This window comes from Bradyrhizobium sp. 157 (assembly GCF_023073815.1).
Taxonomy (GTDB): Bacteria; Pseudomonadota; Alphaproteobacteria; order Rhizobiales; family Xanthobacteraceae; genus Bradyrhizobium.
This window is the reverse complement of record NZ_JADPKF010000120.1, coordinates 225,682-339,404: the sequence shown is the minus strand read 5'-3', so window position 1 is coordinate 339,404 and position 113,723 is coordinate 225,682. Positions and strand designations below refer to the sequence as shown.

Here is a 113,723-nt window from a genome sequence, read left to right as displayed (position 1 = left end):
CAATTGGGAGAGGATAGCCGCTAATGAAGCCCGCGCGTGTTATATCCATTTGCTTCAGCGGTGTTCCCCAAGTTTCGCCGTCTGTTGATGAGTATCGTCGAAGCAGTTGGATGCGGCCCACAAAAATGCATCCGGCCACCCAGCCGTTTTGGAAGATACGATGCTCGTTCAACTGCAGTATCTTGTGCTGCGCAAGTGTCTCGTCCCATTCGGTCGGAAGATACACCCAAGCTCCCAGCAGGCCGAACCTTGGTTCGGCAACTAGCATCTCTGAGAAGTTCTTCATCCAACTTTGCGGTCCTAAAATGTCGTCGTCTAATTTTCCTCCTATATCGGTGCGGCAATTGTCGAGAAACCAATGCCATGCAGCGAATTGGCCGGCGTTCGTGGAGTGATAGTGTCTTGCCACGATCCTCGGGTCTGTCAGATCCGAAATGATCTCACGAACGCCATCTTCCGAACCGTTATCCCAAATATGTAAACGGAAGTCCGAGGGATCTGCTAACAGATTGGCCATTGTCCTTTCGAAATACTCTCGACGGTTCCAGGTCACCATGAGTAGCGACGGAATCGGGTTCATCTGAATATCCTTTGCAATTTTACGGTTCCATCGGCACGGAATCTTAATCGGCTGCGTCTATAAAGGTCCTAAGCTTTTAATTTTACAATAGTATCTTGCACAAGGACAGCTTAAATGGCTGACGAGATTAACCGTCGTCAACTTGTATTAGGTTTTGCTGCGGGCCTCGCCACTGCTACGACGGCGGCTCCAGGATCGGCTGCTCCCCTTGCAGCCCCCCTTGCCGCACCTCGTCGCCGCTCTCAGCGATCGAATATCAATCTTTCGATTGGTGAAATCTTCAGGGACCACAAGTTTATCAATTGCGCCAAGTCCGGCAGTCGCATTGTAAGAGACACCCAATCGGGAGGGGGCGGCACGCCAGAATGGTATCAGAACATTAACGCTGATCATTATCCCACTGAAGGGCAGGTTGGGGTTGCTTTTTATGCCAATTTAAATGGCGAAACGACTTACGTCATCAGGTGGCGTGGCAGGGGCGCAGTAACCGGCGCGAGTCTCGGATACAAGAAGAACGCTCCGAAAGGGATATGGACCGGTGGGGGGGCGGACGGAAAGATCGTGGAGAACGGTCGGTTCACTTGCTTGGGTGGCAGCGGCCTAAATGGTTTTTATGTCAAGGGGCCGAGCATTAGCGACTTAGTCATATGTCGCGCGGACGAGGAGGCTTTGCTGGACGAGGGCCAAATTTTTAGGTCGCAGTATCTTGATCTGATTAGGGACTATGCTGGCATTCTTCGTTTCTCAGTCGGACCAGACTGCACAAATCGGAATGCTCTGACAAACTGGACCGATAGGCCGCTTGCGAGTCTAATGACCTACAATGGAGGACGTTACTACCCGAACAAGAAGTTAGGTCAACTATCGGGAAACGGAGCTTACAAGGCACCAGCCTACACCGGCATGCCGGTAACATACTCTCATGGCGAGATTGTGCATTTTTCGGTGGCTCAGGATAGTAGCTCCGCAAACTGCACCTTGGATGTTGGTGGCAGAGGGCCGAAGCCAATTGTAAACGAATATTTGCGGCCGTTGGAAGTAGCTGGCGCTAATGCAGCGACCAGACTTCTGGCCGCAGGCAATTACTCAGCGACTTACGATGCAAACTTAGCAGCATGGATATATACTCCCCAGTTTGTTACCACAGGGCACCCCCTGGAAATTATGATTGCCGAGTGCGCGGCCACAAGATGTCCTGGCTGGTTCAGTATCCCCTTCAACGCGTCTGATGACTATGCAAAGCGATGGGGGCAAACGATTTGCGACACCTACAAGCAGGATGTCATCTACGTTGAGTATGCAAACGAGATATGGAACAATGCGTATGGATTCCCGATGACCGGCAGGGCCATGCGTTACGGCGCAAATGTCCTTGGCTTGCCTGCCAGTAACAACGCGCATCTTTCGGGGTGGTACGCGTTCCGATTCAGACAAATCGCAGAAATTCTACGAAATGTATTCGCACTTAATGGTCAGTCTTCCAAACTTAAAATGGTCTTGGCTGGTCAAGGTGTGAACGGTGAAACTGTTACCGCTCTTCAAGCTGCCGTAGAGAATGCGCGCTTTCAGAACGAGGCGTTGCCTTCTCTAAGTGGAACCAATGCGGCGATCGCAAGCGCTGACGTGGTGTCCTATGGTCTTTACTACAGCTCTCCAAGCACTCGCGCTCACGATGCTGCGTGGTCGGGCATCGTGGATAAGGTCAAGGGGCCGTTAAAAAAAGCAGTAGATCAATTCCTGTCGGGCGACGCCAAGTTAATCTCCCTTTCATTCTCTTGGATGGCGCAAGATTTCCTCGCAACCGAGGCCATAGTCGTGAATGCGCGCTTCAAGAATTGGAACGATCTGGCTGCAAAGTACAACAAGGAAGTTCGGCTCTATGAATGCAATCATGAAATTGTAGCCCCCTCTGCGACATGGTGCGCGACAAATCTGGGCGACAGTTCATATGGTAATACCCCAAGCTCGGCAGGGAAAATTCAGCAATTTCTCAATGCGTTTTTTGACAGTTCTGACTACGAGAATGTAGTTTCAAAATACCTACAGGACTTTTATTCATTCTCACAATCTGCCGGCTTCAGCCTTTTTGGTGTAGCAACACCTGAACCGTGGCTGACCTTCCCCAAGTCTGCACCAGGGGACCCGACTGGTGATGTGTTCAAGAAGCCATTCGCCAATTGGCGAGCCAATGCCACTTGGAACAAGAGCCATTAAGCTGTGAACGCTGTCTGATCTTGCTGCTCTCGGTTTCGGAAATTCCCGGCTACTTTTCTCGATTATGGCCACTTCCTCACATGAACAAGGCTCAATCGACCTATTTGGATTTATTGCGGCTTCTGGCAGCCATAGGCGTTTTCATCAATCACTCCGCGACCACTCTGACACCGTGGGTGACACCGCTTATCTCGGGACATGGCAGCGAATGTGTTGCGGTTTTCTTCGTTCTCTCTGGTTTTGTCATAAGTTACGTTGCTGAGAACCGAGAGAGAGACGCTTCCACTTACATCGTTGCGCGAATAGGCAGGCTCTATTCAGTCGCTCTACTTGCGATCCTGGTTACTTTGGTCGCAGATTACGCTGGCAATTCGATTAACCAAGAAATCTACACCCGGCTGAGTTCGGAGCCACGTTTTTATCAAGCACCGAGCTGGCCTGCCGTTCTCTCGTACCTGACATTCACAAACGAGTTGTGGCTCACGCACAAAGTTGTGGGAACGAACTCGCCATATTGGTCCCTCGGCTTCGAGGTCCCATACTATGTGATATTTGGAATAGCGCTCTTCGCCCGCGGTAATGTCAGGACAATCCTGCTCGGAGCCGCAGCGCTTATCGTGGGGCCTAAGATTTTGGCTTATCTTCCGCTCTGGCTGATGGGATCTCTAACGTTCAAGCTCTGCGAAAGGGTGAAGCCATCGCTCTTACTTGGGGGATTGTTGATGGCGACTAGTGTTCTGATCTATGTTGCTACACGAACAGTGCTCTGGCAATTTTTTGTTCCCATGTATCATCCTTGGTCGATCTGGGCGCTCGCCAAGGGCGTCATCTACTTTTACCCCATAGGGCTAGCCGTCGCGATTAATTTGATAGGGTTTTCATCAGTAGCCCGGCACACTGAAATCAAAGTATTTGAATCTGGCGCGATATCTAATTCTATCTCTTGGCTAGCCGGAGCCAGCTTCACCCTCTATTTAATGCACCTGCCTCTCGTGTTTTTGGCTGCGTCAGTCGTTCCTGACATCGCAAAAACCCCCACGCATGGGGTAGTTTCCATCTTCGCCATTTACGCGATTACATTGATACTTGCTGAGTTCGGCGAACGACGAAAGGTCGCATTCCGCAACGCTGCTCGCTATATCTTCACCCGCATCCCATTGGCGCGAATAAAAAAGGGTGCTACCCCTTCATAACTAGCCGCCTCCCAAGATAAATGATCTGACCCAGGCCTCCGACGCCCTGCTTCGAAGGACGCGAGCTTGAATTCGGTCGGCGCCCTGCGGCCGGCTGGTCCGGAATGGTGTGGCGCAGCAGCTGCATCGGGTTACGAGAGGCGATTCTACCATCTTATCTGCTGGTGGATAATTACGCGCGCAGAACTTCGTCAACAAGTGATAGTTTGGGCGATCTAGGTGCGATGCGCGGAAGGATGGCAGAGTTTCGCAAGAGCGGCAGTTTCGATGAGCCTGCCTGTCGAGAAGCGCTTGAGCATATATCCGGACCTGCGTTAGGTTTTCTCGACTGTGTTTAGCTACTTCTATCGTGTCGCCTCCAGCCACGGCTCCAACGCCACGCCGATCCCCTCGTCAACCATGCGCTGCCGGTCCGATGCCGGCTTCCAGCCCAGCTCGGTGCGCGTGCGCGTGCAGTCGAAATAGGCCTTCTGTGTCCGCGATTCCCAGTCGGCGTAGCTCGGCTTGCGGACGCGGTCGGGGTGTTTCACCAGAACTTTCACCGCCCATTTCGCGAGATCGGCGAGGTAGAACTTCCAGATCGGCTGATAGATGACCGATAGTTTCAGGTGGCCGCGCTGCTGCAGGGCCTGCAGATATTCGCGCGCCGTCAGCAGCGGGGCATCGATCAGGTTGTAGCTCTTGCCCTCGATGTCCGGAACCTCGATGGCGCGCACCAGTGCCGCAGCGACGTCCGACACCAGCACGAACGGCAGCTTGTTGCGCCCGTCGCCCCACACCTCGCAAACGTTTTCCGAGAAGCGGCCGACGCCCCAGTGAAACGGGCCGCCGCCGCGGCCGATCACGATGCCGGGGCGGAGAATTACGAGCGGCAATTGCCTGTTACGGCTCATGTCCGTCAGGATGTCCTCGGCCGCCGCCTTGGCGCGCGCGTAGTAGTTACGTCGCCCGATTTCGGGATCGAGCGGCGTTGTCTCCGTAATCGTGCCGGCCTTGGCGCCGGCATAATAGGAATCTATCGTGCCGGTATAGACCAGCCGCTTGACCTTGGCGGCGAGACAGACCTCGCCGACCAGCCGGGTCGGCTCGACGTCATTGGCAAGATATTCGTCCCACGTCTTACATTGCGCGTGGGCCAGGTGATAGACGAACTCGATTCCATCCATGGCGCGCTCGAGGTCGGCGCGGTTGCCGATGTCGCCGCGAACGATCTCCAGCCGGTCGCATGTGAATTCGTCGAGGGCCAAGGCCGAGCCGCGCACCGTGGCGCGGACGCAATAGCCTGATGCAAGCAGGTGGCGGATCAATTCCTTGCCGATGAAGCCGGCGCCGCCGAGCACCAGAACGGTGGGCGGCACGGCGAGGGCAGGGCGATCGGCCGCTGGGCGGTCCGTCGTGGTGACCGATGTGTCGATGCCGGACGCCTCGATGATCCGCACGCAATGTTCGATGACATCGCGGCCGCTGTGGCCGGCAATCCGGAGATCGAGCGGCTTGCCGTTCCGGATGGCCGCATAGAACGCTGCTGTCGAGTCCTGGATCGAATTCTGGTACGGGTTGCCCCGCCGCACCAGCTTCAGCTTGCCGAGCCCGTAACGCGCCAGCACCGAAAGCGCCTGCGTGCGCAACTGGCCAGCGATGCGGCGGCTGCGCTTGAAGCGGTCGAAATCCATATCCAGTGGCGTCCGCTGGTCGATCACGCAAGTGTCGGCGTCGAAATCGAGCAGCGCCGAGCCGAACAGTCCCCGCACGTAGATCGTGCGTTGCGGAAAGCCCGGCGCGAAGTTGATGTTGAGGTCGATCGCGGTGCGGCCCACGGTCGTGCGCATGCGCCAGCGCCGATAGATGTCGGCGCCGTTCGGTAACGTCACCTTGCGGTCGGCGGTGACGGCAAGCGCTTCTGGCGTGCCGGCTAGGTCAAGCAGCGCGGACACCAGATGCGGGCCGGTTTCGAGGATGACGTTGCCGGGGTTGCGCAGCATCCAGTTGTCGAACGGGCCAAAGCGAATCTGGCCGAGCTCATAGAAATGATTGAAGGTGATGTGATCGATCGGGCCGAGCTCTTTCGCATGCACGGCCGCGCGCAGCCGCTCGAACGCCGCCGAGAACAGGAAGTTGTGGCTGACGCCGAGATAAAGGCCGCGCTCCGCTGCGAGCTTGACCAATTCGTCCGCCTCCGCGGTGGAGGTGCACATCGGCTTCTCAAGGAAGACGTGAACGCCGGCCTCCAGCGCAGCCTTGGCCAGGGAAAAATGCAAGTCCGGCGGCGTCAGGACGTGGACGCAGTCGATCTGCGTCTCCTCAAGCATCTTCGACAGCGAGTCGAAGGCGCGCGGAATATTCCAGGCGCCGGCAAAGGCCTTGGCCCGCCCGAGATTGGCGTCGCATGTCGCGATCAGCTCGACGCCCGCGGCCTCACGGATCGCGCGCGCGTGAAACTCGGCGATGTAGCCGGTTCCGACAATGGCAGCGCGAATGGGAGCCGTGGCGCTGATGGCGGCGCGCCGGTTCGTTGAATTATCGGTCATGTATTTCCGCTCGTTGGAATCTGCTTGTGTTCGATGAGCCGAGGATGCCGATGCAACAGGCGGTCGCGCCAGAACATCGCCAGCCCCAGCCCTTCCGGAAACCGCGCGAGAAGCTGAAAGAAGGCGAGGCGTGCGCGGTCCGAAAGCGGTCCCGGGTTGTTGATGCTCAGCCGGGCAAGCTGCATCGGATAAATCAGCCAGGCGATCCAGCCCACACGCGGCAGCGCGATCGTCGCGATGATGGCGGCGAAGGGGAGCAGCAGGCCCCAAACGAGGGCGCGGCGCGCTTCGCGCACAAAATGCCGCTCGGGCGGCGCGCCGTGCAGATGGGTGCCTTGCGCAAAGGCGTATCCGGCGCGTTGCGACCGGCGCCACCACTGTCCGAAATGCAGCATCGCCGCATCGTGCAGCGCCATCGCGTCGGGAAGCCGCCAAATCCGCCAGTTCGCCTGGCGAAGGCGGACACTCAGCTCGTCCTCTTCGGCGGCAATCACGTCCTCGCGGTAGCCGCCTACGCGCTTCAGCGCTTTCGCGCGGATCATCACGTTGCCGGCAAAGGCGCGAACCTCGCCCGTGGGGCGGTCCCATTCCTTGTCGCAAAGCCAGTTGTAGACCGACCGCTCCGGATATCGCTCGCGCAGCCGGCCGCAGACGGCCGCCGCGTCGGCCTGGCGATCGAGGAAGGCTGCGGCGGCGTCGAGCCATCCGGTGGCCAACTCGCAGTCGCCGTCCACGAACTGAACGTAGGCCACCTCTGGCGCGAGCGTCAGCAGGCGGGCAAACCCGGCATTGCGCGCACGCGCCGCCGTGAAGGGAATGGCAAGATCGAGCTCGACGACCTCGGCGCCGAGCGCGCGCGCCGCCAGCACCGAGTCGTCCGTCGAGTTGCTATCGACGTAAACCACCGCCGTCGCCGTGGACAGCGCGCGCAGGCACGCGATCAGCCGCTCGCCCTCGTTGCGCCCGATCACGACAACGCCGAACTTCTGGGGCGCCGTCACGCCGTGCTTTCCGGCCGCCGTGCCGGCTTCGTGATTAATGGGCTCGCTCGTCCGCAACGTGCAATCTCTTTACATTTAAATCAAACCGCGACCTGGGACGCCGGTTACACTTCCATCAAATTCGATCTCGAAATGGACCGCAGCGGTAATTATTTCGCAGACCGGCCTCACGAGCGCCTAGGTATCACGAACCGGACGGAGCGCAGGCACTATCGCTGAGCGTGGTGAATTCCTCCGGGATACCCCGTCGCCACCCCATATGGCTCGACGTCGGCAATCACGACGGCGTTCGCTCCGATCCGCGCATGCGCACCGATCTTGACCGGTCCGAGGATTTTGGCGCCGGCACCGATGTCGACATGGCCGGCGATTTCAGGAACCCCGCCGCGGCCGCGGCTGCCTAACGTGACCTGGTGGAAGATCAGGCAGTTCACGCCAATTTTGGCATTCGGGTGAATGACGATGCCGTTGGGGTGGGGAATCAGCAGCCCACCGCCGATCTGGCAAGTGAGCGGTATCTCGGCTCCGGTCACCACGGTCCAGAAGCGGTGGCGCAGCGCGATGAACTTGCAACACAGCGTGCCCCATAGGCTGCCACGCGCTCGCCAGAACTGGTAGCGCCGGACCGTCAGCAGCAGCTTGCGGCCGGGGTCCCAGAACTGCCGGGGGCGCTCCCGCGTCCAGTCGGGAATATCGGCGCTGATCTGTTCGGTAGCTTGATCCACCTGTGTGTACCTATCCTGGAATTAAACCAAATAGCGGACGGCTGGCTGCGTTGGAAGCGCCCCATTCTCAGTCGCCAAACATTCGGCTCTCGCCGCGGCCCCGCAATTTCCCGGGGGCGGCATGCCGCCCGTCCTTTCTGAATTGGCATACATTCAGGAAGTACGATATTAATCACGTATATTAAATGGATTTCACTGAGCAAGGTTTTCGTAGTAGATCACTTACTATTCGTTAATCATATGATGGCCCCCGCGGGTGCGCCGAGCGAAATTTGTGGTTCGTGGAGCATTTATGTTAAAGACGTTGCGCCCCCCGGCGGTCTCGGCTGATTTTTCCGGGCAACCCGCAGACCCGCAATCGGCATCCGCCTCTCCGGACGACCTTTCACGCAGCGTATTTGGTCTCCTGGGCATTCCGGTGGATGCGCTCGATTTTCCTTCGCTGCTGCGGTCGATGGATCTCGCGACGAATGCCGGCTCGCCATTTCTGATTTCGACGCCCAACGTCAATTTCCTCGTCAAGAGCCAGATCAACGGCACGTTCCGTGAATCCATGTTGCTGAGCGATCTGTGTCTTGCGGATGGCATGCCACTGATCTGGATCGCCAAGCTGCTGGGTATTCCGATCCACGAGAGAATTGCCGGCAGTGACCTGTTCGGCCGACTTAAATCCGCGAACGCGACGGGCAGGCGTCTGCGGGTTTTTCTGCTGGGCGGCGCCGAAGGGCTCGCGGCTGCGGTCGGCGCCAGGCTGAACGCCGAGAGCGGCGGCCTCGAATGTGTCGGCGTGCTCAACCCCGGTTTTGGCACGATCGAAGAGATGAGCTCGCAGGAAATAATTGACGATATAAATGCCAGCAACGCGGATTTAATTGCGATATTTTTTGGCGCGGAGAAGGCCCAAGCCTGGTTGCTGCACAACCACTGGCGGCTGCGTCCGCCCGTTCGCGCCCAGTTCGGGGCAACCATTAATTTCGAGGCCGGAACCGTTCGGCGGGCACCGCCAATGCTCCGCAGCACCGGGTTCGAGTGGCTGTGGCGCATCAAGGAAGAGCCGTATCTTTGGCGGCGTTACTGGGGCGACGGCAGGGCTCTGCTTGCGATGCTGGTCACCTCTGTGCTGCCCTTGATGCTAAGCGAGCGGCGCGTGCGAAATTTGAAGAAGCTGTCGGTCGGCAGAAGCGAAGACCACGGTTCCGTAACCATTGCCCTATCCGGGGCCGCGGTTGCCGCGCATGCTGACAGGGCGATCGAGCAGCTCCGCGAGGCGCTCGACAGCGGCAAACGAATGATCCTCGACGTTTCGAACACCCAGTATATCGACGCAAGGTTCTTCGGGTTGTTCCTGATGGTTCGAAAGCAATTGGCCAGCCGCGGACAGAAGCTGCTGTTTACGGGCGTGTCCGCCGGCCTGCGACGAATATTCCGCCTCAACAGATTCGAATTCCTCCTGTCACAGGAAGTGTGATAGCGGAGGAAACAGACGATTATCCGGCGGCGTTCGGCCGCATGACAGTAATCCAGGGCCAAAGATGAAGCAGCCAGTCGGTCAGATTTTTCACGTTCGCGGCGCTCTTGCGCTTCTGCTCGTGACGTTCGTAGCGGGCTGCGGATCGCCCGAAGATCGCGCGCAAAGTTACTATGAGAGCGGAATGGCTCTTATCGAAAAGAAGGACGACCTCGAGGCGCGAAAGGAACTCCTGAAAGCAGTCAAGTACAAGAGCGACAAGGTCGAAGTCTGGCGGGCGCTCGCAGGCATCGACGAGCGGACAAAGGCGAGTTCGCTCTTCCTGGATCTGCGCCGCATCGTCGAACTGGATCCGAACGATCTGAACGCGCGATTGAAGCTCGCAAGAATTATGTTGGGTGGTGGAGCCGCCGAAGCCGCGCTTCGGGTCGTCGATGCCGCCAACGAAGGCGACAAGCCGAACGCGGAGCTCCATGCCCTGCGCTCGATCATTCTGCTTCGCACCAACGACAATGCCGGCGCGATCCGTGAGGCGCAGCGCGCATATGAGATCGATCCGGCCAACGTCGACGCGATCTCGGTGCTCGCGTCGAAAAAGGTCGCTGATGGCGATCTGGATAGCGCGCTGAAGCTTCTGGATTCCGTTCCCGCTAGCTCCAAGGATGACACGCGCCTCACGCTGCAGAAAATCGACGCGTATGCACGCAAGAAGGATTTGCCAAAGGCGGAAGAGTTGTTGCGCAAGCTGATTGCGCAGAATCCCAAAGAGCCGACATACCAGGCGCAGCTTCTGCAATTTCTCATCGGACAGCGAAAGTTCGCCGAGGCAGAGAAGGAATTCCGGGCGGGGGCCGAAGCCAGCCCGGCCGATAGCAAGATCGGAATGGACCTTATTCGCTTCTTGGCTGCCACAAAGGGGGCGGATGCCGCCCGAGCGGAGCTGGAAGCGCGGGTCAAGGCGGGTGGCGATGATTTTGATTACCAGATCGCATTGGCCGAGCTAAATCATCAGCAGAACCGAACGGCCGACGCCGTGCAGGCTTTGCAGAATCTGGCAGCTACGGTCGTCGCCTCCGACAAAAAACTCGCCGCCCAGGTCAAGCTCGCGGAAATTCATCTTTCCAAGGGAGAGAAGGCGGCAGCCGAGCCTTTGATCGCCGAAATCCTCGCAAAGGATCGTCGCAACGGCGGCGCGCTGCGGCTGCGGGCGGCCATGAGCATCGACAAGGGCCAGTTCGACAGCGCCATTTCCGATTTGCGCGAGGCGCTCAACGATCAGCCAAAATCGGTTGAGCTATTGTCGCTGATGGCTGTGGCGTATGAACGCAGCGGGAAGGGCGAGTTAGCCGATCGTCAGTATGCCGACGCGCTGAAATCATCCAACTTCAACACCGATGTCGTCCTCCGTTACGTCGCATTCCTGCAGCGCAAGGGCGATGCGGCTCGCGCCGAAGAGATCTTGATGGAAGCTGCCAATCGAAATTCCGGCAATCTCCAGATATGGTCGTCGCTGGGGCAGGTCAGATTGAGCCGGCAGAACTGGTCGGGAGCTTTGGTGATCGCGGACGCCATGTCACGCGTTGAGGGAGCCCGGGTGGCCGCCGAACAGATCCGCGCCGCGGCGCTCGCCGGCCAAAACAAGATCGAGGAAAGCATCGCAGCACTGGAGTCTGCGCACAAAGCGGCGCCGGATGCAGCGCAGCCGGCGTTGGCACTTGCCTCGGCCTATGTGAAGCAGGGCAAGCCAGATAAGGCTTCAGCGCTGCTGCAGACGATAAGCAACAAGTTCCCGACCAATGCTCAGCTTCTGGTGTTTCTGGGTCAGGCGAAGCTGGCGGAAAAAAAGAACGATGAGGCGCTGCAGAACTTCAAGAAGGCAGTCGAGCAACAGCCGAAAGAGCCGGCGGGATACACGGCATTGAGCGAGTCCTATGTTCAAAGCAAGGACTACGATGCGGCCGAAAAAGTGCTCAAGGCCGGACTTGCGGAGCTACCTGGCAATGTAGCTTTTCGTCTCGCTCTGGCGGGATTCCAGATCCAGCGCGGGAATAACGACGCAGCGATATCTCAGTACGAAGCGATTGTGCAGGACCAGCCGAATTCGATGGTTGCGATCAACAATCTCGCCAGCCTGCTACTGGATAATCGGACCGACAAGCCAAGCCTTGACCGTGCATTTGAGCTATCGGAGAAGCTCAAGGGCTCCAACGTGCCGCAGTTTCAAGATACGTGGGGATGGGCCCAGTACAGGCGCGGGGATTTCAAGGGAGCAATAGCGACCCTCGAGACGGCTGTGGCGGCAATGCCGAACCTTGCGGCGGGCCACTATCACCTCGGTATGAGCTACGCGGCGGCGGGGCAAACTGAAAAGGCGGCCGAGCAACTCAAGACCGCGTTGTCGCTAGAGCCGGATGGAACGCCGCTCAAGGAAAATATCCGTTCTGCAATGAAGTGAACGCGGACTAATTGCCGGAAGGCAGCACAGTCCAGTTGTGCGTCACGACGAACATCAGGCTGTGGGAGTCCGCAGGCCCTGTGCCGGACACCGTTGGCGTGCCGGTAATCGGATCGAAAATGGTGGTACCGCTGCTCGCGAACCGATGCAGATACCGGTAAGTGAGCGACGTCGCCCATTCGCGGGTCAGATTGTAGCTGTATGTCGCGGACGCCGAAGCGTAGTCCGTCGTTGTGGTCGAGATCTGTCGATTGCCGCTCGCTGAAAGAGAGACGGTGGATCGTGCGTTGATGCTGTGGCTCAGCGATGCCGTGATCGAATCCCGTTTGAACAGCGAGCCAACAATACTCGGCCCAACCGACTGGCTGGCGGTGACGGACAGGGTCGTGCTTTTCAACATTCGATAGGTAAGGACCGCATCGCCAATCCAGTCGAGCACGGAGCTCGATACGGGCGTGGCAGACGTCCCGCCCCCGAATGCAGGAACTCCTCGATCGGTCACCAGATAGGCGACACCGGCATTGGCGCGGAAGGAAAGCACCGGCGACAAAGTGGCGTCGAACCCGGCCTGATCACGAAAAATCTGGATCTGGGTGTTGAATGTGTTGCCATATTCGAGCAGTTCGTATTCGGAGGACAGGTTGATCGCCGTAACCGAACTTAGCGAGCGCCGCCAGTTGCCGCGCGCAAGTGTATCGGTAAATGGCGTGCCGCCGCTGGACGGCTCGTAGCTCGTGCGAGTGGACGTGGCGAGCAGGGATATTGTGTCGATTGCGGTGATCGAACGATCGATTCCGCCGGTCGCGGTAAGCCGATCGATGAAGCCTGAAGTCGGCACGGAAACGCCGAGATCGTTCAGAAGTGCGAGAGCAGTACTCTGCTGTCTCCAGCTTGCCTCGACATACTCCCGGTCAAATCTGGTTTTTTCCCGAACCTCGTAGCGAGCCTTGAAGCCATAGTTCAGGAATTCCGACGCACTACCGACAACGCCCGGGCCCCAATATTTCTTGTAGGTACCGTCGCCCATGAAATTGAACTTGGTTGTCGGCGTACGCGCTTGTGCGTCAGCACTGAGCGTCGTGTAAGAACCCACCGATCCCGCTGGGGAGCTCCGCAACAACTGGTTGCTGTTCAGTTCGACGGTTTCGGTCTCGCTGGCCTTTATCGACCAATCGAACGCAAATGCCACGGACGGCGCCATGCCAAAGCACACCGAGACTGCTATGGCAGCTCTCTTCACGTTTGCTTCTCGCCCCCGCCGTGCGTCAGACCTCACTCAAACAAGCGCCGTTCCGGAACCATGATGACGTCGCCGGCCCGCAAGGTGATGTTACCTTCCAAATCGTCACCAGCTTCGTAAGCCCGGTAGTTAAACATGAAAATTGTTTCGTCGCCGCCGGGGCCCTTGCGCCGCACCTGGATCCGATTTTTCGCGGCAAAAGGGCCGATGCCGCCGGCAAGCGCAATGGCCTGCATTAGCGTCGTCTTCTGCCTGACGACATAGGAGCCCGGCTTGATGATCTCACCGGTGATGAAGATCTTCGGCTTCAGATCGTCCTCGGGGATCTCCTTGGGAGAGTTCAAGACAGCGACCGTAACGTCGAGATTCTCGTCCTTGTAGTTGTTTTTCAGCTTGTTCTTGAGAATGTTTTCGAGGCCTAACGGTGTGAGTCCTCTTGCCCGGATATGGCCGGCGAGGGGAAATGCGATTTCGCCGGCGGGGTCGACGACGACCGTCCGGTCGAGCTTCGGGTCTTGCAGGACCGTAATGCTTAAGCTGTCGCCCGATTTCAGGGCCTGCGCTTCCGCCCCCGTGGTCAGGAAGACAACACACAGCAGTGCCAGCAAGATTCGCATGTCAGTTCCCCTAACCGCCGGCAAAAAGCCTGCAAACAAAGACATTTGGGCCGACGTGCGGGGGATTTTCCCGAACACGCGGCCATTATTTAGCCATTAGGAAACTAATAGAATACAATGACTTAGGGAACCCGCGAGAACTTTTTTACCGGAAAAATGCTGTACTGTTGCTTGTCTGCAATAACATCCCGCACAATCTGATCCGAAATCACCCGCTGATCGTTTGCAAAACCATAAACCAGCGCCGTGTCACACAAGACGTTAATCATTCGGGGTATTCCGCCGCTGGCGGAGGCGATCAACGAACAGGCTTCCTGGGTGAAGAGGGGCCGGCGGGCACCCACCGCCTGAAGCCGAAAGGCGATATAATTGGCGACCTCCCGGTCATCGAGGGGACGCAGGTGGAAGTCGGAGGAGATCCGCTGGGCGAATTGATGCAGCTTGGGCGCCAGCAGCAGGTCGCGGAGTTGAGGTTGGCCTACCAGAATCAGCTGCAATATCTGAAATTTGTCCGCGTTAATATTGGAGATCATGCGCAAATGTTCGAGCGCTTCCGGCTCGAGGTTCTGCGCCTCATCGATGATCAATATGGTTCGCCTTCCGTTGGCGAATTGGCCGTACAGAAAATCTTGTAACTTCTTGAAAAGGTTAGGATAATCTCCATCGAATGGTTGCCCCAACGACATCAAGATCCATTGCAGCAATTCCTGCCTGCCCTGCGGGGAATTCGAGATCAGTCCGATGGTGATCGCTGGACTAACCTTCTTGAGGAGATGCCGGACCAGGGTCGTCTTGCCGGAACCTATTTCACCGGTGATGACGGTGAAGCCGGCGTTGTTCATGACGCCGAACTCCAGCATCGTGAACGCCATAGAATGCATTTTGCCCCAATAAATCAGATCGGGGTCGGGGAGGATTGAAAAAGGTTTCTCCCGCAGTTGATAAAACGCCTCGTACATTGAACTTCCTTAGCCCGGCTATAGACCCTTATAGCGTAGTTCGCGGAATTGCCCTGCCTCCTTCGACCCATTTCTCTGATCTACGTAAATTTGCCAAAGCGGCGGCCATTGGAACCGTCATTAAGATTGAAATCTGAAAATCGTGGTGCTCAGCAACTATTCATTAAATCCCTGCAAGATCGATGCTAGGTTGCAGTTTGGAGCGACGCGCCACCGATTCATTCGCGGTACTATTAGCCTAGCAGGGTCGCAAACAGACGCTCGGACAATAAATGCTGCAGAAAGTTGAATTTGAGGACGATTTCCAGCCGCTGCAAGAGGACCGCAGTCACCTGTTGCAGCCCGCTTTTTACTGGGAACTGTTCAAACGGCGGTGGGTCTATTTTGTACTGCCATTCGTCACGATCCTGACTGTGGGTGCCGCGGTAGCGTTGCTGTGGCCACCGACCTATGTCTCCGAAGGACGAATACTCGTTCAATCGCAGCAAATTCCATCCGAACTGGTCCGGCCTACGGTGACCAGCGCCGCGCAGGAGCGAATCCAGGCCATTCAGCAGCGGACGATGACGCGCGATAATCTCATCGCGATCGCCGACAAATTCAAACTGTTCCCTGACAAGCGCTCGCTGATGTCCCCGACCGAGCTCGTCGCGCAGGTCAAGAAGCACACGAAAATCGCGCCGGTCGATCTTCAACTGGATTTCAAGCAGCGGACTCGCTCCGCGATGGAGAATCCTACGATCGTTTTCTCGGTCGGATTCGAATACGGCAATGCTGCGGTGGCTGCGCAGGTGGCCAACGAGCTGATGACGCGGATACTGAACGAGGATCTTCGGGATCGAACCAGCCGCGCCACGGATACAACGAAGTTCCTGGCCCGAGAGGTGCAGAGGCTTCAGGTGGAGAACAATGCGCTTGACGCCAAAATCGCTCAGTTGCGGCTCACGCAAGGGAAGCCGGCATCGTCAACCGGTTCCGACCACCCGACAACCCTTACGCAGCTTAAGGCCGAGTTGATACAGAGGGGCGCGCTGTACTCAGAGCGCCATCCCGTGATCCAGTCCCTGAAGAAGCAGATCGAAGCCTTGGAGAAGGTGGCCGCCGCGCCAGCGCCGACCAATGATTCTGCAACGGCGGCCAGCCTCGAGGCCTTGGTCGCCCAACAGGAGAGCTTGCAGAAGAATCTCGATGCCGCCTCGGCAAAATTGGCTGCCGCACGGCTCGGCGAGAACCTCGAAAAGGACCAGCAGTCGGAGAAGCTCGAAGTCATCGAGCAGCCCACGGCTCCGCAAGAGCCGATCAAGCCCAATCGGCTGAAGGTCCTTGCCATGGCGTTCGCGGCTGCGCTTTTTGGCGGAGCGGGGTTGGCATTTCTGGTCGAAATCCAGGACAAGGGAATCCGCAGAAGCAATGAGCTTCTGTCCGTGGTCGATGGCCAGTTGATCATTTCAATTCCCTACATCACGACGGCGGCCGAGGTGCGTGCGCAGCGGCGGCGGGTATTTGCTTTTCTAGGGGCGTTCGCGCTGGTTGTGATCGGGCTATTGATCGTTGCCTACCTGTTCCTTCCGCCCCTTGATCTCTTGATTGCCAAGGCCAGGGTCGGGCTGTTTCGATAATTCGCGGGGTCACGTGGTGGATTCAATAAAGCAAGCTGTCGAACTCGCGCGCGCTGCGGAGGTGGTACACCGTCCGGGAGCCTTAAGCGGATCTACGCTCGCGGCTAACGGACCGCTGCAGAGTTCCGCCGACTCGCCGAGTAACGAGGTGCGTCTTAGGGCCGACCATCTCGAAGCTAATCGAATAGTGGCCTTCGGCACGTCCAGCCAGCACGGCCGTTACTACGACATGCTGCGCACCCAGGTGCTGCAGGAGATGGACAAGAAGAGCTGGCAGCTCCTGGCTGTAACATCGCCTACCGCCGGGTGCGGAAAGACTGTGACGGCCTGCAATCTTGCACTGAGCATTTCACGGCTGCCGGAACGGTCGGTCCTGCTGGTCGATTTGGATTTGCGCCGGCCAGCGGTTGGAAATTATCTGGGCATAAACGGCAACGGCGGTGTTCTCGATGTCCTGGAAGGACGCGCGCCGCTTTCGTCAGCGGTGCAGCAGGTAAGCATCGGTCCCAACAATATGCTGGTGCTGCCTGGATCGGTCTCGTCGAATTCTTCCGAGTGGATGGCTTCGCAGACGATGGCGGCGATGCTGCAGACCATCAAGCGGGATTTCCGGTCACGTATCGTCATCTTCGATCTTCCGCCGATGCTGCTCGGTGATGATGTGATTTCGATCCTGCCTCGAACGGATGCAGCGTTACTCGTTGCGGGGGTCGGAAGCACGACGGTTTCTGACATTAAGGAATGCCAGCGGCATTTGCGACGGACAGCCGTTCTCCGTGTCATTGTGAATAAGTCGACCGAGGCGGCTGGTTCGTACTACGGCTATTATTGATTTCCAATCCGGCAGCTATTCCGAACGGCGTGAGGTTCGACTGCGCGTCTTCCGAAATGACTATTGTTGTCCCTCACTTAGGAACGCCTGGTAGGCGAGCCGGATGCCGTCCTCGAGCTTCGTGCCGGCGCGCCGGCCTAGCTTGCTTCATGCGCGAGCAATCGATCGACAGGACCAAGGGGCTAATTTAATTAGAGCTACTAGAGCTGCAAATGGGCGGGCAAAAAAGCCGCAATTTCTGAGGCCGGTACAAAGTATTTGGCGATATCACGCGTTTCCATCTTTCTGGTATCAGGTCGATAATGCGGTTGCGAAATTTTCCGGCTCATTATGCCGAGCAGGCATTTCCGTTTCACATCGAACACCCCTGACCCGGAATTGCCGGTGCGAGCCACGTCGGCAATTACTGTGCTGAATCGGTTGCGGGTTCGAGCCGGCAGCCGATCGGGCGAGAGGATGTGGGAGCGCACGGCAGATCCCGGCACAATGGTCACGACCTCTTGCCCCGGCTTGGGCGGTTCGGCGCAGATTGAGTTTCGCCGAAGCCGCAATCGCACCGGAAGAAGCTCTTCATCAACCGATAGCAGCGTTAGATCGGTTCCCTCGAAACTGCCTTCCTTAACAACACGAGTCGGATATTCGGAGCCGGCAATGGCGATCTTGGGTCGCGTCAGCCACGCCCGGCCTGCGACATGCGCCGCCGTGATGAACAGGCCTTTTCCGAGATAAATGCCCGCTCCCGGCCCCCAGCTCTGCATCGGCGTCTGATGAACACTTACCGCATATGGCAGCAGCGTATCGTCAGCACCTTGCGCACATGCTGGCTGCGACAGGACTGCCAGCAGGACGCCATAGAACAATGGTGCGCACAGCAAGGTGAATCGAACGAACGGCAAAAATCACCTGTCAAGTTTGCACGCCGCGATCTTCAGCTCGCGCCGGTAAAGAACCTGAGCTCCTGAGGCGGAATGGCGGCAAGCAGATCGCGGATAAATTGGTCCTGTAATTTGTATGATACGTCTTTCGGCAGACCGATCGTGGAGACCCTGATCAGGGCACCATCGGGAATGATCCCACGCAGGCCATACTTCAACCGGCTCAGTTGGTGATCGAGGACGCCGTTGGCGATGTCGTTGCCGACCCGCAGCCAGTAAGTGACCGGTTCGAGGCGCGACTCCCTTGCCGCAACCAATCGAGTCATCTTGATGGGTTGCGCGCCATTGCGATAGCTAATTGCGGCATCCGCTTTTTCCGAAATCCGGAAGCCATTGGCGGTGTAACAAATCTCCGGACGGTGGGACTTCAGCCGATAGTTCTGCACCGGACCGTACGCGACCATCAGCATGACGATGTTGCCATGCCCGTCCGTATAGCCCCGACCAACTTCCTGGCTGTAGATCTTTCCAGCGAGCGGGTCCGGTTGAACGTACGCGTCTGGATCTGCTGGCCGGACCGGACTAATTTCGGGGACCAGCTTCCAGGTTCCAAATTGGCGCGGAATCACGGTTTCGAGGCTAGGGGAGGCGGACGTACGGGCCATCAGTTGACGAGGCGCCAGTACGGTCGCAAGCACGGCGCACCCCACGATTGCGGTACATGCCAGTATAATCTGAATACGAGGGTATTTCATTGAGCCCACACACAATTGGAGTTAAACAATTGAGAGTTAATTGGATCAGCCGTTTCGGATGAGGATATACTCCAACCCGCCGATTTACAGTCAAAAGAAAGAGATAATCAGCTCTCTTAACGAAATTAACATAAACAGCGGAAATTGCAGCCAAAAAGCGCTATAGGCTCGACCGGGAGCAGCGGGCTCGCTAGTCATAGCAGGATCAGGCTCGGCCGGCCCGCTGCATTTGTTCTCGGCCTATTTGGATGCACGGAGTTTCTGGATGAAGGCTATGTCCATCAAGATCGCCCGGCTAGCCGTTTTGCTCGCCTGCGGTGCGGTCGCCTTGGCCGGTTGCGGCAAGCAAAGCGATCAGCCCGCCGCTTCCAAAGGACAGGTGGTTGCGCGTGTCGGCGAGGAAGTGGTGACCATCCAGGATCTCGAGAACGAGCTTCGCTGGGCGAACGTGCCGCCGGACAAGCAGAAGGAGCCCGAGACCGTTAAGGGCATCCTGGGCCAACTGGTCGTGCGCAAATATCTGTTCCGCCAGGCCATGGCGGCGAAGCTCGACCGCGAACCGGGCGTGTTGCTGGACCTCTTGAGATCACGCGAACAGATTCTCGAGAATGCGTATCTGCAGCGGACAGCGGCGGCCAAGGCGCCGGGCAAGACAGATATCGACAGGTACATCGCCAACAACCCGGCGAAATTCGCCGGCAGAAAACTGCTCAGCGTCGAACAAATCGCATTTCCAATAGGGCCATCTACCCAATCCTTCGTGGAAGCAAACAAGAACGCCAAATCGCTCGACGAAATCGACGAGAAGCTCACCGCAGCCGGCATTCCCCACGGTCGACAAATGGGCGCGCTGAACAGCGGCGATTTGCCGCCGGAGTTTTACGGATTGGTCGAGGCCAAGAAGGCGGACGACGTGTTCTTTGTTCGCTCAGGCCAGAACGGCGTGTTCTTCAAGGTCAAAGGGCAGGAGCCGCGCCCGCTCGAAGGCGAGCCTGCGGCCAATCTGGCGCGGCAACTGATGCGCGCAGACGCGGTCAAGGCCGAACTAGGAATTGCGGCCTACTCTGCGAACCTCGAGGCGAAATATGAAGGTGAATACGCAAAGATCATGCAGCCGGGAGATGGCAAGAAGAACTGAGCACAGGACGTCACTTCGCCGCCATAAGATGTTCCCCGAGGTGATATTAAATGACTACGTTTTTTGATGTGTTGACTGTTACCTGTTTCGTCGCGCTGGTGATCGCGTTCTTCCAGTTCACCGAGCGCGACAATCGAACGTTGCTGCACTTCATGCTCGCGGGCATCGTATTCGCCGTCGCCAACCAGGTCGGGAACGCCGGTTCGTTCTATCTCGCCCTGGTCTTGATTTTGGCTGGCGCTGGTTACGCGGTTTTGATAGCCCGGAGATGAATGGTTGTTCCATTTAATGCTATCAGTAGACTAGTTTTTGGAACCTGTTGGTATTTGAGATGACATACTCGCAAGTGATACCATCCGCGAAGGCAGGTTTTCTCGGCCCTTTTTTGTGGCCGGCGCTGCTCGGCGCCTCGGTGATCGCAGCTTATGCCCAGACCGTTCTCAGTTTGATTGATGGGCCTTGGCAGACGGAGCAGGAGGGCCACGGTCCGCTTATCATCGCGGCCTCGCTCTGGCTGGTTTGGCAATCGCGTGAGAAGTTGAGGGCCGTTGAAATTTCTCCGGCTCCCATCATGGGCTGGCTTGCCCTGCTCGGTGGCCTGGTCATTCTCTATCTCGCCCGGATCCAACAGGGCCTGGTCACTTTCGAAACCTTTTCGTTGATCCCCGTCATCGTGGGCTGTGTCTTGATTTCGGCCGGGTGGCCGGCGTTGCGGGCGCTCGCGTTTCCGATCGGCTTCTTGATCTTCGCCGTGCCGATGCCCGACTGGCTGGTCGATGCCGCCACCGTTCCGCTTAAGGTCTTTATCTCGAACGTCGTGACCAACGTGCTTTATGCGACGGGCTTTCCGGTTGCCCAGAACGGCGTCATGATCATGATCGGGACCTATCAGCTCCTGGTGAAGGACGCCTGTTCCGGAATGAATTCGATTTTTGCGCTGTCTGCGATCGGCGTTTTTTACGCCTATGCGTTTCGCTGGCAGCAGAAAATCCGAAGCCTGTTCCTTCTCGCCGCTATCATACCGATTACCATCATTGCAAATTTCTTTCGCGTTTTCGCGTTGGTCATGATCGCCTATTATCTGGGACCTGACATGCTCGACGGAATTCTGCACGATCTTACCGGCATCGGCCTTTTCGTCATCGCGGTTATTCTCTTGTTCCTGTTCGATGTCTTTCTGGGCCTCTGTTTTGCGCTGGTGCGCCGTCTCCGCGGCCGCGCCGCATTGGCGACGTCCGCCTAGCTTCGAGTTTTTCGCTGCGGCCCGTGAGACCACCCGTTGAGAAGCTTTGCTCTTGCGCGGGCCTTCTGCGAGGTGGCTCGTTTGCCGTGAGCTTGCTAAGCTCGTTCTATTCAAGACCGGTTCTTGACGAAGGTTGCCGTGAGCCGAACGTATGCCATACCCGACCTTCACGGCCGGCTCGATCTTCTGGATCGCGCAATCGACGCGATTGCGCGGCATGCCGAGGGGATGGCTGCCACGATCATAACCCTGGGCGACTATGTCGACCGCGGGCCGCAGAGCAGACAAGTCGTCGAGCGTCTCATGAGCTGGCGACCGGATAAAGCGAAGGTCGTCAATCTGAAGGGCAACCACGAAGCCATGATGTGTGCGGTCTGTGAAAACAGGGCCGAGCTCGACTGGTGGATCAGGAATGGGGGAGGTGAGACGCTTGCCTCTTATGGCCAAGCCCCAATGCTCCCGGATTTTCGAGCAATCCCGGCCGACCACCTGGACTGGATCGTCAATCTTCCGCTAATGCATGTTGATCAGCTCAGAGTATTCGTTCACGCCGCGGTCGATCCGAAAGCTCCGCTCGGCCAGCAGAACGAGGAAACGTTGCTCTGGAAGCGTTATCCCAGCGGTGCCGACGTCGGGCATGGCCATCGGCACGTCGTACATGGTCACCATGCTGATCCGCTCGCGCCGATTGCGGGCCACCACAAGACCAATCTGGACGGACTGGCCTGGAAAACAGGGCGGTTGGTCATCGGGGTGTTCGAGGATGACCGGCCCGGCGGCGCCTCCGAATACCTGGAAGTGTTTGGTCGGGAAATGTAGGCCGTCCACCCAGCGGCAAGTCGCATATTCCCACTCCCGACACCTAGCGGACGACCGGATAAGGTCGTTGAATGTTGAATAAATTCCGAGCGGCATTCGCCGCTCCAATCCCAATTAAGGTTTAATTTCTTTTCGGTAAGCGCCTGTTTCCGCTAATATCTAAAAACGAATCAGTGCTGCGTTCGTTTTCACACAAAAATTTCGGGAATTTTGATGTTCACGAAGATGAACTCGGCTGCCCTCGGGGCAGCGCTGATGTTGCTTGCAGGCACGGTCAACGCAGACGCCGGCTTGGTCACTTACTCTGACTTTTCTTCGTGGAATGGCGCAACGGCCAGCTACACCACGATCACCATTCCCAATCCGTCGTCGGTCAGCGGATTCGATAGCTTTCCGGGGAACAGCGTCAGCTATGGTGGCGTGACGTTCTCGTCAGATCTGACCAAGTATAGTGGTGGCTTCTTCAACATTGGCCCGCTCTATAGCGGCCTCCCCGCTGCACTCGCGGCGCAGCAACTTGGTTTTGATCTGGTCAACATCCTGATCAACCTTGCGGGGCCGGCGACTTCATTCGCCTTCGACTTCGGTACATTTGACGGCTACGATGTAACCTTCCTTCTTTCCAACGGAAATACCGTCATCAAGACCAGCACGGCTAACGGCTTGGCGACGAGTAACTTCTTCGGTGTCACGGATACGACTCCCTTCACAACCGTCCTGGTGACGTCGGGGACCGAAAGCCTCTCACTGAACAATATCAGATTTGGTGTAGCCGTGTCGGCAATTCCTGAGGCCTCGACTTGGACCATGCTGATCCTCGGCTTTGCCGGATTGGGGCTCGCTGGCTACCGGCGCGCGCGCCGGAGCGCCGCAATTGCTGCGGGCTAGTGTTTTTAGCTGACCCTTTAGCTCGATTCTGCGGCTGAGTGGTTTGGAGGTTGGGAAGGCGGAGATCGCCCGCGAGGCGGTCTTTGCTCTCCCCTAGTAGCATCGGCGACCAGCCGAAAGTACATTGCTTCAGAAGCAGCGGCGTCCCTGACTGTCATGGAGCACGTAATCCGTTCCGGGCGACGGATAGTGAAGTTGCCCGCACGCGCCGGAATTAACTGGAGCGCCCAAAATATCAAGCTTTCTGTCCAGCGCGTTTGGCGAAGCGGTCTGGTCGCTACTTCCCCGCCCGTAATACTGACCGCTGTACTGTCCGCTAAATTGCCCGCCATATTGGCCGCCGTACTGTCCGCCATATCGGCCGCTATACTGCATGTTGACCTGGCCGATGGCTGGCTGCATCGAGCCGATCACCGTTAGAGCCGTCAACAGAGTAAACTGTATCCTCATCTCACTTCCCGGAAGCATGAGGAATGGGATAACCGGCGCCGCCGACGACTGCCGGACCAATAGCCGTCTAGGCTTCAATCAGCTTGATGAGCTTAGCTGCTTCCTTGTCGATATCATGGCGTTGCAAGACCCTTTGACGGGCGCTTTCTCCCATTTGCGTGATCGCTTCCGGCGCCGCGTTGAGACAATCCTCCATTGCCGCGACCAAACTCTCAAGATCGCCGGCAGGAACCAGCCAGCCGTGCTCGCCGTGCTGGATCAATTCCGGGATGCCGGCGACGAACGTACTTATGGCCGGCCTTCGCAACGCCATGGCCTCCATGATGACGACCGGCAGGCCCTCGGCGAAGCTCGGCAACACCAGCGCCCGGGCTGCGAGAATTTCGGCCCGGACATCGTCACTACTGATCCAGCCTGTTATGCGCACGATACTCGTCAGCTTGTACTTTGCGATCAGCGACTCGATCTCGCCGCGCATCTCGCCGTCGCCGGCGAGCACCAGTTCGAACTTTGTCCCGCGCTCCGCCAGTAGCCGCGCAGCCTCGATCAGGAGCAACTGCCCCTTCTGTTCGCAGATCCGGCCCACGCAAACCAATCGTCGCTCATTGCCCGCCGCCGTCGTGACATTGGCGTCATAGAAAGCAGGTTCAAGCCCGCAATGAACCACCTTTATCTTGTGCCAATAAGAATGGGGGACATTGCGAAAGAGCTGGCTCCGTCCGAATGAACTGACTGCGACGACAAAGCGCGCTCGCCGGATTTTCTCAGGCAGCGCGATGAACTTCGGCTTATCGAATTCTTCGGGGCCGTGGGCGGTAAAGCTCCAGCGTGGTCCTCCCAGCTCGCCGACAAGCATCGCGACTTCGGCAGAATTGGTTCCGAAGTGGACGTGCAGGTGTTGCGCCTTTTCGCTGCGCAACCATAGGGCGACCTGACACGCTTCGAACAGATAAATCAGATGAACGGGGAGGGGACGCTCCGCCCGCAGACCGACCTTCAACGTCACGGCGATCGCGCGAAACAGGCCGACAGGGTTGGTCGCCAGAATGCGCAGGAATGCAACCAGCAGCGGCGCGGCGCCGCCGCGCAGGACGTAACGCGTACGCGCCTGCTCAAGTTGATCTTCGGAGCCGCGCTGCGCATCGGCCCAGCCCCGGATCGATATTCGCAGCACTTCGTGGCCCAAGCGTTCGAGCGCCAGTATTTCGCGCCGAATGAAACTGTGGCTGATCGCCGGATAATGGTTAACCAGATAGGCGATCTTCATAAAGCTCTGCCTGACTTATTCGAAAGTAGGGCCGATAAAATACGGGTCCCGCGTCCTATTTATCTATCTGGTAAATATAGTAGTAATTGAGAGCGGAAGAGGATATTTATATCTGGCTTCATACTCACTTTTTTGCCTGACAACGTTAAATCAAACGTTTCGAGATCGGTATTTGTGAAATGTTGATCTTGGCCGCTCTGGCTGGATTGCTCAGCGTTCCCGTCGCTGTCCTGCTAGTTGAAGTCATTGCAGCTCTTAAGGCGCCGAAGCTGGAGCCTTTCGAAGCCGAGGAATTAAATACTGAAAAGCGCGTTGCGGTAATCGTTCCTGCGCACAATGAGAGCGTTGGACTAGTTCCAACGCTGCAAGACGTCAAGCCGCAGCTTGGCGCCGGAGATCGACTGATCGTTGTCGCCGATAACTGCACCGATGACACAGCGGAGATTGCCGCCGCATCAGGCGCCGAGGTCATTATTCGCAACGATCCCGAGAGAATTGGCAAGGGGTTCGCGATGGGATGGGGCATCACGCACCTCAGCCAGGACCCGCCCGATTTTGTTCTCTTCGTCGATGCTGATTGCAGAATCCAGGCCGACTTGGTCGAGGGGCTCAAGCGAGCCTGCCATCAGGTTCAGCGGCCGGTACAAGCGCTGTTCATGATGCGAAGCGCTGAGAACTCACCCATCAATCATAGCTTCGCAGAGTTCGCCTGGGTTCTCAGAAACTGGGTTCGTCCTCTTGGATTAAGAAACCTTCGTGGTCCCGTTCAATTGATGGGGACAGGAATGATGTTTCCGTGGAATGCGATCAGCTCCGTTCCGTTGGCAAGCGGCCATCTGGTGGAGGATCTGAAGCTGGGGCTCGATCTCGCGGAAGCGGGCAAAGCTCCTTATTTCTTTCCGTTCGTGCGGGTTACCAGCACGTTTCCGACCAGCGCCAAGGGGACCGAGAGCCAGCGTCAGCGCTGGGTCCAGGGGCATCTCGGCACAATCGGGAAATTCGTTCCACGACTTTTCACCGTGGGTTTAATGCGCGGCGACATCAATGTCCTCGTGCTGACGCTTGATCTTTTGGTGCCGCCGCTCTCTCTCCTTGCGCTGTTGATGGTCGTGACGATGGTTATGACATCGTCCGTTACGCTGCTTGGAGGGTCGTGGCTGCCCACCCTGATCGCAGGCGGCAATCTTCTTGGATTTATCTTATGCGTTGTTTTGGCTTGGTTTAAATTTGGACGCCAGGTTTTTCCTGCGCACGAATTATTATCGTTCGGTTCTTTTGCATTGAAAAAAATAGGTTTTTACGGCCGGATGTTGATCGGCGGTACAGCGTCTCAATGGATACGGACCGACCGATCAACCCCCACCTAACGTGACGCAGATTTTTCCCGCGGCGTCCCCCGAATGGGTCACGCAAACGGGTCACGCAACCGTTATCGAACTCCAATAAGAGCGCACCAGACAAAGATTAGTCCGGTGTACCAGCCGCATCACCGATTTTGGCTGGCACATGGTTTGCTTAAGTTTCTCAGGCGGGGGGAGGGGGCCTCATGAAAGCGCGTAGCCGTACCAGTCTGCCGAAACCAAAGAAGCCGAAGAAGCCTTCGAAAAAGCTCCCACCCGTCAGCATTACGGAGCGCTATCTGGAATTACGACGCCTGCGCGAGCGCTTGTCTGAGGCCGAAGCTTTGAGAAGTTCACAGTGAAGAAGTTGCGTCATGGACTGGCTCCGCCGCTCTATTTTACGGCAATCGGGGTCGCCATGGTTGGCTGGCTGTGGGCAATCTTTGCCAGCGTGGAATGGCTTTTAGGGGCCTAGCTAGCCGGCCTTATGCCGCATCCGCGTGCTGCCCCCCGATGCCGGCCCATCGCAGCCTGCAGATGCCGTCTCGTCTCGAGGGCCGTCCCGTTTCCGCTCATTTCTGCCGCCGATAGCCCGCTGTTGCATTCGTGCCGCTGCGAAGGAGAATCGGCCGAGCGCAACATGTGTTCGTATCCCCAGCTCCCTTTGTACGCTATCAATCGGGTGCAAGAGTCGCTCGCGTAGAGTTGGAAAACCGTCGGCGAATCCGGCGGCAGGCTTGCGAATCGCCTCGTAGTCGGGATTCTGGCTCAGACAGCGTTGAGTTCGAGAAGCGGCTTGGGTTGTTGCGGCACCGTTCGTTCGGCGTGAGCGCCGTGGTGATGCTGGATGGAGCAGGGGACTGGCCATGCCGGATAGACTGACTAGCGCGCTGCTTGCTGCGCTAAATGAATCGACCGAAATTGAGCAGAGCGATTGGCTGCAGCTCGAAAGGGCCTTGCGCGGTCAATCAGACAGGGTTGATGGCGAGGCGTTCAGCGAACTGAAATCGGGCTCAGAAAACCGATTCGCTGCCACCGTATGCTCGGGGATGGCCAAGGTCCGAGCCAGTTTCTGAGCTTCCGCGTTCCCGAACTCCAGCCCTTTGCGCGAAGATCGGGTTCGCGACCGGTCGTATTGGAGATCTCAGCACCCGGATTCCACATCTTGAAAAAAGGCCGCGGCTCAGCTTTTTTGTTATAGATGGCCGTCCGCGTCTGTGTGCCAGAAAGCCATGTGGAAAGCCTTTATCCTCTCGGCTCCCGTAGTGCTGAGCGCAGCGGCGTACGCACAGGAGAGCGGTCGCATCAGGCGGCCGCCGCCCTCTGCCGCCGACGCCGCGCGGATCGCCTCGGATATGGCCATGAACGACACCCTGCTTCAGAAGGGAGACATAGTCGTCACTGACCGCGGCTTTCTTGTTTTTCGCGGGACGGCACCCGATGGCGTGACCAACGAGTTCGCCAGGGTGCCCGATCCGGCCCTGCCGGCAAATCAGCTTGGCAATCTCAGCGCAAGGCACCGGGCCGACGGTCGGCGCGCGAACTAGCCCTGTCGCCGCGAATCGGCTTCCACCCGGTCGGAAACCAATTAATGGTGGAAGTTTATTGAAAGTCCTTTGATCGTTCATTTTCCAACTTTTTCTCCCGCTGTGATGTTTTGCTGCGAAGCCTCTGGCCACACTACGCTGCGCCGCGTTAACCGTTTCAGGCAGCACTTGAAAGGTGGCCGAGATGGCGATCGTGCAGTCGCGGAGCTCATCCTCGTTCCGGTTTTCGGGTGGACCGGATGAAAGCGCCGCGGGCAGTCGCCTCCGCGGGCAAGTGAAAATCGCGCGGTAGAAAGGCTTCTGCTTGCCAACGACCACGGTCTTTGAGCGCATCCGATTGCGGAGGACGTGGCTGGCGCGGAGTTCGTCGCAACAACCTCTCGACCATTAGGGTTAAATGCGTTCGTGCGTTGCACCGACCGGCAAGTTTCTGAATTTGTTGGATCCGAGTGGCGGCCCGGGGGCCGGCACTCGATTGATGCATTTTCGATCGTTCATTGTTTCCAGTTATCGAAGTCTCTGATTGATGGATTTAGGATGGATATTGAGACGAGCGTCGCCTTGAAGGACAGGCAAACATTCAAGCTGATTTGCGAACAATGCGGCAGCCTGACCGTTGCGTTGCCGATCGAGACTCGGCCGGACCCATGTTCGATTCTGAAATGCGGGCGGTGTGGCTCTCCGCGCGGAACGCTTCAGTCGCTGCGCGACACTTCAATCAGGGCGGGCATTCGGCATCCGGTGTAGCGAAAATGGGCGCGGGCTTTGACCTGCTCAACGAGGAGCTCGGGGCTTGTCGGTGCGTGATTGCCGATATGAATGTCGGCTGGTGACGGCATAGCCGCCGAGGCCGCCCCGGTTGCCGCACGAAGGCCGATGATCCCAGAAAATGCGGGTGAGAGGCCCTAGTCAGCATCCGGTCGAGCGGGTAGGCTCCGAGCTCCGGTTTGTTTGTCTGCAAGAATCTTCGGCATTTTCGGAGCAGCAGCCAATTAATTCGCGAGGGGGAGACGAGACATGCGAACGATCTGTGCGTCCGTGCTGGCGGCCGGCTTTTTGATTGCTACCAATGCCAGTGCAGCGCCGCTTCTGAGCCATATTCAGCCCGCTCCGGATTCGCTGATCACGGCCGCGAAGGTGATCTGTGACGAGGCGGGCAATTGCTACCAACCGCATCGGCGCCGCCCGGTCGCCCGGTGGGTTTATGGCGACAAGAATTTCTATGGCCCGTACGCTGGACCGGGTTACTACGGTAATCCGCGGTATCGCTATAACTGGTAGCCCTGGTACTGATATCGCCGGCTGCACAACGTCGCTGGGCGGGGCCTGAACATCATCATCCTCTCCCTCTCGACCGGCTGCAGATCGCTAAATAGGTGGAGCATAGTGCTGCAGATTCGAATTTGTTCATCATCGCTGTGGGGCGCCCAGTAAGACCTTAGAACTTCGCTTGCCCTGAACTTTGCTTCGCCAATATCATGCGATCGCTCGAACGCCGGCATCTGCAACGAAATTAATGCCAGCGGCTTTAAACCGTTTTCAAATGGCGTGGGGCCCTCGGATCAGGCTGCAGCTATCTTCACAGCCGAATTCTATGGAACCCGAATTAAGCATCTTTCATCCTATAAACCTTATCAAATCGCTGCTATAAGGCTGCATAACACGAACGACAAGTTCGTCACTTACTGCCCATGTTGTCAGGTTGCAATCACTGGTTTTAAAAGATTATGACGTTGTTCAATATGGCTATTAAAACGAACAATGCCGCCCCGCGGCCTTCGGAGTCTCGGGGCATCGGGTGGGGCGACAAGTCGGATTTGGCTGGCATCTCTGAAGGCGAGCGCCATGACCAGTTCGATGGTATCAATTGGTCAAAAGCGGCACCAAGCTGGGCTTCAATGTTTACCGGGCTCGTTTTGCCGCTGCTTGGCCTCGCTCTGCTGGTTGGTTCCGTCGATCTTGCATTGAGTTGGTTGGTTGAAAGATGGGCCGGCCCTTCGAGCATGTCGCCGTTGCTGCTCGCTGTGATCATGTTTCCGCCGGCGCTGATAATCGCTTTCGGCTGCTGCAAGCTTTTCCTCTATTTCAAAGATACGATGAGAACGGCTGCTCGATCCGGCAAACGTGAAGGCGCGGTCTGAGCGAGTCGATCACCTGCGGCCTCTGTTGACGAACTTGACGTCCGCGCGAATTTTGCTGCGAGGATAAGCCCTCCTGCGCCTCCCTTGATATCTGCCTCCTGTGCGGCGATGATTTCCGTGTGAAGTCCGTCCCGGCAGCTCCGGCTGGGCTTTGAGAAGGGGCCCGCATGAGCGCTGAAATCAAACCCTATCGTATCTCGATCGGCGACGACGTCCTCGACGATCTCAAATCGCGGCTGCTCAACACGCGCTGGCCCGAAGCCGAACTGGTCGACGACTGGAGCCAGGGCGCGCCGCTGAAATGGATCAATGATATCTGCGGCTACTGGGCTGAAGAATACGATTGGCGTGGGCGCGAGGCGCGGCTCAATCGCTTTGCGCAGTTCACCACCGAAATCGACGGGCTGGACATTCATTTCCTGCACGTCCGTTCGCCGCATCCGGACGCGATGCCGCTGATCATCACGCATGGCTGGCCGGGCTCGGTGGTCGAGTTTCACAAGGTGATCGAGCCTTTAACCGATCCGACCGCGCACGGCGGCAACGCCGCCGACGCGTTTCACGTCGTTTGCCCGTCGCTGCCGGGCTTCGGATTTTCAGAGAAGCCGAAGACAACCGGCTGGGGCATCGACCGTATTGCATCGGGCTGGGCGGTGCTGATGGATCGTCTCGGATATGCGCGGTATGGCGCTCAGGGCGGTGATTGGGGATCGGCAATCACCACCGCGCTCGGCGCGCAAGACCCGGAACATTGCGCCGGCATCCACATCACGCTTGCAATGTCGATCCGCCCCAATGTGGAAGGCGAGCCGACGCCTGAGGAAGCGCGCGCATTGAAGGGCATCCAGCATTATACCGACTGGGATTCCGGCTATTCCAAGCAGCAATCAACCCGGCCGCAAACGCTGGCGTATGGTCTGACTGACTCGCCGAGCGGGCAGGCCGCGTGGATCCTGGAAAAGTTCTGGGCGTGGACCGACTGCGACGGACACCCCGAGAACATCCTCGGCCGCGACGAGTTGCTCGACAATCTCATGCTCTATTGGGTGACAGCCACCGCCGCTTCATCGGCGCGCCTGTACTGGGAAAGCTTTGGACCGAAGCGCCGCACCGCTCACAAGGTAATAGTGCCGACCGGCGTTGCCGTGTTCCCCAAAGAGATTGTCACGCCGGTCCGAAAGTGGATGGAAGCGAGCTACACGAATATTCAGCACTGGAACGAAATGCCGAGGGGCGGTCACTTCGCGGCTTTCGAGCAGCCGGAGCTGTTCGTGCGGGAGGTGCGGGACTTTTTCCGGAAATTGCGAAAGGCATAGGCGTCATCAGGCACGTGCAGTGCGCTGAACGTTTCGAGCGCGCCTTCAGAGATACCAGGCCAAGACGGCCTTGAGCAGGGCATTTTCGATCACGGGAAGAACGACGATCTGGTTCATTCCCGCTGCGCGTGCCGTCTGCGCTGCAATGGAGTCATCGACCTTCAGATGCTCGTTGATGGCGGGCATGCCTGTCGCCCAGGCGCCGCCGATACTGCCTTCACCCTTGCGTATCGTCTTTGATGCGTAAAGCGAGGCCAGATCGGCATCTCTGCTACAATCGCCGGCCTGAAACACCAGTTCCGTTCGCGACGGATCCGGCACCCAGATCTCAAAACGTCTGGCGATCGGCGTTGCCTGCGCGGACAGGAAGGTCATGACCCAGGTCTGATCCGGCGTCGTCGTGTAGGGAATGCCGACGCCGCAATTGATTCCGATTTCGCTGGCTTCCTCCCAACGGAGGAAACTCCTGGCATTGTGCAGGTCCTTGATAATGAGCGGCATGCCGGCCTTCCAGGCACGGCCGGGCAGGCCGAACCCGCGCGGGAATTTTGTATGCCGTGAATTGAACTCGAACATGTCGGCGGTGCCGTAATAGCCGTCGACCAATCCCATTTCGTGGGACTTCTCGGGATCATTGTGCCAGAGTTCGATCGCGCCGACGTGCTTTTCGTCGTCGCCGCAAAACAGCGCCATCACGGCCATCAGGAATTCGCCGGCAAAGACCGGCAGCGCCACGCCGCAGGTCAATCCGGCTTCGATCGCCTCGTCCGTGCGCTTGAAGTAGGAATTTGCGAATTCCGTGAGGATCACGGGATGGCCAGAGGCCCAAGCCTTGCCGGGCAGCCCTTCGTCATAGGCAAACAGCGCGTTCTCGCTGATAGCCTTGAACTCCGAATATTCGTCGCTGCAAAGACAGCCACCGAATTCCAGGCGGGTGCGGGTTCGGTCGGGCACCCACAATTCAACGACGCGAATGAATGTCTTCATCGGCACGCACCTGTCGCTACGCCTGACGTGAGCATCGGCGATTTAGCGACGATATGTGCGATCAAATTACAGGCAGGCGCCGCCCAAAGATCGTGCGGAGTGTCGGTCTCTCGCGGCGTGATCACCGCGGACCCTGGGCCTCCTGGGCACCGATGTTTTGGCGCAATGCTCGTTCACGGCCTCCCATAAATCTTTCGGTGACATAGGTTGCAGCCACCACGACAATTATGCCGCAGACGAGGTCGATGAAGTAGTGCGCGCCCTGTATCGGCGTTGCGGCAATCATGAACCAGGTTCAGCAGGATTGCGCCGCGCCGCAATAATCTGATCGGATAAAATCCCCATATGAACAAAATGCCCCATGCCGTGTGAAAGCTTCATCATGACCAAGGTGCTGCGCAAGGCGACCAAGCATTTGCGGCCCAACCCGTTTGCAGCTCGCTCTCGATGCGAACAGCCGGGCTGCGTTGCGGCCGGGGCTGGGGAGAACCGGGTGTTGGCAGCATTTGGACAACAGCAGGCTTTTTTAGTCAGACATCAAGCCGCCAAGGTGGTCGTCGACGGGCTTGTTCCGAAAGTGCCCCTTCATCCTCTATTGGCCTCGGCAATACCGCGGTCGATATGACCCAATCTTCTCATTGGGCCGATCTCATACCTGCTTTTGCCGGCGCCTCATCTCGGCGGCAATCATCGACTCATCCTGGCGCAACAAAAACCGCCGGGCGCTGGCAAGCGCCTCATTCCAAGCGACCAGGGCTTGATCTTTTTGACCATCCAGCCAGTGCGCCACGCCGGTCCACAGCCCGTATTGCGCCGCTCCCAAAGGGAACACGCGGTGATAGCGATAGAGTTCATTGAGCGCCTGGCGCTCCCAGTATGGCCATTGATCGTATTCGCGCGAGAGTCCAGCTTCGCGACCGCGCAAAAGCACCTCGGCTACGCCACAGATCCCAACCAGCGTGCTATGAGAAGTCGGTCGGCGTTGCTCTCGCAGCAGCCGTAGGGTCTCAGTCGCGGCCTCAACGCTTTCGACGTGAAGGCCAACACGAGCGAGAGCCAGCGCAAGCGCTCCCCTCGCGGAGATCTGCGCCGCAAGATCAACAGATCCTAGCATCGCCGACGTGATCAATCGAAGGATGTCCACTGCCTCGCGAGGACGATCTGTATGAAGCACGCATAGCGCCTTGCATCGAAGAGCCCAGATCTCTTGCTGAATGTTCCCCGCGTTCTGCGCGCGTGACAGCAGCGCGAGCGCCGTCTGCTCCAGGGCGCTTAGGTCGCCGCGGTAGTAGAGCGACCAGAAACGCATACCTTGTGCATTACACCAACCAAGCTGGTCTCCAGCCTTCGCAGACAATTCCTGGGATTTATTCAGAAGATGATCGACCATCAACCAATCACAGCGCCCGATGCGCCAGAGTGCGTCTAGAATACATACGTGAGAATGAACTGCAGGATCAGCTAAGGCGATCGCGACCCGCTCCGCCCTCGCAATGAAATAATCGCAGGCGCCCTGCCAGCCTAAGAAAGAAAGACCGCATCCCAACTGGGACGATGCGACCGCCAGCTCGACTGAAGACCCAATGCGTTCCGCATGCACTACGGCCGCAATGAGATTGCACATACCGCGGGAGTAGCGCAGTTCGAAATAGTCGACTGTCGCCGCTTGGTTGAAACAACGAGCCAGTTCTCTTTCCCAGGCCCGCAGGTCCGTTCGCTTCCACTTCGCGGATGGAGGAAAAACTTGCTGCAGCGCTAACCGCAATCCACGTCCAATGAGACGAATTATAGTTGTCGTCGGTGAATCGGGAACCGGTTGCCCCGCCACGTTGAGCGCACGTCTCACGGCAACGCCCTGAGCGTGAATGTCTCCGCGCCCGTAATGCGCCTCCGCGAGCTGTCTGCGCCAGCGCACCGCTTTGAGCCTTTGCTCGGCTGACCTAGGTTGCTGGCGCGCCTCATGACTAAAGCAGATCCCTAAAAACGATTCGACCTCTCGAAATGCTCCGACTTCGAGGGCACGGACGGTAGCTAGATCAGCGTATTTGACAGCTTTTTCAATATTTCCGGCAGCCTCAAAGTGCTGAACGAGAGCTGCGGTTTCCAATGTTGCGGTTGCTGATTGATTCGACTCGATCCAGTCAGCCAATCGCCCATGAAGGCGCTGCCGAGCGTCGACCGAGATTAAGCTATACACGACGTCCCTAATCTGGTCGTGACGAAACTCGTATTCTCCTGGGCCAGCTCCACGTCTCACGAGATGCATGGCCAGTAATGCTTCGATAGCATTTGCGATCGCATCGTCATGCAACTCCTCACCAAGCAATATTTGAAGCGCGGTGATGCTGAACGAACGCCCAACTACCGCGGCGGCCTTCAGAGTGGTAAATGGCGCGATATCCAGGAGATCGACGCGCTCGCGGATGACTCGTTCCACGCCTTCGAAGTAACGAAGATCGTCGAGCGGGCGGATCGGGCGCCAGAAACCGTCACGCACTGCGACAAGACCCTCGCTCTTTAGAGCTATTGAAATCTCCTCAGCGAAGAATGGATTGCCTCCGGCCAAAGCTGAAATACGGGCAGCAAGTTCTTGATGCGGCGGCGCGCCGCGCAGAGTGCGAGCGACTATTTCGCGGATGGATGCTTCGCCAAGTTCTTCAAGGTCGAGGATCTGGCAAAACCGGGCAGGATCGTCAGCCTCCCGTCTGGAGGCATTCAGTCGAGCTGCCTCGGCACGCCGTCGTAGGCTTTTCAGTTCCTCCGGAATCTCTTCAAGGCGCACGCACACAATCAATAGTAATGATGAATGGGATCCAAGAATCCATTCGATGAGTCGCCACGACGCAGAATCGAGCCACTGGCTATCTTCGAGTACTAGCACAAGAGGGCGCGGCGCCAGGACATCTACCAAGTCGCCGAGAAGACGCATTGTAGCGTCACCACGGTGCGGCCCCTCCAGATGTCGCGTACCTTCGTTTTCAGGAATCGCAATGCCTAACACGCCGCCAAGCAGCGGCAGTCGCTTGACCACGTCTGAGATCCCTTGGACACGGGCTCTAACCGCTTCAAGCACGGTGAATCCATTGCAGTCAGGAGGTAAACCAAGGAGGGACGCAAGCACTCGCCGCCAGGGCAAGAAAGATGTTCGACGATCCTCGCGTTCGGCTCGCGCGATCGAGACTGATGTCCCGATCACTTGCAGCTCGTCCGTGAAAGCCGTGACCAGTGCGGTTTTCCCAATGCCCGGCTCGCCCAGAACAGCGAGCAAGCGCGTACCTCCATTGCATGTTTCTTCGAATGTCCGCTTCAAAACCGCTAGTTCACTTTCCCGGCCAATTAGCGTGGAAGGGCCGGCTACAATGGGTCGGGGTTCCAATGGACGAAAAGCGGCGGCCATATCCCCGAGCCCGTCGAGCTGCAACGTGCCTTGTTGCTCGAAGTCAAAAGTTGTTCGATTGGCTCGTTCTGTTGGTGCATCGCAAATAATGCCCGCAGCTAATGCGGTCATTAGCCGCGCTGCCCGATTCACGGGGGCGCCGTGGACCATCAGTTGACGTCGGCGCTCGCTTCCGACAACGCAGAAAAGTGCGTGGCCAGTTGCTACGCCAATAGATGCGGAGAGTTCCAGCCCCCTGATAGTCTGATCCATCGCGCGAGCGGTATCGATGGCGCGAAAAGGATCGTCGCGATGGAAATTTCCGCGCGAACCAAATACGCCGCTAAAAATTAGACCCTTCTCGTCATAGTACAATTCGCCCGGCGGCCCACCTCGTGCCCGCAAGCTCTCTTGGAGCGACACGCAGAGAGCTTGTAGACGTGAGAGTGGGATCGGAGTGCGAGGATCTAGGCCAGTAATTCGCGCGAAGACGGCTGAAACCGGCCTTATCTCGTTGATCGCACCAAGCAGGTCAATTTCGAAACCTTCGAGGCCAATTGAGAGTTCACGCGACCCAGCCTTGGAAACTTGCCCGAGTATCACCTCACGGAGTTGCAGGGGCAGGAAAGAGGCTAGCCAATCCAAGGGAGGAAGCGGCGGAGGGAGTTCGGGGGGCTTCTCCAGCACGTTGCCAGAACTGGGCACCTTGGGATGCGCCAATGCTTGTGCCACGGCGTCGGATAGTATGTACTCGCGAGGACCAGCAAGGGCTTGCGATGTTGCAGCTTGAATAAGGGCATCGCCACCCGCGACAAGATTCCAGACGGGCTGGCCTCCAAGAACCGCAGCCCAGAGTCTCCCGACGCCGACGCCGACATGCAGGGCGGGGGCGGTTTCACTGGTCGCAGCGTCTTCAATGTGATCACTGCAGATCGCCTCGGCGCAGTTGACTGCGGCGCGAACAGCTTTTCCGAGATCGTCACCGTCGGCCGCCCAATAGGCAACCAATGAGTCTCCCTCAAAATAGAGTACTTCACCGCCCCGATCGCAAATTTGATCTGCGCACCGTCCGTAAGAGAGGCCCAGCAGTCTCGAAATTTTTTCTAGTCCTCCTTGCCCGCGTCGAGCAAGCTGTTCAACCAAGGCCGTATACCTGGACACGTCAACAAATAGGACGGCAGCGGCGAACTCAACGGCCGCGGGTCGGTCACCGCCAGCGCCGTGGATTCTACCGAGCAGCTTTAGTGGCAAGAAGCTCTCAAGTAGATCGGTCTCATTCATCGCTTCTCACCTCATCGCAGAAGCAGAAAGTGCCAGGCTGTGGTAACTGCACCGATTGCTCGTGCCCTCGGAATGAGGGGTGGCCGCGTGAGAGAGTAGCCGCCAACAGCCTTACGATATCATCGACATTCGCTTGAGTTCGTAAATTGATTGGATCCGGGCTCACCAACATTAGCGCCCGGCTAATGCCTACGGTAGAGCCTTCGGAGGTCAAATTTCGTGGGTGTCCTGAAATATCTCGGGCTCGATTGCGCTGGGCGTAGAATGGCTTACCCGCTTTTGCGAACTCTTCGGGAAGTCGTGGGTGGCTCAATGGAAATCAGGAGGTGGTTACTGCAAAAGTCGACAAGATCAGCTAGAGTGACCCTCTGCAACTGGATCGTGCGGCACCCTCGAAGAAGCGTTTGCCGAATCGTGAGAGACAAAGCGGTCCCCCTGACCTATGAACATACCGGCGCTAGTCGGATCGAATTCGCTTACTTGTTGCTTCTCCGGTTTGTGGGCCGAGGAGGAAGAATATGTCGGGAGGCTTGGGGCTACTAGACACCTACTCGAAAACGGCCTGGATCTCGCAGGGTTTTGAGCGTCTCATCGATCGAGTGCGCAAGGCGCCCACCGCGATCCATTTCGACATACTCATCATCGGCAGCGGTTATGGCGGCGCGATCGCCGCGGCCACATTTGCTGGCCGCCAGTCTGGCGGAGCAGCGGTCGCCGTCGGTGTGCTTGAGCGCGGCAAGGAATACCTACCGGGCTCATTTCCGACCGGCCTGGGCGAACTGCCTGGGCACATCCGCCAGAACAATAACAAGGAAGGTCTCTTCGATATCAGGCTCGGAGAGGAGGTCACTACGGTCGTTGCAAACGGCGTCGGCGGAGGCTCGCTGATCAACGCAGGGGTTATGCAAGTGCCCACGCCGAGCGTATTTCAGACCGGCTGGCCGAGCTCTCTTGAGGATCTATCGATCTGGGAATCGCATTTCGATCGGGCGCGCGATCTTCTCGGGGCAAGTATCAACGGCCTTCGCAACACCATCGTCGATCATATTGACGGCGTACCGCAAAAATTCCAGGCGTTCAGGGCTATCGCGCCCACCGGCACGTTTCACCCGGCGGCGATCACGATAGCAATGAAGGATTCGACAAGCTCGGGCAACGTCAATCTTAACAAGTGCGTGCGTTGCGGCGATTGCGCTACCGGGTGCAACTTCGGAGCCAAGAACTCGCTAGATATCAATTTGCTTGTGCGAGCACAGCAGTCCGGGGCCGAAATCTTCAGCGGAGCGACCGTTCTTAGTATTGAAAAGAACGGCAGCACCGGTTGGATCGTCAATAGTGTCCATACCAACGCCGCGCTGCGCAAGCGCGGCGGAGAGGTGCTGAAGATACGCGCGCGGAAGGTCGTGCTGGCTGCGGGGACTCTCGGCTCAACGGAGATCTTACTGCGTTCGCGCGATCTTGGACTGCCAATATCCGAGGCCCTCGGCAAGCGCTGCTCGACGAACGGTGATATGCTGATCGCGGACTACGCGACCGCTGCTGCGGTGCATACAGTAGCGGACGAAACCGTGAAGCCTTCAAATCGCGCGATCGGTCCTACGATCACCGGTGTTGTCGACCTTCGCGCCACCGACGGCGTCGTGATCGAGGAAATGTCTGTCCCGGCAGGGCTGCGCATAGCGTTTACCGAGGTCTTCGCCACAGTCAATGCGTTGCACGGACTTGCTGAGGCAGATTCGTCGCAACACGTTCGGGGTTTTCCGAGCAACGACCTCTATGTCGCGCCCGCCACCCGCGTGGAGCATTCCGCGCTTTATGCAGTCATGGGTGACGATGGTGCGGCCGGCAGTATCGAGCTCGATGACGATCCTGAGATCGCCCATCCCGACGGCATGGCACGGCTCCGTTGGGACAAGCTGCAAGACTTACCCGTGTTCGACGCGCAGGTAGAGACGCTTGCGGCTCTCACCGAAAACACAGGCGGGCGGGTCATTCCCAATCCTGTCTGGAAGCTGCTTCCGGCGGAACTCACCTGGTTGCTTAAAGATAAGCGTGGGCCTCTCACAACGGTGCATCCGCTTGGCGGTTGCTCTATGGCCGACACAGGCGCCACCGGTGTGGTCGACCACATCGGCCGCGTGTTCTCAACCAACGTCTCCGACGCGGTGCATGACGGGCTCGTTGTGCTCGACGGTTCGATCATTCCAACCGCCCTTGGAACGAATCCCGCGCTCACGATTTCGGCGGTTGCGCTGCGCGCGGCGGAAGCGCTCGCCATCGAGTGGGGTTACGCCGTCGGGCCTTCCCCCGCAGCCGGCGCGCCCCTCACTCGGCCCTCCTTCCGCTTGACCGATGTGGCCGCTCAGCCGCCGGCAACCGAAGTGGAAATCATAGAGCGGCTCGCTGGTCCCGTGAATTTCGCACCGAGCGGAGGGCCGGCAGCGACGCGCATCGTCGAATTGACGCTCCGATTCAGCTCGGCGGGGCTCGCGCAGCTCACGCCCAGCAATGGCGGTAATCCAACCTTGCAAGTCGCTACCGACACAGGCGATTTCAAGGTCCGAAGCAGCATCCGGATCTTTCCATTGGACAAGTGGGAGCGCCTTCAGAAGAGTTGGACTCCGCCGCGCTTGCTGGAACAGGAGCTGGACGCGATCGCGGACTTCAGCGCGCCGCTTACAGGCAGCCTGCGAATCTTCGAACGCCAGCACAGTTCCGCTTTTGGGCGAATTTGGCGCGCCGGGAAAGCGTGGCTACTGAACCGCGGCCTGCGCGACATCTATCAAGCGATCGTCGACGGCGACGGGGGCCCGGGGCTACTGTCGCGTATCAAGTCGGGGCTCGCCATCGCGAGCCGCTCTGGCGAGATACGGGCGTTCGCTTACGACCTCACCGTCGGTCCGCCGGACGCCGGCGCCAAGATTGCGCTCGACGGCAACCACATTGTCGGGACCAAGACCTTCACCTATGAGCGGCGTTGCAGCCCGTGGCGTCAACTCATGGAAGTGGCGCTCGAAACGTTCCCCGGCTCAAGCGGCACCGATAAAGGGGTGTTGAAGCTGGATGTCCGCTACTTGGCGCGGATCGGTGTTCCGCTGTTCCGAATAACGCAGCAGAGAAATGGCGTAAGTGCGCTTGGCGACCTCGTAACGTTCCTTGGTTACGTCGTGCGGCTGCTGCTCGGCCTGCATATCTGGAGCTTCCGCGCCCCGGATAAGGATACGGATCCGGCGAATGACGTATTGAATCTACTTCCGCCCACCACGCTTGCCCTTCCTGGCGGTGGCTCCGTCGCTGCGGAGATCCGCCAAATCCCGATTGCTGCGGAAGAGCCCGAAGGTGGGGATGGCGGGGTACTCGTTCCTGGCAAGGTGCGGCTCACGCGTTATCCCAATCCCGGTACCTCCAAGCGGCCTCTCGTGATGTTGCATGGCTACAGCGCAGGCGGCACAACGTTCGCGCATCACGCGGTGAATCCGAACTTCGCGAGCCATTTCTGGAAGACCGGGCGCGATGTTTGGATCGCCGATCTTCGGACCAGCTCCGGTCACCCGACGACGGCGAAGGAGGCGTGGAGCTTCGACCAGATCGGATCTGTGGACGTCCCGGCGGTGCTGAGAACCGTGGCAGCCGAGTCAATCGACGGCAAAGTTGACGTGATTGCGCATTGCATGGGCACAGTCGTCTTCAGCATCGCGATCCTCGGCGGCCACGTGGACAATAGTCTTGTTGACCGCGCGGCATTCACGCAGGTCGGGCCGCTCGTTGTGTTCTCGCCCGCAAATGTCTTTCGCGCTTACGCAATGCGCTATCTCATCGATTTCCTGCCAGACAGCTACAGCTTCAACCCCGAGAATCCGACGCTCGCCGATGACCTTTGGGACCGGCTGCTGTCGACGCTGCCGTACCCTGTCGAGGAGTTCGACGTGGAGAACCCGATCTGGCCTTGGAAACGAACGCCGTGGACGCGTACGCGACATCGCATGGACGCGCTGTACGGCCGCGACTTCAATGTGCGTAATATGGAACCGGAAATGCTGCGTTTTATTGACGAGCATTTTGGCACGCTAAGCCTGAAGACAGTGTCATCGACCGTGCATTTTGCGCGTTACGCGCTGATGACGAACTTTCGCGGATACAACAATCTCGTCTCACGGGAGAAATTCTTCACCCGCTGGACATTTCCGACACTCAGCGTGCACGGCGGCGATAACGGACTTTCGGATGTTTCGACTGTGGATCGCATACGGCAAATATTGAGCGATGCCGGCTGTGACTATGAGGCGTTTATCAATCCGGGTGCCGGTCACCAGGATGCGCTGGTCGGAACGACCAGATATGCCACGCTTACAAGGATCGAGGAGTTCCTGGATGCCGCTATCGCGCCGAGCCAGAACACACCCAATCAAGCGAAAGTGGCTTATCCACCGTGGATGGGCCCGATTATCACTGAGGAGCGACAGCGACCCGGCACATTGGCACTTGTGGTCCGCGTGGGGGCATTGCCCTCGCTCCGGGCGGCTGAGGCCGTGCTGATGCTGCGTATTACGTCGGTCGGCAATCAGATTTTACGACCGGATGACCCGGCAAAGAAATGGGACACCCAATACATCGTCGATCATATGGCGGTCTACACGGCGAACGAACTTGCGCAGGATCGTTGGGCCGCGTTCGAAGCGCCGCTGCCGATCTCGATGCCGAACCATGATCCTGCCCATCCGGGCAACGCGCTGCTCGTGCTGCTCGTCTATAGTGAATCTGAAATGTTGTTTATTCCCATGCTTGGTCACTTCTTCGCGCGCAATGAAAGGGTCTTTAGGTTGAATCCTGCCGGTCCTCCGGACGATCCGGCAGTCCCAGCGGAAGAATTTAAGTTTGAGCAATTCAAACGAATGGCCGAGGCAGCGGGGCGCGCGCTCGAGCCTTACAATGTGGAGCAGCGAGACGGCGCGCAGAGCACACCTCGGCGCCTTATCTATCGTGGAATGGAGCAGATCCCGAACTCCACACGCAACATCCCTATGCAGCCCGATATCTCAGACGGGACCACGACCTCGATGATGTTCGGGTATGAGGCAGACGGTGAGGCCGTGCTCGAGCGTATCGAGCAGGATCGAGACTTGACGGACGGAATCGTTCCGTACGATCCGCAACCGCCGACAATCCCATCGCCGAGCAGTACGAGCTTCACGCTCGCCTCCTGCCAGTACCCCGCCGGGTTCATTGATGAGCCTGTCGCCTATCGTTCTTACCACCGAATAGTCGAACGTCTTGAGGCGAACGCGGGAATCAAGCCGCGATTTTCCATATTCGTCGGCGACCAGGTGTATGTCGACCCCACCGCCGGGCTCTACGATCCGGCGGCTAAGGCCGATCGGTACCGCCTGCCTTACGAGGCGTGGCTGCGTCAGCGGAGCGTTCGCGGCGTGTTGCGCCGCATTCCATCGTTCATGCTGCTCGACGACCACGAGATCGACGACAATTGGGAGCCGATCGCGTCTCCCGACCAGAAACCGAATGACGACAAGAAAAAATATGGTGCTGAGGCGTTCAAGAAGTACCAGCGCGGAAGGAAGGGTGGGCTCGAGACGTTCGATTTTGACGGCTTCCATTTCTTTATGCTCGACACGCGCACCGAAAGGATGCATCGCAAGGTCGATGGCAACCTGGCGAACGCCACTCTGTTCGATACAGATCAGGCGGACCTTTCAAAAACGATGGGCAGACTGCAGAAATGGCTGCTGGATAAGCCGGCGCCGAAATTCGTTGTGTCGCCCGCGATGCTGTTGCCGCGTCATCGCCGAGCGGTACAACGCGACGCAAGTTTGGATCCCTCGAACCTCAGCGCACTGCATTCCGACGGCTGGGATGGATATCCGAATACGCTGCGCGACGTTCTGGCCTATATTGCTCAAGAAAAGATAAAGGGTGTGGTGTTTCTGTCGGGGGACGAGCATCGAGGTTGCGTAGCGACGGTCGAGCTCCGCGATACGTCCGACACTCTAATTACTAGAGTGCACTCCCTTCACACCGCCGCAGCCTACTCGCCATTTCCGTTCGCAAACAGCTTGGACGAGGACATCGTCGCGGACGAGACGATTGACATCGTGTCGAACTACGGAAATTACCGGTGCGTCGTAAATGCGACGCGGCCACCTCCGGGCGACGGCGTGACATTCTTGTCTGTACGCCAGGATGGCACAGCCTGGAAGCTCGATTATGAATTTGCCGATGGAACGGTGCAGACGCTCGTCCTCTGAAGGCTACGTACGTGGATCGCGACGCGATAGGACAACGTCCCAAGGTGCGGCCTGGTCAAAGAGGATAAACAGATTCAAGACGCCGGCCGCTTGCCGTACGTCTGGTGGCGGCTGCCCAGCGCCGTCGCGATCGATTCCGGATTCCGGATGCGTTCGATCAGCATGTCGATACGATCGCCGCCCCAGAACAATTCGCCGTTGAAGACCATGGTCGGCACGCCGAACACACCCAGCGCCTCCGCCTCATCGATGATGCGGTCGTGTTCTGTCCGTGCGGGGCCATGGACGTAAGCTTCGAATTCTTCTGACGACCCGCCGAGCGAGGCGATCACACCGGAAATATCGGAAAGCTTGTCGATTTCGAGATCATGACTCCAGAACCGACGGAATACCGTGTCATGATAGGGCCGGAACAGGCCGTGGCGTTGGGCGAACAGCATGCCGGCGCTGGCATAGAAGGCATTATAGATGCGGCGCGGACCCTTCATGATGAGGCCTTGCGCATTGGCGTAGCGGCGCGCGTCCATATAGGCGTAGCGTACCTTGCGCCAGAAATGCGGTGTGCGCTCTTCCACCGTGCCCATGAATTCCGGGATGCGCAGTGTGTAGGGCAGCCATTCGAGCTCGACGCCGTAAATCTCCTCGAGCTCGAACAGCCGCTTGTTGGCGACGAATGCGTAGGGGCTTTTGTAGTCGGTGTAGATGCGAACGCGCGGTCTTTCCATGGCGTTTCCCTGTTCCATCGGGATCAGTATCTCCGATCCGAATAGAGCATGGAACCATCGGCGCGGTTTTGACATTCCAAAACGAATGGGCCCCGGTGCATAAGAGCATCGCGGGGCCCTACATCTTCGTTATAGGCGAAGGATTTCTGGTAGACACCAGTATGTTCTCAGGATCCGGCATGCGCGTGGCCTTTGCGCTCCAGTCCTGCAGATAGCTTTGAATTGTTGAAGGCGCAATGAGGCTGGCAGCTGCTATGACCTCGACCGCGCCTGGACCTTGCGCTGAGCAAGGTCACCGGTCTGACCCGGTGGCGTCATGCTCCTCTCCAAGAGTTGGCCAACGGACCATATGTCCGCTTCCGCTGCGTGTCGTCTCGATCATATAACCGGGGCGCCAATGCCTGCGAAGTGGGGAGCAAATGCTCCGCGACTCCGGCAGGTGCAGCATGCGAAATGCTGCGGCAGATGTTGGCTGGTGTCAAGCCGTCCCAAACGCAAGTCGCTCGGCCGGTTCCCGGGAACTGGGTCAAGCCTTTGTCTGACGATAGTCACATAGGTCGGGATCGTGCGTCATCGCCCAGTAATCCACGAACCGCCATGGCATCGCCGAAAAAACTCGACCTTGCTCGTTGCGGTAGTAGGTGGTCATGCCGGGATGCGTCCAGATCAATTGCTCATGCTCGGCATCCACTTTCTTGATGTACTGATTGTGCGCTTCCGGACGAACGTCGATCGCAGCGATGCCTTGCTCGATCATTTCGACGAGGCAGGCGGAGATGTAGCGGCTCTGGCATTCCGACTGGAAGATCACGCTGCCGCCATGCGCCGGGCCTGAATTGGGTCCAAGCATCACGAAGAGATTGGGAAAGTCCGGCACCGTGAGCCCGAGATAGGCGGTCGGGTTGTCGTTGGCCCAGGCCGACTTCAGATTTTTTCCATCGCGCCCTGTGATGTTGAGGCGAGCGGCCATTTCCGTGACTTTAAAACCGGTGGAAATGACGATGATGTCTGCGGGCCGCAACTTGCCGTCGGAGGCGACGATGCCGTCGCGCGCGAAATGGCCGATCCTGTCGGTGACCAATTCGACATTCGGCTTCGTCAGCGTCTTGAACCAGTTGTTGTCGAGCAGGATGCGCTTGCCATAGGGCGGGTAGGTTGGCACACATTTCTCGATTAGGTCTGGACGGTCCTTCAATTCGGACAGGATGAAATTGGTCAGCTCTTCACGATGCCGGTCATTGCCTTTGTTGACGGCGCGCTCGGGATGTGGCCAGTCGGGGTCCTTGCGCAGGAACGGCAGCAGGCCGTCGCCGTAGCGCCAGAACATGTTGAAGCGGTACCACTGCACATAAAATGGAAGATGCGCGAGCAGCCACTGCGCGCCCTCGGTGATCGGATCGGAATAGCCCGCCACGGGGCGCGCCCATTGCGCGGTACGCTGATAAACGGTGATCGAGGCAACGCGATCGGCGATCGACGGCACCAGTTGCATGGCGGTAGCGCCGGTGCCGATGACGGCAACGCGCTTGCCGTTGAGCTTGATGTCGTCGGACCACAGCGCGGAGTGCAGCATCACTCCCCTGAAATCTTCCTCGCCCTTGAAGTGCGCAGGGTGGGGGTCGTTGAGCTGACCGATCGCACTTACCAGCGTGGTGGATTCAAATATCTCTTCGCCATTGGCGGTCTTCAACGTCGACATCCAGCGCCGCTTGCTCTCGTCCCAGCGCGATGATGTCAGCTCCGTGTTGAGGCGAAGATGCTTTCGAATGTCGTATTCGAGCGCAACCTTCTTGAGGTAATCGAGCAATTCCTGGCGTTGGGCGAAATAGCGCGTCCACGGATTGCGCGGGCCGAATGAGAACGAGTACGAATGGTTGGGCGTATCGACGCCGCACCCGGGATAGCGATTGACGTACCAAGTACCGCCGAGTTCGTCGTTCTTTTCGACGATGGTGTAGGGGATGCCGAGCCGGCCAAGGGCGACACCCAGCGCGATGGCGCAGACACCGGCGCCGACGATCAGCACATGCTGATGCGCCAGCTTTTCGTCCGATGGCGGTTTGGTCCAGTGCGCTTCCCGGGGAATGAAGCCCATTTCCTCGCGCATCAACGGCGCATATTCAGGTGCCACGTCTTCGCCCAGCGTCGCCCGCATCATCTTCAGCATCAGCTCATTGCTGGGATCGGTGATGACGGGCTTCGGTTCACCGTTTGCGAACAGCTTCAAGACGGCGGCACGGATCTCGGCCTGGATATCCGGTGACATACCGGCTTGCGGATCAGGAATCAGGCGGACGTCGCGCTTGGGCTTGTAGGGAGGCTCCAGCCAACGCTCGTCCCCGGTCATATGCACCAGCACCATCAACAGGACGCGGATATCGCCCTCGGCGATGGCCGATGACAGATCGAGTTTCTTGCGCGGCAGCTCGATATTCATGCTGGTGTCCTCGTTTACGCGCCCGGTGCTTCGGGCAAGCCGCCATAGGCGGCCCAACTGGTGCCGGCGATATAGCCGGCATCGACAGGGAGGTTGATTCCGGTGACGCCGCTGCTCAGCGGCGACAGTAGCCACGCGATGGCCTGCGCGACCTCGACTGGCTCGACCAGCCGGTTCATCGCGGTCGGACTTTCGAGCCACCTTTTGTTCAGCGCGCCCGAAGCGATGCCGGCTTCCAACGCCGCGGTGCGGGTGAAGCCTGGCGAGACCGCATTCACGCGCACGCCACTGCGGCCCCATTCGGCAGCCAGCGTCTGCGTGATCTGGATGACGCCGGCCTTTGCGGCCGTGTAGGCGTGGATCGGGCCTGAGGTCATGCCGGCAACGGAGGCGACATTGACGATCGCGCCACGCCGGCGCTCGGCCATCTTCACGCCGACGCTGCGGGCCACCAGGAAGGTGCCGCGCAGGTCGATATTGACCTCGCGGTCCCATTGCTCCATCCGCACGCGTTCGATTTTGTGCATCTTGCCGAACACGCCGGCGGCATTGACGAGGCCGGTGATCGGGCCGTGCGCGGCCTCGATATCGTCGATGCCACGGACAACCGCGCTTTCGTTCGCGACATCGAAGGGCGCGGGCCACAGGATGGTTTGCGTTTCCGCGAGCGGTTCGGGCGCGATATCAACAATAACGACCTTTTGGCCTTGAGCGGCGAGAAGCGTTGCGGTGGCGGCGCCAATGCCGCGGCTGCCGCCGGTGACGAGAACGATGCCTTCAGCGGTCATGGCTGTTGCCTTTATCCCGTGTGAACAGCCCGCGCGTAACCAGCTTTCGGTAAGCGGAAATGACATGGTCGGGCGCCGCCGTTACCGTGCCGCCGGAATAGGAGTAACGTCGGCTCAGATAGCCGCGTGCACCCATGAACATGTGAACGATGGCTTCGAACTCCTCGTCGCTGAAATCCACGATCGCGCCGGCTGTGCGGGCGCGCTTGAGAATGCGCACATAGGCGGTCGCGACGTTGTCGAGATGCTTCTGGTAGCCGACCGGTGCAAAATATTCGGCCTCATTGAGGATGCGCAGGAACTCCGGCACTTCGCGGATGAAATCGAAAAAGGCGCTGAAGCGCTCGATCTCCTGCCTTGCGGCATCTGCGGTCCCCGTACGCTCGCGGATGAAGTGGACCATGTCGATGCCGATCTTCGGCAGCAATTGATCGAGCAGTTCCTGGCGGTTCTCGAAATGATTGTAGAACGTGCCTTGGGCCACGCCGGCCGCCTCGGTGATGCGGGCAACGGAAGCCTCGGCGTAACCGTACTTGCCGACGATCTTGGTGGCGGCATCGAATAATCTGCGCTTGGTCCACGCGTTGCGCTCGACGCGGTTCAACTTCGTGACCTTACCGGATGCAGCTTGCGATGATTGCGTCATGCGTGAGTTTCCAGTTCGGCGCGCAGCACGCGCTTGAGAACCTTGCCCGAGGGGTTGCGCGGCAGGCTGTCGCGGATGATGAGTTGCTTCGGTACCTTGAAGCCGGCGAGGCGCGCGCGGCAATATTCGATGAGATCAGGCAATTCCAGCGTGGCGCCATCCGTGAGCACAACGACGGCAACCGGCTTTTCGCCCCAGCGTTCGTCCGGCATGCCGATGATCGCGACCTCGCGCACCTGCGGCAATTCGTAGATGACGCGCTCGACCTCGGAGGAGGCGATGTTCTCGCCGCCGGAGATGATCATGTCCTTCTTGCGGTCGGTCAGATAAAGGAAGCCGTCGTCGTCGAGATACCCGATGTCGCCGCTGCGAAACCAGTCGCCGAAGAAGGCGGCCGCGGTTTTCTCGGGATCTTTCCAGTAGCCCTGCGTGACCTTGGGGCCGCGGAGACAGATCTCGCCGTTCTGGCCTGATGGCAGCCGGTTGCCAGCGTCATCGCGAATTTCGATTTCGACATGGGCAACGGCGCGGCCGGTCGAGCCGATCTTTTCGATCTCGCGGCCGGCCTCCATGAAGGTGTCGCCGCCGCAGGTCTCCGTCAGCCCATAGGCGTCGATGTAGCGAGCGTTCTTGAAATAATCGGAGAAGGCGCGGATGCGCGCTTCCGGGGTTTTCTCGCCGCCACCGATCGCCCATCGCAGGCTGGAGACATCGTAGCGGTCGCGGGTCGGGCAGGTGAGGATCGCGGTCGTCATGACCGGTGCAAACCAGGCGGCGTTGAGCTTCTCGGTTTCGATCGCGGCGAGCGCCTGCTCCGGCTCGAAGTTGCGGTGGATGGAGAGCAGGCCGCCATGCCAGAGCACCGCAATACCCGGCAAATCGAGCGCGCCGACATGGTAGAGCGGACCGACCACCAGCAATCGCGTTTCCGCATTGAGGCCCAGCACGACTGTCTGATCGGCCGACTTCCAGTACATGTTCTCGTAAGTGAGCACCACGCCCTTGGGACGGTCCGTCGTGCCTGACGTGTACATCAGCCGCATCAGGTCGCGCGGCTGGCGCACCTGCATTGGGGCGGGCGAGATGTCGGGCGCAAGCCATGTGGCCGTGGATTGCGCTGACGCATCGAGCAGCACCACCGGTGCGCCGCCTGCAGCAATGCCCGCGAGTTCTTCATCTGCGATCAGGATGCGCGCACCGGAATTGCCCACGATGTAACCGACATCGTCGGCGGATAGCCGATAGTTGATCGGCAGAAACACTCCGCCCATGTGGCTGGTCGCAAACACCAGTTGGAGAAACGCCGTGCTGTTCTTCATCAGCACCGCAACGACGTCGCCGGGACGAATGCCACGCGCGGCGAGCCAGCCACCGACCCGCCGGATGCGGTCGTCGAACTCGGCGTAGGAGACATCCTCGCCGCGGTATTTCAGCGCACAGCGATCCGGCGTCCGCCTGGCATGAAAAGCGATGAAGCTGGATAGGTTGATCATTACCGCTCGAAAAGGGCAGTTCCGGCCCGTCCTCTCCCTAGATGAATTGTGAGTCGTAATTCATATTTGGCTTGACGTCACCCCCCTCGCTCTGAAATCCTCAGGCGATACGGAGACGTCACGATCTCCGGGAGGGATTTGGGAACGCCAACCCCACAGGGAGGAAGCAATGACGAGAACCCGCAAACCGGGCATGAGCCGACGCGCGACGTTGGCGATGATGGGCGCCGGTGCCGCAACGTTCGCGATGCCCTGGGTAGCGCGCGCGCAAGCCAAGACCATCAAGATCGGTATGCCGACCATTCTCTCCGGGCGCGTCGCGCAGCTCGGAACCTCGTCGCGCAATGCGGTGATGCTGGAGATCGAAAAGGTCAATGCTGCCGGCGGACTGGCCGGCCGAACGATCGAAATGGTGATCCGCGATTCCAAGGGGCAGCCACAGGAAGCCGCCCGCGTGGCGCGCGAACTTGTCAACACCGACGGATGCGAAATTCTGATCGATGCGGAAGCATCGTCCGGCGCATTCGCGGTGCACGAGGTGGCGCGCGATCTCGGCGTGCTCTGCCTTCACACCAATTCGGAAACTTCGGCGCTGACCGCCGATCCCAAGCAGCACATTCCAAACGCGTTTCGCACCGCGCGCCAGGGCGTGCATGACTCGATCGTTGGCGGCAGCTACGCGGCGGCGATCGCGAAAGCCAAGGGCCTGAAGAAATGGGCGACCTGTTCGCCCGACTACGCCTATGGCCGCGATACCACGGCCGAATACGTGACGTATCTGAAGCGCTTCGCGCCCGACATCGAGATCATCAGCGAGTCCTGGCCAAAGCTGTTCCAGCCTGATTACACCGAGGTCGTAACAAAGATCCTGCAGGCCAAGCCGCAGGCGCTGTATTCCTGCCTCTGGGGCGGCGATCTCACGTCCTACATCGACCAAGCCAACATCTACGCGCTGTTCAGTCAGATGGAAGTGTTTGCAGTCAACATGGCCGACTACACCGCGCTGACTGTCGTGAAGAACCTGCCGAAGGGCATTCACTCCGGTAACCGTTACATCAAGACATATCCTGCAACGCCGGAAAACGCGGCTTGGGGTGATGCCTACAAGGCGAAGTACAACGAGTATCCCACCAACTGGTCCTGGGAGAATGCGACGGCGATCATGCTGCTCGCGGAAGCGTCCAAGAAAGCGAACTCCGCCGACGGCAAGAAGATTGCGGAGGCGCTCCGCGGTCTCAAGATCAAGTCGCCGTTCGGCGCCGACGGCACCGTGACTATGCGCGCCGAGGACCAGACCTTGGTCGGCTATGCGATCGGCTGGGGAACAACGATCCCGCAGGAGCCCTACGTGCCGCAGGTTCAGGCGGGCGACTGGAAAACGATCTTCGAACTCGAAGCCGAGTGGAAAAAGAGCAAGGGCTACACCTGATTGACCGCGAAGGCGGAGGTAGCGCAAGCTGCCTCCCGTTCGCCGCCGAATGATTTTCGCGTGCTGCTCCGGCGCGCTGGAATGGATGTATTCCCTTGGACCTCGACGCGCTTACCGGCTGTCTCGCCAGCTCCGCCTGCCTGGTGACGCAAACCACCAGCGGCTTTATCATCGGCATGTTGCTGTTTCTCGTCGCCGTTGGGCTGACGCTGATCTTCGGCGTACTGAAGGTCGTCAACTTCAGCCACGGCGCCTTCTATATGTTCGGTGCCTATTTCGCCATGACGGCCTATCAGCTCTCCGGCAGTTTTGCGCTGGCGATGCTGTGCGGCGCGGCGGGCACGGCCCTCCTCGGTCTAATCTTCGAACGCGTCTTCATGAGCCGGGTCTACGGCGCTGACGTGCTGATGCAGCTTCTCGTCTGCTACGCCTTCGTGCTGATCTTTGATGACGTGGTGCGGATGATCTGGGGGCCCGAATTCAAATCGATGGGCATGCCGGCGGCGTTCCAGGTGGCGCCGTTGTTCATCGCCGGCGGCGTGGTGCCACCATACTATCTGCTCTTGATCGGTGTTGCGCTCGCGGCCGCCATGATCCTCGGGCTCGGTCTTGCCCGCACCAGGATTGGCAAGGTAATCCGGGCGGCCGCCCATAACCCGGGCATGGTGTCGGCACTCGGCATCAACACCGGCCTGATCTATGGTGGCGTGTTCGCGCTCGGCGGCATGCTGGCGGGACTTGCTGGCGCGCTCGCCGCGCCGGTGCGGTCGCTGACGCCAGGCATGGGATTTTCGGTGCTGATCGAATCCTTCATCGTCACCGTGATCGGAGGGATGGGTTCGATCCTGGGCGCGCTGATCGGTGCGATTCTGATCGGCATGATCCGCTCGTTCGGTTCACTCGGCTTCCCGCTGTTTACCGAAGGGCTGATGTACCTCTTCATGGTGATCGTGCTGGTGTCGCGGCCGACCGGTCTGTTCGGCAAGGAGGTCGCATGACCGAATTGCAGGCCGAGCAGGGCGCGCAGGCACTCGACATGCCCAAGGCCCAGGCAAAGACGCGGCGTAACCGGGATCTCCTGATCGCGCTTGCGGTCTTTATCGTGCTTGCCCTGTTGCCGATGGTCTTCAGCAGCAAATTGCTGCTCGACTTCGTGATCCGCTGCGCGGCCTACGGACTGTTCGCGACATCACTCAACCTTCTGGTCGGTTACACCGGCCTGATTTCGTTTGGTCATGGCATGTTCTTCGGCCTTGGCGCCTACGGCTTCGGGCTGATGATGCAGAAGACCGGCGTGCCCGTCCCGGTGGCTTTCGTTGCAACGCTGGCGATCACGTTTTTCGTGGCCCTCGTCATTGGTGCCATCTGCGTGCGGCTGAAGGAAATCTATTTCGCCTTCGTAACACTGGCGTTCCAGATGCTGATCCATTCGACAATCCTGTCCTGGGTATCGCTGACCGGCGGCGATCAGGGATTGCGCGGCGGCATTCCGCGGCCGCCATTCCTTGGCATTGATCTGTCGAACCAGTTGCATCTCTACGTCGTGAGCTGCGCGCTGCTGGTGATCGGACTGTTCTTGATGTATCGGATCGCGCAATCGCCGTTCGGCTACACGCTGCGCATGATCCGCGACAACGCAATGCGTGCGAGCTTCATCGGCATCGACGTGTGGCGTGCCAAGTTGACGATCTTTGTGCTTGCGGCGCTGTTCGCCTCGACCGGCGGGATCATCATGGCGCTATTCGTCTCCGGCGCCTATCCGGAATTCGCCTATTGGACCATTTCAGGCGAGGGCATCTTCATCAATATGCTTGGCGGCGTGACCACATTCCTCGGTCCGATGGTCGGCACCGCGCTGCTGCTGATCCTCAACGATACCGTCACCCGTCTGACCGATTATCACGGCCTCGTGCTGGGGATCGTGATCCTGTTCTTTGCGATCGGCCTGCGGAAGGGCCTGATGGATTTCGTCGTCGAATGGTACGGGCAACGCCGTAACGGTGCTGGGGAGCGCGGCTAGCCATGCTGGAGATACGCTCCCTTTCCAAATCGTTTGGCGGCGTCAAGGCGACGGACAATGTGACGCTCGATTTCGCCGATGGTTCGCTCACCGCCGTGATCGGCCCCAACGGCGCCGGCAAGAGTACTTTCTTCAACCTGATCACCGGCGCCCTGAAGCCGGATTCCGGCCAGATCCTGCTCAACGGCATCGATCTCGCCGGCCGCTCGCCTCCGGAAATCGTGCGCCATGGAATAGGCCGCGCCTTTCAGGTTGCGAGCATCTTTCCCTCGCTGACGGTGCAGGAGACGATGCTGGCGGCGGTGTGCGCCGATCAGGGCAGGGCCAGCGTCCTGCACCGGCGCTTCCCGCTGGCGGAGACCCGCGACCGCGCCGAGCATGCGATGGAATTGCTGGGCTTGGCCAGCAAGCGGAACCGCACCGCAGCGACGCTGTCGCATGGTGACCAGAAGCTGCTCGATATCGCACTCGCTCTGGTGCTCGACCCGAAGGTGCTGCTGCTCGACGAGCCGACTGCCGGCATGGGCACCGAAGAGCGCTGGCGGATGATCGACAAGGTGAGGGAGCTCTGGGACAAGCAGAAGATCACGGTGGTGTTCATCGAGCACGACATGGATATCGTGTTCAAGATCGCGCCCGAGATCGTCGTGCTCTGCTACGGTCGCATTCTTGCAACCGGCAAGCCGGATGCTATTCGCCGCAACGAGGCGGTGATCGAGGCCTATCTCGGCACCGAACATCACGCCGGAGCCCTCGCATGAGTGCGCAACCAATCGTGCAGGTTGAGGACCTCGACGTCTATTACGGCACCAGCCAGATCTTGTTCGGCGTCGGCCTGTCGGTGCGGCAGGGCGAGACGATGGCGCTGCTCGGCCGCAACGGCGCCGGCAAGTCGACCACCATGAAGGCGATCATGGGGCTCGCGCCAGCGCGCCGCGGCACCGTCACCTTGCAGGGCAGGGTTGTCTCCGGGCTGAAGCCGCATCACATCGCGCGCGCCGGGCTCGGCTTCGTGCCCGAGGATCGTCAGATATTCCCCGAACACACGGTCGAAGACAATCTGGTCATCGGGGCCAAGAAGGGGCCGAATGGCGAGGACGAGTGGCCGATCCGGCGCATCTATGACATATTTCCGCTGTTGGAGCCGTTGCGCTACCGGATCGCGGGAAGACTGTCCGGCGGCGAACAGCAGATGCTGGCGATTGCGCGCACGTTGATGGGCAATCCGGCGCTGCTGCTGCTGGACGAGCCGAGCGAGGGCTTGGCGCCGATCATCGTGCAGCGGATCGGCGAGTTGCTGCGGCAGCTCCGCGGCACCGGAGCGACGGTGCTGATCGCCGAGCAGAACATGCATTTTTGCCTTGGCCTTGCGAGCCACGCGACGGTTATCGACAAGGGCCAGATCGTCTACACATCCGGGATCGAAGAGCTGAAAGCCAACGAAAATATTCGTCAGCGCTATCTCGCGCTGTAGCTTTCCGCCCGCCCGGGGGATGAGATGACGGTCGAACGCAAGACATCGCCGACGCATGAGGCGCCGTATCGGGGCCTGCGCGTGCTGGATTTCGGGCAGGGCATTGCCTCGCCCTATTGCGCGATGCTGCTGGGCGTCTATGGCGCTGACGTCGTCAAGGTGGAGCCGCCCGAGGGTGATTGGTCGCGCTTCCTTGGCACGATCTATGGAAGCCACACCACGCTGTCGGCGGTCTATAACCGCGGCAAGCGCAGCCTTTGTCTGGACATGAAGCACAAGGAAGGAATTGCAGTCGCCCGAACGCTGGCGAGAGATTGTGACGTGCTGATCGAAGGCTTTCGGCCGGGCGTCGCCGCGCGGCTCGGCATTGGTTACGAGGAGTTGTCGCGCGGCAACCCGGGGCTGATCTATCTCTCGGTCAGCGCGTTCGGGCAGAGCGGTCCCTATTCGAAGCGGCCGGGCTCTGATTCCGTGGCGCAGGCGTTTTCCGGCCTGGTGTCGATCAATGTCGGGAACGACGGCACCCCGCACCGGGTCGGTACCACGATCTCCGACGTCGTGACCGGCGTCTACGCCTTCCAGGCCATCGCGACGACGCTGTTCGCGCGCGCAACTGTTGGCACCGGGCGCTGGATCGACGTCAACCTCTGCCAATCGACGTCGGCGCTGCTGGGCCACAAGGTCGCCGAATATATTCTGGAGGGCGGTGCGCCGCGCGCGCTTAACGTGCCGGCGGGCTCGTATCAGACGGCCGACGGCTGGATGATGGTCACGCTGGTAAACGAGCCGCAATACAAGCGGCTGTGCGCGGCGATCGGCCGCGAGGATCTTGCCAGCGATCCGCGCTTTGACGATTTTGCGCGCCGTGCGGATTTCGTGGATGCGCTGATTCCGCAGTTGCGGGAGGTGTTTCTGGCGCAGCCGACGGATGCCTGGCTTGCCCGGCTGCACGCCGCCGATCTCATTGCTGAGCGGATCCTCAATCCCGGAGAATGGCTGCGCAATGCCCATGTCGAGGCGACAAGGGCGGCGGTCTGCCAGCAGACGCCCGGCGTGGGGCCGGTGTATTCACCGCGAACGCCGGGTATTGCGAGCTTCTCCGAGGATGACTTGCGCCCCGCACCTGATATAGGCCAGGACAGTTACGAGGTGCTGCTGGAAGCTGGTTTCGAGCGCGGCGCCATCGACGATCTGGTTGAGGCCGGCGCGGTGCGCCAGGCCAGGGGAGGCACGGCATGAGTACCGATCTCGTTCGTTATTCCGTCTCGGGCAATATTGCCGAGATCATGCTGGATCGCCCGCCGGTCAACGCGCTCAGCATGGACCTGATCGATGCGTTGCTGGCGGCGCTTTCGAAGGCGAGGGAAAACGAGGCGGTGCGCGCCGTCATCATCGGCAGCGCGCACAAGGTGTTTTGCGCCGGGCTTGATCTGGATATCGTTCGCGGCAAGCCGGGCATCGAGACCAAGAAATTCCTTGAACGGCTGTATTTTGCGCTCAACGATACCCAGTATCGCATGGGTAAGCCGACGATTGCTGCAGTCGACGGCGCGGTTCGCGCTGGCGGCATGACGATTGCGATTTCCTGCGACATGATCATCGCGGGTGATGGCTGTACCTTCGGCTATCCCGAGATCGATGTCGGCCTGATCCCGGCCATTCACTTCGTGCAACTGCCACGGCTGGTCGGCAAGCACCAGGCTTTCGGACCGTTGTTCCTGGGCGAGCCCTTTGATGCCACGACGGCGTTTCGCATGGGATTGCTGAGTGAGGTCGTTCCGAAGGGAACCGCGTTGGAGCGAGCGCGGGAGATCGCACGCAAGCTCGCCGCCAAATCGTCCATCGTCATGAAGATCGGGCGTGATGCCTTCATGCGGGCAGTCGACGCTGATTTCCGTCGCTCGGTCGAAAATGCCGCCGAGAGCTTTGCACTCGTTGCAACGACGGAGGACTGTCAGGAAGGGTTGAATGCGTTCGTCGAGAAGCGAACGCCGAGCTACAGGGGGCGCTGATGGCTGGATTGTATTTCGAGGAGTTCGAGGTCGGCCGCGAATTCCATCACGAGTTCAGCCGCACGGTGACCGAGATGGACAACACGCTGTTCAGTCTCCTAACCATGAACCCGCAGCCGCTGCACATTGACGCGCATTTCGCGGAAAATACCGAATTCGGCCAGCGGCTGTTCAACAGCATCTATACGCTCGGCATCATGATCGGCATGAGTGTCTACGATACGACGCTGGGCACCACGATCGGCAATCTCGGAATGACCGACGTCAAATTTCCAAAGCCGGTGTTTCATGGCGATACGCTCAAAGCGCACACCAAAATCATTTCCAAGCGTGAGAGCAAGTCGCGGCCGAACCAGGGCATTGTCGAGTTTGAGCATACCATGACCAATCAGCGCGGCGAGGTGGTGGCAAGCTGCCGCCGGACCGGCCTGATGCATTGCAAACCGAAGGTGTAAGCCGATGCGATCGTTCCTGTTCGTTCCCGGCGACAGCCTGCGCAAGTTCGAAAGCGCCAAGAAGACCGCGGCCGACGCGCTGATCCTCGACCTCGAGGATTCGATTGCGCCGGATGAGAAGGTCGGTGCGCGGCGAACGGTGCGCGAGATGCTCGACGCCCGGAATCCGAACCAGAAGATGTACGTTCGCGTCAACGCGCTCGATACCGACTTGACGCTTGGCGATCTTGCGGCCGTCATGCCGGGCCGGCCTGACGGCATCGTGCTGCCGAAATGCGCCGGCGCTGCCGACGTGAACCGTCTGTCGATGTATCTCGATGCCTTCGAGGCCGCCGCCGGGATTGAACAGGGATCGACGAGGATCGTCACCGTGGCGACAGAAACGGCGAGGGCCGTGCTCAAGCTGCTCGACTTCGAGAACATGAGCCCGCGGTTGTGGGGCATGATGTGGGGCGCCGAGGATCTCGCCGCGTCGCTCGGCGCGTCGCGAAACCGGACCGGCGGCCGCTTTCATGGTCCGTTCCTTTTGGCGCGCGATCTCTGCCTGATCAGCGCGGCCGCAGCCGGCGTGGTTGCGATCGATACCATCGCGACCGACATCAACGACCTCGACGCGCTGCGAGAAGAGGCGATCGCTGCGCGGCAGGATGGATTCCTGGCCAAGGCGGTGATCCATCCCAAGCACGTCGATGTTGTCAATGCCGCCTTCATGCCGACGGATGAGGAAATCGCCTGGTCGGAGAAGGTCGTGAACGCGTTCAACGACAATCCGACGTCAGGCGTCGTGAAGATCGACGGCAAGATGATCGACAAGCCGCATCTGCGCGCCGCGGAGAAGATTTTGGCGCTGCGAGGACGTTAGATTGACAGGATAACCCGGGCGGCTGCAAATGCAGCCAATCAACAGGCTTCAAAGGACAACACCATGGTTGACGCGCTGATCATCGACGCATGCAGGACGCCGCGGGGCATCGGCAAGGCCGGCAAGGGCGCCCTCTCGGGCATTCATCCGCAGCAGCTCGGCGCTACGGTATTGCGCGCGCTGGCCGATCGCACCGGCATCAATACCGCAGACGTTGACGACATCATCTGGGGCACCAGTTCGCAACGCGGCCAGCAGAGCGGCGATCTCGGCCGGATGTCGGCGCTCGATGCCGGCTATGACATCCGTGCCAGCGCGGTGACGCTGGACCGGTTCTGCGGCTCCGGCATCACCAGCGTCAACATGGCGGCGAGTTCGATCATGGCTGGCGCGGAGGATCTCGTGATCGCCGGCGGCACCGAGATGATGTCGATGGAGGGACGTCGCGGCGAGGGGCCGTTCATGATGGACAATGGCAATCTCCGCCTGCGCGCCCGGCATCCGCAATCGCATCAGGGCGTCTGCGCCGATGCGGTAGCGACGCTTGAAGGCATCACGCGGCAGGACGTCGATGAGCTCGGCCTCGAAAGCCAGAAGCGCGCGGCAGCCGCCATCAAGGGCGGGCATTTCGACAAGAGCCTCGTGCCTGTTTATCGCGAGGACGGCAGTCTTGCCCTGGATCGCGAGGAGTATCCGCGGCCGCAAACCACGCTCGAGGGTCTGGCCGGCCTGAAGCCTGCCTTTCCGGCGGTGGCGGACTACCCGCTCGACGACAAGGGCACGACTTATCGCAAGCTCATTCTGGATAAATATCCCGACCTCGACATCAATTTCGTGCATCATGCCGGCAATTCTTCCGGCGTCGTCGACGGCTCGGCGGCGATCCTGCTGGCGTCGCCGAGTTACGCCAAAGCCCACGGCCTGAAGCCGCGCGCCCGCGTAGTCGCGATGGCGAATATGGGAGACTCTCCGACGCTGATGCTAAATGCACCGGTGCCGGCCGCCCGCAAGGTGTTGGCCAAGGCAGGCCTCACGCTTGACGATATCGACCTGTTTGAAATCAATGAGGCCTTTGCAGTGGTCGCCGAAAAGTTCATCCGGGATCTCAAGCTTGATCGTGAGAAGGTTAACGTCAATGGCGGCTCGATCGCGCTCGGTCATCCCATCGGTGCAACCGGCTCGATCCTGATCGGCACCGTGCTCGACGAGCTGGAGCGGCGCGATCTTAAGCGCGGGCTGGTGACGATGTGTGCCGCCGGCGGCATGGCGCCGGCTGTCATCATCGAGCGCGTCTGACGGATTTCAGGCAGCCGGAAGCTGCAGTTCGAACGCGACGCCCTTGTCGGACGGCAAGAGCCGGATCGAGCCGCCGTGGCTGGTCATGATAGCCTGGACGATCGAGAGTCCCATTCCCGTGCCGCCGGTGTCGCGGCGCGTGGTGAAGAAGGCGTCGAAGATCTTCTCCCGGTTCGCTTCGGATATCGGATCGCCATCATTGCTGACCGTCAGCCTGACGGATCCGTTTTCCTCGGCCGCTTCGAGCCGCACGGCCTTGGCGTTATGACGGATGGCGTTGTCGGTCAGATGCGACAACACGATCAGCGCCTTTTCGCTGGACATGCCGATCGAGCGGTCCAGGCATCCCGTTGCGTCGATCGTGCGCGTCGGAAACCGGCTCTTCAATCCGCCGATGACCTGCGAAAGTTCGGTCTGCTCATTCTGCGGCGCGGCCTCGGCGCGCGCCAGTTCGCGTAAGCGCTGAGTCATGGCTTCGAGGCGCCCGGTGTCCCCCAGAATGTTCGATATGAAATTCTTCTGCTCCATCCGGGTGAGGGTGTCTGTCTTGCTCTCCAGGGAATCCAGCAGCAGTTCGGCGGCACCCTTGATCGATGTCAGCGGCGACTTCAATTCGTGGGTAAGGTGCGCCGAGAAGGTCGCGATGTAATCCGACCGTCGCGACAATTGTTCGGCCATGTCGAGGAAGCTGTGCGACAACTGGGCGAACTCGCGCGTGCCATAATGGGCGAGGGGCCGAAATGCATCGCGATCGCCACGGCTGATGCGTGCGGCGCGATCGACCAGCTCGCGCATCGGGCGGGTGATGGTTCGGGAGAAAACCAAGCCGATAACGATTGTCGCGAAAATAACCGCAAGTCCCGCCAGGATGAACTTGCCGCGTTCCTGATAGAGGTGGTCGAAGATGTTGCTCGGCGTCCTCGACGTATAGATCACGCCTGCGACGCGGTTGTTGACGATGACGGGCATTGCCGAGAACACGTGGACGCCAACGCCGCGGCTGATCGAGTAGATCGGAGGAGGAGGTTTGTCGGGTTTGCGAATCCGCAGGGCCGCCCGGTATTGTCCCTTGAGCGCTGTGGCTATCTCCTCGATATGGGCCAGCGATTGGCCCACCTCCTCGCGCCCGGCAATCACGACGCCGCGGTGATCGAGGATGCGGAAACCGGCCAGCGTGACTTTCTGAGTTTCCCGGATGATCGGCGTCAGCCGCGAGCCGATTTCGACATACGGCTGCGATGCGGGCGCGCTTGCCGGAAGTGCGTCAGGCCGCCGCCGAAGCAGGTCGGCGCCGGCGGCGAGATCGAGCGCGGGCCGGATCGGCGTAAGCTGGTCTTCCCGGCCCATGCGCGCCTCGGGCGGAATTTCGGCGCCGAGTGCAATGCCTGCGCTAAGGCGGCTCTCCACTTCCCGCGCATAGACCGCCGCCAGCACCCGGCTTTGCGCGATTAACTCGGCCTGGGTTTGGTGAATGAGCTGATTGTCATAGAGGCGGAAGAAGAATAGTCCGACCAGCGGCAGTGTCGCCGCGGCGGCGAGCGCGGCAAAAATGACCTGTCCTACCGACGGTCGCCATTTTTCAGCCTTGTGAGGCATCATGCCTGGAGCTCGCATCGCCCGAGCTTGAAGCCGACGCCGTGAATGGTTTCGATGACGTTGTCGCAGTTCACGGCGGACAGCTTGGCGCGGATATTGCGGATGTGGCTGTCGATGGTTCGATCGGACACCTGGATGTTGAGCTGATAGGCGGCGCTCATGATCTGCTCGCGGCTGAAAACGAGCGTTGGCCGTGTCAGGAATGCCCTGAGGATTCCAAACTCGATGGCCGTCAGACGCAGCGGCTTGCCCGCAAACTCGGCAATATGCTGGCCGGGATCGACGAACAACCTGCCTTGCGACAGCGTGGCAGTGGACGACTTTGCGTCTCGCTCGCGCGAGGTGATGCGGCGCAGGATGACGTTTACCCTCGCAACGAGTTCGCGCGGACTGAAGGGCTTAGTGACATAGTCGTCACCGCCGATCTCCAGGCCCAATACGCGATCGATCTCGTCGTCGCGCGCGGAGAGAAACAGGATCGGAACGTCTGAGGTTTTTCTGATTTCACGGCAGACGTCCAGGCCGTCGAATTCCGGCATGCCGATATCCAGAATGATCAGATCCGGCCTGTCGGCGGCAAAGCGGGTCAACGCCTCCTTGCCGTCGCGCGCTTCAAAGACGGTCATTCCGGCCTTCTTTAGTGCAACACGGATGACCTCGCGGATATGAAGGTCATCGTCAACGATGAGAATGCGGTGCGTCAAACGTCTCTCCCGGCGCAATCGGCTTGCAGTCGTACTAACCTGTGGTCGAACTCTTCGGTTGGGCTTCCAGGGCACGCTGGAGGCGCCAGCTCCGAAAACCCCAGGAGCGCCAGGAAGCGGTCTCTTTCGCCTGCTGTTCTACAAGGCAACCACGGCGGGAAACAAGGGCCGGATCGAACCCGCGAAGGGCGATGGTCCGGTCGATGGCAGGCAATGCCTGCGGCCCGAGGGATAGCAGATAGTTCATATCGATCCACACTCCTTTGCCGCCGGCTTCGCGGCTATGGCTGACATTATAGTCGGCGATGATCGCCGCAAAATTCACCAGCGAACAGACGTAGAGCGTTATCGTCAGGGTGAAGAGATTGGCGCGGATCAGCCAATCGTTCGAGCGGTTCAGAACGATGCGGGCGACGATGAGCACGAGTCCCAACGCGACCAGCACCATCCAGATGAAAGCCGCGACGCGCCACCAGGTCAGCAGATAGATTTGAACATAGAGATCGAGGCGCAGGATCGACGACATCACCAGCAGAATATTCTGCGCAACCCATAGATAGACCAGCGGCCGAATCACTTTTGATTGCTCGGCCGGCCCACCTGGTCTCATCGCGGCCAGAACGAAGCCTCCCGCCAGAAGCGCGGTAACGATGAGGGGATAGGCGCCTCGATGTGCGTAGGAGGCGTAGCTGATATCGGCGGGCAAGGCCACGTTGCCCCAGAGATAGATCGCATCGAGGATGGTTTGAACGGCGAACAACAAATTGAACAGGACCAGCGAACGCAGGATCGTCGCGACGCCGAAAAACTCCATCCGGTCCGATCGCGGCGTCTGGTCCAGAACCGCCGCTTCGACCAAGGCGGACGAAACCGCCATCCTGCTGCGCCACCAGACATGGATGAAGGGCCATATGATCGACAGCGCCACAGCCCAGAACAATATCCGACCCAGGCTCAGATAAGAGGCGGCGTCGCCCGGGTTCATGAGGCGGATCCACTTCTCCAGCAATGGATTTGCCGAGACCAGCAGAAGAACGAAGATGCCGCCGAGGGCCAGGGGAATGAACCAGATCGTAAGGCCGGTCTTCAGTGTCGGCAGATTGAACAAGCCGATGGCATCCCGGAAAAACCTGAAGGGGCCGACCAGAAACAGATCGCATAGCGCCGCCGCCTGCTCACCGAGCTTGTACCTTTGCGGATTGGTGGTCAGCAACAGACCAAACCCGAGCGCCAGAGTCATGAAGGCCAGAGAAGCTGCGTTGAATTCCTCGATAGCCGGTACAAGTCCGGCCAACACGAGCGCGCCCGCCAGCAGCATCCGATTTTTGTTCAACGTTGCGAAATTGGCGACGAGTGAGCCCAGAGCCAGTGCGAGCGCAAAGACGACCGCAGAAATTCCGATTTGTTGGCCGTAGAACAACCAGTCGGCCAAGGCCGCCAGCGCCAAAGCAATCGCGGGTTTGACCGGGAGCGGGCTCGCCTGAGCGGAGCCAGCATCGGATGCCGGCGTGGTGAGATCGGTCATTATTGCTCTACCTGTCTGGAGGGGAAAATTGCAAACCAGCGCCGTCGCGGGTCGCTCGCATAACCACCACCCGTCGTTAGCTAGTCTGGTCGGAACAGGCATTCGATGACCGCCGCTGAGTTGCAAGACGGACTATCTGGCGCAGTTGTGCAATTGGTTGGAGCGCCGTCTGCAAGAGTTCAGGATTTTTCTGCAGTTTCCGTGCAGGTGCGGTTATGCGCTCGCGCCGGCGAGACAAGTTTGATACGGGCAATGGTGTCGTCTGATCCCCTTGCCCAAACTCCCATCATTTTCATGCAAAGTCTCAAACGTATCGGCCTGATCCTGGTCTGGCTCGCTGGAATAGCCTTCGTTTTCGCTGCTGCGAACAAAAACGATCCCTATCTGATTTCGCTGCGGGGAACGGGAAACATTGCTCTGGCTACTGCGAGCGTGGTCGCCGCCGTATTGCTTATCCGCCTCGGCTATTGGAGAAGAGGGTTTGCGGGGAGGGCGCTGATTCTGCTGTGGTGCCTGCCGTTGCCGTCGATGCTCGGTGCGCATGCGGCGTTTGAATGGCGCAAGCAACGCGTTCTGCGGGCCGATGCTGCACTGGTGCAAAGCCTTGGAAAGCATTTTATCGTTGGGTACTCGTCATTCCCGGAGGTTTCAGTTCTCGCCGAGAAGGGCCTGATCTCCGGCGTCTACATCACCAAGCACAACGTCGCGGGATCCTCGGCCACGCGTCTGAAAGATGAAATTTCGGAGCTGCAGGCAAAGCGGCGCACCGCCGGCCTGCGACCTCTAATCGTCGCAGCCGACCAGGAAGGCGGCATCGTATCGCATCTGGCGCCGCCCTTGACCAAGCTGCCGGCGCTATCGACGCTTGCGAGCCTGGCGCCGGATGTGCGCGCCGAGAAAGCAGAGGCATTCGGGCGCACGCACGGGCAGGAGCTGGCGGCGCTGGGTGTCACCCTGAATCTTGCGCCGGTGCTTGATTTGCGACCTGAACTGAAGCGCAACCGGTTCGACTTCAACACGCTGATCGGCCGCCGCGCGATTTCCGATGATCCGACTGTCGTTGCCGAGATCGCGCGAGCTTATGTGAGCGGCCTCGAAGCGTCCGGCGTTGGAGCGGCCGTCAAGCACTTTCCGGGGCTCGGCCGCGTGCGAGCCGATACCCATCATTTCAGCGCCGACCTGGATACGCCTCTCAATGAACTCGAAGCATCGGACTGGATTCCATTCAGGAAGGTGCTGGCCGGCTCGAAAGCGCAGCTGATGATCGGGCATGTGACGCTGACGTCCGTCGACCCGGATCGTGCCGCGTCGCATTCTAAACGGGTCGTCGACGGCGTCATTCGCAAAAAATGGAACTATCAGGGTGTCGTTATGACCGACGACCTCGTGATGGGGGCAATCTATCAACGCAATGTCTGCACGGCAGTGGTCGAGGCGCTCAATGCCGGCGTCGATCTGCTGCTGGCCGCTTTCGACGGGGCGCAGTTTTATCGCATCTTCACCTGCGCGATGGCGGCGTCGGCCGAAGGGAGACTCGACGCCGCCATGTTGGGCGATAGTGAGACGCGGTTGAAGGGGGCGTTCCCTGTGGATTGAGGGACCGCGGTGCGGGGCGGGAAGCAAGAAGCCGGCGCGAACTATTTTGCGAACCGGCCTTCCTTCGGCAGCCCGGTCATTGCCTGGGTCCGGAATGCGGGCTTGTGATCCTGCTGTTTGGACCACGACACATAGTAGGCGATGCCTGTCATGATCGAAATCCCGGCGAAGCTGACCAGGACGTGCAGGGCAAGCGAATCCGGGCCCGTGATCAGGACGAGATGTGCGGCAAACGAGAGAAACACCCCAGCGCAGAACACGGCCAGCCATTCCTGGCCGCACTTCACGATCGGCTGTAATGCCTGCCATCGGAATCCGTTCCAGCTCCGCGGCACCATGTAGGTAAAGAGGAAGGCCAGCGCCAGGAAATGAAGCACCCTGTAGGGGGCAAGGTTTTCCCTATCGTTGGAAGGAAAGGCATCGCGCAGGAAGTCCGGCACGAGCCCTGCTTGCGGAAATTTCCCGGCGACAGTGACGACCAGCGCAAAGAGCAGGTACAGCCATGCCGCGGTACGCAGGATGGCAAGACCCTGGAGGGTCCGTATGGCGTGCACCTGCCTGGCGCCGCCTAGCGCAAACCAGGCGCCGAGCACAAACAGGAGCTGCCAGCAGAACGGGTTGAGATACCAGCGTCCGTCCGGAAATGAAGAAAGATTCCAGTCGAGCAGACGGGATGCGAAGTAGAGACCAATCGATCCGGCAATCGTGAGGTTCGGCCGCCGCATCATGCTGAACAGCACGATCGGAAAGAACGCCACCAGCACGATGAACAGTTGCAGCACATCCAGATTGAGCGGCTTGGCCTGAAGCAGCAGGCCGTGAATCAGCGTTCGGATCGCATGGTCGACGATCCCTGTAACATTGAACTCGCCGATGAGTTCGGGGGCGCGGGACCTGCGCGCGACGTATCCGATCAGTTCGATATAGATCACGAACAAAACGACGTAAGCGGCGTAAAGCTGCCACAGGCGCTTGAAAATGCGGGTCGCTGAGACGACGAACCCGCGTTCCAGCATCATCTTTCCATAGAGGATCGCGGCCGTGTAGCCGCCGATGAATATAAACAGGTCGGTGGCGCCGCTGAAGCCGAAATTGCGCATGGTCAGCAGGCTCACCGCATTGTGCGGGACGTGATCCAAAAAGAGAAACCAGGCCGCGATACCGAGCAGGAGACAGAGTCGAAGATCGCCGTCGCGCGCGGCGAGCTCGGCCTTCATTGACGGATACATTTTGGCGAAGAACTTTACATGTCGGAGGAATCGAATCGCGAGTCTAGCGCGACTGTCCGCCCAGTCGGAATAGACTTTGCGTGAAGAATAATTAAGCAAGCTGTCGGCGATTGAAGCCCGCCCGGTAATCACAATGTTTTGAGGGAATAGCGTAAACCGACTGTGATCACGCTCTCTCGTGCTTGCGCAGGTCGCGGACGTGATCGAAATGGCTGGCCTGCAGATCGGCGCCCGTCGCGCCGATGTCGGGAAGGGCCGCCTCGCTCAGAATGTCGGCCGTGATATCCTCGACCGAGCAATCCGCGATTTCATGGATGAAGCTGATATTCCTATATTCGCCCGACGCGACCCGGGAGACGACCTCGCGCCTTGTGATTTCCGGATCGACGATGGCCTCGCGACCGCGGCGGCCGTAGTCGATCATCACGACGAAATATTGCATGTTGGCGATCTGACCTCATATCGGCGCACCGGAATCGACGCGGAGAGTATTTCTGAAAATCGGAAAATAGTCAAGCGCAAATTCGGAAAAACAGAAATTGCGGTGAGATTGGCGAATCGGTCGCGCCGCAAGCAGGATTTGTCGATTCGGAAGTCACAGGCTGCGTTTACTACTTTTCCGGCGTGCGTCCGCCGGTCGCCCTTGCTGCCTTGCGCGAGCGGGCCGCCGCTTTGTTGCGCAATCGTTCGATCTGGCCCCTGGGCAGGGTAACGCAGATCTCGCCGATCCATTCCAGCTTTACGCCGGTGATCGGCTTTGCATTGAAGCTCGTCAGGTTGACCGACGCTGGAGATTTTCCGCGCTCGATCGTCTTCAGATAGCGCTCGCCGGTCTTCAGGCGGACCGCGGCTTCCTCGCCGTAGAAGCTCGACAGCGGATGACGCTGCTCGCGATAGACGACAATAACATCGCCATTTTCGTACTTTGGCAGCATGGAATCGCCGGCCACCTCGAAGGCGATGGTTTCTTCGGCGATCGGGAAGGGCAGTTCGACTTCGCCGAGGCCTTCCGGCGGCACCTGCTCATGCTCCGGCTCGATCGAGGCGCCGGCGCCCACCCGGCCCATGATCGGCACCGAGTTCAGTTCGAGATATTCGATGATCGGCGCGATCTCAGACGCCTTGATCAGCCGTATCCCCGACAGGATTTCCGAAACCGCGCCGGGACGAACGCCCATCGCGGCGGCCAATCCGCCCTTGGTCTTGCCCGGCTTCTCCAGGCCCCGTTCGATCAATCTGATGTCCAGCATGATCACACCTCTCCGAATTTCAGAGATAATAGCAATTCCGATTATCAGAAATCAAGCTTGACTTTTGATTTCGGAATATCAGAAATTGATTGCCCGGCGTCGGGCGGCGTTGACAAGAGCAAGGACAACAAGATGGAACTGTCGAACTGGGCGCCCGAGCACTCGGACGCGCTGCGGGAATTTCTTGCCAAAGGCCTGACCTTTTCGGAGGCCGCGCAGGCGATCAATTTACGATTCAATACCTCCTACTCTCGCAGTGCTGCACTCGGACGCGCCCGGCGCCTGCGGCTGACGGCGGACGATCGCCGCGAGCCGTCGATGCCCACCAAGCCGACGGACCTGCACGACATCGGAGAACCTCGTGCCAGTGATTGCAGGACGTCTGCGCTTGTCTGGCCGGTGCCGCTGTTTAAGGAGATCAAGCCGCTCAAGCTGCGCTGCGCGGCGATCGAGGCACGGCATATCTCGCTGACCGAGCTGGAGAGTGGTGACTGCCGCTATCCCTACGGCGGCGATGAGGAGAGTGAGGTTATTACCTTCTGCGGTCATCCGCGCCGGCCGGGCTCGGCTTACTGCACGCCGCATTTTCATTTGAGTCGCAACCCGGTTGTGCCGTCCGAACACGCGGTGAGCACCGCTCTGCTGCGGATGTTGGAGACGGCATGATGAACGCTGCTGTCACATGCGTAGCCGACAGGCTGAAACGGCTGCCGCGTCGCCATCGGATCGCTCATCTGCGTGCGCTGATCGGGCTTCAGCCGGACGGCTGCGGCCGCCGGCACGAATTGTCCGAATTGCTGCGCAACGAGCTGGCGAACGCCTCAATCGAATAGATCTTTGGGTCGAAATCGAATTCCACTGTTTTCATGGAGCACATCAGATGCCGAGAGCCAAACGCCGAAAGCCGTACGATCCTACCAAGGCGCATGACCGAAGGTCTCGCGATTTGTTACGCAACACCGAAGTCGCAGCCGTCGAGGTCGACAATCCCCTGGCGCTGGAGCCGGGCGAGAAGATCGTCGCGCTACGATCGATCCGCAACGATCCGCTCGCGCGGCTGCATTCCCATCGCCAGATCGACGAGGCACAGTACCAGGCGGGGAGGGCGTTCCAGAGCGACTGGGAGAAGGCCGAACGCGGCCCGCGCGCGGTCGACCCGACCCGGGAATATGTCGATGGCGGGCAGCACCGCGAACCGATCACCGAGGGCCAACGCAAGGCCGTGCTGCGGTTGAACCGTGCCGAGCGCGAACTCGGGGCGGACGGCTCGGCGCTGGTGCATGACGTCCTGGTTCAGGGAATGACCATGGAACAGGTCGGCGAGCGCAGGGGACTACGCACCAAGCGATGGCATGACTATTTTTCCAGGCGATTGCGCGAATGCCTCGACCGGTTGGCGCTGTTGTACGGGTTCGCGACGGAGCATCCCGTTCCGGTCAAAACCCTCCCGCGCTGAAGCGCAGAGGCTGCACTACGTCATAGGCCGCCTTGGTGAGTGGCACGGCGTAGTCGACGGTCAAGGGGCCGAATGGTGAGGCCCAGGTCAGGCCGGCACCGATCGACGAGCGTACGACATTCTTGTTGGCGACCTGAAGCGATGTCGTCGATCCGCTGTAGCGAAATACGCTGCCGGCATCGACGAAGGCGGTGGCCCGGAGGCCGTATTCGTTGGGCACGCCGGGGATCGCGCTCTGCAGTTCGGCGGTCGTTGCCCAATAGGCGCTGCCGCCGACATTATCCATCGTGGTGCCCGGCGTCAGGTCGCGTGGCCCAAATCCGTTCGGGGCAAAGCCTCGCACCATGGTCGGGCCGCCGAAGAAATTGTTCATCAGCGGTACCTGCTGGCCGCCCCAACCGGTAACGTAGCCGCCCTGAGCGCGCACCATGCCGACGAGATCGCTGCCGAGTGACTTGTAGTACCGCACGTCTTCGGTCGTCTTCAGGAATTTCACGTCGCCACCCAGTCCGGCCAGATCCTGGCTGAGCTGCGATCTGATTCCGCTGGTCGGGCTCTTTGTGTTGTCGAGCGTACTGTAGGTCGTCGTACTGCCGGGGGCGGAGACACACGTCGGGCCGGCGGCGGCCGCCTGCCGGACGGCCAACGAGGGCGTCAGGCCCGAACCGCTCGGCGACAGCGTGATGTTCTGATTGTAGATCGAGTAGCGCCATTGGACGCCGAGTTCCTCGTTGATCGGCGTACCCAGTTGCAGCCTCGCGCCGTAGGTGGTGCTGCCGTAGGATTGGTAGCTATTGGCGTCGTTCTGGCGACCGAAAAGTTCGATTCCCGCGGCGACCTTGGTGCCGAGAAAATACGGTTCGGACGCGGCCAGGTTGATGCCGCGTGCATATTGGCCGTACGTAAAGGTGGCCTGCACATTCTTGCCCGTGCCGTAGAAATTGCGCTCGCCTACTTTGACCTCGACGAGCGCACCATCGACAGTCGAGTAGCCGCCGGCGATGTTGAAATCACCGGTCGCCTGGTCAACTGCCTCGACATCGAGAATGACATGATCTGGGGCCGAGCCCGGCCTGTTCGATATTTTCACCGTCTTGAAGTAGTTCAAGTTCCTCAAACGCCGTTCAGCGCGGTCTATCAGCGTCTTGTTGTAAGGATCGCCTTCGGCGATATCGAATTCGCGTCGGATCACGTAATCGCGGGTCCGTGTGTTGCCGTGAATTTCGATCCGCTCGACGTAAGCGCGAGGCCCCTGTTCGATCACGAAAGCGACATCGATACGTTCGGTCGCAGCATCGCGAGTGAGGCGAGGCGTCGCCTGGGCAAAGGGAAAACCGAGCTTTGCCATTTCGATCGCCAGAAGTTCGGTGGACCTGTCCAGGGCATTGCCGTCGAACACCGCACCCGGATGGGTGGTGAGGAGGGCACGAAGCTTGTCGCAATCCATGCCCGGAACGTTGCAGGCGACGCTGACTTCCCGGAAGTGATAAAGTGGGCCTTCGTCGATTGCGAAGTTCAGCGTGAACCCTTTCGCCGCTGGATCATACTCCGCTTTTGCCGGTGAGACACTGACATCGGCGTAACCCTTGCTGCGGTAGTAGAGCCGTAGCTGTTCCTGGTCTTGCGCGACGCGGTCGGGATCGTAGACGTTGCCGCCCGTCAGAAAACTCAGCATATGGGTGGCGGACGTCTTGATCACGGCGCTGAGCTGCCGCTTGCTGAAGGCCTTGTTGCCCGTGAAGTCGATCTGCCGCACCGGAGTCTTTGCGCCCTCCGTTACGGCATAGACGAGATCGACCCGCCCATTGCCGCGGTCGATGATTTGCGGATCGACGCTGATCTCGGCGCGACCGACACGCCGGTATGCCTCGATGATACGGCCGACGTCGGACTGCACGGTGGCGCGTTGTAGCGAGCCGCGCGGCTTGGATTCGATGGCGGCGGCGAGGTCGGCGTCCTTGACCTTCCTGTTGCCTTCGAATGCAACGCGGTCGAGTACAGGCGCTTCGGACAGATGCACGACAAGCCGATCACCGGTGCGTTCGATGGAAACTTTCTCGAACAGGCCCGTTGCGATCAGCGCTTTCAGCGCCGCATCACGCGCGGCGTCATCGAAATGTCCGTCCGGCGAGGGGCGAAAATAGGAGCGGATAGTCTCGGCGTCGACGCGGCGGTTCCCTTCGACGATGATCGTATCCTGCGAGGGCGGCGCTGCTTCGGCGACGAACGGTGTTGCGAAAATTAAGCCGAGGACGCCGGCAAGCCGGCAAACGGCTCCCCCCGATCGGAACGATCGGTTGCGTTGAGTGATGCGCCGGATTTCCACGTCCCGCCGGACTCCCAGTTGCTCGACTGAGATCGAATTGCCCACGCGAGGCGAAAAAATGTCTGGGATAAGGTGAGTTACGGGCGAGTTCTTCGCAACGTGCCACAATTTCGACGTCTTCTGTTAATGCGGATTTTCTCAGAATTGTCGCAATGCACGCTTCATGCTTCGCCATCGAGAGAGCCTGGGACGCTCGCGCACGGAACCGCGCGGACGTTCACGCTCGCAGGAGCATCACATGCGATATGCCGCCTTCATTGCCGCTGCGCTCATGCTGATTCAGCCAGCGCATGCAGAGAAGGCGCCGGAGGTCGATCCGCGCGCCTCGCTCGGGGTAGTCCAGCAATGGATCTATAACTATCGGGCCAAGCCGGACTATGCCCATGTCCCGGCAGCCGTGCGCGTACTGTTTCACTCGCAGACATTCAAGGAACCGGAGAATGCCGGAATCTATCTCGGCTTTATCGCCGGTGCGATTGGCTCCAACCCGGCCAAGGCCGAGCAGCTCATTGCCAATTTCTTCCCGGTTCGGCCGGAAGACGAATGGGTGATCATCCGCGCCATTGCCTATTCGGGGTTGCCCGACTGGAGAAACGTTCTGCGCCGCGTCGCGCCGCGAATGCCCGGCCGGCGGGTCATGATCGACAGTTATCTTGCAGGCAAGCTGCCGACCTTGACCGAAATCCCGCTGGAAGAAGTAAAGCCCGGCATGATGGACAGGCTGCGCGGGGCATTCACCAAGAACCCCTTCGCCAAGGACGAGCGGAAGCTGAACACGACGCTCACGTTGGCGAGCAACCAGGATTTGCTGGATACGCTGTGGGGCTACTATTTTGCGACCGGCTCGCATGCCCCGATCCAGCGCATCATCCAGATGCTGCCGTGGAGCAAGAGCCGCGACACGATCGACAAGCTGACGGTCGGAAGCATGGCGCGCTATACGCTGGCAAGCTACGCGATCCGCGATGCCAGCTTGCGGGAATATCTCCGTAGTGAACTTGCCAGACAACCGGCGGCAGTCAAGGCACCGCTCGCCGAAGTAGTTGAGGCGGCGGACACAGTGCAGATCGCTGCTCTCCGCAAGGATGCGCTGGCCGCCGTGGATGAACTCAAGACCAAGGGCTCGGATAGCCGCCGCGATCTCAGCTTCTGGGGTCAGGTCGGCGTCGGCGCGGTGGCGCTCGGTTGCGTCTCTGCGGCCGCGCTGGGGCAAGTCGCTGTCGGCATTCCCTGCGTAATCGGAGGCTCGGCCTCGCAGGGATTGCTGTCGTTCTGGGAAAGGCAGCAGTAATCCGGGATAGCCGCAGCTCATTCCAATCCGGCGCGGCGAAAGCCTTCGAGATAGTGCTCACGATCAGCGTCGAGCTTCCAGGGTAACTGCGTCGCGATCCAGGCGAGCGAGATATTCGGCTGAGTCCGGCGCAATTCCTGAAGCGCAGCGCGCGCGAGCTCGATCTGGCCGGTCATGCCGGCGGCGACCGTGAGCACCCGATAGGCGCCGGTGAGGTCGCCACGCCGACGCGTCGCCTCGCGTGCCAGTGTGATGGCTTCCTGATAGTTCCGTCCTACAAACTGGGCGTAAGCGGCAACGCCGTAATAGATCGCCGAAGAAGGATCGCGGGGACTCTGGCGCATCGCGCGTTGCGTCGCCGCATATGCCTCCATCCATCGCCCGGTATAAGACAGTGCCAGGGCGTAATATCCCTGCGCGAGGGAGAAGTTCGGGTTGAGCTGGAGCGCCAGTTCGAACTCGGCCAGCGAATGGTCGAGTCGGCGCGTGGAGAAATACACGCTGCCGAGGGCCGTATGGGCCCAGGCATCCTCGCTGTCGGCGGCAATCGCCGCCAATGCTGCTTGTTCGGCGACGGGTGCAGCGGTTGCAAGGTCCGTCCAGCCCAGATGCACGCCGAACATGTGGTTGGTCGCGAACAGGGCCAATGCCTGGCCGTAGTTCGGATCGATCGCAATGGCGCGTTCCAGCAGCGCTCGCGCGGCGAGGCTGTCGGGTCGCGTTACACGCCAGTGATGCGACAACGCCCGCATCACCAGGTCCCATGCATCGATGCTGTTGGGCGGCTTGCGCCGGCTGCGAAAGTTCTCCGCCGCGTAGATCTGCGGCTCGATCGCGGCAACGATAGCATCCGTGATCTCGTCCTGTACGGCGAATACATCGATCAGGTCCCGATCGTAGTGCTCCGCCCAGATGTGACTGCCGGTTGCCGTGTCGTTAAGCTGAGCGGTAATACGTACGCGATCGCCGCTTCTTCTCACACTGCCTTCGACCACATAGCGCACGCCAAGCTCGGCAGCGACCTGCCTCATATGCACCGGCTTACCCTTGTAGGTGAATGACGAATTGCGCGCGATCACGAAGAACCAGCGTAATTTCGAAAGTGCGGTGATGATGTCCTCGCTAATCCCGTCGGAGAAGTACTCCTGCTCCCGGTCGCCGCTCATATTGATGAACGGCAGTACGGCTATCGCCGGCCGATCGGGCAGCGCGAGCCTCGCACGTGGTTGTTCTGCTTCTTTCGGCAATGTGGCTCGTGCATCGCACGGCCCATTTACGTCGCCGACGAAGCGAATCCCTTTGCGTGGAATGGTGCGGATGAGTCTCTGTTCCTTTCCGTTGTCGCCGATCGCATTGCGGGCAGCGTTGATCCGGCTGTCCAGCGTGGAGTCCGAGACGATCCGCCCACCCCACACCAGCGCAATGAGATCACCCCGGCTGACCACGCGATCACGGTGTTTCAATAGGTGAACCAACAAGTCGAATACTTGCGGCTGCATCGGCACCAGCTCGCCGCTGCGGCGCAGCTCGCGACGATCGGTGTCCAGGATGTAACTATCGAAGTTGAAATTCACGTGCCCTTCTCAAGGAACAATCAAGTCCGTCTCATGAAGAGATCAAGCATCAGGCAAAGACCCGTCGCCGTTCTCCGTGCATCCTGTCAAAACCGGGAGTTCGAATCCCATTACCCCGAGCGGAGCCAATTTCATGACGGAAACTCAAACCCTCAGCCCGGCGATGGCGGGCAATCGAGTGCTAAGATTCACTGCATTTCTGTTCGGAGGTGTGGCCTATCTCACATTTCTGTTCACGATTCTGTACGCCATCGGATTCGTCTCCGGCCTCGCGGTGCCGAAGGCGATCGACACCGGCGCGAAATCGGGGACTTTCGAGGCAATTGTCGTCAATCTCGGGCTGATGTCGTTATTTGCCATTCAACATAGCGTCATGGCGCGCAAATCGTTCAAACACTGGTGGACGCAGTTTATTCCGAGGTCTGTCGAACGCAGCACCTATGTGCTGTGTTCAAGCCTGACGCTTCTGTTGCTGTTCTGGCAATGGCGTCCGATGCCTGCCGTTATCTGGAACGTCCAAGAGCCCGAAATGGCCATGGTGATCGCGACGCTGTCATTCGTTGGTTGGGTGATCGTGTTCACGAGCACCTTCCTGATCAATCATTTCGAACTGTTCGGATTGCATCAGGTCGCCAACAATCTCGTCGGCCGCGACATGCCTGCACCGGTCTTTCGGACGCCGTTCTTCTACCGCTTTGTGCGGCACCCGATCTATCTCGGTTTCATCATCGCCTTCTGGGCGGCTCCGACGATGACCGCTGGGCATCTGCTGTTTGCGGCGGTGACAACGGCTTACATCTTCGTCGGCATCATGTTGGAGGAGCGCGATCTTGTCGCCATGTTCGGCGAGGAGTATCTCCGGTACCGGGAGCGGGTTTCGATGCTGTTCCCCTGGCGCAGATCTAGCTGACCACCTCTCCTGTAAGGAGGCGTAAGAATGATGAAGCATACTGGAAGCTGTTTTTGCGGTGCGGTCGAGGTCCAGGTCACGGGTGCCCCGGAAGGAATGGGTTATTGCCATTGCCGTTCCTGCCGCTCATGGTCCGGCGGACCGGTGAACGCATTCAGCCTGTGGAAGCCGGAAGCGGTACGGATCACGGCGGGAGCGCAACACGTTGCAACGTTCGAGAAGACGCCGATGAGCCAGCGCAAGTACTGTGCGCAGTGCGGTGGTCATCTGATGACCAATCATCCGACGCTCGGGCTGGTCGATGTCTTCGCCGCAACCCTTCCGACGCTGCCGTTCACGCCCGGGGTGCACGTCAACTACGCCGAGACCGTCCTGCCGATGCGGGACGGATTGCCCAAACTGAAGGACTTTCCCGCCGAGCTTGGCGGCTCCGGTGAAATGATTGCCGAGTAGGCAAAGCGGAGTTTATGTAACGATTCAGCGGACGCTGTTCGCTGCGCTCTGATCGATCAGACGCCGCCCCGTCCCCCGAACCCGGGCGGGCGGCGGCACGTCTGCCTTTCGCCCTGAGAGCTATGTCAGCGGCAGGTCCCGCCCTGCAAAATCGGGGTTTGGCGATGTCCGTCTGGTTCCGGTAAGAAAGTCTTGAAATTGCTGTCGCGGCGAAGTCTTCGTTTCGTCAGGCAGAATAACAAGAGGAAATGCCGGAAATGACTGTCAGACCGCAATTGCCGGAGCGAACGCCGCGCGTGAACGGCGAACCGACCGCGCTGGATGGTCTGCTGGTCGTCGACTTCACCAGAGTCGTTGCCGGTCCGGCCTGCACGCAAACGCTGGCCGATTTCGGCGCCGAAGTGATCAAGATCGAAAACCCGGACGGCGGCGACGATACCCGCCACTATGAACATGCGGAAATCGGCGGCGAGAGCGCGGCCTTCCTCAGCCTCAATCGCAACAAGCGCGGCATCACGCTCGATTTCAACAATCCTGCGGCGCTCGAAGTCGCCCGCGAACTGATCGCGAAGGCGGATGTCGTGGTGGAGAATTTCTCCGGCGGCGTGATGAAGAAGTTCGGTCTCGACTATGCTTCCGTCGCGCCGACCAATCCGCGGCTGATCTATTGCTCGATCTCGGCCTATGGCCGCAAGGGTGAGTTCGCGTTGCGTCCGGGCTTCGATCCGATCACGCAGGCCGAGAGCGGCTTCATGTCGCTGAACGGCTTTCCGGATGGCGAGCCGGTGCGGACCGGTCCGCCGATCGTCGATATGGCGACGGGCATGTCGGCATGCAATGCGATCCTGCTGGCGCTGATCGCCCGCGACCGGCTCGGGCGTGGCCAGCAGGTCGAGGTCGCGCTGATCGACACCGCCGTGTCGATGACCGGTTTCTATGGCATGGCCTACCTGATCAGCGGCGTAAATCCGGGCCGCTTCGGGAATTCGCCGAACGGCTCGCCCACCGTCGGCGTCTACCAGGCATCCGATGGACCGCTTTACATGGCCTGCGCCAACGATCGCTTATACCGCCGGCTCGTGGTAGATGTGCTCGCTCGGCCGGACCTCGTCACCGATCCCCGGTTCGCGCATCGGAAAAACCGAACCGCCAACAGGGAAGAGTTGCGGGCCATCATCGCGAGCGTCTTTGCCAGTGACAGCCTTGAGAACTGGATGGCGAAGATGAAGAAGGCCAACATACCGGTCGGCTATTTGCGCACGGTAGAGGAAGGATTCAACGCGCCGGAAGTGCGCGACCGGCATCGCCTCAGCCGGATCCCGCATCCGACCGCGGGTGCCGTCCCCAATATTGAAACGCCGTTGCAGATGAGCTTGACGCCGACTGTCGATCCCGTGGCGGCGCCGCTGCTGGGCGAGCATACCAGGGAGGTGCTCCAAAAGACGCTCGGATATGATGAGCGGCGTATCGCGGCTCTGGCCGAGGCGGGGGCTTTCGGGAAAACCGGGAATACGGCCTGAGCGGTGCTGATCAGTGCTCTATGCCGACGCACCTCGCAAATGAATAACGTCTCTGCGTTTGCACCACGCCTAACCCATTCAAAGCGGTAGATTTTTCCGTTCTTCTGCGGCTAATGTGCCGTCAAAAGCGGGAGAGAAACATCATGAACGACGGGACCCCCATACGGTCGGCGAGAAATGTCGAGCTCGGCGCCAGCGGCGAAGAATTCCAGAATCTCCACGAATTCATCCGGAAAGCGCGCGCTCGCCTCAACCAGAACGCATGGGACTATATCGTCGGGGCCTCCGAAACGGAGACCACCATGCGGCGCAACCGCATGGCGCTCGATGAGATTGCATTTCGGCCGCGGGTACTGCGCAATGTCGTCGATGTCGATGCCTCGACCGAAGTGTTCGGCCGCCGCCTGCGTTTGCCTGTGATGATTGCGCCGGTCGGCGCGCTCGAGATTTTCGATCCCGATTCAGGCGCTGCCGTCGCGCGTGGAGCGGGGCAGTTCGGCGCCGCTCACATGCTGAGTTCGGTGTCAGAACCGGGGCTGGAGGCGACTGCCAAAGCCGCTCCCGGCGCGTTGCGCATCTATCAACTCTATGTCCGCGGCGACGATGCTTTTGTCGAAGACGTTGTCAGCCGCACGATCGAGAATGGTTATGCTGCGTTCTGCCTGACCGTTGATACTGCGCATTACAGCCGGCGCGAGCGCGACATTGCCAAGCGATACGTCCGCGAAAGCCGCATTCGGGCCACCGGCGGCGACTTCCAGAAAGGGCTGGAATGGCGCACGGTGAAGCTGATCAAGGACAAGTATAAAATTCCGCTGGTGATCAAGGGCATCGCCACCGCGGAAGACGCTGCCATCGCGCTCGATCATGGCGTGGACTGGATCTATGTGTCGAACCATGGCGGCCGCCAGCTCGACCACGGACGCGGCGCGATGCACGTCTTGCCGGAAATCGTCGACGCGGTTTCCAGTCGCGCCAGGATTATGGTTGACGGTTCGTTCTGCCGCGGTACCGACATCGTAAAGGCGATTGCCTCCGGCGCCGATCTGGTCGGCATCGGCCGTCTGCAATGCTGGGCTCTCGCGGCCGCAGGCGAGGCCGGCATCGTGCGGATGCTTGAATTACTGGAAGACGAAGTGATCCGATGCCTCGGGCTGCTCGGCGTCACCCGCTTGGCTGAGCTCGACAAGTCCTATCTGCATGCGGCGACGGCGACCAATCCGCCCAGTGTGTTCAGCGCCTTTCCGTTGCTGGATATCGAGCCCTATCGCTATTGAGAATCCGAGGGCTGCGGCCCGTCCGCAGCGCGGACAAGTCTGGTCGGCGCTGCCTTCGCATCGTCGGGAACCTGACCTCGATTGCCGCATTATCAGGTGCGTCCAGGGGGCGCCGCAGCCACGACAGATCTGATTCAAATGGCCCAGTAAGTAGAAGCGAATGGCAGAAAATCCTTTCGCTGAATTCAGTCTCGAGAAGGCTATCGATCTCCGCTGGACCTTGCGGGACATTCAGGCTCGCCGATTGAAATTGTCGCCGGTCAGCGACGAAGACTTGAGAATATTGACAGGTCTCGGCCTGGCCGAAGTGCGCGACGAAGGGATCGTGCTGACGCAGGCGGGAATCGCCGTGCTGAACGGCTCGTAATCAGCGTGCCTTCAGGAAGCTCTCGCCGGAGTCGCAGGGCGTGCAGCGGTAGGTCAGCACGTCGTAATTCTGGTCGCGCCGCTCGATCGTGGCGAGCCGCATCTGTGCGCCGCATTTCATGCACGGCATCTCTATGCTGGTTTGAAAGCGCGTGCAGGTCGGCGTCGGTCGAAATGTTAGCAGCATCTTATCTCCATGTCCCAAGAGAGACTTAAAACCAGAGACGCAAAGCCACCATCAGCCGATCTCTAACCCCGAATCACTATGCCACACTGTTGCCACCATTGGAATCGGGCACTGCACCCGTACGGCTACGGACCGCGAGGGAAGGAAATCATTCCTCGGCTCTCTGAAATTGGGCCGGCCGCATGCCGGCCGCCGCGGTCTACTCGGAGCTCGGTCCAATACGGCGCAGACGCAGCCGGGAATTATGCTAACCTGCCAATGTCGACATTGGAGAAGCGACCATGACTGAACCGAAACTCGAAGTCCCGGCCGAGCTGCGCGAGCTGGCCGAGAGAACCATCGATCAGGCAGAAAAGGCGTTCGGCATGTTCTTCGATGCCGCCGGAAAGTCCATGACGTCGATGCCGGGTGCGGGTACGGAAATTTCCAAGCAGGCGCTGTCGTTTACCGAACAGAATATGAAGGCTGCGTTCGAGCATGCCCGCAAGCTGGTCCATGCGACCGATCTCCAGGAAGCGATGCAGATCCAGTCTGAATTCCTGCGCAGCCAGTTCACCAACGCGGGCGAACATATGCGACAGATAACCGGCGGCGTCATGTCCGCCACAAAGGATCCGGCGAAGGGCAAGCTCTGAGGAGCTGAGGGCCCTGCTAGCGGCGACGTCCGATCGCGACACCGAATAAAAAGGCGACGAACAGACTGGCCAGCGGCGCTTCGCGAGTGATCGCGCTGATGGTCGAGAGCGGCATTCCCGGTTTCCGCGCCGCGGTAATCGCGTCGCTGAGACGACCGGTCGCGGTCTGCAACGCGGCGGATACTTCCGTCAGCGTGCGTGACACATCGGTCGCGGTATCAATGGCGCGTTCCGCCATGCCGGGCTGGGATGGTCCCGAGGTTTCATTCACGATTTGCAACTCACTCGATCGTTTGGCATTCGCCGACGGCTGACGTTCCCACAATGCGTGGTCAGGACGTTTGTTCCAGCAGGTCCACCTCCTGGCAGATCGATAAGGGAACTTTCGTCATCGTCCGGATTTAATTTCGTTAGAGGAAAGCAACGCGGATTTTCCGATGGCGAATGAATTGACTGAAGACCAATTGACCAGAAGCGGTGGCGCGCCATTGAAGGTTGCGATTGGGGTTGCCATTCTCGGCGTGCTCGGCATGCTGATCGTTGACCATGGGCCGTGGAACAAGCCCAAAGTACAGCACCCCGTGATCGCCAACTACAGTACCACCGGCGAAGCTGCGCGGGCAGCGGGTGCGCAGGTCATGCCGACCGAACCGAAGCTTGAGGTGGAGCCTGAACCGCCCGTACCAAAGCCGGTTCACCCGGCTAATCGTGCACCGCAATAAGGCGTGCCGTTTGACACACCGGGAAAGTCGCCGGCAGAGCGGCATCATGGGCGGGCGCCCTCCGAAAGAGTACATCAGCGCACGCTGACGAACATGCCCCAGCATGCGGCCAAGCCTGCCGCCACCAGTACCAGCAGCGGATTGTCACAGAACGGGCTGCCATATTGGCACATCGCCACACCGAGCGAGCCGATCTCGTGACGGCTCGCGGCATAGAACAAGCCCGACAGAATCGTGAGCATGGCAGCAACGAAAAACATTCGATGGCCTCCTTGCGCTCAGTTGAACCGCGGGTCGCGGCCGACAATTTGTTTTCGACATCGTTGCATTCCATTTGAGGTTGCTCGGTACTTGACGTGTCGGGCAAATCAGGTGCACGATGACATCATCGCCGATATCGTAAAGCCCGCGCCGGAAACGGTGGCGGGCTTTTCGCTCTCATAGAGTTTCAGCCAGGGCGGTTTCAAATTGTCGAAGCCGTTTTGTCGAATTTTCCGCAATTCGTTGACCACTCGAAAACAGTTTGACATGTCGGGCAAATCACCGGCATAACGTCATCATCGCGAAAATTGCAAAGCCCGCACGGAGAAATCCGTCGCGGGCTTTTTGTTTGGAATTCTCGAATCGGACGGCGGCCGCACATCGACGCCGCAACTCCCACGCCCCCCGCCCGGGCGTCACGAGCGCGCCGCCGTCCGAACCTTCATACAATTGGCCGGCATGCGCGAACATGCCGGTCCGCGGCGCGAATCGTCACGCGCCGCACGCGGCCCCCGACGGGATAAGGTTCGCGCCCCAAATGATCTGCGCCTGCACACCGCGATCATGCCGCACGTTTTTGTTTTTGGAGACATGTCGATGACCGCCTATCTGATATCCCTCGCGCTCATCGGCCTCGTTGTCATCGCCGTATCGGAGGAGTTCTCGTGAACACCGAAATAATTCAGTTCATCCCGCGTCCCAACCGCGACGACGTGCAGACGGATTTTCCAACAATTGCTTTTCGTGCCACGCTGCGGGAATCCTCTATCGGCCATGTCGACGCAAGTTCAGATAAGCATGGCGGACCGGCCAGCCGAGAAGCCTAAATGGGCAAAGCAAAGGCCCTTGTTGAGATTCGATCCTTGGCGCGTAGCCATACCAGAACCGCGATCCGTGTTCTCGTCGGCATCATGCGGTGCAAGGATGCCACCCCCGCCGCCCGTGTCTCGGCCGCCAATGCCATTCTCGACCGCGGCTGGGGCAAGGCCACGCAGCCGCTGGAGAACAGCGGCGATGGCGCGCTTGAGCTGATCCACCGGATCGAGCGCGTCATTGTTCATCCCGAAAATGGGAGCGGGGAGAGTACTTGAGGCGTTATCTGTGCTTCAGCTAGTGACCTTTTGTTCTGCCACTTCAGGGTCGCCGACAGCGCTAGACAAGCTGACACTCATGGGCATCGCCTCTGGCGCATCTGCACAAAAAATCCTGAAACTATTCCATGAGTGGTTTTCGAAAATGACCCGTCAGAAGGTGACAATCTCGCTAGCGCGTTCGACGACGCTCTCGCTTGTTACTTCCTCATTGCTGTTTGTCCAAGCATCGACCGCTCGCGCCGATCCCGCCCTTTGCTTGGAAAAAACGAAGTCTTATTTCGCTGAAATCGATCAGTTGCTGTCAAAAGAAAAAAACTGGATCATGCCTTTCGTCGAGCTCAATGAGCGATACTCTCCTCTTGAGAATTGTGACACTGACCTGCTGTTGCAGGAAGCCACAAGATCACGGTTTGCCAGCCAATAACCTACAATCCGCATGCGAAGGAGTATTTGGTTCGCTTTTGGAGCAATGACGTCAAGGTTGGATTCGCGTATAGCGCTCTAAAGAAAAAATCAGACACTCACAGCGCTGGGTGGGTGAACAAGTAGCAACGTGATCGTCTCTACAGTGTTGACCGCTTCGGAACTGGACTTCCTCACCCCGGGTCAGTGCGCCGAGAGCGGCATATCAGCCTGCGCCGGCACCAGCCGAACACCATCCGGTATCGCCAGCGGCAGGTCGATACCCGATCTGCCCTTTCCCCTGCCGATCCGGAATTTTTCGAACAGCCGATCGGCGCGCAACGAAAGCATGGACGATTTTCTTTTCGGCTTGCTTCGCTTTAGAAGTTGAGGGCGGTTCCCGTAGTCGGCTCCTGACATCGAGATGAGGGTGATGGTGAGCTCGAAATCATCGAACGGAATAGGTCATTGTCCATCTTGAAAATTCCGACAGCGAAGGTCTTCGAGCCGCTTCTGCAAGCTGCGCGCTACAAGGGGGTCTACGGCGGCCGCGGCTCGGGTAAATCGCACTTCTTCGGCGAGCTCCTGGTCGAGACCTGCCAGGCGGAGCGCGGGACACTTGCGGTCTGTATCCGCGAGGCGCAGCGGACGCTGGCGCAATCGAGCAAGCGGCTGATCGAGAGCAAGATCGCTTCTCTCGGCGTCGGCAGCGGTTTCAAGCTGTTCACCGACAAGATCGAAACGCCGGGTGACGGTCTGATCATCTTCCGCGGGCTGCAAGATGACGCTGGAAAATACCGCCTGATGATGAAGGCGAGGGATGCCGCCGCCGCAAGACCGCTGCCGCCGGTCGTGCGGCCTGGCACGTCGCGTACACCTTCGGAACGGCAACAGGCAGATCTGCGGACGCTGAGCGCCAAACTTTCAAGCTCCGGCAACATCAAAGATGCGGTGGCGCTCTACCACGCACGGAAATCCGGCAGACGTTGAGAAGTCGCGCAGACCAGAACGTGAGGGATCTGCACAAAAAATCCTGAAATTATGCGCGCAAGGTCCAGGCGCTGTTCACGAATAATCTCCGCGGCAGCCGCAGAATTAGCTCTTCATCGGAACAGGGGCCAACATGAAGAAAATCTTTCGCGCCAGAAATGTGTTTCTTGCTCTGACCGTTTCCCTGGTCGTGTGGACAGCCCAGTTCGTCTATCGCACGAACAATTTATGCGAGCTAGGTGATCCCCATTCAGTCAGAGGCGGACACGATCGCTGTCGCTAAGAAGAAGATGGTCAAGAACCCCTTCTTCAGTTCCGAGCGTTTCAGTAGCGCACCAGACTTTGTCGATACCCTCGATCGAACGGAAAATTGCTGCAATGCCATTCGGTCTCGCAACATGCTCAGTTTGATCTTCTGGGATGTCTATCTGGGCGCAAGCATTTCAACGACGCCCAACACAGGCACCTACTGGCGATCATCGCGAAGTGCGCAAAGCCACACGGCGCTTGTTGCGATGTCGAACTGCGGCGTGATCTGCACTTCGGATTCCTACAAAGACGCGGACTACTAAGGGGAAGAAGGCATGCCTGGGAATGAAGTCAAGGTGACGAATGGTGATAGTTGGAAATGGCAGCAATTTCTCGATCACTATTACAAGCCCACCGCATCGGGTACGCCAGTCCCGATTGCAGGGCGGCCCTCACCGGTTGCGGTGGACATGTTGAGCAAGGGCCAGGGCATACTACCATCCCGGAATGCTTCCGATCATAGATAACGTCCTCGCCAAAGAACCGTCGCCCCACAGAACCGGTGGAGTCATTCGCGTGACAAAGTTGATCCTCGCACTGATCGCTTTTCCGATCATTTTGGTGTTCGCCTGGGAGGCGGTGTCAACGTATCGCACGAACAACCTTTGCGATCCTGGTGACCACATCATTCGGTCCGAAGCCGACGCAATCAAGCAAGCAAAAATTCGGTTCAATCGGGCGCGCTACGGCAGCCACGGAATTGCTGGGCACCTCGATGAAAAGCCTGAACTCGTGGACTTTAGCAGGCGCGGAGACAATTGTTGTTCGGCCACCAGGTCCAGAAACGTGTTCGGCGTGATCGGGTGGCAGGTCTATCTGGATGGCGAAACGGTTGGAGAACCGACCGTAAGGAACGTTGGCGTAAGTATGGTTCTTTCAAACTGCGGAGCGGTGTTCACGCGCGATTCGTTCATAACGGCAGAGCCGAATAGCGCAGAGCGGTCCGGAAAACCTTAGTTTTGCCGTGACATGCTGCACGTTAGAGTCGTTTGTATCTGCTTAGAAAGGTCGAGCGGAGTATGTCTGGAAATGAGATCAAACTGGCGAATGGGCAGCGCTGGGCGTGGCAACAATTTCTCGACCATTATCGGAGCGCACAAATCTCTGGCACACCGACTCCTGTAGGAGACGCGCCTTCGCCGGTTGCAGTAGATATGTCATGGTACATGAGCGAAGGTCCAGGAAGATATTATCACCCGGGAATGTTTCCGATCATCAATAGCGTGGCCAATCGACACGATCTTAGTCCTGGCACGTATGATTTGTGGAAACTGGCGCCGGCGAAAGATAGAGATCCCTCAGTAAAGGCCGCAATAACCAACTACACAACGGATCCTCTTTCCGCAGACTATAAGACACGCAGCTTGGTGTTTGGCGATGAAAGCGCAAGGATTTCTGGTCAGGTTATCGTAAGCCCGGATGGTACCAAAACATTCAAAGGAATCGAAATCCAACCTTACGATTCCGATTTCGATTTTCAGCACAATAATTGGAAAAGGCCGGCGCTTGAAATCATTCGGGAAGCTGCGAGGCGACATTACGATCCAGAGAACCGGGGTATTTCATACGAAATTCCGTATCGAGGGAAGGGCAGATTCGACGATCAACCTTCGGATCGTGGGATAGGACGAATTTATCATCCTTTTACTGACTCACAGTTGAAGGCGGCTCTACGCAATTCCAGCAGTGCGCCTCCGGGATTGTTGCCGAGTTTCACTGCCGCTCCGCCACCCGCGATCGAAGAGAATCTTCGTTATCTGGATCAAGTCAGCGGCAACAGGCTGCAAGCAGCCGCGCCGAGCGTTGGTGGTGGACCCATTGGCAGCTCCGCTTCTTCTGCCAATCGAAATTCGCTTCCACGCGATGTTGGCACCTGGATAGCTTCGCTGGCGGGCGTTGATCCTGGGGATCCGACGCGGCCGCAGCAGGGAGCGGCTATCGGCGATTCATCGAAACAAAGGCTTCTCCCACCTTGGGTTTTCTTCGGCTCGCCGTAGGCGCGCCGGCCACGTCCATTCCCGTCGGGCCGTTCGCGAGCATGGCTGTCGGCCGCGGCCGCTTCCGTGCGCGTAGCCTTCAGGCCGACGACGCTCTTTCAAACCTTCGAGCCTCTGCCTGGAAATGGCGGCTTTTTTTCTAAAGGAAATTTACCGATGCAGGACAACCGCGACTTCATCGACCGCGCCGAATCCGCAGCCGAAAAGCTCCATGGTGAGCCGATGACAACAGAAGAGATCGCGAAGAACTTCGCGCTCTACGGAGTGCAGAAGCGCGCGGAAGCTCTCGAAAGATTTGACAGCGAGCTGGGAGGTGAGATCGACTCCAGTCCGCACAGTCTGCGCCGGCGCGTCCAGTTGATGGCCTTGCGCAGCAAGATGGGCACCATTCACGAGGCGCTGCGCAAGGCGAGGCGCTAGAACGTCTGATGCGTCCTACCATCAACCCGGTACTCGCCGCCATGGCGCGGGCCCGGATGCAAGCCGCGCCGCTGTTCGCGAAATGGTGCGAGCTGAACGGCCTGTCGCCTTGTCCCGCAGCGCCCGCGCAGGTCGCTCGGTTTGTCGTGGATTGCGCTCCGCTCGGTATCGAGCGGCTTTGGCCTGCGGTCCAGGACATATCGCGGCTGCATGTCTCGGCCGACCTGGCAGACCCGACGCTCGGGGGCGCAGCAGCGGCGGCGATCAGCGATCTCGCCGGAATCGATCCGCCGCGCTCGTGGCCGAACGACCGCAAGCTGCGTTTCAAATCGCTGCCATATGACTTGCAGGTCTATGTGGCAGCCCATGAAGCGCAACGCGAAAGGGCGCTGCGGCGGGCGCAAAACGAGGCAGCCACCGCGAGGCAGAAGCTGGCGGCATACCAAAAGAGCGAGACCCGCACGAATGAGGAAAGCAGATCCAATGAAAACGACACGCACCCCAACGCTTGAAGAGCGCATCAAGCAGGTCAGGGCTGAAATTGAGGAAATCATAGACGCGCACGTAGGCGCCGTGGCCAAGCAAAGCCCCGGCGTTCCGCCCGGCGTGATCCGCAATCTCCTGACAGCACGGGCGCCAACGTGCCCCTGCGCGCAATATCTCGAACTGGACAGAAAGGCATAGCCGGCCACTTGCTGGAAACGGAGGAACTCGAAGATGACTCTCTATAAGTGGTCGCAAACGGCGGCCAACAATGCAACTGCCGATCCTTCGATCAACTGGCAGGAAGGGCAGTCGCCCTCCAGCGTGAACGACTCGGCGCGGGCGATGATGGCGTCGGTCGCCAAACATCGCGACGATATTGCAGGCGCGATCGTCACGGGCGGGACAGCGACGGCGTACACGGTCGCATCCTACGAGGCATTCGATACGCTTGCCCGTCTCAACGGACAGATCATCGCGTTCACGCCGCACGCGACGAACGGGGGGACGGTGACGCTCAATGTGGATTCGCTTGGAGCAAAAGCGCTGCGATCGGCGCCCGGCATCGAGTTGTTGCCGGGAACGTTGATTCAGGGGACGCCGTATCTGGCACTCTACAATCACTCGGATGCAGCATTTTATCTGCATGGGTTCTACGGCAATCCGTATAACGTGCCGCTCGGGGCAGGGTTAGATTATTGGGGGCCGACGACGCCGAACAGTGCTTTCGCTTTTCCGGTGGGGCAGGCGATCAGCCGCGCGACCTATGCGGGCCTATTCGCCTTGGTCGGGACCACCTATGGTCCGGGGGATGGCTCGACCACGTTCAATTTGCCGGACAAGGCTGGCCGCGTATCGGCTATGAGGGAAGCGAGCGCGTTGCGGCTGACTTCTTCCTATTTTGGCAGCACCTCAACAAGTCTGGGCGCAACTGGCGGTTCGGAAAGTCACACGCTCACGACTTCCCAACTTGCTTCGCACATTCATTCGAACACATTGACGGATCCGGGACACACCCACACCGGCGGCACGGGCGGCGCAAACATCTCAGTGACGTCGAATGTAGGTGCAACCGTTATGCAGCCAGGCGGATCAGTTGGAAATAACACCACCGGCATCTCTATCACAAATGCAAGCGCCGGTGGCGGCAACGCCCACAACAACGTGCAGCCAACGATCATCTGCAACTACGTTATCCGTATTATCTGACTGCGCATGCTCGGATAAAAATCGATAGATCGGATACCACCAGCGCTGCGGATCAAATTCGCGGTTGCGGTTTACTATCCCGTCGTGGGCTGATTGAAGTAGGCAAAAGAACAACGTTATCGCAAGTATCGCGCTAAAGCCGTCGAGCCATTCTCGTAGACTCGGGTTCATCTGCGCGCGAATTCTTCGAAGCGTCTGCATTCTAATATTTCCTATCACTTCTCAATCTCGTGAGCAACAGATGACCGACCTCAACGCCCTCACTACGGCGAATGCGAAGCGCTGGGCTAATGCCAAGTTGACGCGGAGCTTCACGCCCATTGCCCGTCATCTTGTCGCGCCCGCTGCCAAGGCCAGATACCAAGCCGCTTCCGCCAAGACCGGAGTGCCTTGGGCGGTGATTGCCGTCATCCACCAGCGCGAATGTTCACAGGATTGGACCGGGTCGCTGGCGCAGGGCGATCCCTGGAATAGGATTTCGGTTCATGTGCCCGCCGGCCGGGGGCCGTTCAGGTCCTGGGAAGAGGCTGCGATCGACGCGCTCGTCAACTGCGCGCCTTATGCAGCGCGCAACAAGGATTGGAGCATCGGTCGGACGCTGGCCAAGCTCGAACAATATAATGGGCTTGGTTATGCCGCGCGAAGGAGGCCGTCGCCCTACATCTGGGCCGGCACTGATCAGTATCGATCCGGCAAGTATGTCCGCGACGGCGTCTACGATCCAAACGTCGTCGATAGCCAGCCTGGTTGCGCCGGTCTTCTGATGGCGATGATGGCGCTTGATCCCACCATCACGTTTACGGGTGCGACGATCAAGCCGGCGATTTCCGTCAAGCCGATCCCGGCTGAAAAGCCTGCCGCTCCCTCGATTGTCAATCCGTCGAAGGGCTCGATCGGGGCATTCATCGACAACATTTTCAACGTGGTTTTCAGGAGGAAAGCATGATCAGCACATGGAGCAAGGTTAAGGAGTGGTTCAAAGATTCCGTGACGATCCTTTGGGCGCGTATCCAGTACGTCGTCGGCATCGTTGGCGCAGGCCTCATCGCGGCCTTCTCGGGATACGACTTCACGCAGCTATCGAGCCTGGACGCCCGGTCGGCGTTCAAGATGCTGGCCTTCGCCGCGCTGGCCGGCGTTATCACCGAAGCCTGCCGCCGACGGACGCTCTGACATGAAAATCGTGCTCGCCCTGCTGGCTTGGACGGCCGTGCTGGCCGGCGGATGGGTGATCTGGATGGCGAGCCAGCTCTACCAGGTCCGCCCCGGCGTGTTCGGCGCTGAAGGGTTGGCGGTCGTGTTCGCGATATGGATGACGCTGGAGGCGCGCAAATGTGGATGACCATCATCAGTTTCATCGGCGGCCCGGTCATCAAGGGTCTGATCGAAGGCTACAAAGCGAAGCTTGCTGCCGGCAACACCTCGGAGAGGATCGCGAGTGAGACGGCATCTGCCGAAATCGCCGCGCAGGTCTCCGAAACCAACGCCATCATGCAATATCGCATGGCCGAGATCGGGCACTGGTACGAGCCCGACAAGCTGATGGGATATGTCGTGGCGATCTATTTTGGAAAACTCTTGATCTGGGACAAGGTTCTCGGCCTTGGCACGACCGATCCGCTCGCGGGCTTTTCAGCGATCACCTCCAATCTCGTGGTGTCATTCTATTTCGCCAAACGAGGTTTCGAAAACGTGGCACGGATTATCAAGCGATGACGGCGATGCAGGCTGCGGATGTCAGGGCCATCGTCATCGAGACGCTGGCCGAACAGCAAAGGATTCGTCACGACGATATCGACGCAGTGGTTCTCAAAGCCGTCGCAACGACACTGACTTCGTTCGGGATAGACGAGGACGATCGAAGAGAGCTTCGCGCCGATTTTCAGCACCTGCGGCGCTGGCGCAGAAGCGTCGAGCAGGCACAGAGTTATACCTTCAAGGCAGTCGTCACGATGATCGTAACGGGATTCGTCGGTGCGGTGTGGCTCGGCATCAAGGCGACGCTCGGCAAATGATCGGTTGACTTGCCGCACACATAGACGAGCTCGGATGCAGGTGCGACATGTATCAAATTCGTGAGGTTGACGCGAGCGAGGACGATGTTGCGGACACACTGGCAGAACTTCATCAGTTGACGTTTCTTGACACCGCACCCGTTCCGCAATTCGATCAGGGGCACTGGTTGCTTGCGCTTTGCGGAACCAGGCCTGTCGCTTTCGCCGGTGTCATTCCGTCGACGCATGTTTTCCAAGCGGGCTATTTTTGCCGCGTTGGCGTGCTGGGCAAGCATTGCGGACATCGGCTTCAGTTGCGCCTGATGCGAGCCATGGAAGCGCGTGCGCGTCTGAATGGATGGTGTTCGGTCGTATCTGACACTACGGATAATATTTCGTCAGCCAACAACTTCATTCGCGCGGGTTACCGCCTGTTCAGTCCAACTATCCCTGGGCCTGGCCGAACACGCTTTATTGGCGCAAAGACATAAAATAGCTGCTTGGCATTTCCATGCCTCAAAATGCCTCTACTCGCCCGGTGGCCATCGGCCGCCGGGCTTTTTTGCGTTCTTGAGCAGCCTCTTGCGGCGGAGTAGCCATGTTCCGCCCGCCTTGATCATTGGCCATCAGCCGGTAGACTGGCAAAGCGCGGGCAGCGTAAAAGCAATGGAGCAGGCGAGGAAATATATGGCGGAGGACGGCCGCAAGCCGGATGCAGGTTCACCCGCGGGGCCGGGTTCGGACAGCTATGCCGCCATGGTTGCACGTGCCAAGGCCCTGATTCCGGAATTGCGCGGTCGCGCTTCAAAGACGGAGGAACTCCGCCGCCTGCCGCCAGAGACCGAACGTGATTTGCACGATGCCGGCTTGTTCCGGGTCTTGCAGCCCAAGCGCGTCGGAGGTGCCGAGCTTGACTATGTTGCTCTGGTCGATTGCTCCGACGCGTTGGGGCAGGCGGATGCTTCCGTAGCATGGAATTTCGCCAATCTCGCCAGCCACCACTGGATGCTGGGCATGTTTGACAAGCACGCGCAGGATGCGGTCTGGGGCAGGAACGCCGATGCGTTGATCGCCTCCTCCTTCATCTTTCCAGCCGGGCGCGCGAGAAAGGCAGAGGGGGGATACGTCCTGCGCGGTCACTGGCCGTTCTCCTCGGGTGTCGAGTCCTGCGACTGGAACATGCTTGCCGGCGTGGTGTCCTCGGACGATGAGGCTGAGGGTATCGAATATCGGATATTCCTGCTTAATCGGAGCGAATACAGGATCAACGACACCTGGAATGCGACGGGGCTGTGCGGTACCGGGTCGAACGATGTATGGGTCGAGGATTGCTTCGTTGCGGAGAACATGACCATCGCAGTCAGAGATCTGACCGGCGGACCGACGCCCGGAAGCGCCGTCAATCCGAACGCGCTCTATGCGCTACCGGTATTCTCGCTGTTTCCTTACGTATTGTCGGGCGTCGGTTTGGGCAATGCGCAAGCCTGTCTCAATGATTACGTCGAGCTCGCGCGGCATCGGGCCTCGACCTACAATCGGGCCAAACTCAGCGATCTGCAGACTACCCAAATCAAGATCGCGGAGGCGTCCGCCAAGATCGATGCGGCTCGCCTCGTGATGCGTACGAACTGCATCGATGCGATGGCCGAGGCGAGGCGGGGCCATATTCCAGACCTCGCGGTCAAGACGGGGTTGCGGCGGGATGGTGCATTCGCAGTGAACCTCTGCACCGAAGCGGTCTCGCTGCTATTTGCGGCAAGTGGCGCACGCAGCCTGTTCACGTCAGGCGCGCTGCAGCGGCAGTTCCGCGACGCTCACGCCGTGAATTCGCACCTCGCATTCAATTTTGATGCGGCAGGAACCAACTATGGACGCGTGGCCCTTGGCCTGCCGTCCGAAAATCTGACGCTCTGAGGCCCGGCGGATGTCTGATGCACCCAAACATCCGGCCGATCCGGCCAATGAGCTTGCCAGCGACAACTCGGCGATCGACCCGCGCGATTTTCGCAATGCGCTTGGCACATTCGCCACCGGCGTCACCATTGTCACGGCGATGGCCGCGGATGGGAGGCCGTATGGCGTGACCTGCAACTCCTTTGCTTCGGTATCGCTCAATCCGCCCCTGGTGTTGTGGAGTCTCGGGATGTTTTCGCAGGGGCTTACGATCTTCCAGAATGCCAGCCACTTTACGGTCAATGTTCTCGGAGCTTCCCAGCAGGCGCTGGCGTCGCAGTTTGCAAAGTCGTCGGACGACAAGTTCGCCGGCGTGAACTGGACGCCGGGGCTTGGCAACGCGCCGGTGTTGACCGATAGCGTGGCCAATTTCCAATGCCGCGCGGCCAATCGGTATTACGGCGGCGACCACATCATCTTCCTGGGCGCCGTTGAGGCCTATGCCTACAATCGGCAGGAACCCCTGCTGTTTGCGCGTGGTAGTTTCGGCCGGTTTATTGCTGGAGATAACAGTAAGTCCTCGTGAGCTACCGCCGAATCTCGCTGGCCCTTCGACGATCCTGCGGCAGACATCAAATCCAGATCTTTGCCATCTCTGCGCGATACCAGTCGCCAATCTCACTGGCTGTCATCAGGGCCACGCCGTCGTGACCCAGGATATAGTCGAGCAACGCCTCCAGATATTTGATGCGATGCGGCACGCCCGTGATGTACGGGTGAACTGAGATCGCCATGATCCGCGCGTTCGATGCGCCTTCGAGATATAGCCGATCGAACTGATCGGTGCAGCGTTTCAGGAATTGCTCGGAAGAAAGATGCTGCAGTGCGTGGATGACGATGTCGTTTGTTTCGACCGAGTAGGGGATCGTCGTGATGGTGCCGTGAGGCGTAGCGATGTCCTGTGGCAGATCGTCGATCACCCAGTCAGCGACGTATTCGATGCCGTTGAGGCGCAGCAGATCGAGGGTTTCCTCGGTCTCGGTAAGGCCGGGGCTTTCCCACGACCGCGGCGACTTCCCTGCAAATTTCGAAATAGTCTCGACCGAGCGTTTGATGGTATCGGCCTGGTTCTCGACCTTATGCATCGGCCCCTGCACAAAGCCGTGGCCCATGAATTCGAAGCCAGCGTCGAGCGCAGCGGAGGCGACACGCGGGTAGGCGTTGCAGACATTGGCATTGAGCGCCAACGTCACCGGTATTTTGCGATCTGTCAGTGCCTTGAGCTGTCGCCAGAAGCCGGCGCGCATCCCGTATTCATGCCAGGACCAGTTTGCCACGTCTGGGAGTAGCGGCTGGCCCATCGGCGGGCTCAGCACGGTCCGAGGCATCGCGTTCTCGATCCGCCACTCCTCGACATTGAGGATGACCCATACTGCGAGTTTCTTGCGCCGGGAAGCGTGAGCTTCGGCCTGTCAACTTGTGCTTGATAGGGAATGCGATCGCTCAGTGCCACGGCAAGCTCCCCCGCGGATTATTCGGCGGCTTTGGAATCGCCGGATGCGCCGGCATTGATCCTCGGCATGACCTGTTCGGCCATCAGGATCATTGACTGGCGCCCCAGTTCGCGGTCTTTCCAGTCCTTGCCGGCATACAGCAACGTGCCGAAGGGTCCGGTCTCTTCCTGAAAAGCCAGCAGTTGATCCGCCACGCTGTCCGGCGTGCCATGAATGATCAGTTTGTCGCAGATCGATTCCAGCGTCACCTCGTCGTCCGGCTGATCGCGACGGGTCTTGAACAGTTCGATGCGACCGCTCCGCTTCAGCTTGGTAAGCAACGAGCGATAGTAGTAGACATAAGGTCCGTTTGGATCGGTGGCATAAGCCTTTGCGGTAGCTGCGTCCTTGGCTACGAACACGCTCTTGGCAACGCGCCAATTCGCTGTATCCGCAGGACGGCCGGCGCGTTCGCATCCCTTTACGTATTTCGGCCAATGACTCTTCACCCAGGCCGGCATCAGGAAGTTTGCCGAGATCGGATCCCAGCCACGCGCGGCGGCTTCCGTCACGCCTTTTGAGAACGGCGCCACCGCAGTGACCACGATCGGCGGGTGCGGCCGCTGCAGTGGGCGCGGAATGAACCCCTGGCCGATGTCTTCGATCAGAGTCTTCTGCACCGATATATTCCAGAATTGACCTTGCAGGTCATAGGGCGGCTCGCTGGCCCAGATCTGAAGCACCTGATCGATCGCTTCCAGGAACATGGCATTCCTGTCCGCCTCGAGATTGCCAAACACTTCCGCGTCCGACAGCAGGCCGCCCGGGCTGATGCCGAAGATCAGTCGCCCGTCGAGCATGTGATCGAGCATCGCTATCGAGGCTGCAATCGCCGCCGGATGAGTGTTCGGCATGTTGACGGTGCCGGTGCCAAGCTTGATCTTGCTGGTTGCCGAGGCGAGCCATGCAATGAATGCGATGCAGGACGTGATGTTCTCGGCTCTGTCCGTGGTGTGCTCACCGACATAGCCCTCGGTGAACCCGAGCTCATCGGCCAGCAGGAAAGCCTCTCGATCCTCCTTGAGCGAAAGCCGCCAATCCTTGTCGACGGGATGGATCGGCATCGTAAAGAACCCAAGCTTCATAGTCCGCTCTTCCCCAATGGCAGGCTTTTTGTTTGCAGAGAACGTGCGTCGTTCGTCGTTCGAAAACAAGCTCAAAGTCGCAAATTACCGACAACAAACTTGACCTTTGGCGATCACAGCCGTCTAATTCCGCGAAAATGATTACCGTTGGCCGGGGAGGTCACGCCAAAAATGAAAGCCGCGGCTTTCGCCTACGTTCGCGCAACCAGCGTCGAAAATGCGCTGGAATTGTTGAGCGTGCATGGCGAAGCTGCCAAGCTATTGTCGGGCGGCCAGAGCCTGGTGCCGGCTATGAATCTGCGCCTGGTCGCGCCGGAGCTCATTGTGGATATTGGCGAGCTGACCGAGTTGCGGGGGGTCGCGGTCAAGGGAGGCGTCCTCACCATCGGCGCGCTGACACGTCACGCCGATCTCTTGAAATCCCCCGAGATAGCAGCCCATGCTCCCTTGCTGATGGATGCGGTCGCCCATGTCGCCCATCCCGCGATCCGCAATCGCGGCACGATTGGGGGAAGCCTTGCGCACGCTGATCCGGCTTCGGAACTGCCGGCCTGCATGCTCACGCTTGGCGCTACCATCATTGCCCGCGGGCCGGGCGGCGACCGGCGGGTTGCGGCAAACGAGTTCTTCGTCGGGATCTACGAAACCGCGCTTACGCCGCAGGAACTGCTGGTTGCGGTCGAGCTGCCGGTGACTCCAAAGAACTCGACGTACTTCTTTCATGAGTTCGCCCGTCGGCATGGTGATTACGCCATTGTTGGCCTCGCAGCGCAGGCCTCCATCAAGGATGGGCGCTTCGCCGACCTTCGCCTTGGCTTCTTTGCCGTCGGCGATCGCCCGCTGCTGGCCAAGTCTGCCAGCAAGCTGGTCGATGTCGCCGTCACGTCTGCGGTGTTGTCTGAGGCAGCTTCTGTATTGGACGATGAACTCGATCCGCTGGAGGATCAACAGGGGACACCCGCCATGCGGAGGCATCTGGGGAAGGTGCTGTTGACGCGCTGCGTGTCCTCACTGCTTGCCCGGCCTGACCTTCGTGCGGGAGCGTCAGCGTGACGGCTACGGTTGCGATTGCGCTGAGTGTCAATGGCGAACTCGTCGAAGCGAACGTACTGCCGCGCCTGAATCTGGCGGATTTTCTTCGCGAGCATCTCAAGCTGACCGGCACGCATGTCGGGTGCGAACATGGGGTGTGCGGCGCATGCACGGTCCGCGTCAACGGCGACATCGTACGCTCCTGCCTGATGCTCGCGGTGCAGGCGAACAAGGCAGCGATCGAGACGATCGAGGGACTGTCCGATAGCGGCGAAATTGCCGATTTGCAGTCAGCATTCCGGGAGCGCAACGCACTGCAGTGCGGTTTTTGCACGCCGGGAATGCTGATCGCGGCGCAGGATCTGCTGAAGCAATCGTCGTGCCCGGATCGAGAGCAGATACGCGAACATCTTTCCGGCAACTATTGCCGCTGCACGGGATACCAGGCAATCATCGATGCCATCGAGGCTACAGCGCGATCGCGCGCCGGACGCTTGTCATGAAATCAGCACAAGCAATTCCGGAGACGCTGTCTGTGCTCGACCGACCCAACTCTTATATTGGTAAGACAGTGCCGCGGCCGAACCTCGACCGGCTGATGCAGGGACGCGGGCTCTATGTCAGCGACATCGAGCTCCCCCGTATGGCGCATGTCGTGTTCCTACGCTCGCCACACGCGCACGCGAGGATCATTGGCATCGACGCTTCGGCGGCCAAGCAGATGCTGGGAGTGATCGCCGTCGTATCGGGCAGGGAACTTTCGACCGTCATCACGCCGTGGGTCGGCGTGCTTTCGCATCTGAAGGGACTCAAATCCGCCCCGCAAAGTGCTATCGCTGTCGACCGAGTTTGCTGGCAGGGTGAAGCGGTCTGTGCCGTGGTGGCGGCCAGCCGCGCGCAGGCCGAGGACGCCGCAGAGCATGTCTTAGTTGAATATGAAGAACTGCACGCCGTAACGGATATGCGTAGCGCGCTCGATCCGGCAACACCTGTGATCCACGCCTCGCTCGGCGACAATCTGGCTTTCGAGCGCATTCACGACGCGGGCGCGGTCGATCAGGCCTTTGCCGAGTGCGACGAGGTGGTCGAAGCAGAGTTCGTTTTCGGACGGCACACCGGCGTGACGCTGGAGCCGCGTGCGGTGGTGGCAGACTGGAACGCCGCGGAAGCTAGGCTGACCATCTATCAAGGCACGCAGGCACCGCATATGGTGCAGAATATCGCGGCGCTCCATCTTGGCTTAAGGGAATCGCAGGTCCGCGTCGTCTGCAAGGACGTCGGCGGCTCCTTCGGCATCAAGGTCCATATCTACGCAGACGAGATGGCGACTTACGCGCTGTCCAAGCTCCTGCGGCGTCCGGTTAAATTCGTCGCCGACCGGGTTGAAAGCTTCAACACCGATATTCATGCCCGCGACCATCGCTGTAAGGGAAAGATCGGCGTCAAGCGCGATGGCACCATCATGGCATTCGAGATCGACGATCTTACGGGCATCGGGCCTTATTCGATGTACCCGCGCACCAGCGCGATCGAGGCCAATCAGGTCGTCAATCTCGTCGGCGGGCCGTATGTGACCGGAAATTACCGTGCCCGTGCCCGCGTGGTGTTCCAGAACAAGAACGTGATGTGCCAGTACCGTGCCGTCGGCCATCCGATCGCCTGCTCAGTGACTGAGGGCCTGGTCGATCTGGCGGCCATGAAGATCGGCATGGATCCGGTTGAAATCCGTCGCCGCAATCTGATTGCCGACGACGCTTACCCCTGTGCTTCGCCGTCAGGCTTGCGCTTCGAGCAGTTGTCGCACCATGCGGCGCTCGCCAAGCTCGTCCAAATGATGGACTACGATGCGTTGCGCGCTGAGCAGGCCGCCCTGCGAGTGAAGAACATCCATCGTGGAATCGGCATCGCGAGCTTTATCGAAGTTACCAATCCGAGTGCGGCGTTTTATGGCGTCGGCGGTGCGAAGATATCCTCGCAGGATGGTGTCGCGGTGCGGATTGATGCGCAGGGGTCAGTGATCTGCCAAACAAGTATCACCGAGCAGGGACAGGGATCGGAATCGCTTACCGCACAGATCGTTGGAAGCGTGCTCGGCGTCTCGATGGATCGCGTCCGCGTGATCCTGGGTGATACCGACAGCACGCCGTATGGCGGAGGCACCTGGGCCTCGCGCGGCGCTGGTATCGGTGGAGAGGCCGCGCTTCAAGCCGCCAAGGTACTGCGCAAGAACATCCTCGACGTAGCGGCGGCCGTCCTGCAATCGACGCCAAGCGAACTCGACATTGTCAACAACGCCGTAGTGAATGTCGTCGATGGCGCGCCGCGGATCGATCTGAGCGAGCTCGCGCGAATTGTCTATTTCCGTCCCGACACGCTGCCGCCGGGCATTCAGCCCGAACTGATGGCGACCAGGCACTTTGTCCCGCGCGAATATCCTTTCGCCTTCACCAATGGCGTTCAGGCCTCGTGGCTGGAGGTCGATGTTGAGACGGGCTTTGTGGAGCTGCTGAAGCACTGGGTGGTCGAGGATTGCGGCACGATTATCAATCCGCAGCTGGTTGATGAGCAAATCAGAGGCGGCGTGGTGCAGGGGCTTGGCGCCGCGCTGTTTGAGAAATGCGTGTATGACGAACGTGGCCAGCTCACCAACGCCAATATGGCCGACTATCTGGTTCCCATGTCCGGTGAGATGCCGGATATCGATGTCGGACATGTGGTCTCACCGACCTTGGAATCGGAACTGGGCGCGAAGGGAGCAGGAGAGGCCGGCACGGCAGGTGCGGCAGCCGCCGTAACCAATGCGGTCAATGACGCGCTCAGGCCGTTTGGGAAAATTATCACGGAGATCCCCTTGACGCCTCAGCTTATTCTGACCGCCTTGGGACGCATCTAATGCTATCGCGACAAGGTGATCAGGAAGAACAGGACGCCCATGGAGTGCAGCGTACCAAGGGTCAACGCGCCGCTGGCAATTCAGGCCACCAAGCGGATGATATGTAGGAGGGCGTCAAGCCGATTATGCAGAAGCGAGAACCGAACAAGGATGTTGATTGCCGTTCGCGCTATTTGGCTGCCGCACTCGCGATCGCGCCCGCCTGCCGGTTCGTAATGACCACCATGATCGCATCGTCGACAGGCTCACGGGCTATCGCGGTGCCGAAGCCGCAGGTTTGTTGCACAGCAGCCCGCTTTGTCGCAAAACCTTCATGCGCGGCCTATACTTGCACACCGGTTGGCGATGAAGTTTCAATTGCCACGCTAAGCCGGAGTGCCCCATGAAGACCGTCCGTTTTGTTCTTGCCTTGCTCGCGCTGTCGCTGATCGCGCCCTGGCAGTCCGTCAATGCGGCCGACGTCATCTGCTACAACTGCCCACCGGAGTGGGCGGACTGGGCTTCGATGCTGAAGGCGATCAAGACCGATCTCAACTACGAGATCCCGCACGACAACAAGAATTCCGGTCAGGCGCTGGCTCAGATCCTTGCCGAGAAAAACAATCCAGTCGGCGATATCGGTTATTTCGGCGTGACCTTCGGCATGAAAGCCAAAGCACAGGATGTGCTCGAGCCTTACAAGCCGGCGAAATGGGACCAGGTCCCCGCCGGGCTGAAGGATGCCGATGGCTACTGGATCACGATTCACTCCGGCACGCTTGGCCTGTTCGTGAACAAGGACGCGCTCGGCGGCAAGCCGGTGCCGGCCTGTTGGAAGGATCTCCTGAAGCCGGATTATAAGGGCATGATCGGTTATCTCGATCCGTCGTCGGCTGCAGTCGGGTATGTCGGCGCGGTCGCGATCAATCTGGCGCTCGGGGGCTCCGAAGCGAACTTCGATCCCGCGATCAATTTCTTCAAGGATCTGCGGAAGAACGACCCAATCGTTCCCAAGCAGACTTCCTACGCCCGCGTTGTCTCGGGCGAGATGCCGATCCTGTTTGACTATGATTTCAATGCCTATCGCGCGAAATACTCAGAGAAGGGCAATTTTGAATTCGTAATTCCTTGCGAGGGATCGGTCGTGTTTCCCTATGTCGTCGGCCTCGTGAAGAACGCGCCTCACAAGGATAAGGCCAAGAAGGTGCTGGATTATCTCTTGTCCGACAAGGGACAGGCGATCTGGACCAACGCCTACCTCCGCCCGGCGCGACCGATCGACCTGCCCGAGGCGGTGAAGAAGAAATTCCTGCCTGACAGCGAATATGCGCGTGCGAAGAACGTCGACTGGGGTCAGATGGAAAACATGCAAAAAGGCTTTGTCGATCGCTATCTCGCCGAGGTTCGCTGAGGCAATATGGCGGCCTTTCGCCGGGGCGCTACCATCTGATGTCACATAGGTCTTTCGTTTGGTTGTGCCTGCTGCCGCTTGCGGCGGTGACGGTGGCGTTGTTTCTGCTGCCGATGGCGCGGCTGGTCGTGACCGGCGCGGAAGGCCCGCAGGGGCTCGCGGGTTATCTCGCGATCCTGAGTGAGCCACGTTACCGCGCGACCCTCATCAATACGGTCCTGCTCGCTGCCGCGACCACCATCGTGACCCTTTTCGTCGCGACGGTTGCGGGGATGTTCCTGCAGCGGCATCGTTTCCCCTGCCGCTCCGTCCTGATCGCGATGCTGACCTTTCCGCTGGCGTTTCCCGGCGTGGTGGTCGGCTTCATGATCATTCTGCTTGCGGGGCGACAGGGTCTGATCGGCGATTTCTCCAACCGTGTGTTTGGCGAGAAGCTCGTCTTTGCCTATTCGATCTACGGGCTGTTTCTCGGATATCTTTATTTTTCCATCCCACGCGTCATTCTCACTATCATGGCCGCGGTGCAGAAACTTGACGTTGGTCTCGAGGAAGCCGCGCGGTCGCTTGGCGCGAGCCCTTGGGCTGTGCAGCGCGATGTCGTTCTGCCGGCGCTGGCACCAGCTTTCGTTGCCTCCGGCGCAATTGCGTTTGCGACCGCGATGGGCGCGTTCGGAACGGCATTCACGCTGGCAACGAACATCGACGTGCTGCCGATGCTGATCTACACCGAGTTCACGTTGGCTGCGAATTTCTCTATCTCGGCCGCGCTGTCGGTCGGGCTTGGCATTGTCACCTGGCTCATTCTTGCGCTTGCCCGTTCCTTCAGCGGTAGCGCCGTTGCTGCGGCTGGATGAGAGAGCATGCGCGATCGCCTGATCTTCACCGGCCAGTTCATCTTCACCCTGCTGGTGGCCGGATTTCTGGTAGTGCCCGCGATCCTGTCGATCTCCGCCGGTGTCACCGTGAACTACTTTCGCGGCATCCAGTCCGGCGTAACCCTGCAATGGGTCGTACAGGTGTGGGAGCTCTACGCCGGCACCATCCTGCTGTCATTCGTGGTCGCATTTGCGACGCTTGCGGTAACGCTCGCGGCGGGCGTTCCGGCCGCCTATGCCTTGCATGTGCGGGGAGGGCGCCTGTCGCGGGTGGTCGAGGAGATCATCACCTTGCCGTTGGCGGTTCCCGGTCTTGCCATCGCGCTGGCTCTGCTGCTGACCTACGGCGGCTTCGGCGATTTTCGCCGCTCCTGGCTATTCATTCTAGTGGGACATGTCATCTTCACCATGCCCTTCATGGTGCGATCGGTGATGGCTGTGTTCGCGACCATTGACATCAAGACGCTGGACGAGGGTGCGGCGTCGCTCGGCGCATCGCCTTGGCGGCGCTTCCGCGACGTGATCGTGCCCAATGCCCTGCCGGGGATATTGGCGGGCAGCCTGATGGTGGTGACGTTTTCGCTCGGTGAGTTCAACCTGACCTGGATGCTGCACACGCCGTTGACCAAGACACTGCCGATCGGATTGGCTGACAGCTACGCCTCGATGCGGCTGGAGGTCGCCTCGGCCTATACGTTGATCTTCTTTGTCATGATCATTCCGCTGCTGGTCGCCATGCAATTGTTTGCCGAGAAGGAACAGAAGCGATGACTGCGCGGGCCGGACACGGCGCCTCGGTGCGTATCGAGGCCTGCGGCAAGACCTTCGCCGATGGAACGCGCGCGCTTGAACCTGCAACGCTTGAGATTGCCCGTAGTGAAACGCTGGTCCTGCTCGGTCCGTCCGGCTGCGGCAAGACCACCATGCTGCGCATCATCGCGGGGCTCGAAGTGCCCGATACGGGCGGCAGGGTGCTGTTCGACGGCAAGGACATGACGGCGGTGCCAATCGAGCGGCGCAACGTTGGCATGGTATTTCAGTCCTATGCGCTTTTCCCCAATATGACCGTATCTGACAATATCGGCTATGGATTGAAGATCCGCGGGGTTCCGGAAAAGGAGCGGACGGCGCGCATTGCCGAACTGGTGGCGCTGACCAATATCTCCGGCCTGGAGAACCGACGCATCGACCAGCTTTCGGGTGGCCAGCGGCAGCGCGTGGCGCTGGCACGCGCGGTGGCGATCCGGCCGGGCATCCTGTTGCTCGATGAACCGCTGACGGCACTCGATGCCGCCCTGCGCGACCGGCTGCGCGGCGAGCTGAACCGCCTGCTGCGCGCGCTCGGCATCACCACGATTTACGTGACACATGATCAGTCCGAGGTTATGGAGCTCGGCGACCGCGTCGTGGTCATGCAAAAGGGGGCGATTGCCCAGATCGGCACGCCGCGCGAGATCTACTTCACGCCGAAAAATCGCTTCGTCGCCGAATTCATTGGCGCTGCGAATATCGTCGAAGCGGCCATCGAGAATGGCCATTTGGTATTGCCGGGCGGACGGCAGCCGATTGATCTCGATGCAAATATGCCGGCCGCGGTGGCGATGATCCGCCCCGAGACCATACGCGTGGTGGAAGCCGGAAGAGCCCCGCTTTCAGGCATAATCGACAGCGTCAGCTTTATTGGTGACAGGCAGCGGCTGGTCGTCAGTGGCGCTTCCAACCGGTTGCTTACCGTCGATGCGCCGAATACGGTTCAAGCCAGGTCCGGCGAACGGATCGGATTGTCGATCTCGCCGGACGCCGTCCGCCTGCTGCCGTCCGAGAATTGAGAAGGTCTATGTCGACAAAACCGGTTCATATTGCCCAGATTTCCGATCTGCACATCAAACCACCGGGATCGCTTGCCTATGGTAGGGTGGATACCGCGAAGGCACTCGAGCGCTGCATTGCAGTACTGAACCAATTCTACCCCGCGCCCGATTTTGTAGTGATCTCCGGCGATCTGGCGGACACGCCGACGGCCGAGGAGTATCAATATCTCAAACGTCTGCTGGCGCCACTCAAGCTTCCGTTCGCCGGCATTCCCGGCAATCACGATTCGCGCGAATTGATGCGTGCCGCGTTTCCTTCCGCTTCCTATGCCTTCGTGTCCGGGCCGCTCAATCAAAACATCGAGGTCGCCGGGCTCGATCTGCTGTTGCTGGATTCAAGCGTGCACCGTAAGCCGCATGGCGAACTCGATGGGCCCACGTTGCAATGGCTTGATGCTGCTCTGGCTTCGTCGCCCGACCGGCCGGCGCTGCTGTTTCTGCACCATCCGCCGTTCAAGGCGGGCATTTGGCACATGGACCGTCAGAATCTCATCAATGCAAGCGAACTCGCGCCCATCGTGCGCCGTCATCCCCGCGTGCAATTGATCGCAACCGGACATGTCCACCGCGCAGCGCTGACCATGTTTGCGGGCGTGCCGACCACGATCTGTCCCGCCCCCAACCATGCCGTCGATCTCGATCTGGCCGAACTGCGCGAACCTTCCTTCAAGGTGGAGCCGCCCGCCTTCCACCTTCATAGCTGGTTTCCGGGCGAGGGACTCGGCACTGTCGTAACGCATCAAATCCCGATAGGCACCTTCGACGGCCCACACCCTTTTTTTGGGCCAGATGGGAAGCTGTTGTAGCCGTGCAGCAGTCCTCGGCCGTCCCGATTGCATAGGCCGAAGATCGGGCGCAATCTTCCCAAAATTGCGCTGCAATCCTGAGGTTTGTGCCGTTCATGTTTTTGGGGAAATGATGCGGCCGCTTCACCTGGTGATTCCAACGCTCGCCTTACTCCTGAACCATCATGCGATTGCCCAAGCGAGCTATCCGGACCGGCCCATCAAGATGATCGTGCCGCTGGCTGCGGCAAGTGCGGTCGATGTCGCGGCGCGGATCGTCACCAAAAGATGGCCGACCATAATACTGGTTGCCAACGTCGCCCTGATCGTAATAACGGCTTATGTCGCGCACTTCGGTATTGAAGCGCTGGCCGGTTATGGCTGGCTGCTCGCGTCGAGCTTCTTATTTCTTCCATGGTACTCGCCCTCGGCGTTGGCACGACGACAATGGTCGGGACCTGCGTTGGCGCCGGTCTGGAGGCACGTGCACGTCGCGTGACGCTTTCCTGTTTGCTGGCGGCGGCTGTTCTTGCGACAATAGGGCTCGGCGTTGCGTTTTTGGGAAGATCGATCGCAGGTCTTTTTACACACGTCGAGGAAGTTGTCCTTGCGGCGTCCGGCTATTTTTACGCGACGCGGGCCTGGTTCATGGCCGCATTTGTGATACTGTTTTCCGCCTATCAGGGATGGGGACGGGCGACGGCTCCGCTGCTTGTCAGCCTGTTGAGGGTTGCTATCGTATTGGCCGGCGGATGGATGCTGCAGCAGCAGGTGGCCCAGCTCGATTGGCTGTACTATCTTGTCGCAGGTTCCACGGTTCTTGGAGCGTTAACGCTGGGCATCGTTTTCGCCGTCCGGCCACCAAATCGACGCGCCCAGGTGCTTTCCGGTTGAAAAGCCGGCCCGCGTTGATTACGGAAGGGCTGCAATCCCGTATTCCCTGGAGTTTGACTATCGTGCCTCAACAAAGGACGGGTGAAGCTCACGGATTTTCGAACAGCAAACTGTCGGTGCTGCGCAAGCACCCGTTTTTTGCCGACCTCGAGCCTACGGCATTCGAGCAGCTCTGCCGCTATGCCAAACACTCCACATTGAAGCGGGGGGCCACGCTGTTCTCCAAGGGGGATCCCGGCAACAGCCTGTACGCGGTGATTTCGGGTACGGTGAAGATGAGTATTTCCTCGCCCGATGGTCGCAGCGCGATCCTGAACATCATCGAACCTGGCGAAATCTTCGGCGAAATCGCACTGCTGGACGGCGGGGCTCGCTCGGCCGACGCCATCGCAAACTCCAATTGCGAGCTATTCGTCATCGATAGGCGCGAATTCATTCCTTTTGTGAAGGAGCAGCCGGCGCTGGCAATGAAGTTCATCGAACTGCTCTGTGAGCGGTTGCGGTGGACCAGCGATCAGGTCGAGCAGATTATCCTGCAGAATTTGCCCGGGCGGCTGGCCAGCGCATTGCTGCGCCTGTCCGAAAAACACAAACCTGCACAGCAGGGTCGAACCATCGCGATCACCCAGCAGGAGATCAGCGAGATGGTTGGCATGACCCGGGAGAGCATCAACAAGCAGCTGCGCGCCTGGGCGAGCCGCGATTGGGTACGCCTTGAGCACGGGGCCATCGTTGTGCTGAATGCTGAGGCGCTTCGTGAGCTGGCCGAAGCGGGATCCGGAAGTGAAGGCGAATAGGCCTCTCATTTTCCTTCAGAGGTCAAACACCGCAACCGCGCGGATCGGCGACGCTGTCCCGCCGCGCCATTTCATCGGCAGGCCGATGAAGGTGAACTGGCCAAGCCCCAACAGCACTTCGAGATTGCACAGGCTCTCGATGTGGGTGATGTCGAGGTCGAGGCAGGCCTTGTGGACGAGGGCATTCACCTTGCCCTCGGGTCCCGGCCGCATCGAGTCTATGCCGAAATGGACGATGCCCTGCCGCGCCAGCCATTCGGTGGCGGCGACGTTCACGCCGGAATTGTCGGTCGAATATTCCTTGTGGGGGAATGTCCGTTCGTGATGGCCGGTGCAGAGCAAGACGGTGCCACCCCTCGGCATCGGCACGCCGGCCGTCGCCACCGCCGTCTCAAAATCGGCGGGCGTTATCTCGGCGCGCGGTGCTATGTGGCGCAGGTCGATGCAGATACCCGGCACAATGCATTTTTCCAGCGGATATTCATCGATTGATATGCCGCTCTTGCCGAAATGCCGCGGGGCATCAATGTGGGTCCCGGCGTGATCCACCATGGAGATGAACATCGACGCCAGCCCGTGCACATTGCCCGACTCGGCGAAGGATTCCTCGTGAGTCTTCCAGACGCCATGCATGACGGGAGGATGGCCAGGATAGCTTGGCGTGCGGTGATAGAGCTCTCGGCTGAGGTCGACGATCTTCACGCGGAATCTCCCCGCCGCGAGCTGCGGCACCTGAACTAGAACCCGAACATCCTTGGCAGCGCCAGCGACAGCCAGGGCACATAGGTCACGATCATCAGCACCGTAAACATCACATAGTAGAACGGCCAGATGCCGCGCATCACCTCATTGACCGAAACCTTGCCGATGGCGCATCCAACAAACAGCGTCGTCCCTACCGGCGGCGTCAAGAGGCCGATGCCGAGATTAAGCAGCATGACGATGCCGAAATGCAAGGGATCGATGCCGAAGCTCTTCACCACCGGCAGCAGGATAGGGGTGCAGATCAGCACCAGTGGCGCAAGATCAAGGGCCGTCCCCAAAACCAGCAGCATGATGTTCAACCACATCAGCAGCACGTATTTGTTGCTGGATATGGCGACAAAGAACTCTGTCATTTTCGCCGGCATCTGCATCAGGGCGGCGACATAGCCGAAGCACGATGCGGTTGCGACCAGCGTCAGAACCATCGCCACGGTTTGCAGCGTCTTATAGACCAGTAACGGCAGTTCAGACCATTTGTAGTCGCGATAGATGAACATAGTGACGAAGAATGCCCAGACGCACGCGATCGCGCCCGCCTCGATCGGCGTGAAGACGCCGGTCAGGATGCCGCCCAGCACGATGGCCAGCGTTACGATTCCCCACATGGCGTCGCCAAGCATCTTCACGGCCTGGCGGATCGGCACGGGCTCTCCCTTGGGATGCTTGTCGCGATAGGCATAGAAGAGGCAGAGCACCATCAGCGAAAAGCCGAGCAGTAGGCCAGGGAGCACACCGGCCAGGAACAGGCTGGTAATCGACACAACGCCGCCGGTCGCGAGGGAATAGATGACGGAGTTATGGCTCGGCGGGACGATGATCGCCTGTAGCGAGGCACTGATGGTCACGTTGGTTGCGAAGACCCGCGGATAGCCCTTCGCCGCCATTTGCGGGATCATCACCGATCCGATTGCGGAGGTATCGGCGACCGACGATCCGGAGATGCCGCTCATGATCGTGGTCGCAAGAATATTAACCTGAGAAAGCCCGCCCCGTATGCGGGTAAACCCGACAACCACGGCTGCAAAATCGACCAGCCGCCTGGCCATGCCGCCTTCGGCCATGATGGCGCCGGCCAGCACGAAGAAGGGGATAGTCAGCATCGAGACTTTGCCGACGCCGCTGGCCAACTGCTGCATGACTGCGCCGACCGGCAAATCGATCCAGAGCGCGCCGACCAGCGATGATAGCGCCATCGCATAGGCGATCGGCATGCCGATCGCGAAGAAGAAGCACATGCTGAGAAGGAGAACGGCGATATCCATGGCAATTACTCGACCGGTACGTGGGCGTCAGCGCCGTCGCGCGGCGGAGGGCCAATTGTCAGGCGTTCAATGACGAACAGGAGCATCATGGCGCCGCTGACCACGATCGGAAGATAGGTGATGCCGACCGAGAGCCAGGGAAACTCATCCACCGAATTATCCCAGGTGGTCCGAACCAGCCGCAGTCCCCAAACGACCATGAAGATTGCAATCACCCCCATCAATATTTCGCTGAGGAACAGCGAGACGCGGCGCAGCAGTGGCGGCAGCAGGTCGGTACCCACAGTCATGTTCATGTGGATGCGCTGGCGGTAGCAGTTGGCCGAGCCGATGAAGGTGATGCCGACGGTGAGCAGCACGGCCATCGGCTCTGGCCATGACGAGGCGCTGTTGAGCACGTAGCGGGTGTAGACGGCCCACGGAATCACCGCCGAGACCAGCACGAGCGCCACGCACGCGACCCCGGCGCCGGTCCAGTAAACCGCATCGTTCAGACGCCGGAAAATTCCGGCCGCAGAATTGGACATTTTGACCTCGGAGAGTAGCGGCGTCTCAAATCGCCTCTGTAGCTCGGAGGGTGGCCGCAACGGACGCCACCGGCCACCCTCCGCTCGCGAGCCGTACCTATTGGACCGCTTCGATACGCTTGACCATCGCGGCGTACTTCGCACCGTACTTGTCCCAGACCGGCTTGACGGCATCCTGGAACGGCTTCTTGTCGATATCGGTGATAATTTCAGTGCCGGCCGCTTTCATTTTTTCGATGGCGGCATTCTCCGCTTCATACCAGAGCACGCGCTGCTCTTGCTGTGCTTCTTTCGCAAATTTCTTGATCAGCGCTTGATCTTCGGGCGAAAGCTTCTGCCAGGAGATGCGCGAGAAGACCAAAAGCTCCGGGATAATCAGGTGCTCGGTCATCGTGAAGTACTTGGCCACCTGATAATGGTTCTGCGCAATGAACGATGGCGGATTGTTCTCCGCGCCGTCTACCACGCCTGTCTGCATCGAGCTGAAAACCTGATCGAAGCCCAACGCAACGCCGTTGCCGCCCAGCGCATTCATGGTGTCGACGAACAGCGGATTGCCCATCATGCGGACCTTGAGGCCCTTGAGGTCGGCCATGGTCCGGATCGGCCGCTTGTTGTTATAGACGTTGCGCGAGCCGGCGTTCATCCAGCACAGCGCGATCAGGCCGGTCTTTTCGTTCGCGGAAATCTTCGCCAGCAATTCGTCGCCGATCTCGCCGTCGATCACTTTCTCCATGTGCTTGGAGTTGCGGAAGACGAACGGCATGTTGAAAACGTTGACGTCGTCCACGACGGGGCCGACGGCGCCGACCGAAATACGGGCGATCTGCAGCGCGCCGAGTTGGGCCTGCTCGATCATTTCCTTTTCGCCACCGAGCTGCATCGACGGGAACATCTGGATTGTCAGCCGGCCATTGGTGGCGGCTTCCAGCTTCTTGCCCATCCGGACCACGGCTTCGACCGTCGGATAGCCCAGCGGATGAACGTCCGATGCTTTCAGCACCATTTTCGTTTGGGCAAGTGCCGATGAAAGCGGCGTCGCGGTCGCAATGGTAGCCCCGAGCCCTGCGCTCAACTTGATGAAGTCGCGGCGTTTCATGTTGTTCCTCCTGATGTTTGTTTATCGTTCGTGGACTTTTCGAACTCTAAGGTCGTTGGTCGAAGTACTCCGGATTGATATGTTGAGTAGCCGAGATGTTCTCGAGAAGGCTTTCGAGGTGGATTTCCATTGCCCGCCTTGCCCCTTCTGCGTCGTGCGCTTCGATCGCGGTCAGGATCGCCTCGTGTTCGACGATGACCTTTGCGATTCTCCCTCGCTGGGGCAGGGTTAGCCGACGATAGCGATCGACGTGAACCTTCACCTGCTGGATATATTTCCAGATTCCGGGATAGCCGGCGACATCGGCGACTGTAGCATGAAACGTTTCATCGGCCTGATGAAACGTCTCGCTGTCTCCGGCCGCGCTGGCCTCGCGCTGTCGCTCCAGGACCGACCGCAATGCCAGTATCTGGCTCGACGTCGCACGTTCCGCCGCGAGCCTGGCGGTAGTCTCCTCCAGCGCCTTGCGGATGATGATGGCCTCGGGGAGTGCTGCGACCGGAATGCGTGAGACGAAGATGCCGGACTGCGGATAGATCTCCAGCAGGCCTTCATCCGATAGTTTGAGAATGGCCTCGCGCACGGGAGTGCGGCTCACCCCATAGGAGAGTGCGATCTGCGCCTCCGAGACCGCTTCGCCGGGGCGGCGCTGCAGCGACACCAGTTCGGACCGAAGATCGGAATAGATCCGGGACGCTGCTGTTGCCGCGCGCGGCCTGCCGCTGCGGCGCGTGCCGGCGGCAATTCGGCGAACCTTCGGATCCGTCTTTTTCGACGCGCGGGCGGGCATGGCTGCTTTCTCAATTGATATATTAGTATATGAACTGGCTTTGACAAATTAAAAATCCGTCCGCGCCGTGTTTGGTGCCGTGTGCGGCCGGATGCGTCCATCTGAAGGTTGGTCAGCGGCGCTAATTCGGGCCACCAATGAAGCCGGCGCGTGTCCGCTGTTCACGCTGTCCGGCACCGATCAACAAGTCGATCAAATGCTGGGCTTGTTGCGGATGGGCGGCGGCAGTCGTAATGCCCGCAGTGTACATAGTTGCAAGCTCGCAGCCCGCTGGCAGCGAGCCTGACAAGGTTACGCCTTTGGTGCTGATGATCTCGGTCGATTGCGTGCACCCGATCGGTCGTCGCGCCTTGGACGCTGCCAGTTCGCGCATCGCTGTCGCGCCATTCGGGAAAATCCTGAGTCGGGCAGCGACCTCATCAGCGATGCCGAGCTGCTGAAGGACATTTGCAACGTGAATTCCGGCTGTCGAGGCTTTGGTGTCCGGCACGAAGATCGCATCGGAAGCCAACAAAACCTCGCGCAAGCTGACGGCATCCTTGGCTATGGCCTGGGGATCGCCGGCGCGAACGGCGAGGGCGGTTTCGACCAGGCCGATATCGGCTATCGACGTGGCAACAACCAGCTTCTCCTGCGCCAGTTTGGCGAGGAGTGCCGCCGTCAAGATAACGATGTCAGCCCGTATGCCCTTGCGCAATTTGTCGGCTATGACGCCGACCGCGCCGAATTCGCCTGCGATATCGAATCCGGTGCGGGCCTTGAAGGCCGGCGTCAGGCTTCCGACCAGACCCTGTGCCGCACCGCCGCTCAGGATATTCAGGTTGCTCATGAGCTCAATTCCATCGCAGCGATGATCCTGTCACGCGTGATAGGCAAATCTCTCACCCGCACGCCCAGCGCATCGAACACTGCATTCGCAATAGCCGCGGTAACTGGGCCGTGGGCAGCCTCGCCTGCACCGACTGGATCCATATCAGGCCGCTGGATGATCTCCACCTCGACATCGGGCACTTCGCTGAAGCGCAGGATCGGATATTCCGTCCAGCTCGTGCTGGTGATGCGTTCTCGGTCAAAGCGCACGCGCTCTTTTAATACCCAGCTTGTGGCTTGAATCGCGCCGCCCTCGATCTGGTTGATAACGCCGTCGGGATTGATCGCCTCGCCGACATCGACCGCCAGCGTCAGCTTCCTGACGCTGATCTCCTCGGCGCTCTCGATCTCGGCGATCGCGGCGCAATAGGCGCCGGTGTTCTTGTAGCGGCCAAAGCCTATGCCGTGCCCAATGCCGGGCTGTTTCTCGGGCTTCCACCCCGCGCGCGTGGCCGCGGCGCGGATGACGTCCTTGGCCCGCTTATCCCGCAAATGGCGCAGCCGGAACGCGACCGGATCCTCGCCGCGCTCGGCTGCGATTTCATCGAGGATGGATTCGATCGCGAACACATTGCCCTGCCCACCAAGCGTGCGCAGCGCGGAGGTGCGTATCGGCATGGTTGTCAGGCGGTGGCTTTCGATGTGCCACGAAGGAAAATCATAGAGCGGGATCGAGTTGCGATCGCCACCCCCGCCGTTGGCCTGCGGCGGGTTGGTCGAGACCATGCGTGGAAACGGGTTCTCCAGTTCGAACGCTGCCAGCAAGGCGGGCTGAGCCGCGCGCCCCGGCCGCGCCGCATGCCCGTTGCTCCAGATGGAATGTCGCCAGTCGATAATTTCACCCCGCGCATCCAGATCGGCCTCGATCTCGATCGCCATCGCTGCGCCGAACGGCGCATCCGACATTTCGCCGTGGCGCGACCACTGCACCCGCACCGGCCGGCCGCCGGCGGATTTGGCGAGCAGCACGGCGTCCAGCGCAACATCATCGGCGGCGTTATGGCCGTAGCAGCCCGCGCCTTCCAGATGCTCAACGGTGATGTTCTCGACCGGGAGATTGAGAACCAGCGCCAGATCGGCACGCAGGAGATAGACGCCCTGACTGTGCGTCCAAACATGGACGTGGTCGCCGGCCCACTGCGCGATCGCGCAGGACGGCGCGATCGATGCATGCGCAACATAAGGGCGGGTATATTGCCGCCGGATGGTCCGCGCCACCGCGCCGGGTGCGGCGGCAGTTTTCTTGCCGATAACGGTGGATTCGGACGGTTGCGCTTTGAGGAAGCTTGCGAGATCGTTTTCGTCTGGCAGCAGCTCGCCATCGGACCAGGTCGCGCCCTTGCGCAACGCATTGAGGGCTGTCTCCGCACCATGCTCGGTCTCGCTGACGACTCCTGCAAAACTGCCGTTCCGTACAATGGCAACGAGACCGGCCACCGCACGGGCGCCATCCTCGCTCAACTCCCTGAGTTTCGCTCGCGCATGCTCCGGACGCAGCACGCGTCCGTGCAGCATTCCCGCCAACGCGTGGTCGTGGATGAATCGGGGTCGGCCAAGAACCTTATCCGGAATGTCGATCCTTTGGACCGAATGGCCGGCCAGCGTCCGGCTCGTTGCGATCTTGGGCGTTCCGCTGGGCGTAGCGTCGCGATCGAGCGAGACCTCGTCGGCAAGTTCCCAATAGCTGGTCCTGACATTGCCTGGGCCCGAAATGATGCCGTCCTCGATATGGAGGGTCTCAATAACGACGCCCAACCGTTCGGCTGCCTGCTGAAGAAATATCTGGCGAATCTCGGCGCAGGCATAACGCAACGCACGGCCCGATTGCTGGATGGAAAGGCTCCCCGATGTGACGCCCTCGTTGGGACTGGCGGCGGTCGACGCCCGGATCATCTGCACGCGAGATAGATCGACATCGAGCTCATCCGCGGCGATCTGCGCCAGCGCCGTCACGATGCCTTGGCCGATCTCCACCTTGCCTGGCGAGACCGTCACCTGTCCGCTGCTCGAGAACTTCAGCCACGACGATAATTTCGGATTCGCGGCAAGGCTTACCGGCAATGCGGGCGAGGAGGGAGCGGGCGCGGGCTGGTTCATCCTGCTGCCATTTCTTCCGCCGCGCGCAGCACCGCCCGCACCATGCGATTATGCGAACCGCAGCGGCAGAGATTGCGGTCGAGCGCTTCCTTCACCTCCCGGCTTGTCGGCGACGGATTTCGCTTCAACAGCGCCGCCGCACTCATGAGGATGCCGGAAACACAATAGCCGCATTGCAGGGCCTGCTCGGCGATGAAGGCGCGCTGCAGCGGATGCGGCCGCTCGCTCGTTCCCAGCCCTTCGATCGTCGTGACATCTTTATCGGTCACCGACCAGAGCGGCGTATCGCAGGCTGACATCGCGCGATCGCCGATAATAACGTTGCAGGCGCCGCATTCGCCGGCGCCGCAGCCGAAATGCGGTCCGGTCATACCGAGCTGCCCGCGCAGGATATCCAGCAGTGAGCGGTCGGGATCGGCGTCAATTTCAAGCTCGACGCCATTGAGGCGAAATCGAACGCTTGGCATCGAGGGCAGGCCTTCTCTGGTGGCATCTTATTGCGGCGGCTTGTCGAACTTCTTGACCACCTCCGCCCATTTTACGATATCCTCGCGGAGGAATTTGTCGAATTCGGCTGCAGTCATGGAGATAGGGACGACGCCCTGCTGCATCCATAATTTTATGATGTCAGGTCGCTTCACAATGTCGTTCACGGCCGCATTGAGTTTGTCGATGATCGGCTTTGGCGTACCTGCCGGCGCCATCAAGCCGAGCCAGATCGTGGCCTCGTAGCCAGGAATGCCGGCCTCGATCACTGTCGGCGCGTTGGGCAGAACGGTCGAGCGTGCCTTGCCGGTCGTAGCCAGCGCGCGCACCTGGTTTTCCGCCACGTTCGGGGCCATCGTCGGGACCGCGTCGATCATCATCTGAACCTGGCCGCCGATCACGCCGCTGCGCGCCTCGCCGCTGTTGCGATAGGGCACATGGACGAGGTCGATGCCGGCCATGGCTTTGAACAGCTCGCCTGCCATATGGTACGGCGTGCCTTGGCCGGAGGAAGCGTAGTTCAGTTTGCCGGGCTGCGATTTGGCGAGCGCGATGAATTCCTGCAGCGTCTTCGCCTGCACGGAAGGGTGAACCACGATGACGAGGTCGGAGTAGTTCACCGGCGCGATTGGCGCGAGATCGCGCATCAGTTCGTATTTGCGCTGCGGCACCAGCGATTCATTCGCCGTTTGGGTGTTCGACATCATCAGCAGCGTATAGCCGTCCGGCGGCGACTTGACGGCTTCCTGCGTGCCGATCACGCCGCCGGCGCCGGTGCGGTTTTCGATCACGAAGGGCTGGCCAAAGCTTTCCTGCAAGATGCTTCCGATCTGCCGGGCAGTGACGTCGGCAGGCCCTCCGGCGCCGAACGGAACAATCACCTTTACCGGCCGCGAGGGATATTCCTGCGCCTGTGCACCAGTCAGCGATGTTGCGAGCAGAGTTGCAGCCAGAGCCAATGCAATCCTTGGACCCGTCATTTCCCATCCCCTGACGCTTGTTTTGTTTCTTGCCCCAAGCTTAGCTGCAATCGGAACGGCCTGTCGACGAAAGACTGGCTGCGCGCCCTTGGAATAAAAGATAATCTTGGGTGTATCGGACTGAGCTGGTGCGAGCCCAATGAGAAGGCTCGAAAAGACAATTGGGAGCGCCCAATGAAGAACTCGATCTCGCGACGCAATGTGCTCCAGGGGGCCGGCGCCGTTCTCGCAGGCGCAGCATTTTCCACGCGCGTCATGGCGGCTGCGCCTCCGCCGGAAGCGGTCACGCCCGCGCTGATCGAGGCGGCGAAGAAGGAAGGCAAGGTCATCTATTACACCTCGACCGACTTGCCAGTCGCGGAGAAGCTGGCGAAGGCGTTCGAGGCGAAATATCCGGGCATTGCGGTACGTGTCGAGCGCACCGGCGCGGAGCGCTTGTTCCAGCGTATCGGCCAGGAATATTCCAGCAATATCCACGCCGTCGACATCGTGAATTCATCCGACGCCGCGCATTTCATCGTCTGGAAGCGTGACGGCGTTCTGGCGCCTTACGTGCCGGAAGACGTCGCAAAATTCTATCCGGCCGAGCACAAGGATCCGGACGGCCAGTTTGCCAGCTTCCGCGTCTGGCTCAGCATCATTGCCTACAACACAAATCTGGTGAAAGCGGAGGACGCGCCGAAGAGTTTTGCCGATCTGCTCGATCCCAAGTGGAAGGGCAAGATCGTCAAGGCGCACCCGGGCTATAGCGGCACCATCATGACCGCGACCTACCAGATGCAGCGCGATCTCGGCTGGAGCTTTTTCGAGAAGCTCGCCAGGCAGAACATCATGCAGGTGCAGTCGTCGGCCGATCCGCCGAAAAAACTCGATCTCGGCGAGCGCGCGGTGATGGCCGACGGTAACGAATACAACATCTTCCAGATGAGGGAGGCAGGCCGCCCGGTCGAGCCGGTATACGCCACGGAAGGGTCGCCGCTGATTATCGGACCGAACGGTGTCTTCAAGGATGCACCCAACCCCAACGCGGCAAGGCTGTTTCAACAGTTCGGTCTCAGCCGGGAGGCCCAGCAGCTCATCGTCGATGTCGGCGGTCTCCGCTCGGTGCATTCTCAAACCGTCGAGAAAGCGGGACGCACGCCGCTCAAGGACATCAAGACCATGAAGGACGACGCGGCGGCAGTGGAGAAGGAGAGCGAGGCCATCAAGGCGCGCTATACAAAAATCTTCCGCGTTTGACCGCTATGCCCTC

Annotated in this window: 116 protein-coding genes and 1 pseudogene (2 of these 117 only partly in view); 75 read left to right on the top strand and 42 right to left on the bottom strand. The window is 59.5% G+C overall.

Annotated features, from left to right (window positions below; genetic code table 11):
* On the bottom strand, positions 1-580 hold the 5' portion of the coding sequence (locus IVA95_RS37245; RefSeq protein ID WP_247515045.1) for a glycosyltransferase family A protein. The gene continues 269 nt to the left of window position 1, outside the view; only the first 580 of its 849 coding nucleotides appear in the window; it begins with the start codon at positions 578-580; its stop codon lies beyond the left edge, outside the window.
* Positions 581-694: 114 nt separating this feature from the next.
* Between IVA95_RS37245 and IVA95_RS37240 the strand changes: the two genes are divergently transcribed.
* Positions 695-2,794, top strand: a complete 2,100-nt coding sequence (locus tag IVA95_RS37240) for a hypothetical protein (RefSeq protein WP_247515044.1) — start codon at positions 695-697, stop codon at positions 2,792-2,794.
* Between the two features lie 80 nt (positions 2,795-2,874).
* Positions 2,875-3,987 carry an acyltransferase gene (locus IVA95_RS37235; RefSeq protein WP_247515043.1) on the top strand — a complete coding sequence of 371 codons (1,113 nt, stop codon included), beginning with the start codon at positions 2,875-2,877 and terminating at the stop codon, positions 3,985-3,987.
* Between the two features lie 344 nt (positions 3,988-4,331).
* On the opposite strand, the gene IVA95_RS37230 is transcribed toward IVA95_RS37235, so the two are convergent.
* From IVA95_RS37230 to IVA95_RS37220, 3 genes are all read right to left on the bottom strand, one after another.
* On the bottom strand, positions 4,332-6,515 hold the full coding sequence (locus tag IVA95_RS37230) for an NAD-dependent epimerase/dehydratase family protein (RefSeq protein WP_247515042.1): 2,184 nt from the start codon (positions 6,513-6,515) through the stop codon (positions 4,332-4,334).
* The gene (locus IVA95_RS37225; RefSeq protein ID WP_247515041.1) at positions 6,512-7,573 is read right to left on the bottom strand and encodes a glycosyltransferase; all 1,062 of its coding nucleotides are present in this window, start codon (positions 7,571-7,573) and stop codon (positions 6,512-6,514) included. The genes IVA95_RS37230 and IVA95_RS37225 overlap by 4 nt, the downstream gene beginning before the upstream one ends.
* Positions 7,574-7,725: 152 nt before the next feature.
* Complete coding sequence (locus IVA95_RS37220; RefSeq protein WP_247515040.1) at positions 7,726-8,241, bottom strand: serine acetyltransferase; 516 nt, start codon at positions 8,239-8,241, stop codon at positions 7,726-7,728.
* A gap of 418 nt (positions 8,242-8,659) precedes the next feature.
* Between IVA95_RS37220 and IVA95_RS37215 the strand changes: the two genes are divergently transcribed.
* A complete protein-coding gene (locus IVA95_RS37215) occupies positions 8,660-9,709 on the top strand; it encodes a WecB/TagA/CpsF family glycosyltransferase (RefSeq protein ID WP_247515039.1) in 1,050 nt (349 codons plus the stop codon).
* A gap of 19 nt (positions 9,710-9,728) precedes the next feature.
* Here the strand turns inward: IVA95_RS37215 and IVA95_RS37210 are convergent, their stop codons facing one another.
* Positions 9,729-10,505 (bottom strand): hypothetical protein, encoded by a 777-nt coding sequence (locus tag IVA95_RS37210; protein ID WP_247515038.1) that lies wholly within the window; start codon positions 10,503-10,505, stop codon positions 9,729-9,731.
* Between IVA95_RS37210 and IVA95_RS37205 the strand changes: the two genes are divergently transcribed.
* Positions 10,446-12,164 carry a tetratricopeptide repeat protein gene (locus IVA95_RS37205; RefSeq protein WP_247515037.1) on the top strand — a complete coding sequence of 573 codons (1,719 nt, stop codon included), beginning with the start codon at positions 10,446-10,448 and terminating at the stop codon, positions 12,162-12,164. The genes IVA95_RS37210 and IVA95_RS37205 overlap by 60 nt on opposite strands.
* A gap of 7 nt (positions 12,165-12,171) precedes the next feature.
* Here the strand turns inward: IVA95_RS37205 and IVA95_RS37200 are convergent, their stop codons facing one another.
* The 3 genes from IVA95_RS37200 to IVA95_RS37190 all read right to left on the bottom strand — a co-directional run bounded on the left by IVA95_RS37200 (position 12,172) and on the right by IVA95_RS37190 (position 14,980).
* Positions 12,172-13,365 (bottom strand): hypothetical protein, encoded by a 1,194-nt coding sequence (locus tag IVA95_RS37200; protein WP_247515036.1) that lies wholly within the window; start codon positions 13,363-13,365, stop codon positions 12,172-12,174.
* 71 nt (positions 13,366-13,436) lie between these two features.
* Complete coding sequence (locus IVA95_RS37195) at positions 13,437-14,099, bottom strand: polysaccharide biosynthesis/export family protein (protein WP_247515035.1); 663 nt, start codon at positions 14,097-14,099, stop codon at positions 13,437-13,439.
* A 44-nt stretch (positions 14,100-14,143) separates the two neighbouring features.
* The gene (locus IVA95_RS37190) at positions 14,144-14,980 is read right to left on the bottom strand and encodes an AAA family ATPase (protein WP_247515034.1); all 837 of its coding nucleotides are present in this window, start codon (positions 14,978-14,980) and stop codon (positions 14,144-14,146) included.
* A 272-nt stretch (positions 14,981-15,252) separates the two neighbouring features.
* Here IVA95_RS37190 and IVA95_RS37185 point away from each other — a divergent pair, with 272 nt between their 5' ends.
* Both IVA95_RS37185 and IVA95_RS37180 read left to right on the top strand, forming a co-directional pair.
* The gene (locus tag IVA95_RS37185; protein ID WP_247515033.1) at positions 15,253-16,599 is read left to right on the top strand and encodes a sugar transporter; all 1,347 of its coding nucleotides are present in this window, start codon (positions 15,253-15,255) and stop codon (positions 16,597-16,599) included.
* A 187-nt stretch (positions 16,600-16,786) separates the two neighbouring features.
* Entirely contained in the window at positions 16,787-17,431 is a 645-nt protein-coding gene (locus IVA95_RS37180; RefSeq protein WP_247515032.1) for a CpsD/CapB family tyrosine-protein kinase, read from the top strand.
* A 200-nt stretch (positions 17,432-17,631) separates the two neighbouring features.
* Here IVA95_RS37180 and IVA95_RS37175 read toward each other — a convergent pair whose 3' ends face one another.
* A complete protein-coding gene (locus IVA95_RS37175) occupies positions 17,632-18,291 on the bottom strand; it encodes a serine protease (RefSeq protein ID WP_247515031.1) in 660 nt (219 codons plus the stop codon).
* Between the two features lie 68 nt (positions 18,292-18,359).
* On the bottom strand, positions 18,360-19,061 hold the full coding sequence (epsI, locus tag IVA95_RS37170) for an exosortase-associated protein EpsI, V-type (protein ID WP_256470375.1): 702 nt from the start codon (positions 19,059-19,061) through the stop codon (positions 18,360-18,362).
* A 265-nt stretch (positions 19,062-19,326) separates the two neighbouring features.
* On the opposite strand from epsI, the gene IVA95_RS37165 reads away from it, so the two are divergent.
* The 5 genes from IVA95_RS37165 to IVA95_RS37145 all read left to right on the top strand — a co-directional run bounded on the left by IVA95_RS37165 (position 19,327) and on the right by IVA95_RS37145 (position 23,149).
* Positions 19,327-20,199 (top strand): hypothetical protein, encoded by an 873-nt coding sequence (locus IVA95_RS37165; protein ID WP_247515029.1) that lies wholly within the window; start codon positions 19,327-19,329, stop codon positions 20,197-20,199.
* Positions 20,200-20,249: 50 nt separating this feature from the next.
* Positions 20,250-20,471 carry an XrtV sorting system accessory protein gene (locus IVA95_RS37160; protein ID WP_065754234.1) on the top strand — a complete coding sequence of 74 codons (222 nt, stop codon included), beginning with the start codon at positions 20,250-20,252 and terminating at the stop codon, positions 20,469-20,471.
* Between the two features lie 59 nt (positions 20,472-20,530).
* Complete coding sequence (gene xrtV / locus IVA95_RS37155; protein ID WP_247515028.1) at positions 20,531-21,442, top strand: exosortase V; 912 nt, start codon at positions 20,531-20,533, stop codon at positions 21,440-21,442.
* A 123-nt stretch (positions 21,443-21,565) separates the two neighbouring features.
* Positions 21,566-22,261, top strand: coding sequence for a metallophosphoesterase (locus IVA95_RS37150; RefSeq protein WP_247515027.1), 696 nt, complete (start codon positions 21,566-21,568; stop codon positions 22,259-22,261).
* Between the two features lie 213 nt (positions 22,262-22,474).
* On the top strand, positions 22,475-23,149 hold the full coding sequence (locus tag IVA95_RS37145; RefSeq protein WP_247515026.1) for a PEP-CTERM sorting domain-containing protein: 675 nt from the start codon (positions 22,475-22,477) through the stop codon (positions 23,147-23,149).
* Positions 23,150-23,278: 129 nt separating this feature from the next.
* Here IVA95_RS37145 and IVA95_RS37140 read toward each other — a convergent pair whose 3' ends face one another.
* Both IVA95_RS37140 and IVA95_RS37135 read right to left on the bottom strand, forming a co-directional pair.
* On the bottom strand, positions 23,279-23,599 hold the full coding sequence (locus tag IVA95_RS37140; RefSeq protein ID WP_247515025.1) for a hypothetical protein: 321 nt from the start codon (positions 23,597-23,599) through the stop codon (positions 23,279-23,281).
* Between the two features lie 67 nt (positions 23,600-23,666).
* Positions 23,667-24,605, bottom strand: a complete 939-nt coding sequence (locus IVA95_RS37135) for a glycosyltransferase (RefSeq protein WP_247515024.1) — start codon at positions 24,603-24,605, stop codon at positions 23,667-23,669.
* A 440-nt stretch (positions 24,606-25,045) separates the two neighbouring features.
* Here IVA95_RS37135 and IVA95_RS37130 point away from each other — a divergent pair, with 440 nt between their 5' ends.
* The 7 genes from IVA95_RS37130 to IVA95_RS37100 all read left to right on the top strand — a co-directional run bounded on the left by IVA95_RS37130 (position 25,046) and on the right by IVA95_RS37100 (position 31,210).
* Complete coding sequence (locus IVA95_RS37130; RefSeq protein WP_247515023.1) at positions 25,046-26,233, top strand: glycosyltransferase; 1,188 nt, start codon at positions 25,046-25,048, stop codon at positions 26,231-26,233.
* Positions 26,234-26,412: 179 nt separating this feature from the next.
* Positions 26,413-26,568, top strand: a complete 156-nt coding sequence (locus tag IVA95_RS37125) for a hypothetical protein (RefSeq protein ID WP_247515022.1) — start codon at positions 26,413-26,415, stop codon at positions 26,566-26,568.
* 504 nt (positions 26,569-27,072) lie between these two features.
* Positions 27,073-27,282 carry a hypothetical protein gene (locus IVA95_RS37120; protein WP_247515021.1) on the top strand — a complete coding sequence of 70 codons (210 nt, stop codon included), beginning with the start codon at positions 27,073-27,075 and terminating at the stop codon, positions 27,280-27,282.
* 285 nt (positions 27,283-27,567) lie between these two features.
* Positions 27,568-27,753 carry a hypothetical protein gene (locus IVA95_RS37115; protein ID WP_247515020.1) on the top strand — a complete coding sequence of 62 codons (186 nt, stop codon included), beginning with the start codon at positions 27,568-27,570 and terminating at the stop codon, positions 27,751-27,753.
* Between the two features lie 1,017 nt (positions 27,754-28,770).
* Positions 28,771-29,034 carry a hypothetical protein gene (locus IVA95_RS37110; RefSeq protein WP_247515019.1) on the top strand — a complete coding sequence of 88 codons (264 nt, stop codon included), beginning with the start codon at positions 28,771-28,773 and terminating at the stop codon, positions 29,032-29,034.
* Between the two features lie 446 nt (positions 29,035-29,480).
* Positions 29,481-29,894, top strand: a complete 414-nt coding sequence (locus IVA95_RS37105; RefSeq protein ID WP_247515018.1) for a hypothetical protein — start codon at positions 29,481-29,483, stop codon at positions 29,892-29,894.
* A gap of 167 nt (positions 29,895-30,061) precedes the next feature.
* Positions 30,062-31,210, top strand: coding sequence for an epoxide hydrolase family protein (locus IVA95_RS37100; RefSeq protein ID WP_247515017.1), 1,149 nt, complete (start codon positions 30,062-30,064; stop codon positions 31,208-31,210).
* Positions 31,211-31,255: 45 nt separating this feature from the next.
* Here the strand turns inward: IVA95_RS37100 and IVA95_RS37095 are convergent, their stop codons facing one another.
* Entirely contained in the window at positions 31,256-32,197 is a 942-nt protein-coding gene (locus IVA95_RS37095) for a GAF domain-containing protein (protein ID WP_247515016.1), read from the bottom strand.
* Between the two features lie 382 nt (positions 32,198-32,579).
* On the opposite strand from IVA95_RS37095, the gene IVA95_RS37090 reads away from it, so the two are divergent.
* A complete protein-coding gene (locus tag IVA95_RS37090) occupies positions 32,580-32,822 on the top strand; it encodes a hypothetical protein (protein ID WP_247515015.1) in 243 nt (80 codons plus the stop codon).
* 24 nt (positions 32,823-32,846) lie between these two features.
* On the opposite strand, the gene IVA95_RS37085 is transcribed toward IVA95_RS37090, so the two are convergent.
* Positions 32,847-36,854, bottom strand: a complete 4,008-nt coding sequence (locus IVA95_RS37085) for an AAA family ATPase (protein WP_247515014.1) — start codon at positions 36,852-36,854, stop codon at positions 32,847-32,849.
* 518 nt (positions 36,855-37,372) lie between these two features.
* Here IVA95_RS37085 and IVA95_RS37080 point away from each other — a divergent pair.
* Entirely contained in the window at positions 37,373-43,114 is a 5,742-nt protein-coding gene (locus IVA95_RS37080; RefSeq protein ID WP_247515013.1) for an alkaline phosphatase D family protein, read from the top strand.
* Between the two features lie 74 nt (positions 43,115-43,188).
* Here the strand turns inward: IVA95_RS37080 and IVA95_RS37075 are convergent, their stop codons facing one another.
* The 5 genes from IVA95_RS37075 to IVA95_RS37055 form a co-directional block, all read right to left on the bottom strand.
* The gene (locus tag IVA95_RS37075) at positions 43,189-43,839 is read right to left on the bottom strand and encodes a DsbA family protein (RefSeq protein ID WP_247515012.1); all 651 of its coding nucleotides are present in this window, start codon (positions 43,837-43,839) and stop codon (positions 43,189-43,191) included.
* A 526-nt stretch (positions 43,840-44,365) separates the two neighbouring features.
* Positions 44,366-46,276, bottom strand: coding sequence for an NAD(P)/FAD-dependent oxidoreductase (locus IVA95_RS37070; protein WP_247515011.1), 1,911 nt, complete (start codon positions 46,274-46,276; stop codon positions 44,366-44,368).
* A gap of 14 nt (positions 46,277-46,290) precedes the next feature.
* Positions 46,291-47,064, bottom strand: coding sequence for an SDR family NAD(P)-dependent oxidoreductase (locus IVA95_RS37065; RefSeq protein ID WP_247515010.1), 774 nt, complete (start codon positions 47,062-47,064; stop codon positions 46,291-46,293).
* Positions 47,054-47,710: a TetR/AcrR family transcriptional regulator gene (locus IVA95_RS37060; RefSeq protein ID WP_247515009.1), complete on the bottom strand. Its 657-nt coding sequence runs from the start codon at positions 47,708-47,710 to the stop codon at positions 47,054-47,056. The genes IVA95_RS37065 and IVA95_RS37060 overlap by 11 nt, the downstream gene beginning before the upstream one ends.
* Positions 47,707-49,203: an AMP-binding protein gene (locus tag IVA95_RS37055; protein ID WP_247515008.1), complete on the bottom strand. Its 1,497-nt coding sequence runs from the start codon at positions 49,201-49,203 to the stop codon at positions 47,707-47,709. Before IVA95_RS37055 ends, IVA95_RS37060 begins: the two co-directional genes overlap by 4 nt.
* Before the next feature lie 169 nt (positions 49,204-49,372).
* On the opposite strand from IVA95_RS37055, the gene IVA95_RS37050 reads away from it, so the two are divergent.
* The 10 genes from IVA95_RS37050 (at position 49,373) to IVA95_RS37005 (ending at position 58,751) form a co-directional block, all read left to right on the top strand.
* Positions 49,373-50,632 carry an ABC transporter substrate-binding protein gene (locus IVA95_RS37050; RefSeq protein WP_247515007.1) on the top strand — a complete coding sequence of 420 codons (1,260 nt, stop codon included), beginning with the start codon at positions 49,373-49,375 and terminating at the stop codon, positions 50,630-50,632.
* Between the two features lie 95 nt (positions 50,633-50,727).
* Positions 50,728-51,630: a branched-chain amino acid ABC transporter permease gene (locus IVA95_RS37045; RefSeq protein WP_247515006.1), complete on the top strand. Its 903-nt coding sequence runs from the start codon at positions 50,728-50,730 to the stop codon at positions 51,628-51,630.
* Positions 51,627-52,652, top strand: coding sequence for a branched-chain amino acid ABC transporter permease (locus IVA95_RS37040; protein WP_247515005.1), 1,026 nt, complete (start codon positions 51,627-51,629; stop codon positions 52,650-52,652). Before IVA95_RS37045 ends, IVA95_RS37040 begins: the two co-directional genes overlap by 4 nt.
* Before the next feature lie 2 nt (positions 52,653-52,654).
* Positions 52,655-53,413 carry an ABC transporter ATP-binding protein gene (locus IVA95_RS37035; protein WP_247515004.1) on the top strand — a complete coding sequence of 253 codons (759 nt, stop codon included), beginning with the start codon at positions 52,655-52,657 and terminating at the stop codon, positions 53,411-53,413.
* Positions 53,410-54,126 carry an ABC transporter ATP-binding protein gene (locus IVA95_RS37030; protein ID WP_247515003.1) on the top strand — a complete coding sequence of 239 codons (717 nt, stop codon included), beginning with the start codon at positions 53,410-53,412 and terminating at the stop codon, positions 54,124-54,126. Before IVA95_RS37035 ends, IVA95_RS37030 begins: the two co-directional genes overlap by 4 nt.
* A gap of 24 nt (positions 54,127-54,150) precedes the next feature.
* Positions 54,151-55,365 carry a CoA transferase gene (locus IVA95_RS37025; protein WP_247515002.1) on the top strand — a complete coding sequence of 405 codons (1,215 nt, stop codon included), beginning with the start codon at positions 54,151-54,153 and terminating at the stop codon, positions 55,363-55,365.
* Positions 55,362-56,138: an enoyl-CoA hydratase/isomerase family protein gene (locus IVA95_RS37020; protein WP_247515001.1), complete on the top strand. Its 777-nt coding sequence runs from the start codon at positions 55,362-55,364 to the stop codon at positions 56,136-56,138. Before IVA95_RS37025 ends, IVA95_RS37020 begins: the two co-directional genes overlap by 4 nt.
* A complete protein-coding gene (locus IVA95_RS37015) occupies positions 56,138-56,593 on the top strand; it encodes a MaoC family dehydratase (RefSeq protein WP_247515000.1) in 456 nt (151 codons plus the stop codon). Before IVA95_RS37020 ends, IVA95_RS37015 begins: the two co-directional genes overlap by 1 nt.
* Before the next feature lie 4 nt (positions 56,594-56,597).
* Entirely contained in the window at positions 56,598-57,455 is an 858-nt protein-coding gene (locus tag IVA95_RS37010) for a CoA ester lyase (RefSeq protein ID WP_247514999.1), read from the top strand.
* Positions 57,456-57,518: 63 nt separating this feature from the next.
* Positions 57,519-58,751: an acetyl-CoA C-acetyltransferase gene (locus IVA95_RS37005; protein ID WP_247514998.1), complete on the top strand. Its 1,233-nt coding sequence runs from the start codon at positions 57,519-57,521 to the stop codon at positions 58,749-58,751.
* 6 nt (positions 58,752-58,757) lie between these two features.
* Here IVA95_RS37005 and IVA95_RS37000 read toward each other — a convergent pair whose 3' ends face one another.
* The 3 genes from IVA95_RS37000 to IVA95_RS36990 are packed head-to-tail and all read right to left on the bottom strand — an operon-like array spanning position 58,758 to position 62,576.
* The gene (locus IVA95_RS37000; RefSeq protein WP_247515144.1) at positions 58,758-60,347 is read right to left on the bottom strand and encodes an ATP-binding protein; all 1,590 of its coding nucleotides are present in this window, start codon (positions 60,345-60,347) and stop codon (positions 58,758-58,760) included.
* On the bottom strand, positions 60,347-61,051 hold the full coding sequence (locus IVA95_RS36995; protein ID WP_247514997.1) for a response regulator transcription factor: 705 nt from the start codon (positions 61,049-61,051) through the stop codon (positions 60,347-60,349). Before IVA95_RS36995 ends, IVA95_RS37000 begins: the two co-directional genes overlap by 1 nt.
* A gap of 34 nt (positions 61,052-61,085) precedes the next feature.
* Positions 61,086-62,576 (bottom strand): DUF4173 domain-containing protein, encoded by a 1,491-nt coding sequence (locus IVA95_RS36990; RefSeq protein ID WP_247514996.1) that lies wholly within the window; start codon positions 62,574-62,576, stop codon positions 61,086-61,088.
* Positions 62,577-62,870: 294 nt separating this feature from the next.
* On the opposite strand from IVA95_RS36990, the gene IVA95_RS36985 reads away from it, so the two are divergent.
* The gene (locus IVA95_RS36985; protein ID WP_247515143.1) at positions 62,871-64,172 is read left to right on the top strand and encodes a glycoside hydrolase family 3 N-terminal domain-containing protein; all 1,302 of its coding nucleotides are present in this window, start codon (positions 62,871-62,873) and stop codon (positions 64,170-64,172) included.
* A 41-nt stretch (positions 64,173-64,213) separates the two neighbouring features.
* Here IVA95_RS36985 and IVA95_RS36980 read toward each other — a convergent pair whose 3' ends face one another.
* The 3 genes from IVA95_RS36980 to IVA95_RS36970 form a co-directional block, all read right to left on the bottom strand.
* Positions 64,214-65,401 (bottom strand): OpgC domain-containing protein, encoded by a 1,188-nt coding sequence (locus tag IVA95_RS36980; RefSeq protein WP_247514995.1) that lies wholly within the window; start codon positions 65,399-65,401, stop codon positions 64,214-64,216.
* A 166-nt stretch (positions 65,402-65,567) separates the two neighbouring features.
* A complete protein-coding gene (locus tag IVA95_RS36975; protein ID WP_247514994.1) occupies positions 65,568-65,843 on the bottom strand; it encodes a hypothetical protein in 276 nt (91 codons plus the stop codon).
* Positions 65,844-66,012: 169 nt separating this feature from the next.
* The gene (locus IVA95_RS36970) at positions 66,013-66,651 is read right to left on the bottom strand and encodes a S24 family peptidase (protein WP_247514993.1); all 639 of its coding nucleotides are present in this window, start codon (positions 66,649-66,651) and stop codon (positions 66,013-66,015) included.
* A gap of 57 nt (positions 66,652-66,708) precedes the next feature.
* Here IVA95_RS36970 and IVA95_RS36965 point away from each other — a divergent pair, with 57 nt between their 5' ends.
* The 3 genes from IVA95_RS36965 to IVA95_RS36955 are packed head-to-tail and all read left to right on the top strand — an operon-like array spanning position 66,709 to position 68,107.
* Complete coding sequence (locus IVA95_RS36965) at positions 66,709-67,317, top strand: GcrA family cell cycle regulator (RefSeq protein ID WP_247514992.1); 609 nt, start codon at positions 66,709-66,711, stop codon at positions 67,315-67,317.
* Positions 67,317-67,484 carry a hypothetical protein gene (locus tag IVA95_RS36960; protein ID WP_247514991.1) on the top strand — a complete coding sequence of 56 codons (168 nt, stop codon included), beginning with the start codon at positions 67,317-67,319 and terminating at the stop codon, positions 67,482-67,484. The genes IVA95_RS36965 and IVA95_RS36960 overlap by 1 nt, the downstream gene beginning before the upstream one ends.
* A gap of 47 nt (positions 67,485-67,531) precedes the next feature.
* Positions 67,532-68,107, top strand: a complete 576-nt coding sequence (locus IVA95_RS36955) for a DUF6456 domain-containing protein (RefSeq protein ID WP_247514990.1) — start codon at positions 67,532-67,534, stop codon at positions 68,105-68,107.
* Here IVA95_RS36955 and bamA read toward each other — a convergent pair.
* On the bottom strand, positions 68,088-70,433 hold the full coding sequence (gene bamA, locus IVA95_RS36950) for an outer membrane protein assembly factor BamA (protein ID WP_346658098.1): 2,346 nt from the start codon (positions 70,431-70,433) through the stop codon (positions 68,088-68,090). The two genes, IVA95_RS36955 and bamA, sit on opposite strands and share 20 nt — an antisense overlap.
* Positions 70,434-70,704: 271 nt before the next feature.
* On the opposite strand from bamA, the gene IVA95_RS36945 reads away from it, so the two are divergent.
* Positions 70,705-71,724 (top strand): hypothetical protein, encoded by a 1,020-nt coding sequence (locus IVA95_RS36945; RefSeq protein WP_346658100.1) that lies wholly within the window; start codon positions 70,705-70,707, stop codon positions 71,722-71,724.
* Positions 71,725-71,741: 17 nt separating this feature from the next.
* Here the strand turns inward: IVA95_RS36945 and IVA95_RS36940 are convergent, their stop codons facing one another.
* Positions 71,742-73,298, bottom strand: a complete 1,557-nt coding sequence (locus tag IVA95_RS36940; RefSeq protein WP_247514988.1) for a winged helix-turn-helix domain-containing tetratricopeptide repeat protein — start codon at positions 73,296-73,298, stop codon at positions 71,742-71,744.
* 133 nt (positions 73,299-73,431) lie between these two features.
* On the opposite strand from IVA95_RS36940, the gene mddA reads away from it, so the two are divergent.
* The 5 genes from mddA (at position 73,432) to IVA95_RS36915 (ending at position 77,825) form a co-directional block, all read left to right on the top strand.
* Positions 73,432-74,208, top strand: coding sequence for a methanethiol S-methyltransferase (mddA, locus tag IVA95_RS36935; RefSeq protein WP_247514987.1), 777 nt, complete (start codon positions 73,432-73,434; stop codon positions 74,206-74,208).
* A gap of 30 nt (positions 74,209-74,238) precedes the next feature.
* Positions 74,239-74,661: a GFA family protein gene (locus IVA95_RS36930; RefSeq protein WP_247515141.1), complete on the top strand. Its 423-nt coding sequence runs from the start codon at positions 74,239-74,241 to the stop codon at positions 74,659-74,661.
* A gap of 257 nt (positions 74,662-74,918) precedes the next feature.
* Entirely contained in the window at positions 74,919-76,181 is a 1,263-nt protein-coding gene (locus tag IVA95_RS36925) for a CoA transferase (RefSeq protein ID WP_247514986.1), read from the top strand.
* Between the two features lie 143 nt (positions 76,182-76,324).
* Positions 76,325-77,458 carry an alpha-hydroxy acid oxidase gene (locus IVA95_RS36920; RefSeq protein ID WP_247514985.1) on the top strand — a complete coding sequence of 378 codons (1,134 nt, stop codon included), beginning with the start codon at positions 76,325-76,327 and terminating at the stop codon, positions 77,456-77,458.
* Between the two features lie 160 nt (positions 77,459-77,618).
* Entirely contained in the window at positions 77,619-77,825 is a 207-nt protein-coding gene (locus IVA95_RS36915; protein ID WP_247514984.1) for a hypothetical protein, read from the top strand.
* Here IVA95_RS36915 and IVA95_RS36910 read toward each other — a convergent pair whose 3' ends face one another.
* Entirely contained in the window at positions 77,826-78,011 is a 186-nt protein-coding gene (locus tag IVA95_RS36910) for a hypothetical protein (protein ID WP_247514983.1), read from the bottom strand.
* A gap of 281 nt (positions 78,012-78,292) precedes the next feature.
* Here IVA95_RS36910 and IVA95_RS36905 point away from each other — a divergent pair, with 281 nt between their 5' ends.
* Positions 78,293-78,646, top strand: a complete 354-nt coding sequence (locus IVA95_RS36905) for a phasin (protein WP_247514982.1) — start codon at positions 78,293-78,295, stop codon at positions 78,644-78,646.
* A 16-nt stretch (positions 78,647-78,662) separates the two neighbouring features.
* On the opposite strand, the gene IVA95_RS36900 is transcribed toward IVA95_RS36905, so the two are convergent.
* Positions 78,663-78,884, bottom strand: coding sequence for a hypothetical protein (locus tag IVA95_RS36900; RefSeq protein WP_247514981.1), 222 nt, complete (start codon positions 78,882-78,884; stop codon positions 78,663-78,665).
* 199 nt (positions 78,885-79,083) lie between these two features.
* On the opposite strand from IVA95_RS36900, the gene IVA95_RS36895 reads away from it, so the two are divergent.
* On the top strand, positions 79,084-79,368 hold the full coding sequence (locus tag IVA95_RS36895) for a hypothetical protein (protein ID WP_247514980.1): 285 nt from the start codon (positions 79,084-79,086) through the stop codon (positions 79,366-79,368).
* A 74-nt stretch (positions 79,369-79,442) separates the two neighbouring features.
* On the opposite strand, the gene IVA95_RS36890 is transcribed toward IVA95_RS36895, so the two are convergent.
* Positions 79,443-79,628, bottom strand: coding sequence for a hypothetical protein (locus tag IVA95_RS36890; protein ID WP_247514979.1), 186 nt, complete (start codon positions 79,626-79,628; stop codon positions 79,443-79,445).
* Between the two features lie 460 nt (positions 79,629-80,088).
* Between IVA95_RS36890 and IVA95_RS36885 the strand changes: the two genes are divergently transcribed.
* The 4 genes from IVA95_RS36885 (at position 80,089) to IVA95_RS36870 (ending at position 81,147) form a co-directional block, all read left to right on the top strand.
* Positions 80,089-80,298 (top strand): hypothetical protein, encoded by a 210-nt coding sequence (locus IVA95_RS36885; RefSeq protein WP_247514978.1) that lies wholly within the window; start codon positions 80,089-80,091, stop codon positions 80,296-80,298.
* On the top strand, positions 80,295-80,456 hold the full coding sequence (locus IVA95_RS36880) for a hypothetical protein (protein WP_247514977.1): 162 nt from the start codon (positions 80,295-80,297) through the stop codon (positions 80,454-80,456). Before IVA95_RS36885 ends, IVA95_RS36880 begins: the two co-directional genes overlap by 4 nt.
* Positions 80,457-80,720, top strand: coding sequence for a hypothetical protein (locus IVA95_RS36875; RefSeq protein ID WP_247514976.1), 264 nt, complete (start codon positions 80,457-80,459; stop codon positions 80,718-80,720). It begins immediately after the preceding gene.
* A gap of 79 nt (positions 80,721-80,799) precedes the next feature.
* The gene (locus IVA95_RS36870) at positions 80,800-81,147 is read left to right on the top strand and encodes a hypothetical protein (RefSeq protein ID WP_247514975.1); all 348 of its coding nucleotides are present in this window, start codon (positions 80,800-80,802) and stop codon (positions 81,145-81,147) included.
* Between the two features lie 182 nt (positions 81,148-81,329).
* Here IVA95_RS36870 and IVA95_RS36865 read toward each other — a convergent pair whose 3' ends face one another.
* Positions 81,330-81,476, bottom strand: coding sequence for a hypothetical protein (locus IVA95_RS36865; protein WP_247514974.1), 147 nt, complete (start codon positions 81,474-81,476; stop codon positions 81,330-81,332).
* A 117-nt stretch (positions 81,477-81,593) separates the two neighbouring features.
* On the opposite strand from IVA95_RS36865, the pseudogene IVA95_RS39230 reads away from it, so the two are divergent.
* From IVA95_RS39230 to IVA95_RS36785, 16 genes and pseudogenes are all read left to right on the top strand, one after another.
* A pseudogene (locus tag IVA95_RS39230) lies at positions 81,594-81,908 on the top strand (phage terminase large subunit); the annotation flags it as partial.
* 446 nt (positions 81,909-82,354) lie between these two features.
* The gene (locus tag IVA95_RS36855) at positions 82,355-82,687 is read left to right on the top strand and encodes a hypothetical protein (protein WP_247514972.1); all 333 of its coding nucleotides are present in this window, start codon (positions 82,355-82,357) and stop codon (positions 82,685-82,687) included.
* A 253-nt stretch (positions 82,688-82,940) separates the two neighbouring features.
* Positions 82,941-83,381, top strand: coding sequence for a hypothetical protein (locus IVA95_RS36850; RefSeq protein WP_247514971.1), 441 nt, complete (start codon positions 82,941-82,943; stop codon positions 83,379-83,381).
* A gap of 62 nt (positions 83,382-83,443) precedes the next feature.
* Positions 83,444-84,421, top strand: a complete 978-nt coding sequence (locus IVA95_RS36845; protein WP_247514970.1) for a hypothetical protein — start codon at positions 83,444-83,446, stop codon at positions 84,419-84,421.
* A 66-nt stretch (positions 84,422-84,487) separates the two neighbouring features.
* Positions 84,488-84,841, top strand: a complete 354-nt coding sequence (locus IVA95_RS36840) for a hypothetical protein (protein WP_247514969.1) — start codon at positions 84,488-84,490, stop codon at positions 84,839-84,841.
* Between the two features lie 8 nt (positions 84,842-84,849).
* Complete coding sequence (locus IVA95_RS36835) at positions 84,850-85,353, top strand: hypothetical protein (protein WP_247514968.1); 504 nt, start codon at positions 84,850-84,852, stop codon at positions 85,351-85,353.
* The gene (locus IVA95_RS36830; RefSeq protein ID WP_247514967.1) at positions 85,325-85,525 is read left to right on the top strand and encodes a hypothetical protein; all 201 of its coding nucleotides are present in this window, start codon (positions 85,325-85,327) and stop codon (positions 85,523-85,525) included. The genes IVA95_RS36835 and IVA95_RS36830 overlap by 29 nt, the downstream gene beginning before the upstream one ends.
* A gap of 33 nt (positions 85,526-85,558) precedes the next feature.
* On the top strand, positions 85,559-86,533 hold the full coding sequence (locus tag IVA95_RS36825; RefSeq protein WP_247514966.1) for a tail fiber protein: 975 nt from the start codon (positions 85,559-85,561) through the stop codon (positions 86,531-86,533).
* Positions 86,534-86,774: 241 nt separating this feature from the next.
* Positions 86,775-87,479: a hypothetical protein gene (locus IVA95_RS36820; RefSeq protein ID WP_247514965.1), complete on the top strand. Its 705-nt coding sequence runs from the start codon at positions 86,775-86,777 to the stop codon at positions 87,477-87,479.
* Positions 87,476-87,706 (top strand): hypothetical protein, encoded by a 231-nt coding sequence (locus tag IVA95_RS36815; protein ID WP_247514964.1) that lies wholly within the window; start codon positions 87,476-87,478, stop codon positions 87,704-87,706. The genes IVA95_RS36820 and IVA95_RS36815 overlap by 4 nt, the downstream gene beginning before the upstream one ends.
* A 1-nt stretch (position 87,707) precedes the next feature.
* Complete coding sequence (locus IVA95_RS36810) at positions 87,708-87,875, top strand: hypothetical protein (protein WP_247514963.1); 168 nt, start codon at positions 87,708-87,710, stop codon at positions 87,873-87,875.
* Positions 87,866-88,249 carry a hypothetical protein gene (locus tag IVA95_RS36805; RefSeq protein WP_247514962.1) on the top strand — a complete coding sequence of 128 codons (384 nt, stop codon included), beginning with the start codon at positions 87,866-87,868 and terminating at the stop codon, positions 88,247-88,249. Before IVA95_RS36810 ends, IVA95_RS36805 begins: the two co-directional genes overlap by 10 nt.
* Before the next feature lie 5 nt (positions 88,250-88,254).
* Positions 88,255-88,548: a hypothetical protein gene (locus IVA95_RS36800; RefSeq protein ID WP_057844588.1), complete on the top strand. Its 294-nt coding sequence runs from the start codon at positions 88,255-88,257 to the stop codon at positions 88,546-88,548.
* A 47-nt stretch (positions 88,549-88,595) separates the two neighbouring features.
* Positions 88,596-89,018 carry a GNAT family N-acetyltransferase gene (locus IVA95_RS36795; RefSeq protein ID WP_346658097.1) on the top strand — a complete coding sequence of 141 codons (423 nt, stop codon included), beginning with the start codon at positions 88,596-88,598 and terminating at the stop codon, positions 89,016-89,018.
* Between the two features lie 196 nt (positions 89,019-89,214).
* Positions 89,215-90,441 carry an acyl-CoA dehydrogenase family protein gene (locus IVA95_RS36790; RefSeq protein WP_247514961.1) on the top strand — a complete coding sequence of 409 codons (1,227 nt, stop codon included), beginning with the start codon at positions 89,215-89,217 and terminating at the stop codon, positions 90,439-90,441.
* A gap of 10 nt (positions 90,442-90,451) precedes the next feature.
* Complete coding sequence (locus tag IVA95_RS36785) at positions 90,452-91,006, top strand: flavin reductase family protein (RefSeq protein ID WP_247514960.1); 555 nt, start codon at positions 90,452-90,454, stop codon at positions 91,004-91,006.
* A gap of 46 nt (positions 91,007-91,052) precedes the next feature.
* Here IVA95_RS36785 and IVA95_RS36780 read toward each other — a convergent pair whose 3' ends face one another.
* Positions 91,053-91,808 (bottom strand): polysaccharide deacetylase family protein, encoded by a 756-nt coding sequence (locus IVA95_RS36780; protein ID WP_247514959.1) that lies wholly within the window; start codon positions 91,806-91,808, stop codon positions 91,053-91,055.
* A 143-nt stretch (positions 91,809-91,951) separates the two neighbouring features.
* Positions 91,952-93,058 (bottom strand): LLM class flavin-dependent oxidoreductase, encoded by a 1,107-nt coding sequence (locus IVA95_RS36775; protein ID WP_247514958.1) that lies wholly within the window; start codon positions 93,056-93,058, stop codon positions 91,952-91,954.
* A 171-nt stretch (positions 93,059-93,229) separates the two neighbouring features.
* On the opposite strand from IVA95_RS36775, the gene IVA95_RS36770 reads away from it, so the two are divergent.
* The 11 genes from IVA95_RS36770 (at position 93,230) to IVA95_RS36720 (ending at position 103,595) form a co-directional block, all read left to right on the top strand.
* Positions 93,230-94,111, top strand: a complete 882-nt coding sequence (locus tag IVA95_RS36770; RefSeq protein WP_247514957.1) for a xanthine dehydrogenase family protein subunit M — start codon at positions 93,230-93,232, stop codon at positions 94,109-94,111.
* Positions 94,108-94,593, top strand: a complete 486-nt coding sequence (locus IVA95_RS36765) for a (2Fe-2S)-binding protein (RefSeq protein ID WP_247514956.1) — start codon at positions 94,108-94,110, stop codon at positions 94,591-94,593. Before IVA95_RS36770 ends, IVA95_RS36765 begins: the two co-directional genes overlap by 4 nt.
* Positions 94,590-96,983: a xanthine dehydrogenase family protein molybdopterin-binding subunit gene (locus tag IVA95_RS36760; RefSeq protein ID WP_247514955.1), complete on the top strand. Its 2,394-nt coding sequence runs from the start codon at positions 94,590-94,592 to the stop codon at positions 96,981-96,983. Before IVA95_RS36765 ends, IVA95_RS36760 begins: the two co-directional genes overlap by 4 nt.
* A gap of 382 nt (positions 96,984-97,365) precedes the next feature.
* A complete protein-coding gene (locus tag IVA95_RS36755) occupies positions 97,366-98,373 on the top strand; it encodes an ABC transporter substrate-binding protein (RefSeq protein WP_247514954.1) in 1,008 nt (335 codons plus the stop codon).
* Between the two features lie 38 nt (positions 98,374-98,411).
* Positions 98,412-99,227 (top strand): ABC transporter permease, encoded by an 816-nt coding sequence (locus IVA95_RS36750; RefSeq protein WP_247514953.1) that lies wholly within the window; start codon positions 98,412-98,414, stop codon positions 99,225-99,227.
* A gap of 6 nt (positions 99,228-99,233) precedes the next feature.
* A complete protein-coding gene (locus IVA95_RS36745; protein ID WP_247514952.1) occupies positions 99,234-100,019 on the top strand; it encodes an ABC transporter permease subunit in 786 nt (261 codons plus the stop codon).
* Positions 100,016-101,077, top strand: coding sequence for an ABC transporter ATP-binding protein (locus tag IVA95_RS36740; protein WP_247514951.1), 1,062 nt, complete (start codon positions 100,016-100,018; stop codon positions 101,075-101,077). The genes IVA95_RS36745 and IVA95_RS36740 overlap by 4 nt, the downstream gene beginning before the upstream one ends.
* A gap of 8 nt (positions 101,078-101,085) precedes the next feature.
* Positions 101,086-101,925, top strand: coding sequence for a phosphodiesterase (locus IVA95_RS36735; protein ID WP_247514950.1), 840 nt, complete (start codon positions 101,086-101,088; stop codon positions 101,923-101,925).
* A 112-nt stretch (positions 101,926-102,037) separates the two neighbouring features.
* Positions 102,038-102,403 carry a hypothetical protein gene (locus IVA95_RS36730; protein ID WP_247514949.1) on the top strand — a complete coding sequence of 122 codons (366 nt, stop codon included), beginning with the start codon at positions 102,038-102,040 and terminating at the stop codon, positions 102,401-102,403.
* On the top strand, positions 102,319-102,798 hold the full coding sequence (locus IVA95_RS36725; protein ID WP_247514948.1) for an MATE family efflux transporter: 480 nt from the start codon (positions 102,319-102,321) through the stop codon (positions 102,796-102,798). The genes IVA95_RS36730 and IVA95_RS36725 overlap by 85 nt, the downstream gene beginning before the upstream one ends.
* 62 nt (positions 102,799-102,860) lie before the next feature.
* The gene (locus IVA95_RS36720) at positions 102,861-103,595 is read left to right on the top strand and encodes a Crp/Fnr family transcriptional regulator (RefSeq protein ID WP_247515140.1); all 735 of its coding nucleotides are present in this window, start codon (positions 102,861-102,863) and stop codon (positions 103,593-103,595) included.
* Positions 103,596-103,610: 15 nt separating this feature from the next.
* On the opposite strand, the gene IVA95_RS36715 is transcribed toward IVA95_RS36720, so the two are convergent.
* From IVA95_RS36715 to IVA95_RS36675, 9 genes are all read right to left on the bottom strand, one after another.
* Positions 103,611-104,297 (bottom strand): cyclase family protein, encoded by a 687-nt coding sequence (locus IVA95_RS36715; RefSeq protein ID WP_247514947.1) that lies wholly within the window; start codon positions 104,295-104,297, stop codon positions 103,611-103,613.
* A 35-nt stretch (positions 104,298-104,332) separates the two neighbouring features.
* Positions 104,333-105,622 (bottom strand): TRAP transporter large permease, encoded by a 1,290-nt coding sequence (locus IVA95_RS36710; protein WP_247514946.1) that lies wholly within the window; start codon positions 105,620-105,622, stop codon positions 104,333-104,335.
* A 5-nt stretch (positions 105,623-105,627) separates the two neighbouring features.
* A complete protein-coding gene (locus IVA95_RS36705; protein ID WP_247514945.1) occupies positions 105,628-106,149 on the bottom strand; it encodes a TRAP transporter small permease in 522 nt (173 codons plus the stop codon).
* Positions 106,150-106,246: 97 nt separating this feature from the next.
* Positions 106,247-107,248: a TRAP transporter substrate-binding protein DctP gene (gene dctP / locus IVA95_RS36700; protein ID WP_247514944.1), complete on the bottom strand. Its 1,002-nt coding sequence runs from the start codon at positions 107,246-107,248 to the stop codon at positions 106,247-106,249.
* Positions 107,249-107,294: 46 nt separating this feature from the next.
* Positions 107,295-108,038 (bottom strand): GntR family transcriptional regulator, encoded by a 744-nt coding sequence (locus tag IVA95_RS36695; RefSeq protein WP_247514943.1) that lies wholly within the window; start codon positions 108,036-108,038, stop codon positions 107,295-107,297.
* Between the two features lie 121 nt (positions 108,039-108,159).
* Positions 108,160-108,867, bottom strand: coding sequence for a substrate-binding domain-containing protein (locus IVA95_RS36690; protein WP_247514942.1), 708 nt, complete (start codon positions 108,865-108,867; stop codon positions 108,160-108,162).
* Positions 108,864-111,005 (bottom strand): molybdopterin cofactor-binding domain-containing protein, encoded by a 2,142-nt coding sequence (locus IVA95_RS36685; protein ID WP_247514941.1) that lies wholly within the window; start codon positions 111,003-111,005, stop codon positions 108,864-108,866. Before IVA95_RS36685 ends, IVA95_RS36690 begins: the two co-directional genes overlap by 4 nt.
* The gene (locus IVA95_RS36680; protein ID WP_247514940.1) at positions 111,002-111,472 is read right to left on the bottom strand and encodes a (2Fe-2S)-binding protein; all 471 of its coding nucleotides are present in this window, start codon (positions 111,470-111,472) and stop codon (positions 111,002-111,004) included. The genes IVA95_RS36685 and IVA95_RS36680 overlap by 4 nt, the downstream gene beginning before the upstream one ends.
* 27 nt (positions 111,473-111,499) lie before the next feature.
* On the bottom strand, positions 111,500-112,471 hold the full coding sequence (locus tag IVA95_RS36675; protein WP_247514939.1) for a tripartite tricarboxylate transporter substrate binding protein: 972 nt from the start codon (positions 112,469-112,471) through the stop codon (positions 111,500-111,502).
* Positions 112,472-112,645: 174 nt separating this feature from the next.
* Here IVA95_RS36675 and IVA95_RS36670 point away from each other — a divergent pair, with 174 nt between their 5' ends.
* Together IVA95_RS36670 and IVA95_RS36665 are read left to right on the top strand one after the other, a co-directional pair.
* Positions 112,646-113,710: an extracellular solute-binding protein gene (locus IVA95_RS36670; RefSeq protein ID WP_247514938.1), complete on the top strand. Its 1,065-nt coding sequence runs from the start codon at positions 112,646-112,648 to the stop codon at positions 113,708-113,710.
* A gap of 5 nt (positions 113,711-113,715) precedes the next feature.
* Positions 113,716-113,723 carry the 5' end (the start) of an MmgE/PrpD family protein gene (locus IVA95_RS36665; protein WP_247514937.1) on the top strand. 1,366 nt of this gene lie beyond the right edge of the window, so only the first 8 of its 1,374 coding nucleotides appear in the window; it begins with the start codon at positions 113,716-113,718; its stop codon lies beyond the right edge, outside the window.

Coding starts and splice junctions, on each gene's coding strand:
- IVA95_RS36735 (WP_247514950.1), top strand. CDS start 101,086: ATGTCGACAAAACCGGTTCATATTGCCCAGATTTCCGATCTGCACATC.
- IVA95_RS36805 (WP_247514962.1), top strand. CDS start 87,866: ATGTGGATGACCATCATCAGTTTCATCGGCGGCCCGGTCATCAAGGGT.
- IVA95_RS37240 (WP_247515044.1), top strand. CDS start 695: ATGGCTGACGAGATTAACCGTCGTCAACTTGTATTAGGTTTTGCTGCG.
- IVA95_RS37050 (WP_247515007.1), top strand. CDS start 49,373: ATGACGAGAACCCGCAAACCGGGCATGAGCCGACGCGCGACGTTGGCG.
- IVA95_RS37235 (WP_247515043.1), top strand. CDS start 2,875: ATGAACAAGGCTCAATCGACCTATTTGGATTTATTGCGGCTTCTGGCA.
- xrtV (WP_247515028.1), top strand. CDS start 20,531: ATGACATACTCGCAAGTGATACCATCCGCGAAGGCAGGTTTTCTCGGC.
- IVA95_RS36835 (WP_247514968.1), top strand. CDS start 84,850: ATGCGTCCTACCATCAACCCGGTACTCGCCGCCATGGCGCGGGCCCGG.
- epsI (WP_256470375.1), bottom strand. CDS start 19,061: ATGAAATACCCTCGTATTCAGATTATACTGGCATGTACCGCAATCGTG.
- IVA95_RS36670 (WP_247514938.1), top strand. CDS start 112,646: ATGAAGAACTCGATCTCGCGACGCAATGTGCTCCAGGGGGCCGGCGCC.
- IVA95_RS36865 (WP_247514974.1), bottom strand. CDS start 81,476: ATGCTTTCGTTGCGCGCCGATCGGCTGTTCGAAAAATTCCGGATCGGC.
- IVA95_RS36730 (WP_247514949.1), top strand. CDS start 102,038: ATGCGGCCGCTTCACCTGGTGATTCCAACGCTCGCCTTACTCCTGAAC.
- IVA95_RS37000 (WP_247515144.1), bottom strand. CDS start 60,347: ATGCCTCACAAGGCTGAAAAATGGCGACCGTCGGTAGGACAGGTCATT.
- IVA95_RS36905 (WP_247514982.1), top strand. CDS start 78,293: ATGACTGAACCGAAACTCGAAGTCCCGGCCGAGCTGCGCGAGCTGGCC.
- IVA95_RS36815 (WP_247514964.1), top strand. CDS start 87,476: ATGATCAGCACATGGAGCAAGGTTAAGGAGTGGTTCAAAGATTCCGTG.
- IVA95_RS37075 (WP_247515012.1), bottom strand. CDS start 43,839: ATGGAAAGACCGCGCGTTCGCATCTACACCGACTACAAAAGCCCCTAC.
- IVA95_RS37015 (WP_247515000.1), top strand. CDS start 56,138: ATGGCTGGATTGTATTTCGAGGAGTTCGAGGTCGGCCGCGAATTCCAT.
- IVA95_RS37060 (WP_247515009.1), bottom strand. CDS start 47,710: ATGACGCAATCATCGCAAGCTGCATCCGGTAAGGTCACGAAGTTGAAC.
- IVA95_RS37120 (WP_247515021.1), top strand. CDS start 27,073: ATGCCGGATAGACTGACTAGCGCGCTGCTTGCTGCGCTAAATGAATCG.
- dctP (WP_247514944.1), bottom strand. CDS start 107,248: ATGAAACGCCGCGACTTCATCAAGTTGAGCGCAGGGCTCGGGGCTACC.
- IVA95_RS36945 (WP_346658100.1), top strand. CDS start 70,705: ATGCTGATTCAGCCAGCGCATGCAGAGAAGGCGCCGGAGGTCGATCCG.
- IVA95_RS36745 (WP_247514952.1), top strand. CDS start 99,234: ATGCGCGATCGCCTGATCTTCACCGGCCAGTTCATCTTCACCCTGCTG.
- IVA95_RS36955 (WP_247514990.1), top strand. CDS start 67,532: ATGCCGAGAGCCAAACGCCGAAAGCCGTACGATCCTACCAAGGCGCAT.
- IVA95_RS37165 (WP_247515029.1), top strand. CDS start 19,327: ATGAAGGCTATGTCCATCAAGATCGCCCGGCTAGCCGTTTTGCTCGCC.
- IVA95_RS37125 (WP_247515022.1), top strand. CDS start 26,413: ATGAAAGCGCGTAGCCGTACCAGTCTGCCGAAACCAAAGAAGCCGAAG.
- IVA95_RS37085 (WP_247515014.1), bottom strand. CDS start 36,854: ATGAATGAGACCGATCTACTTGAGAGCTTCTTGCCACTAAAGCTGCTC.
- IVA95_RS36755 (WP_247514954.1), top strand. CDS start 97,366: ATGAAGACCGTCCGTTTTGTTCTTGCCTTGCTCGCGCTGTCGCTGATC.
- IVA95_RS37010 (WP_247514999.1), top strand. CDS start 56,598: ATGCGATCGTTCCTGTTCGTTCCCGGCGACAGCCTGCGCAAGTTCGAA.
- IVA95_RS37035 (WP_247515004.1), top strand. CDS start 52,655: ATGCTGGAGATACGCTCCCTTTCCAAATCGTTTGGCGGCGTCAAGGCG.
- IVA95_RS36705 (WP_247514945.1), bottom strand. CDS start 106,149: ATGTCCAATTCTGCGGCCGGAATTTTCCGGCGTCTGAACGATGCGGTT.
- IVA95_RS36810 (WP_247514963.1), top strand. CDS start 87,708: ATGAAAATCGTGCTCGCCCTGCTGGCTTGGACGGCCGTGCTGGCCGGC.
- IVA95_RS36900 (WP_247514981.1), bottom strand. CDS start 78,884: ATGGCGGAACGCGCCATTGATACCGCGACCGATGTGTCACGCACGCTG.
- IVA95_RS36680 (WP_247514940.1), bottom strand. CDS start 111,472: ATGCCAAGCGTTCGATTTCGCCTCAATGGCGTCGAGCTTGAAATTGAC.
- IVA95_RS37130 (WP_247515023.1), top strand. CDS start 25,046: ATGTTGATCTTGGCCGCTCTGGCTGGATTGCTCAGCGTTCCCGTCGCT.
- IVA95_RS37070 (WP_247515011.1), bottom strand. CDS start 46,276: ATGAATATCGAGCTGCCGCGCAAGAAACTCGATCTGTCATCGGCCATC.
- IVA95_RS36785 (WP_247514960.1), top strand. CDS start 90,452: ATGTCTGATGCACCCAAACATCCGGCCGATCCGGCCAATGAGCTTGCC.
- IVA95_RS37200 (WP_247515036.1), bottom strand. CDS start 13,365: ATGGCGCCGTCCGTGGCATTTGCGTTCGATTGGTCGATAAAGGCCAGC.
- IVA95_RS36960 (WP_247514991.1), top strand. CDS start 67,317: ATGAACGCTGCTGTCACATGCGTAGCCGACAGGCTGAAACGGCTGCCG.
- IVA95_RS36775 (WP_247514958.1), bottom strand. CDS start 93,058: ATGAAGCTTGGGTTCTTTACGATGCCGATCCATCCCGTCGACAAGGAT.
- IVA95_RS37140 (WP_247515025.1), bottom strand. CDS start 23,599: ATGAGGATACAGTTTACTCTGTTGACGGCTCTAACGGTGATCGGCTCG.
- IVA95_RS36710 (WP_247514946.1), bottom strand. CDS start 105,622: ATGGATATCGCCGTTCTCCTTCTCAGCATGTGCTTCTTCTTCGCGATC.
- IVA95_RS36980 (WP_247514995.1), bottom strand. CDS start 65,401: ATGTATCCGTCAATGAAGGCCGAGCTCGCCGCGCGCGACGGCGATCTT.
- IVA95_RS37100 (WP_247515017.1), top strand. CDS start 30,062: ATGAGCGCTGAAATCAAACCCTATCGTATCTCGATCGGCGACGACGTC.
- IVA95_RS36685 (WP_247514941.1), bottom strand. CDS start 111,005: ATGAACCAGCCCGCGCCCGCTCCCTCCTCGCCCGCATTGCCGGTAAGC.
- IVA95_RS37190 (WP_247515034.1), bottom strand. CDS start 14,980: ATGTACGAGGCGTTTTATCAACTGCGGGAGAAACCTTTTTCAATCCTC.
- IVA95_RS37005 (WP_247514998.1), top strand. CDS start 57,519: ATGGTTGACGCGCTGATCATCGACGCATGCAGGACGCCGCGGGGCATC.
- IVA95_RS37110 (WP_247515019.1), top strand. CDS start 28,771: ATGCGAACGATCTGTGCGTCCGTGCTGGCGGCCGGCTTTTTGATTGCT.
- IVA95_RS37040 (WP_247515005.1), top strand. CDS start 51,627: ATGACCGAATTGCAGGCCGAGCAGGGCGCGCAGGCACTCGACATGCCC.
- IVA95_RS36990 (WP_247514996.1), bottom strand. CDS start 62,576: ATGACCGATCTCACCACGCCGGCATCCGATGCTGGCTCCGCTCAGGCG.
- IVA95_RS36750 (WP_247514953.1), top strand. CDS start 98,412: ATGTCACATAGGTCTTTCGTTTGGTTGTGCCTGCTGCCGCTTGCGGCG.
- IVA95_RS36920 (WP_247514985.1), top strand. CDS start 76,325: ATGAACGACGGGACCCCCATACGGTCGGCGAGAAATGTCGAGCTCGGC.
- IVA95_RS36780 (WP_247514959.1), bottom strand. CDS start 91,808: ATGCCTCGGACCGTGCTGAGCCCGCCGATGGGCCAGCCGCTACTCCCA.
- IVA95_RS36830 (WP_247514967.1), top strand. CDS start 85,325: ATGAAAACGACACGCACCCCAACGCTTGAAGAGCGCATCAAGCAGGTC.
- IVA95_RS36675 (WP_247514939.1), bottom strand. CDS start 112,471: ATGACGGGTCCAAGGATTGCATTGGCTCTGGCTGCAACTCTGCTCGCA.
- IVA95_RS37115 (WP_247515020.1), top strand. CDS start 27,568: ATGAACGACACCCTGCTTCAGAAGGGAGACATAGTCGTCACTGACCGC.
- IVA95_RS36770 (WP_247514957.1), top strand. CDS start 93,230: ATGAAAGCCGCGGCTTTCGCCTACGTTCGCGCAACCAGCGTCGAAAAT.
- IVA95_RS36915 (WP_247514984.1), top strand. CDS start 77,619: ATGGCAGAAAATCCTTTCGCTGAATTCAGTCTCGAGAAGGCTATCGAT.
- IVA95_RS37025 (WP_247515002.1), top strand. CDS start 54,151: ATGACGGTCGAACGCAAGACATCGCCGACGCATGAGGCGCCGTATCGG.
- IVA95_RS37020 (WP_247515001.1), top strand. CDS start 55,362: ATGAGTACCGATCTCGTTCGTTATTCCGTCTCGGGCAATATTGCCGAG.
- IVA95_RS36885 (WP_247514978.1), top strand. CDS start 80,089: ATGCGCGAACATGCCGGTCCGCGGCGCGAATCGTCACGCGCCGCACGC.
- IVA95_RS36875 (WP_247514976.1), top strand. CDS start 80,457: ATGGGCAAAGCAAAGGCCCTTGTTGAGATTCGATCCTTGGCGCGTAGC.
- IVA95_RS37030 (WP_247515003.1), top strand. CDS start 53,410: ATGAGTGCGCAACCAATCGTGCAGGTTGAGGACCTCGACGTCTATTAC.
- IVA95_RS36925 (WP_247514986.1), top strand. CDS start 74,919: ATGACTGTCAGACCGCAATTGCCGGAGCGAACGCCGCGCGTGAACGGC.
- IVA95_RS36870 (WP_247514975.1), top strand. CDS start 80,800: ATGGGCATCGCCTCTGGCGCATCTGCACAAAAAATCCTGAAACTATTC.
- IVA95_RS36725 (WP_247514948.1), top strand. CDS start 102,319: ATGGTACTCGCCCTCGGCGTTGGCACGACGACAATGGTCGGGACCTGC.
- IVA95_RS37160 (WP_065754234.1), top strand. CDS start 20,250: ATGACTACGTTTTTTGATGTGTTGACTGTTACCTGTTTCGTCGCGCTG.
- IVA95_RS36985 (WP_247515143.1), top strand. CDS start 62,871: ATGCAAAGTCTCAAACGTATCGGCCTGATCCTGGTCTGGCTCGCTGGA.
- IVA95_RS36895 (WP_247514980.1), top strand. CDS start 79,084: ATGGCGAATGAATTGACTGAAGACCAATTGACCAGAAGCGGTGGCGCG.
- IVA95_RS36800 (WP_057844588.1), top strand. CDS start 88,255: ATGCAGGCTGCGGATGTCAGGGCCATCGTCATCGAGACGCTGGCCGAA.
- IVA95_RS36795 (WP_346658097.1), top strand. CDS start 88,596: ATGTATCAAATTCGTGAGGTTGACGCGAGCGAGGACGATGTTGCGGAC.
- IVA95_RS36790 (WP_247514961.1), top strand. CDS start 89,215: ATGGCGGAGGACGGCCGCAAGCCGGATGCAGGTTCACCCGCGGGGCCG.
- IVA95_RS36820 (WP_247514965.1), top strand. CDS start 86,775: ATGACCGACCTCAACGCCCTCACTACGGCGAATGCGAAGCGCTGGGCT.
- IVA95_RS37105 (WP_247515018.1), top strand. CDS start 29,481: ATGACGTTGTTCAATATGGCTATTAAAACGAACAATGCCGCCCCGCGG.
- IVA95_RS36825 (WP_247514966.1), top strand. CDS start 85,559: ATGACTCTCTATAAGTGGTCGCAAACGGCGGCCAACAATGCAACTGCC.
- IVA95_RS36910 (WP_247514983.1), bottom strand. CDS start 78,011: ATGCTGCTAACATTTCGACCGACGCCGACCTGCACGCGCTTTCAAACC.
- IVA95_RS36845 (WP_247514970.1), top strand. CDS start 83,444: ATGTCTGGAAATGAGATCAAACTGGCGAATGGGCAGCGCTGGGCGTGG.
- IVA95_RS36890 (WP_247514979.1), bottom strand. CDS start 79,628: ATGTTTTTCGTTGCTGCCATGCTCACGATTCTGTCGGGCTTGTTCTAT.
- IVA95_RS37065 (WP_247515010.1), bottom strand. CDS start 47,064: ATGACCGCTGAAGGCATCGTTCTCGTCACCGGCGGCAGCCGCGGCATT.
- IVA95_RS37230 (WP_247515042.1), bottom strand. CDS start 6,515: ATGACCGATAATTCAACGAACCGGCGCGCCGCCATCAGCGCCACGGCT.
- IVA95_RS37080 (WP_247515013.1), top strand. CDS start 37,373: ATGTCGGGAGGCTTGGGGCTACTAGACACCTACTCGAAAACGGCCTGG.
- IVA95_RS36970 (WP_247514993.1), bottom strand. CDS start 66,651: ATGCTGGACATCAGATTGATCGAACGGGGCCTGGAGAAGCCGGGCAAG.
- mddA (WP_247514987.1), top strand. CDS start 73,432: ATGACGGAAACTCAAACCCTCAGCCCGGCGATGGCGGGCAATCGAGTG.
- IVA95_RS36695 (WP_247514943.1), bottom strand. CDS start 108,038: ATGCCCGCCCGCGCGTCGAAAAAGACGGATCCGAAGGTTCGCCGAATT.
- IVA95_RS36760 (WP_247514955.1), top strand. CDS start 94,590: ATGAAATCAGCACAAGCAATTCCGGAGACGCTGTCTGTGCTCGACCGA.
- IVA95_RS37090 (WP_247515015.1), top strand. CDS start 32,580: ATGACCAAGGTGCTGCGCAAGGCGACCAAGCATTTGCGGCCCAACCCG.
- IVA95_RS36740 (WP_247514951.1), top strand. CDS start 100,016: ATGACTGCGCGGGCCGGACACGGCGCCTCGGTGCGTATCGAGGCCTGC.
- IVA95_RS36975 (WP_247514994.1), bottom strand. CDS start 65,843: ATGCAATATTTCGTCGTGATGATCGACTACGGCCGCCGCGGTCGCGAG.
- IVA95_RS36690 (WP_247514942.1), bottom strand. CDS start 108,867: ATGAGCAACCTGAATATCCTGAGCGGCGGTGCGGCACAGGGTCTGGTC.
- IVA95_RS36930 (WP_247515141.1), top strand. CDS start 74,239: ATGAAGCATACTGGAAGCTGTTTTTGCGGTGCGGTCGAGGTCCAGGTC.
- IVA95_RS37145 (WP_247515026.1), top strand. CDS start 22,475: ATGTTCACGAAGATGAACTCGGCTGCCCTCGGGGCAGCGCTGATGTTG.
- IVA95_RS37185 (WP_247515033.1), top strand. CDS start 15,253: ATGCTGCAGAAAGTTGAATTTGAGGACGATTTCCAGCCGCTGCAAGAG.
- IVA95_RS37095 (WP_247515016.1), bottom strand. CDS start 32,197: ATGAAGACATTCATTCGCGTCGTTGAATTGTGGGTGCCCGACCGAACC.
- IVA95_RS37055 (WP_247515008.1), bottom strand. CDS start 49,203: ATGATCAACCTATCCAGCTTCATCGCTTTTCATGCCAGGCGGACGCCG.